This window comes from Streptomyces sp. NPDC046465 (genome assembly GCF_040646035.1).
Taxonomy (GTDB): Bacteria; Actinomycetota; Actinomycetes; order Streptomycetales; family Streptomycetaceae; genus Streptomyces.
The window spans coordinates 1-115343 of record NZ_JBEYZK010000009.1 but is presented as its reverse complement, the minus strand read 5'-3'; the positions used below and the strand labels follow the sequence as shown (position 1 = coordinate 115343).

The window sequence follows — 115343 nt, the reverse complement described above, 5'->3', positions numbered from 1 at the left end:
GGCCGGTGAGGTGGCGCCCGGGGCCGGAGCCGAAGAGGAAGTCGGTGGCGTCGGCCGCGTCCCTGCCCCACGTACCGGTCGTCTCCACGCGCACCGCCTCGACCTTCTCGAACCCGGCGGAAGACAGCAGGGCGCAGGTCTTGTCGGCCTCCGCGAGGGAGAACATGCCGGGCCCGCCCGGGGTGCCGAACTTGCCTATCGGAAGGAGGTCGCGCAGGGAGCCGAAGGCCCGGAGCCACTCGTTGTCCTGCGGGAAGGCGCCACAGATGAACGCCGCCCGTCCGCCCGGTCGCAGCGCCCGTGCGATGTTGCCGAACCCGGCCACCGGGTCCGCGAAGAACATCACGCCGAAACGGCTGACCGCGAGGTCGAACGCGGCCTCCTCCAGCGGGTGGACCTGGGCGTCACCCTGCTCGAAGGAGACGTTGCCGAGGTTCTCCTCCTGTGCGGTGCGGCGGGCCTGCGCCAGCATCGGCGCCGACAGGTCGAGGCCGAGGACCCGCCCGCCGGTCGCCCGATGGGCGGCCTGCCTGGTCAGCTGCCCGGTGCCGCAGCCGATGTCCAGGACGCGATCGTCCTCCTGGACCGAAGCGGCGGTCAGGAGCGGCGAGTTGAAGCCGCCGTTGACCGCGTCCCAGCGGGACTGATGGCCGGCCCAGTGCTCCCCCTCGTAACCGTTCCATGCCTGCGCCTGCTCGGTGTTGGCGATTTCCTGCACTCGGTGCCCCCTGATGCGTCGTGGACGGCGCGCCCGGCACGGTTAGTATGGGCGCTCGCCCAAACAGTATGGGCGAGCGCCCCTTCTGGCAATGGCCTTGCCGGGGCGTCCCGTTGCGTACGAGGAGCAGCCATGTCACCGCGCGGAGTCGCGATCCCCGACCTTCGCGACCGGCTTTTCGATGCCGCCGAACGGGTGGTCGCCCGCGCGGGTGCGGCGGCCCTGACGAGCCGGGCGATCACCGGCGAGGCGGGCTGCGCCAAGGGGGTGCTGCACACGCACTTCGGCGGCGTGGACGCGTTCGTCGCCGAGCTCGTGCTCGACCGGTACGCGCGCGCCGCGGCGGCGGCCCGCGCTCTGCCCGGGCGGGCGGGCGAGGACAGTGTGGCGGCGAACCTGGCGGGGGTCGCGCTCGGGCTCCTCGACTCGCTGGACCCCGGGGTCGTGGGCCTGGCCATGTCCAGCCACGCGACCTCCTGCCGGATCCGCGAGGCGCTCGCCGAAGGCGCCCCCGGCTTCGACGCGATCCAGGACGCGCTCACCGCGTATCTGGACGCCGAACAGCGGCTCGGCCGCCTGCCGGACGACACCGACACGGCCACGACCGCACTCGCCGTGGTCGCGACCGTCCACCACCTCCTGATGACCGGGTGGGCGGGCGCGCCCGACCCCCGCGAGCAGACCGAACGGCTGGTCGCCCTGCTCGTATGACAGGAAGAAAGCACGCAAGGAGCTTCCTCCCCTGGTGACGGAGTTACCGGCTCTCAGGTGCCCGGGGCCAGGTTCGGGACGTGGTCCCGGTGGGGCCCGTGCCGTAGCCCTGTCCGAGGATGCGGTGGGCCGCCGCGTCGTAGTAGCCCTCCTCGGCCGGGACATCGGTGTCCAGACAGCTGACGTAGCGATTGTACATGCAGAAGGCCGCGGCGATCAGCACGGTGTCGTGGATGTCGCTGTCCTGGGCACCTTCGGCGCGGGCCGCGGCGAGCGCGTCGTCGGAGAGTGGACGGGCGTCGTGGTGCACCTCGGCCGCGATCCGCAGCAGGGCGCGCAGCCGAGGAGTGATGGGTGCGCTGGCCGGGTCGAGGCATACGGCCTTGACCGTGTCCCGGCCGCCGTCGAGCTGGGCGGCGGCCGCCGCGCCGTGCGTTCCGGCGCAGAACGGGGTGCTGTTCAGATGGGAGACATACGCGGCGATCAGCTCGCGCTCCCCGCGGCTGAGGGAGGCCGGTCCCCGCAGCAGCACGTTGGCGAGGTGGTTGAGCGGCGCGGCGGTGTCCGGGCGGTGGGCCATCAGACCGCGGATGCCGGGCTCGTCGTTGCCGATGGTGATATGCGGCATGGCACGTCCTTGTCTGTCGTCCGGGCGGTAGACCCATCCATGTTCCTGAGGACGTCGTCGGGGGCCAACTCCTGTCTTGCTCACTTCGGTTCGGCCGCCGCGCCCCGATCGCACCCCCGCCTGAAATGCAGCAACCTGGAACAAGAAAACGCGGTCCGCCGCCCTTACGCTGTCGCCGGACCCGACGGCCGACGAGGGAGCTCTGTCGTGGCGGACACCGATCGTTTACCGGTTCGTGACAGCGGCGTCGGCAGCGGAGGGGAGACGGTGCGGCGGCGCGGGCTCCTGCTGCTCCTCGGTGCGGTCGCCGGTTTCCTCCTGACCGTGATCTGGTCGGCGGAGTTCGTCGACCAGACGGTCGGCGGCAATACGGCGAGGTCGATTCTCGGTCGTGATCCGGAGACGGCCCCGCTCGCCTCGGTGGCGGCCGGGACGGCCTTCGCCTTCGCTTCGGGTCTCGCCGGCACCCTCACCGCGTGCAACATCGCGGTGTTCGGCACGGTCGCTCCGATGCTGGGGACCGTGAACAGCCGTGCGGGCCGGGCCGTCCAGGCGCTCAGGCCGCTGGGCTGGCTGCTCCTGGGCATGGTCGTGGTCTCGGCGGTGTACGGGGCGGTGGTCGCTCTGGTGGGGACGTCGATGCCGCAGTTCTCCGAGGCGCCGCCCGTTCCGGGGGAGTTGTCGGGGCGGTCGGTGCAGTCGATGGTCACGTTCGGGGTGATCGGTCTTTCGATGTTCTGGCTGGGGCTCAGCGCGCTGGGGTACACCCGTGATCCGTTCGCGGGGGCGGCCCGCCGTTTCCCGCACGCCCAGACGGTGTTCATGGGTGTCCTGGTCGGCGGCTTCCTCATCGGGCGGCCGTACCCGCTCTTCCGCCGGCTCTTCCGTGACGCGGCCGAGAGCGGCAACCCCCTGTACGGGGCGGCGGTGTTCGTGCTGCAGTCGGTCGGCAACGTGGTGGTCATCGCGGTGCTCTTCTTCCTGCTGGCCTACTTCGCCGGTGGCCGGCTGTCCGTCTGGATGACGGCCAGTCCGGGCCGGATGGCCGCCGTGACCGCGGTGACCCTGATCGTCGCGGGCGTCTTCACCGTCCTGTACTGGGACGTCAGGCTGCTCGCGCGCCGCGAGATCATCCCCTGGTACCCGATCGCGCCCTGGGCGGCCTAGAAGTCGTCGCAGTACGCCGCCACGGACTTCGTCAGACGGGGGCCCGCGAACCGCGTACCGCTGACGTGGCGCAGCGCGGGACCGAACGTCGCGACGGCCGCGGGACCGGTGAAGTACAGCCCCGGCACGCTGGACGAGAACCCCTTGTCCAGGGCGGGGAATCCACCGGTCCGCACCACGTCCGCGCGCAGCTCGGGGGAGAGGAAGTCCAGCGCCTCGACGTGCACGCGGTAGCCCGTGGCGGCGAGGACGTGGTCGGACTCGACGGTGTGGGTCCGTCCGTCCGGTGTCGTGGTCTGCAGGGCAACGCTGTTTCCGCGGACCTCCGCCGCCGTGATGTGCCGCTCCGCGAGAAGAGGCACCTGGCCCTCGAACCGGTCCCTGAGCCACCACGCCCCGCGCGGTCTCGACGGCCGCTCGGCGAGCCGGAGCCGGGCCGCCGCGGGCAGCCGCCGGAAGGCGGCGGGGTGGCGGGTGAGGCCGTACAGGGGCCACGACCGGCCCCCCGGGGTGTCGGGCTGCCAGTGCGGGTGTGACGACGGCGGCGTGTCGAACCGGACCCCCGCCCCGCGTGCGAGCACCTGCACGTCGGCGCCCGCCTCGTGCAACAGGGCGGCGCTCTCCAGGGCGGACTGCCCGGCTCCGACGACGGTGACGCTGCGTCCGGCGAAGCTGCCGGGATCGGTCTGCTGCGAGCTGTGCGAGATCAGGCCGAGGGCAGACAGGCCACTGGACGCCGCTGCCGCGAGGGGCGTCGGCAGGTGAGCGAAACCGGAGAGGCCGGTGGCCACCACCACGGCACCGGCCCTGAGCACCTCGCCCGACGACAACTTGACGCGGAAGCCGTCCTCGCGCCGGTCGACCGAGGCCACCCGCTCGTCCTCTACGCGGGGCACGAGGCGCTCCCTGAACCACCCGCCGTACCGCATGAACAGGCCCACGGGCACCTGGTCGTGGGCTGCCACCCTGCGCTCCCCGGCGTCGCGGCAGTAGTCGCGGAGAGTGAAGCCCTCGCGCGGGGTCGCCAGCTCGCAGGCGGCGGGTGACGTCTTCAGGAGCATGCCGGCGGGCATGCGCCGTGACCAGTTGGCGACGGGGGCGCCGAAGACCCGTACGGACAGGCCGCGTGCTCGCAGGTGCGCGGCGGCCGACAGACCGTAGGGGCCCGCGCCGATGATGACGACGGTCTTGGACATGGGAGTCCCTCCTGGCGCGGTCACGTCCGGCCGTGCGGAGACGGCTCGGGGCGCGCCGGAATCAGCTGTGGAGTGTGCGGAATCGGGCTTGCCGGAACCGCTCCCGTCCGTGTGGTCAGACGGCGAGCGGCGGGCGGGCCGGCGGACCGCGCCGTACGACCGCGTTCGCGAGGAGGAGGGGGAGGGACGTCGGACGGGCTGGTCGGGCGGCGCGCGGCTGCTCGACCGGCCGGGGCGGCGTGGCCGCGCGCGGTGTGCGGCCCGGGTGCAGTACACGGACCAGTAAGGCGCACAGCAGACGCAGCATCCGCAGCAAGGAGCCGCACAGCAGACGAAGTTCGCGGCGGTCTTGGTGCAGCCTGCGGTCGGCGAGGAGGCGGAGCGCGAGCCGCGCGACGACCGGTGAGCGGGAGACGACCGGTGAGCGGGAGGGGCGGGCCGCGGGGAACGGCCGCCGACCGCCACGTACCGCGTAGGCCTCAGCTACGCAGGCCCCCTTCACGCTGCCACCACCCGCGCGGACCCGTTGCGTCCGCCACCGCAGGGCGGCGGCCTGCCCGGCACGGGCCAGGGCGGACCGCGGAGCGGAGTGCGGGGGCCGTGGGGCCCGGCCCCGCGAGGCGGCACCGAGCGGGAGTGCCGCGCAGAACAGGACCGCGGCGACGGCCATCCGGACATCCCAGGACGGCGTCGAACCGAGGACGAAGTGGTACGAGGCGACCGCGAGGAGGGCACTCACCAGGGAGAAGTGAGCCCCGGTCACCGGCCGTGCCCCGGCCACCGACCGTACCCCGGTCACCGACCGCGCGGCCGGTGCCCGGCTGTCGCGCGGTCGAGAGCGAGGTATCACCGGTCCCGAAGTCTTCATGACGCATCCATCATGGGCCGTCACCTCGTGGCTGTCACCCCACTGCGGACCGATGCGGACCGATGCGGACCGATGCGGGCCGGACTTGCGCGGGGCCGGGCCCCGCGGGACCCGTACGGGTCACCAGAACGCGCCGTCCCTCACCACCCCGGCCTTGAATGGACAGGTGACCGCGCCCCCCGACGACTGCCTCGCGCGCAACGAGTGGATCTGCGGCGAGTACCTGAGCACCCGCCGCCAGATCCTGCTCGACGCGGTCGTCCAGCACTTGGAGCTGACCGCCGTCTCCATCCTGATCGCGCTGGTCGTCGCGGTGCCGTTGGCCGTCCTCGCCCGCCGCTGGGGCTGGGCGGCAGGACCCGTCCTCGCGCTCACCACCGTCCTGTACACCATCCCCTCGCTCGCGATGTTCTCGCTGCTGCTCCCGGTGTACGGGCTCTCCGCCTCGCTGGTCGTCGCGGGCCTCGTCCTCTACTCCCTCACCCTGCTCGTGCGGAACATCCTCGCCGGGCTGCGCGCCGTCCCCGAAGACACCCGGCGGGCCGCCCGCGGCATGGGATACGGCCCGATCCGCCTCCTGCTCACCGTCGAGCTGCCGCTCGCGCTGCCCGCGGCCATGGCGGGCCTGCGCATCGCCACGGTCTCCGCGGTCTCCCTCGTCACCATCGGCGCGATCGTCGGCTTCGGCGGGCTCGGCAACCTCATCTACACGGGCATGAACACCTACTTCAAGGCACAGGTGCTCACCGCGTCCGTGCTCTGCGTCGTCATCGCCGTGGCCGCCGATCTCCTGCTGCTCGGCGTGCAGCGCCTCCTCACCCCCTGGGAAAGAGCGACGAGGGCGGCCCGCTCATGAAGACACTCGGCGACGCCTGGACCTGGCTCACGGACTCCGCACACTGGGCGGGCGACGACGGCATCTGGCACCGGCTCACCCAGCACCTCGTCCTCACCGTCGTCTGTCTGCTGCTCAGCTGCCTCGTCGCGCTGCCGGTCGCCCTCGTCCTCGGCCACCTCGGCAAGGGCGGCGCGCTCGCCGTGAACATCTCCAACGTCGGCCGCGCGGTCCCGACGTTCGCGGTCCTCGTCCTGCTGCTCCTCACCCCCCTCGGCAACTGGGGCGAGGGGCCGACCGTCGTCGCGCTCGTACTGTTCGCCGTGCCGCCGCTGCTCACCAACGCGTACGTGGGCATGCGCGGCGTCGACCCCAGCGTCGTCCAGGCGGCCCGCGGCATGGGGATGACCGGGCGGCAGATGCTGTGGCGGGTCGAACTGCCGCTCGCGCTGCCGCTGGTGCTCAGCGGGATCCGGCTCGCCGCCGTGCAGCTCGTCGCCACGGCCACGATCGCCGCGCTGGCGGGCGGCGGCGGCCTCGGCCGGATCATCACGGCGGGCTTCAACCTGGCGAGCACCCCGCAGGTCGTGGCGGGCGCCGTCCTCGTGGCCGCGTTCGCGCTGCTCGTGGAGGGCGCCTTCGAGGTGGCCGAACGGTTCGGGCCGGGGTGGGCGCGAGGACAGGGGAGGGCCGGATGAGGCGGACCCGGACGGGACGGGACCGGACGGGACGGGACCGCACGGTGCGGCGCGCCGCGCCGTCCGCGGCCTTCCTCCTCGCGCTTGTCACCGGCTGCGCGACAGGCCCCTCACTGGAGAACCAGGGCGAGGTCACGGCGCCGCCGGGCGACAGCAAGCACCTCGTCGTCGGCTCGGCCGGGTTCACCGAGTCCGACCTGCTCGCCCAGATGTACGCCCTGCTCCTGAACAAGGCGGGATACCACACGAAGATCCTCTCCGTCGCCAACCGCGAGCTCTACGAACCCGCCCTGGAGTCCGGCCAGATCGACGTCGTCCCGGAGTACGCGGCGACCTTCGCGGACTGGCTCAACGCCAAGAAGAACGGCGCCGACGCGCCGCCCGTGGGCTCGCCCGACCTCGACGCCACCATGAAGGCGTTGCGCCGTCTCGCGGCCCCGCGCGGCCTCACCGTCCTCGACCCCGGCAAGGCCGTCGACCAGAACGCCTTCGCCGTCACCGCCGCCTACGCCCGGCAGCACCGCCTGGGGACGCTCAGCGACCTCGGCAGGTCGGGCCTCAAGGTGCGCCTCGCCGCGGGCGACGAATGCGTGCAGCGCCCCTACTGCGCCCCGGGGCTGAAGAAGGTGTACGGCATCGACGTCACCGGAGTCGACCCCAAGGGCGTCGGCACGACGCAGGCCAAGAAGGCCGTACAGGGCGGCCAGGACCAGATGGTGCTCACCACGTCGACGGACGCGACCCTCGACGACTTCGGCCTGGTGCTCCTCAAGGACGACAAGCACCTGCAGAACGCCGACTACCTCGTGCCCGTGGTCAACCGCTCCCGAGCGGGCAGCGAGGGCGTGGCCGCCGCACTGGGCCACCTCGGCCCCGTCCTGACGACCAAGGACCTGGCCTCCTTGAACGAGCAGGTGGACAGCTGGCGCCGCCTCCCCGAAGACGTGGCACGCACCTACCTGCGGACAAAGAAGCTTCTCTAGCTCCGAACCCGTACCCCGTACCCCGTACTCCGCCGCCCGCGCGGGAGCGCCTACGCGTCGGCCACCGAGTCGAACTCCACCTCCCCCCTCTCCACCCCCTGCGCATCCGCGTCCACCGAGCGCCGCAGCGCCTCGTGCAGCTTGGCCGGGGTGAGGACGCCGAGGAAGCGGGCGCCGTCCAGGACCGCGACCCAGCCCGCGTCGTGCTGCAGCATCACACCGAAGGCCTGCTTGAGCGGGGCGCCGACCGGCACCCAGGATTTCATGCGGTGCGCCAGGTCACCGACCGTGCCGCCGGTGCCCGCGAGCGCGACCTCGTCGAGGCCGACCCAGCCGTGCAGATCGCCGCCCTCGTCCAGGACGACGGCCCAGCGCGCCTCCTCGGCGCGCAGCCGGGCCGCGGCCTGCGCGGCGGGCTCGTCGAGGCGGGCGATCGGCGGCGCCTCCAGGTCGTCGCGTCGGATCTCGGTGACGGAGAGCCGCTTCAGGCCGCGGTCGGCGCCCACGAACTCGGCGACGTACGGCGTCCGGGGCGCCCCGAGCACCGCGCCGGGCGTGTCGAACTGCTCGATGCGCCCCTGCCCGTACACGGCGATGCGGTCGCCGAGCCGGACGGCCTCCTCGATGTCGTGGGTCACCAGGAGCACCGTCTTGCGGACGGTCGCCTGCATCCGCAGGAACTCGTCCTGCAACTGCTCGCGCACCACCGGGTCGACGGCGCCGAACGGCTCGTCCATCAGGAGCACCGGCGGGTCCGCGGCCAGCGCACGGGCCACCCCGACGCGTTGGCGCTGGCCGCCGGAGAGCTGTTCGGGGTAGCGGGAGCCGAACGTCTTCGGGTCCAGGCCCACCAGGTCGAGCAGCTCCGCCGCGCGCGCCCTGGCCTTGGCCTTCTTCCAGCCGATGAGGGCGGGCACCGTCGCCGTGTTGTCGAGGACCGTCCGGTGCGGGAAGAGGCCGACCTGCTGGATGACATAGCCGATGCGGCGGCGCAGCCGGACCGGGTCGACGTCGGCGATGTTCTCGCCGTTCACGAAGATGCGGCCCGACGTCGGCTCGATGAGGCGGTTCACCATCATCATCGTCGTGGTCTTGCCGCAGCCGGAGGGGCCGACGAGCGTGACCAGTTCGCCCTCGTCGACCTCCAGGGAGAGGTCGTCCACGGCCGTCGTGCCGTCCGGGTAGCGCTTGGTCACCTGCTCGAACCGGATCATGCCCTCACGCTAGCCGCGCCCGTCACTCACCGCTCATCAGCACCACCTCAAGGGTGCGGGGGCCGTGCACGCCCTCGACCCGGTCCAGCTCGATGTCGCTGGTCGCGGACGGCCCCGAGATCCAGGTCAGCGGACGCCCCGGATCGAGCCGTTCGAGCGCCGCCGGTACGGAAGCGACGACCTGGTCGGGTACCCGTACGACACAGACGTGGTGGTCAGGCACCAGGGTGATGCGGCGGCGGCCCTGGTCCGGGGAGCCGTCGAGCACGATCGTGCCGGTCTCGGCGATGGCGACGGCGCAGCCCGTGATGACGCTGTCGACCCGGTCGAGCTCGTGCGGCGTGCTCGCCGCCCGGTCGGGGATCCGCACCGGACCGGCCGCCGCCAGCCAGTGCGGCGGCAGCCCCGGCGGCACGAGGACGGTCTCGGCACCGCGCTCCGCGTACAGGAACCTCAGCAGATCCGGCACCTCTGCCTCCGTGCACCGGTGCACGATCGCGCGGTAGTCCGCGAGGTTCTCCGCGAGCAGGCCGACGGTTTCGTCGATGCTGCGCGTGCCGTGCTCGCGTGCGTAGTCACGGTCCACCGCCGCCTCGTACGCGAGGTCGTCGGCCGGTACGTCGGCGAGCGCCCGCCGCACCCGGCCCAGGACACGGTCCCTGCTGTTCACTGGTCGTTCCCCTCGGTCGAGCCGTCGTTTCCGCCGTCGCTCCCGCCGCCCCGCGTGCGCTGCCACCAGTCGCGGAACGGCTCGGTGGGCACCGGCGGCAGCTCCCGCGTCGCGCTCCAGGCCCGTCCGGGCCCCGGCAGAGTGCGCGGATGGAACCGCCGGGTGCGCGACGCCAGGCGCTGGCCCGCGCGCAGTGCGCCGGGGCGGGCGAACGCCAGGCCCGCCGCCCGCATCGCGGCCCGTTCCGCCGCGTGCCCCTTCGCGGGCTTCAGCGTCACCCTGTTGCCCTGCCGCGTGGCCTCGCCGCCCTGCACGACGCGCTCCCGCAGATGGACGAGCACCTCCGGGATGTCGATGGCGACCGGACACACGTCGTAGCAGGCCCCGCAGAGCGAGGACGCGTACGGCAGCGAGGCGTCGATCTCGCTCTGGGTGCCCCGCAGCTGAGGGCTGAGGATCGCGCCGATGGGCCCCGGATACACCGAGCCGTACGCGTGTCCGCCGGCCCGCTCGTACACCGGGCACACGTTGAGACACGCCGAGCAGCGGATGCAGCGCAGGGCCTGGCGGCCGACCTCGTCGGCGAGGGTGTCGGTGCGGCCGTTGTCGAGCAGGACGAGGTGGAAGACGCTCGGGCCGTCCGCCGCCTCGGAGTCCGTCGTGCCGGTCCACATCGATGTGTACGGGTTCATGCGCTCGGCCGTCGAGGAGCGGGGGAGGGTCTGCAGGAAGACCTCGAGGTCGCGCCAGGCCGGAACGGTCTTCTCGATGCCGACGACGGAGATCAGCGTCTCGGGCAGAGTGAGGCACATCCGTCCGTTGCCCTCCGACTCCACGACGACGAGTGTGCCGGTCTCGGCGACCATGAAGTTCGCCCCGGAGATGCCGACCTTGGCGCGCAGGAACTTCTCCCGCAGATGCAGTCGCGCCGCCTCGGCGAGGTCGGCCGGTGTGTCGGAGAGCCCTTCCGGTGCCGGGCGGCCCCAACTGCCCATCTCCTTCTCGAAGATGTCGCGGATCTCGCTGCGGTTGCGGTGGATGGCGGGCACGAGGATGTGCGAGGGGCGGTCCTTGCCGAGCTGCACGATGAGCTCGGCGAGGTCGGTCTCGTAGGCGTGGATGCCCTCGGCCTCCAGGGCTTCGTTGAGGCCGATCTCCTGGGTGGCCATCGACTTGACCTTGACGACCTCGCTCTCGCCCGTGGCCTTGACCAGCTCCGTGACGATGCGGTTCGCCTCGTCGGCGTCGGCCGCCCAGTGCACGGTGCCGCCGGCCCGTACGACGGACTCCTCCAACTGCACGAGGTAGCGGTCCAGATGGCGCAGCGTGTGATCCTTGATGCGCTTGCCCGCCTCGCGCAGCCGGTCCCAGTCGTCGAGCTCGGTGACGGCGCGGGCCCGCTTGTCGCGGATGGTGTGGGTCGCGTGCCGGAGGTTGGCCCGCAGGGTGGTGTCGCCGACCGCCTCGCGCGCGGCCCGCGGGAACGCGGGCATGCCGACGAACGTGCCGCCGCTGCGGTCAGGGGCGCTCATGACAGTGGCTCCTCTTCCGTGCTCGCCAGGATCTCGGCGATGTGGACGGGGCGCACGGCGGCGTGCAGCCGGGCCATCGTGCCGCCGATGTGCATCAGGCAGGAGTTGTCCGCCGCGCAGAGGACCTCGGCCCCGGTCGACTCGGCGTTGCGCACCTTGTCGGCGCCCATCGCCGCCGAGACATCGGAGTTCTTCACGGCGAACGTACCGCCGAACCCGCAGCACTCCTCGGCGCCGGGCAGTTCGAGCAGTTCGAGCCCCTCGACCGCACGCAGGAGCCGCGTGGGCCGCTCCCCGAGGCCGAGGGCGCGCAGACCGTGGCAGGTCGGGTGGTAGGTGACGGTGTGCGGGTAGTACGCGCCGACGTCGGTGACACCGAGGACGTCCACCAGGAACTCGGTGAGCTCGTACGTCTTGGGCACCACCGGCGCGAGCGTCCGCGCCAGCCCGTCGCCGCGGCCCTCGGCGCGCGCCCGCTCGCCCATGCGCGGGTACAGCTCACGCACCATGGCCCCGCACGAGCCGGACGGCGTCACGATCGCGTCGTACGCGTCCGAACCGAATACATCGGAGAAATGCCGGGCCAGCGGCTCCGCCTGATGGCGATAGCCGGTGTTGTAGTGCGCCTGCCCGCAGCAGGTCTGAGCCATCGGGAAGTCGACGTCAACTCCCAGCCTGGTCAGCAGTTTCACCACTGCACGGCCCGTGTCCGGATAGAGCGTGTCATTGACACAGGTCAGGAACAGGGCGACGCGCATCGCGGGTTCCTCCTTGTCGATCATCGGATGGGTGCAGCGTACGCGCGCGTGGAGCGTAGCGGGAGGCGTCGGCGTCGCCCGGGGGACGGCGGCCTTGTGCGGTGTGCTGGACTGGGGGCAGCCGTACCGACCCTTGCCCAGGAGCCAGCCTTGACCGTCACGTACCGCCAGCCGGGAGTCGTCCTCACCGACCGCCGCTTCAGCGTGCCGCTCGACCACGACGATCCGGCGGGGGAGCGCATCGAGCTCTTCGCCCGCGAGGCGGTCGCGGCGTCCCGCGGCGGCGCCGACCGGCCCTGGCTGGTCTACCTCCAGGGCGGCCCCGGCTGCGGAGCCACCCGCTTCCACGGTGCGGAGTCCTGGCTGGGCCGCGCCCTGCGGGACTTCCGCGTCCTCCTCCTCGACCAGCGCGGCACCGGCAACTCCACGCCCGCCAACCGCCAGACGCTCCCGCTGCGCGGCGGCCCCCGGGAACAGGCCGACTACCTGGCCCGCTTCCGCGCCGACTCGATCGTCCGCGACTGCGAGGCGATCCGCCCCGAGGTGACCGGCGGCGCCCCCTGGACCGTCCTCGGGCAGAGCTTCGGCGGCTTCTGCGCCACGCACTACCTGTCGGCGGCGCCCGAGGGCCTCTCCGCCGCGCTCATCACCGGCGGCCTGCCCACGCTCGACGGGCACGCCGACGACGTCTACCGCGCGGCCTACCCGCGCATGGCACGCAAGAGCGCGGCGCACTACGCCCGTCACCCGCAGGACGTCGAGCGGGCCCGCCGCATCGCCGCATACCTCGCCGAGCACGAGCCGGTCCTCGACAACGGCTACCGGCTGACCGTCCCGGCCTTCCAGTCCCTCGGCATGCTGCTCGGCTCGGGCGACGGGAGCCACCGCCTGCACTACCTCCTTGAGGACGCCTTCGTGCCCACCCCCGCGGGGCCGGTGCTGTCCGACGCCTTCCAGGAGGAGATGCAGAGCGCCCTCTCGTACGCGAGCAGGCCGCTCTTCGCCGTCCTGCACGAGGCGACCTACGGGCAGGGCGAGCGGGCCACCGCCTGGGCGGCCGAGCGGGTGCGCGCGGAGTTCCCCGGGTTCGACCCGGAGAAGACCCTGGAGGGCGAGGCGCCGCTGCTGTTCACCGGTGAGGCCGTGCAGCGCTGGATGTTCGACTGCGACCCGGCGCTGCGGCCCCTGCGCGAGACCGCGGACCTGCTCGCCGCGCGCACCGGCTGGCCGCGCCTGTACGACACGGAACGCCTCGCCGCGAACGAGGTGCCGGTGGCCGCGGCGATCTACCACGACGATCTCTATGTCGACACGGAGCACTCCCTGCGCACCGCCCGCGCCATCCGGGGGCTGCGGACCTGGGTCACCGACGAGTTCGAGCACGACGGGGTCCGCGCGAGCGGTCCGCGCGTCCTCGACCGGCTGCTCGCCCTGGCGCGTGACGAGGCATGACCCCCCTGGACCCCGGCCAGGGGCCCCAACTCGTCGCCGCGTCAAGGGAACAGGCCGGGCCCCGGGGATAAGCTGACCGGCATGACGGAGCAGACCTCAGCCACACCCGCCGACCAGCTCACTCCCATGCCCGAGGACTGGCAGCGCGCGCTCGCCGTCGTCGCCCACCCGGACGACCTGGAGTACGGGTGCGCGGCGGCGGTCGCCGGCTGGACGGACGGCGGCCGGGAGGTCACGTACCTCCTCGCGACCCGCGGCGAGGCGGGCATCGACACGCTCGACCCCGCCACCTGCGGGCCGCTGCGCGAGCGGGAGCAGCGGGCGAGCGCGGCCGTCGTCGGTGTGGAGGCCGTGGAGTTCCTCGACCACAAGGACGGCGTCGTCGAGTACGGCACGGCGCTGCGCCGCGACATCGCCGCCGCGATCCGCAGGCACCGCCCCGAGCTGCTCATCACGCTCAACCACCGCGACACGTGGCGCGGCATCGCCTGGAACACCCCCGACCACGTGGCGGTCGGCCGCGCCACGCTGGATGCCGCGGCGGACGCGGGCAACCGCTGGATCTTCCCGGAGCTGATCGAGGAGCAGGGCCTGGAGCCGTGGGACGGTGTGCGGTGGGTCGCCGTCGCCGGTTCGTCGACGCCCACGCACGCCGTGGACGCCTCGGCCGGTCTTGAGCGTTCCGTCTCCTCCCTCCTCGAACACCGCACCTACATCGAGGTGTTGACCGACGAGGACCCCGAGAAGTACTGCCGTACGTTCCTCACGAGGAACGCGCAGTCGCTCGCGCCGCGCTTCGGCGGAAAGCCCGCGGTGGGGTTCGAGGTCTTCAGTCGGTGAGCCCGCGCCCTTAACCTGACGACCCATCAGGAGGGAACTCCGGAGCGTCGGGTCCAGGGGAGCGCGGATGATCGACACCATCGGCACGGACATCCCGAGGGGCGAGGAGCGGCTGCGCCTCGACGTCGAGGACGGGCTCGGCATCCTCACCCTCTGCCGGCCGCGCAAGCTCAACGCGTGGAGCTGGGAGTCCACCCGGCAACTCGGCCTGTTCGCCGACCGGATCCGCTTCGACGACTCCATCAGGGCGGTGCTGCTGCGCGCCGAGGGCCGGGCGTTCTGCGCGGGCATCGACATCACGGCGCCCGGCGGCGCGATCACGGGCCGCTCCGGTGCGGAGCGCGCCCGCAACTACTACGAGGGCATGCGCTGGGTCCACGAGCGGTTCCGTGTCTTCGCGGAGCTCCCGCAGCCGGTTGTCGCGGCCGTGCAGGGGTACTGCCTGGGCTTCGGCTTCGAGCTCGCGCTCATGGCGGACGTGCGGATCGCGGCGGACGACGCGGTCTTCGCGCTTCCCGAGGCGCGGCTCGGCGTCGCGGTGGACGCGGGCGGCGACCTGCGCATCGCCCGAGAGGCCGGTGCGGGCTGGGCCAAGCTGCTCGCGTTCACAGGCCGCCGCATCGACGCCGCCACGGCCGAGCGCCTCCGCCTCCTCCAGCAGGTCGTCCCGGCCGACGGACTCGCGGCGACCTCCCGCGCCCTGGCGGCCGAGATCGCGGCGAACGGGCCGCTCGCGGTGCAGGGCGTCAAGCGCGGCATCGACGCGTTCGCCGACACGGGGATGGCGGGGGCGCTCGACCGCGTCGCGGTGAACGCGGCGATCACACTCACCTCCGAGGACTCCCGGGAAGGGTACGGGGCGAAGGGGGCGGGGCGGGCGGCGTCGTTCGAGGGGAAGTAGTCGGGGCACTCGATCGCCCCCGCCCCCTCCCGAGCCCCCAAGCCACCTCGGATCACTTTCCGAACGCGTCCCGGCCCAGCTGTTCGCGCACCGTCACCACCGGCGGACTCACCAACGTCCTGCGCTGCCAGTTCGCGCCGTCGACCACCAGGGTGTGGCCCGTGATGAAGCGGGCGTACGGCGAGGCCAGGAAGGTGGCGGCCCAGCCCAGTTCGCGGGGCAGCCCGACGCGCAGGGCGGGCTGGCGGACCGCCTTGTCCCTGGCCAGGTCGAGGGTGCCGCGGATGTCCGCGGTCATGTCGTCGTGCGGCATCAGACCCGGCACAAGGCCGTTGACCTGGATGCCGTACGGCCCCCACTCCACGGCGAGGGTCTCCACCAGGCTCTTCACACCGGCCTTGGCCGCCGCGCTGTGCGCGAACCCGGGACCGCCCGTCCAGGCGTACGACGCCCCGACGTCGATGACCGAGCCCGGGGTGCCGGCCGACAGATGGCGGCGGCCGAACTCGCGTGTCATCAGGAACGTGCCGGTGAGCGTGGCGTCGACGACGGAGCGCCAGGCGTTGGGGGACATGTCCTCGGCGGGTACGGGGAAGTTGGCGGCCGCGTTGTTCACCAGGACCCCCGGCAGGCCGTACGCCTCCCGCGCCACGTCGAAGACCTCACCGACGCGCTCGGCGTCCCGGATGTCGCAGACCGCGGCGGTCACGCGCCCGCCCAGTGCGGCCAGTTCGTCGCGCGCCGCCCGGAGCCTGTCCTCCTTGCGGCTCGCGATCACCAGGTCGGCGCCGAGCCGCGCGAACTCCGCCGCGATGGCCTTGCCGAGCCCCGTTCCGCCGCCCGTGACCAGGACGACCGTGCCGTCGTACGTGCCCGGGGGCAGCGCGGAGGCCCCCCACGGGGGAGGGGGCGGCAGTCCGGGCAGCAGTGCGCCGTCCTGCCTCGCGTCGTCCGCCTCGTCGTCGGTCATGCGCGTATCGATACCTCGTACGCGATGAAACCTCCATGCCCGCGGCGCAGGCGCGCGAACGTGGAGAGGGTCGGCACCCGGCACATTCCCCGACACCGTCCGGAGCGGTGCCGGGGCCCGGCCGGGTTGCCGCCCCTGGGCCCGGACTGATCGTCCCGCCGAGCCGACACTCAAGTCAATCCTCGGGTTTTCTTGCCCACCCCCAAGCTGTAGCTTCACGCTCATGACCCTCGACGACCTCCGAGTCTTCGTCGCAGTCTGCCGTTCCGGCAGTCTGAGCGCCGTCGCACGCGAACTCACCTGCACCCAGTCCGCGGTGAGTCAGCACATCAAGCGCCTGGAGCGGGAGACGGGCATCGCCCTGCTCGAGCGGCACCCGCGCGGGGTCGTGCCCACCCCCGCGGGGCGGCTTCTGCACACCGCGGCCGCCGGGGGCCTCGGCGACATCGACCATGCCCTGCGCAGGCTGCGCGATCTGGTGCACGGCGAGACGGGTTCGGTGCGCATCACCACGGGCTCCACCACCGTGCGCCACTTCATGTCCGGCGCCGTGGTGGACTTCCGGCGCCACCACCCCAATGTCAGCCTGGAGTTTGAGACGACCCACTCCAGCCGCAGCTGCTTCGACGCCCTCCTCGCGGGCGGCCTCGACCTCGCCTGGATCACGCTGGGCGAGCCGGTGCGCGGCATCGAGCAGCGGCCCGTCGTCGAGCTCCCCTGGGTCCTCGCCCTCGCCGCCGCCGACCCCCTGGCCGCCAAGTCCCGCATCGACACCGCCGACCTGGCGGACATCAGCCTCATCGGCCTGCCCGAGAACGCCACGTCCCGCTCCCGCCTGGACGCCTGGCTCGCCGCGTCCGGCACCGCGCCCACCTCGGACACCAGCGTCGCCGACTGGGACACCGCGATCCTCCTCGCGGAACTCGGCCTGGGCCACGCCATCGTCCCCGACCTGCCCGCCTGGCACGGCCCCGCCCACCCCGGCCTGCGGCTCATCCCGATCCCGGACCTGCCGACGCTGTGGACCGGCTGGGCGGTGCGCCGCTGGGACGCCCTCTCGCCACTCGCCCGGGCCTTCGCGGACACGGTGGAGGAGCACTGCGCCGTCACGTTCGCCGACGGGACTTCCGGCACAGGCCCTAGACCTTGACCCCGTGCGCGTGCTCGCCCGCCACCGCACGTGCCACCGCCGCCTCGGCCGAGGGCGTGAAGACCCCGGCCCGGCGCCGGGCCGCCGACGCCTCGATGTCGGTCATGACGAGCTCGGCGTTGACCGTCGCACCGGCCCGGTAGCCGGCGCTCGCCGCGTTGATCACCTGTTCCGCGGGGCCCGCGGCGTTGCCGACCGCCCAGACGCCCGGGACGCTGGTGCGGCCGGTCTCGTCCACCGCCGGGTAGGGGCCGAACGGCGTGTCTCTGAGCTCGGCGCCGAGTGCGCCGAGGAGTTCGTCGCGGGCCACCGGCTTCGCGGGCACGAACAGCACCGAGCGGGGGAAGACCCGGCCGTCGGCGAGCCGTACGCCCGTCAGCCTGTCGTCCTCGACCGCGAGGCCCGCGACCTCGCCCTCCACGACCTGCACTCCGGCGGCCGTCAGGCGTTCCCACTCCGCGTCGGGCAGGTCCCGCACGGTGTGCAGGAACAGCGTCACGTCCTTGGACCACTGCGTGACGAGCAGTGTCTGGTGGCTGACGAAGGGATCGGGGGCGAGCACGGCGAAGGCCTGGTCCCGCACTTCCCAGCCGTGGCAGTACGGGCAGTGCAGCACGTCGCGCCCCCAGCGCTCGGGAAGGCCCGGCAGGGCGGGCAGTTCGTCCACGAGGCCCGTCGCCACGACGACCCGGCGCGCGTGCACGGCGCCGCCGCCCGCGAGCGCGACGTCGAACTCGCCCGCGCCGTCCGGCGTCACCGCACCGACGCGGTCGCTCACCATGCCCACCCCGTACCGCTCCAGCTCCCGTCGGCCCTCGGCGAGGAACTCGGCGGGCGGCATGCCGTCCCGCGACAGGTAGCCCTGCATGTGGGCGGCGGGGGCGTTGCGCGGCTCGCCCGCGTCGACCACGAGGACGCTCCGGCGGGACCTGCCGAGCACGAGCGCCGCGCTCAGGCCCGCCGTGCCACCGCCGACGACCACCACGTCGTACGCCCGGTCCTGCCGGGTGCCGTGGTTCTGGGGCATGTCGTGGCGGTCGGGGGTGTCGTGCTGGCTCTCCATCGTGCTCCGCCTCTCGTTCGTGTTCCGGTCCACGGGGACCACCTCCTTGTCTCAGGACCATGGCCCGAGTCGTGCGGTATCGACAAGTGTCTTTGCCGTTCCGGCAAGAAGCGGCATGATGGAGGGCATGAAAGAAGAAGACGAGACGGCAGGGTCGGAGTCGATGGATGAGGTCCTCACCGAGGTGGGGCCCCGGCTGCGCCGCATCCGCAAGGAGCGCGGCGCCACGCTCGCGGGCCTCTCCGCCGCCACCGGTATCTCGATCAGCACCCTGTCCCGCCTGGAGTCCGGCCACCGCAGGCCCAGCCTCGAACTCCTGCTTCCCATCGCCCGCGCCCACCAGGTCCCCCTGGACGAGCTGGTCGGCGCCCCGCCGGTGGGCGACCCGCGCGTGCGGGCCAAGCCGATCGTCCGGCACGGCCGCACCATGCTGCCCCTGACCCGGCAGCCCGGCGGGCTCCAGGCGTACAAGGTGGTCGAGCCCGCACGCGCGAAGGCGGCGCCGGATCCGCAGACCCATGAGGGGTACGAGTGGCTGTACGTGCTCTCCGGGAAGCTGCGCCTGATCCTCGGTGACCACGACGTGCTGCTCGGACCGGGAGAGGCGGCGGAGTTCGACACCCGGGTCCCGCACTGGTTCGGGGCGACGAGCGAGGCGGGCGCGGAGTTCATCAGCCTCTTCGGGCCGCAGGGGGAGCGCATGCACGTACGGGCGCGGCCCACCCGTAAGGGGCACACGGGCTGACGGTCGGCCCGAACTGTTCCCTTGGGGGCAAGCGACCGCTTAGTATGCGGTGGAGCCCGGTCTACGACAGCCCCCGTGGAGGCCCCGCATGCAGGCATGGCAAGTGCACGAGAACGGCGAGCCGGGCGAGGTGATGCGCCTCGCCGAGGTGGACCGCCCCGCGCTCGGCGAGGGGCAGGTGCTCCTGAAGGTGCGCGCCGCGAACATCAACTTCCCGGACGCGCTGCTCTGCCGGGGGCAGTACCAGGTCAGGCCCCCGCTACCGTTCACACCAGGCATGGAGATCTGCGGCGAGACCGAGGACGGTCGGCGCGTGATCGCCAACCCCGTGCTGCCGTACGGCGGTCTCGCCGAGTACGCGGTCGCGGAGAGCGCGGCGCTGCTGCCCGCCCCCGACGGCCTCGACGACGCGGAGACCTCCGCGCTCCACATCGGCTACCAGACCGGCTGGTTCGCCCTGCACCGCCGCGCGCACCTCCAGGCGGGCGAGACGCTCCTGGTACACGCGGCCGCGGGTGGCGTCGGCAGCGCGGCCGTGCAGCTCGGCAAGGCGGCGGGCGCCAAGGTCATCGGCGTCGTCGGCGGCGAGGACAAGGCCGGGGTCGCGCGCGAGCTCGGCTGCGACCTCGTCCTGGACCGGCGCACGGATGACGTGATCGGCGCCGTCAAGGAGGCGACCGAAGGCCGCGGCGCCGACGTGATCTACGACCCCGTGGGCGGCGACGCGTACGCCAAGTCCGCCAAGTGCGTGGCCTTCGAGGGGCGCATCGTCGTCATCGGCTTCGCCAGCGGCTCCATCCCCGCGCCCGCGCTGAACCACGCCCTCGTGAAGAACTACTCGATCGTGGGGCTGCACTGGGGCCTGTACAAGACCAAGGACCCGAGCCTGATCCTGCGCTGCCACGAGGAGCTCTCCGAGCTCGCCGCCAAGGGCGCCATCAAGCCGCTGGTGAGCGAGCGGGTGCCGATGGCCGACGCCGCTTCCGCCGTGCAGCGCGTCGCGGACGGCACCACCACGGGGCGGGTCGTCGTCCTCCCGCACGGAGGTGCCGCATGACCGACGCAGCCGAACTGCGCAGCCGCACCCAGGAGTTGCTCGCCGCCCACCCGCCCGCCACGGTGGACCGCGCCGACTTCCTGGGGGCCCGCTTCGATGCCGGGCTCGCCTGGGTGCACTACCCCGAGGGCCTCGGCGGACTCGGCGCGCCGCGCTCGCTGCAGGCCGTCGTGGACGCCGAACTGGAGGCCGCGGGCGCGCCCGACAATGACCCGCGCCGCATCGGGATCGGCCTCGGCATGGCCGCGCCGACCGTGCTCGGCTTCGGCACCGACGAGCAGAAGGGCCGCTTCCTGCGCCCGCTGTGGACCGGCGAGGAGGTGTGGTGCCAGCTCTTCAGCGAGCCTGGTGCGGGCTCCGACCTCGCGGCGCTCGGCACGCGCGCCGTCCGTGACGAGGCGACCGGCGACTGGGTGGTCAACGGCCAGAAGGTGTGGACCTCCAGCGCCCACAGCGCCCGCTGGGCCATCCTCATCGCCCGCACCGACCCGGACCTGCCCAAGCACCGCGGCATCACGTACTTCGTGTGCGACATGACCGACCCGGGCGTCGAGGTGCGGCCGCTGCGCCAGATCACCGGCGAGGCGGAGTTCAACGAGGTGTTCCTCACCGACGTGCGCATCCCCGACGCGCACCGGCTCGGTGCGGTCGGCGACGGCTGGAAGGTCGCCCAGACCACGCTCATGAACGAGCGCGTCTCCATCGGCGGCATGCGCATCCCGCGCGAGGGCGGCATGATCGGCACGGTCACCAAGACCTGGCGCGACCGCCCGGACCTGCGCACCCACGACCTCCATCAGCGGCTCCTCAAGCTCTGGGTGGAGGCGGAGGTGGCCAGGCTCGCCGGGGAGCGGCTGCGCCAGCAGCTCGTCGCGGGACAGCCGGGCCCCGAGGGCTCCGGCATGAAGCTCGGCTTCGCCCGCCTCAACCAGGAGATCAGCGGCCTGGAGGTGGAACTCCTCGGCGCCGATGGGCTGCTGTACGACGACTGGACGATGCGCAGGCCCGAGCTCGTCGACTTCACGGGCCGCGAGGCGGGCTACCGCTATCTGCGCTCCAAGGGCAACAGCATCGAGGGCGGGACCAGCGAGGTCCTGCTGAACATCGTCGCCGAGCGCGTCCTCGGGCTGCCCGCCGAGCCGCGCACCGACAAGGACGTCGCGTGGAAGGACCTGGCCCGATGAGTACGCAGACCACGCAGAGCGCTCAGCCCGACCTGCTCTACTCCGAGGAGGAAGAGGCGCTGCGCTCGGCCGTGCGGGGCCTGCTCGCCGACCGGTGCGACGCCGCCACGGTCCTCGCCCGCATCGAATCCCCGGCGGACGGCTCCCCGCACGACCGTGAACTGTGGAAGGCGCTCACCGACGGCATGGGCCTGGCCGGGCTCCTCGTCCCGGAGGAGCTGGGCGGCCAGGGCGCCACGCACCGCGAAGCGGCCGTCGTCCTGGAGGAGTTGGGCCGCGCGACAGCGCCCGTGCCCTACCTCACCAGCGCCGTCGTCGCCACGGAGACGCTGCTCGCCTGTGGCGGCGACGCGGCCACCGAGCTGCTCCGCGAGCTCGCCGCCGGTCGCACGGTGGGCGCGCTCGCGGTCGGGCTCGCCGTCGCGCCGGGTGACGCGGTCGAGGGCGTACGGGAGGAAGGCGGCGCCCTGCGCGGGGAGTTGACCGCGGTCGCGGACGCGGCGGGCGCCGATGTGCTGCTCGTCCCGGCCGGTGGCGCGCTCTTCGCCGTCGACACGGCGCAGGACGGCGTCACCGTCACCCCGCAGACCTCCCTCGACCTCACCCGGCCGCTCGCCACGGTCACTTTCCAGGCGCCGCGCGCGCGGCGCCTCGCGGGGGACGCGGACGCGGCCGTACGCCGGGGTCTGCGGGCCGGCGCCGCGCTGCTCGCCTCGGAGCAGCTCGGCATCGCCGAGTGGTGCCTGACGGAGACCGTCCGCTATACGAAGGAGCGGCACCAGTTCAACCGGCCCGTCGGCTCCTTCCAGGCGCTCAAGCACCGGCTCGCCCAGCTGTGGCTGGAGATCGTCAACCTCCGTGCCGCCGCCCGCAACGCCGCCGACGCCCTCGCCACGGACAGTGCGGAGGCGGATCTGGCGACCGCCCTCGCGCAGGCCTGCGCGGGCGCCGTGGCGGTGCACGCGGCGGAGGAGGCGCTCCAGCTGCACGGCGGTATCGGCATGACCTGGGAGCACCCGGTCCACCTCTGCCTGAAGCGCGCCAAGGCGGACTCGATCGCCTACGGCACGGCAGGACGCCACCGCGAGTCGCTGGCCGCCCTGGTGGGCCTGCAGGCTCCCTGACCCTGGACCTGCAGGCTCCCGGACCCCTCGTACGCCCCCGGCACACACCCCACCGGTGAATTTCATGTAGCCCGCACCTACCCGGTGCGGGCTGCGCGTTTTACGCCCCCATTACGTCGTGCATAATTGCGAACTGTTCGCAACAACGGTTGATCTTCAGTAGGGGTGTGGAGCATGAGGGCCCGATCGATACGGGGCGCAGGCGCGGTGGCGACGGCGGCCGCGATAGCGGTCGCCGCCTCCGCGTGCTCGGCGCCGGGCGACGGCGACAGCGGCGCGAAGGACTCCGCGGTCGTCGGCATCGCCTACGAGCCCGAGACCCTCAGCCCGCTCCTCGGCTACGGCAAGGACGGCAACTCCAAGATCTTCGACGGCCTGCTCACGCACGACGCCGACATGAAGCTCAAGCCCGCCCTCGCCGCCGAGCTGCCCAAGGTCGCCGACGACGGCAAGACCTACACGTACAAGCTCCGCGAGGGCGTCAAGTTCAGCGACGGCAAGCCGTTCTCCGCCAAGGACGTCGTCTTCACCTACGAGACGATCCTCGACAAGAAGACGAACAACGCGTCGAAGACCGAGCTGGACGCTGTCAAGAGCGTCGAGGCCAAGGGCGAGGACACCGTCGTCTTCCACCTCAAGTACCCCTACGCGCCGTTCGCCGAGCGCACCGTGCTGCCCATCGCCCCCGAGCACGTCGCGGGCAAGCAGGACGTGAACACCGGCGACTTCACCACCAAGCCGATCGGCACGGGACCGTACAAGCTGGTCAAGTGGTCCAAGGGCGAGAAGCTGGCCTTCAAGGCCAACCCCGGCTACTGGGGCGGCGCGCCGAAGGTCAAGAACTTCACCATGGCGATCATCAAGGACGACGACATCCGCGCCACCCGGCTCGACGCCGGTGAGCTCGACGGCGCGATCCTGCCGCCCAACCTCACCAAGAAGTACAAGAGCGACAGCGGCAAGAACACCTACGCCGCCAAGACCTTCGACTACCGCGTCGTGACCCTGCCCACCGGCAACAAGATCGCCGGTGACACCGACGTCCGCCGCGCCCTCGACGTCGGCGTGAACCGCAAGGCCATGGTCGACTCGATCCTGTACGGCGAGGGCAAGGAGGCCTACGGGCCCGTCCCGACCGACAGCCCCTGGTTCACCAAGGGCACCGAGCGGAAGTTCGACGCCGACCGGGCGAAGAAGATCCTCGACGACGCAGGATGGAAGCCCGGCAAGGACGGCATCCGCGAGAAGGACGGCGTCCCGGCGAAGTTCCCGCTCTGGTACCTCTCCGGCGACAAGCTCCGCCAGGACCACGCCCTCGCCTACGCCTCCGACGCCAAGAAGATCGGCATCAAGGTCGAGGTGCAGTCCGGCACGTGGGAGGTCATCCAGCCCCGCATGCCCAAGGACGCGGTCCTCGCCGGCGGCGGCTCCCCCGCCGACCCGGACTTCGACCAGTACACCCTCCTGAAGTCCTCCCTCGCCGGTGACGGCTTCAACAACATGGCGCACTACGACAACCCCAAGGTCGACAAGGCCCTGGAGGACGCCCGCAAGAGCGGCGACCACGCGAAGCGCCAGGCCGCCTACGACGCCGTCCAGCGCGAGCTCGTGAAGAACCCCGGCTACACCTTCCTCACGCACATCGACCACCTCTACGTCGTCGACAAGAAGTTCGGCGACCTGAGCACCCAGATCGAGCCGCACGACCACGGCCTGGCCTCCGGCCCCTGGTGGAACGTCGAGGACTGGCAGCCGAACAAGTGACATCAGCGATAACGGAGGCCCCCGGGGAGGCGACGCGCCGTCGCCTCCCCTGGGGGCCGATGGCGCGCCTCGCGGGCCGACGGCTGCTGTTCGCCGTCCCCGTGCTGCTCGTCGTCACCTTCGGCGTCTTCGCCGTCGCCGCCGCCTCGCCCTTCGACCCCGTCAAGGCGTACGCGGGCACCGCCGGGCTCACCGCGTCGCAGGAGAACCTCGACCAGCTGCGCGCCAACCTCGGCGTCGACAGGCCGCTGACCGCCCGCTGGTGGGACTGGCTGACCTCGGCGCTCTCCGGTGACTTCGGGGACTCGAGCACCCTGCGCCAGCCCGTCGCGGACGCCATCGGTGAACGCATCGGCTGGTCCGTGCTGCTCGCCGCGACCGCCTTCGTCGTCGCCATCCTGCTCGGCACCGCGCTCGGCGTACTCGCCGCCCGCAGGCCCGGCGGCTGGGTCGACCGCGCCGTGACCTCCCTCGCGTACACCCTCGAAGCCGCGCCGCCGTTCTGGCTCGGCCTCCTCGCCGTCTGGCTGTTCGCGCTGAAGCTCGGCGTGCTGCCCTCGGGCGGACTCACCGACACGGCCAGCTCGACCGTGACGGCCGGACAGGTCGCGAGCCACCTGGTGCTGCCCGCGGGCGTCCTCGCGGTCTCGCAGATCCCGTGGTTCGTCCTGTACGTGCGCCAGGGCGTCGGCGACGCCCTGGGCGACGACCCCGTGCGCGGGGCACGCGCGCGTGGCCTCGCCGAACGGACCGTGCTCCTCGGGCACGCGCTGCGCTCCGGCATGCTGCCCGTGCTCACGCTCATCGGCTCGCGCGTCCCCGAACTCATCACCGGGGCGCTCCTGGTGGAGACCGTCTTCAGCTGGCCCGGCATCGCCGCGGCCACCGTGCAGGCCGCGACCTCGGTGGACTTCCCGCTGCTCGCCGCGCTGACCGCGCTCGCCACGGCCGCGGTCCTGCTCGGCAACCTCGTGGCCGACCTCCTGTACGGCCTCGCCGACCCGAGGGTGGGATTCGATGGCTGACACCGTATGGCGCGCCCGTGGCGGCGTGCGCCGCTCCACGCGCGCGTGGCGGGTGCGTTCCTCCGCGGTCGTCGTCGCCGCGGTCGTCCTCGCCGTCCTCGTCGTGCCGCCGCTCGTCCACCTCGACGAGCAGGCCGTCGACCTCGCCTCGAAGCTTCGGCCGCCGTCCTGGCAGCACCCCTTCGGCACCGACGACGTCGGCCGCGACCTGCTCCTGCGCTGCGTGTACGGGCTGCGCGTCTCGCTGCTCGTGGGCGTCGTCGCGGCGGTCGTCGCCACCGTCATCGGCACGGCCGTGGGCGCCCTCGCGGCCGCCTCCGGAGGCTGGGTGGACCGGGTCGTGATGCGGCTCGTGGACGTCTTCTCGTCCGTGCCGCACCTGCTGCTCGGCATCTTCATCGTCGCGATGTTCCGGCCGGGCGTCTGGCCCGTCGTCGTCTCCGTGGCGCTCACGCACTGGCTGTCCACCGCCCGCATCGTGCGCGCCGAGGTCCTGTCGCTGCGCTCACGGCCCTACGTCGACGCGGCGATCTCCGGCGGCGCCTCCCGGCTGCGCGTCACGGTGCGCCATCTGCTGCCCGGCGTCCTCCCACAGGCCGGACTCGCCGCCGTCCTGATGGTGCCGCACGCCATCTGGCACGAGTCCGCGCTGTCCTTCCTCGGCCTCGGCCTCCCCAGCCACCAGGCGAGCCTCGGCAACCTCGTACAGAGCGCGCGCGGTTCGCTGCTCGCCGGTCAGTGGTGGCCGACGCTCTTCCCCGGCCTGTTCATCATCGTGCCCACCCTGGCGATCGCGGGCCTCGCGGGCGCCTGGCGGGAGCGGATCAACCCCCGGCGCCGATCGGAGCTCATGCTGTGACGGTCCCCGTCCTCTCCGTGAACGGTCTCTCCGTACGGTTCCGCATGCGCGGCGGCCGGCACGTCAGCGCCGTCACCGACGCCACCTTCGACCTCGCGGCGGGGGAGTGCCTCGCCCTGGTCGGCGAGAGCGGCTGCGGCAAGTCCGTGCTCGCCTCCGCACTCCTCGGCCTGCTCCCGGAGAACGCGGAGACCGCCGGGAGCGCACAGCTCGGCGACACCGATCTCCTCACCGCCGACGAGCGCACCCTGGCCCGCACCGTGCGGGGGCGGCGCGTCGGCCTCGTACCGCAGAGCCCGGCCGCCCATCTGACGCCGGTCCGTACCGTGCGCTCCCAGCTGGAGGAGACCCTGCGTGAACTCGCCGGGGTACGCAGGCCGCGGCTGCGGGCGGCGGCCGAAGCGGCCGCCGAGCGCGCCGCGTTCCCCGTGGGACACCTGGACCGCTACCCCCACGAACTCTCCGGCGGCCTCGCCCAGCGCGCCGCCACCGCGCTCGCCCTCATCGGCGACGCGCCGCTGCTGCTCGCCGACGAGCCCACGACCGGTCTCGACCGCGACCTCGTGGACCGCACCGTCGACGAGCTGCGCCGGCACGTCGGCGACGAGCGCGCGCTGCTCCTCATCACCCACGACCTGGCCGCCGCCGAACGGATCGCCGACCGGGTCGCCGTGATGTACGCGAGCCGCGTCGTCGAACTCGCCGACGCCACCGACTTCTTCGGCACGCCAGGGCCCCGGCACCCCTATGCCCGCGGCCTCCTGAACGCCCTGCCGGAGCGCGCCTTCACGGCCGTCCCCGGCATGCCGCCCGAGCTGTCCGAGCTCCCCGAGGGGTGCGCGTTCGCGGCCCGCTGCGACCGCGCCGACGAGGCGTGCCGCGCACTGCCCGCACTCACCGGCGGCACGGCCTGCCACCACCCCCACGCGGACGTGCTGGAGGCGCCCCGTGCTTGAACTGCGCGCTGTCACCGCCGGATACGACCGGCGCGCCCCCGTCGTCCGGGACGTGGACCTCACCATCGCCCCGGGCGAGTCCGTCGGACTCCTCGGGCCCAGCGGTTGCGGCAAGTCGACGCTCGCCCGGGTCGCCGCGCTGCTGCACCGCCCCGACGCCGGGCAGGTCGTCATCGACGGCGAACCGGCCAGGGGCTGGCGTCACCGTGCGCCGCGCGAGCAGCGGACGGCCTTCGGTGTCGTCTTCCAGCAGCCGCGGCTTTCGGCCGATCCACGGCTCTCCCTCACCGATCTGATCGCCGAGCCGCTGCGGGCGGTGGGGCGGGCCGGTGACGTCGCCGACCGCGTTCCGGGCCTTGCCGCCCGCGTCGGCCTCGGCACGGAGCTCCTCGGCCGCCGTCCGCACGAGGTCAGCGACGGCCAGTTGCAACGGGCGTGCCTGGCCCGCGCGTTGGTGCTGCGCCCGCGCTGGCTCATCTGTGACGAGATGACGGCGATGCTGGACGCCTCGACGACCGCGGCCCTGGTCCACGTGGTGGAGGAGTACCGGGCGGAGTCCGGGGCGGGGCTGCTGGCCGTGGGCCACGACCGGGTACTCCTGGAGCGGTGGTGCGACCGCACGGCGCACTGGGACGAGCTGACGGCTCGCTCCGGCTGACGGCTCGCTCCGGCTGACGGCTTGCTCCGGCTGACGGCTCGCCCCGGCCCGTAGGGGAAAAACCGGATACCGGCGTCGCCCCTGGTCACGTAGGGTTTCGAGACGTGATAGCCAACAGACAGTCAGGGCCCCCAAGTTCCGTCAAGGCGGCTCTGGCGGTGCTCCTCTCGCTGGCCGCGCTCGCTCTCGGCCTCGTCGCCGCGGGGCCTGCCGCGGCTCAGCCCAACACGATGGAGGGGCCGTTGACGCGGCTCTCCACCGAGCAGGCGAAGAAGTTCCACCTCAAGATCGACCGCAAGTCGATGTACGACAACAACGGCGCCGCGATCCGCGGCGTGGAGAAGACCGGCGCCGTCACCAAGGTCTCCCCGGTCGACGTGGCGACCTCGGGCCAGCACACCGGCCGCTCGCTGTGCCACACGACGGGCATCAACGGCACGTTCCAGTACAGCGGCTTCTGCTGGGACAAGGACGACGACCTCACCAGCTCCTACGACCCCAAGGGCGGCTGGCATCCGCAGGGCCTGACCGCCTCGCACGACGCGCAGCCCGGCGGCACCGTCGACGGCCACCACCTCTACGCCGCCTCGTGGTACTACGGCATGGGCGAGGGCAAGCGCAACCTGCTCGGCCGGGTCTCGATCGTCAACTCGACCGGTACGGCGTGGAGTTACGGGCACGTCATGCTGGTCATGCCGACGGGCGACGAGAACAGCGGCGACTTCTCGGCGGTGAACAACGTCCACGCCGACGGCATGGTCTGGTACGGCAACAAGCTGTTCGTGGCCAACGGCGGCGAGCTGCAGGTCTACGACTTCCAGCACCTGTGGAAGATGAAGAAGAGCGCCGAGCACACCGGCATCGAGAACGGTGCCTCCTCGGCCCGCTGGCACCAGTGGGCGCTGCCCATGGTGGGCCGCTACACCCTCAACGACCGGGCCGGGGAGAACGAGCGGTACTGCCCGTCCCCGCCGTCGCCTGACCGGACCTGCCTCAGCTCCCTGAGCCTGGACCGCAGCGGGCCCGTCGACCACCTGGTGTCGGGCGAGTACTACACGGACGCGGCCGGTCCGGTCTCCCGCGTCGCGCGCTGGCCCCTGAACCCGGACACCGCACTCCCGGTCGCGGACAACGGCGACACGGTCGGCACCGCCACGGCCGACGCCGCCTTCAAGGCGCCGGTCCGCCAACTGCAGGGCGTGGCCACCGACGGCACGTACTACTACCTGTCGGCCCAGTGCCCCAAGGGGTACATGGGCGATGCCGACCCGATCGACCAGGGCTCGTACTCCTGCATCTACCAGGCGCGGCCAGGTGAGACGGGAACCGTGCTGACCAGATCGCCGAGCCTGACGCAGAACCTGTCCTACTCGCCGTCCTCCGGACGACTGTGGGGCTCCAACGAACTCACCGGCAAACGGGTCGTGTTCTCCCTCAAGCCCAGGGCCGCCGACGGCAGCGTGTACCTGCGCAACTCCTACAGCGCCCTGTGCGCGGGCGGCGCCAGCAAGACCACGAACAGTGCGCCCGTCATCCAGTGGGGCTGCGACAAGTACCAGGACGAGCGGTGGGTCTTCGAGAAGACAGCCGACTCCAACGGCAAGACCGCGTACTTCGTGCGCAACGAATACTCGGGCAAATGCATGGGCGTCGGCTCCAAGCTCACCGACGGCGCGGGCGCGATCCAGTACACGTGCAACGGAGCCGTCGACGAGAAGTGGTGGTCCGACGGCACGACGCTGCGCAACGTCTACTCCGGCAAGTGCCTCGCCCTCGGCGCCAACGCCACCAAGGGATCCCAGTTGATCCAGTACACGTGCAACGGCAAGCAGGACCAGAACTGGGAGCAGATCGCCCGCTGAGGCGGACCTGGAAGCCGCGGAGTCAGCTCCGCGGCACGACCCGTACCTCCGTGCCGCCCCGACGGATCTCGCGCGCCTCGTCCCGCGCGAGCCCGTCGTCCACCACCAACAGGTCGAAGTCGGACAGCGGCGCCAGCGCGTACAGGCCGTCGCGGGTGAACTTGGTGTGGTCGGCGAGCAGCACCCGGCGCGTGGCCGCCGCCATCATGGCGCGCTTGACCTGCACCGTCTCCGGTGACGTGTGATAGCAGCGGCCACGCGTCACCGCCGTCGTCGACATGAAGAGCACATCCGCCCGGAACGCCTCCACGCTGTCCGCGGTGTGCAGGCCCATGAACGCGTCGTACGCCGGGAAGTAGCTGCCCCCGAGCGCGATCAGCGAGACGCCCGGCTCCTTGGCGAGGGCCGTGATGGCGGGCAGCGAGTTGGTGATGACCGTCAGCGGGGTGCGCTCGGTGAGCAGGCGCGTCAGATGCAGACAGGTCGTGCTGTCGTCGAGCAGTACCGTCTGGCCCGGCACCAGCTCGCGTGCGGCGGCGCGCGCCAGCTGCTGCTTCGTCTGCGCCATCGTCGACATGCGCTCCGCGACACTGCCGTGGAACTGCGCGGACGGCAGCCCCGTCGCCCCGCCGCGCACCTTGCGCAGCCAGCCCTGGGACTGCAGGAAGTCCAGGTCGCGGTGGATCGTCATCAGACTGACGCCGAACTCGGCGGCGAGGTCGGCGGCGCGCACGAAGCCGTTCGCGACCACTGATTCGCGGATGCGCCCGCGCCGGGCCTCCCGCACGTCCGTCCGGTCCGCCGTCGTCATACCGCTCTCCCGCTCGTACCGGCCTGTCGCCCCTCGTACCGGCCTGTCGCCCGTCGTACCGGCCTGCCGCCCGTGTGAAATCTCCGAGTGATGATCGCATGGATTTCACACGTCGTGCGGATGCCCGGCGAGCCGCCGCCCAGCTGGGAGCCGGGGGGCCCAAGTCCTCCTCACACGGCGAAAGACCCTTGTCACGGGAGATGCGGAGAGACGATTGACGGCGGATTTCGGCCAGCTGTTAGCTCGGACCTGCCCGCACTCGCCGCCGTCATCGCCGCCGTCATCGCCGCAGGGGAGCTTCAATGACGAACACCCCGAGTTCCGTCTTCACACGACTCGGCATACCGCCCGCCCTCTCCTGGGGGTACCTGGGGCTCCTTGTCTTCATGACCGGCGTCGGCATCGAGGCCGGCTACCTCTCGCCCTACCTGGAGAGCCTCGGCATCCCGGCGTCCGGCGTCGCGATGGTGTTCACCGTGTACGGCGTCACCGGCGCCGTCGCCGCCTGGTTCGCCGGGGCCCTCTCCGACCTGTGGGGCCCGCGCCGCGTCATGTGGCTCGGCCTCGCCGCCTTCGCCGTCACGCACGTCTTCTTCCTGACGGTGGCGATCCCCAGCAAGGCGTACCCGCTGCTCCTGCTCGGCTACGGACTGCGCGGGCTCGCCTTCCCGCTCTTCGCCTACGCCTTCCTCGTCTGGATCGCGGCCGTCGCCCCGCAGCGGCAGATGGGCAGCGCGATGGGCTGGTTCTGGTCCGCGTTCTCCGCGGGCCTGCCTACGCTCGGCTCGCTCACCGCCGGCCTGCTGATCCCGCACATCGGCGAGCTCGGCACCCTGTGGGCCGCCCTCGGCGTGGTCGTCGCCGGCGGACTGCTGCCCCTCCTGCTGATCCGCGAGCGCACCGGCTCCGCGCGCCTCGCCCCGGCGGGGGAGAGCCCGCTGGCCGGACTCGTCGGAAGCCTGACGATCCTCGGCCGCGACCGGCGGGTGGGCGCGGGCGCGGCGGTACGGATGCTCAACACCGCCTCGCAGTTCGGCTTCCTGGTGATGCTCCCCACCTGGTTCGTCAAGGAGATCGGGCTGAGCAACGGGCAGTGGCTGCAGCTCCTCGCCCTCATGTTCGCCACCAACATCGTCACGAACCTCCTCTTCGGGATGGTCGGCGACAAGGTCGGCTGGCGCACCACCGTCGCCTGGTTCGGCGGCGTGGGCTGCACCCTGTCCACGCTCGTCCTGTACTACGTCCCCTCCGCCGTCGGCCCGCAGTACGCCCTCTGCGTCCTGGTCGCCGTCCTGTACGGCGCCACGCTCTCGGGATACGTCCCGCTCTCCGCGCTGATGACCGCCATCGCGCCCACCCACAAGGGCCAGGCCATGGCCGCCCTGAACCTCGGCGCGGGCGCCTCCACCTTCGTGGGACCACTCGTCGTCAGCCTCTTCCGCGGGCCGCTCGGGGTGGGCGGCGTCGTGTGGATCTTCGCCGGGTTCCACGCGGTCAGCGCGCTGCTCACGCTCGCCCTGCGGACCACCGCCCCGGACGCGCCGGTTACCCCCGCGGCCGACTCCGCGGTACGCCTGCCACAGCCGCTTCCCACCGACGGCCGGGGACCCGTCGGCGCACCCGCCACGAAGGGACTGTGACCCATGTCCGTACTCGCCATCGACGTCGGCACCACGATGATCAAGTCGGTCGTCTTCGACGACCAGGGCAACGAACTCGCCGTCTCCCGGCTCGCCACCGAGGTGCGGCGCCGCCACCCCGGCTGGGCCGAGCAGGACATGGACACCGTGTGGAACGCCGTCGTCTACACCGTCCGCAACGCCCTGTCCGAGGTCACCGACCCCGTCTGGCTCGTCACCTTCACGGCGCAGGGCGACGGGGCCTGGCTCGTCGACGCCGCGGGCCGTCCCACCGGGCCCGCCATCCTCTGGTCCGACGGCCGCGCCGGGGACATCCTCACGCGCTGGGAACGTGAGGGCGTCCTCGCCGATGCCTTCCGCCGCAACGGCTCGCTCACCTGCAGCGGAATGCCCAACGCCCTCTTCAGCTGGCTGGGCTCCCACGACCCGCGGCGCCTCGCCCGCTCGGCCGCCTCGCTGACCGCCGCGGGATGGCTGTTCCTGCGCCTCACCGGCGTCACCGCCATGGACGAGTCCGACGCCTCCGCGCCCTTCCTCGACCACGCCACGGGCGACTACGACCCCGAGATCATCGCCCTGTTCGGCCTCACCGCCTACGCCCGGCTGCTGCCCACGGTCCTCGGCGAGCAGGAGCGGATCAGCGAGATCACCTCCGAGGCCGCGGCCCAGCTCGGCCTGCCCGCCGGGCTGCCCGTCGTCATGGCGCCGTACGACATCGCCTCCACCGCCCGCGGCGCGGGAGTCGTCAACCCGGGCCAGGCCTGCAGCATCCTCGGCACCACGCTCTGCACCGAGATCGTCCGCAAGGACGTCGACACGAGCGGCGAGCCGTCCGGCATCAACATCGCCTACCGCGGCCGCGAACGCGTCCTGCGCGCCTTCCCCACCCTCAACGGTGCCGAGGTCCTGAACTGGGCCGCCCGCACGCTCCACTTCGAAGGACCGCCGCAGCTGGCCGATTCGGCCTTCACCGACTCCGTACCCGGCGCCCGCGGGCTGATGTTCCTGCCCTACCTCTCCCCGGCGGGGGAGCGGGCCCCCTTCCTCGACCCGCGCGCCCGCGGCTCGTTCTGGGGGCTCTCCCTGGAGCACACCCGGGCCGACCTGGCCCGCGCGGTCTTCGACGGCCTCTCCCTCGTCCTGCGCGACTCGCTCGTCGCCTCGCGCACGGCGGTCACCGAACTCCGGCTGTGCGGCGGCGGCGCCAACAGCGCCGAGTGGTGCTCCCTCATCGCGGACGCGACCGGCGTCCCGACCGCCCGCTCCGGCGACACCGAACTCGGCGCCAAGGGCGCCTTCCTCACCGGCCTCGTACTCAGCGGCGCCGAGTCCAGCATGCACAGTGCCGCCGCCAAGTACGTACGAATGCGCACCAGTTGGGAGCCCGACCCGGAGCGCTCCGCGTACTACGCGGACCTCTACGAGCAGTTCCTGACCTGGCGCACCCTGGCCCGCGACGCGGGCTGGACCGCGGCCGCCACCCCGCTCCCCGCTTCCCTCCCCGCCCCTCTCCCCGCCCCCCGAACGGCACCCCAGCAAGGAGCACACCGTGCCTGACCAACCACCCCAGGGCGGCGCGCTGCCCCCGGACGCCGTCTGGCTCGGCCTCGACCTCGGCACCCAGAGCGCCCGCTGCGTCGCCGTCGACTCCACCGGCGAGGTGCTCGCCGCCGCGTCCCGGCCACTCACCGGCCGCCGCGAGGGCACCCGCCACGAACAGAACCCCGAGCAGTGGTGGAGCGCGCTCGCCGAAGCGTGCCGCGAGGCCCTGTCCGGCATCGACACCGGGCGGATCCGCGGCCTCGCGATCGACGCGACCTCCGGCACCGTCCTGCTCGCCGACGCCGCCGGATCGCCGCTCACACCGGGACTCATGTACGACGACGGGCGCGCCGCCGAACAGGCGGCCCGCGCCAACGAGGCGGGCGCCGCCGTCTGGCACGAGCTCGGCTACCGCTCCATGCAGCCGTCCTGGGCGCTGCCCAAGCTCCTCTGGCTCCTCGACCACGAACCCGCGGCGGCCGGTACGGGGGTCCGGCTGCTTCACCAGCCCGACCTGATCACCTGGCGGCTCGCGGGCCACCAGGTGGCGAGCGACGCCAGCCACGCCCTGAAGACCGGCTACCACCTCACCGAGGAGCGCTGGCCTGAGGACGAACTCGCCGAACTCGCCGTCCCCCAGGGCCTGTTGCCCGACGTCGTACGGCCCGGCAGTGTCCTCGGCGCCGTCTGTGAGGCGGCCGCCGCCGCGACCGGCATCCCCGTGGGCACCGCCATCGTCGCGGGCATGACCGACGGCTGCGCCGCGCAGATCGGCGCGGGCGCCCTCACCCCGGGCGCCTGGAACTCCGTACTCGGCACCACCCTCGTCTTCAAGGGCACCAGCCCCCACCTGGTGCGCGACCCGGGCGGCGTCGTCTACTGCCACCGCGGCCCCGGCGACACCTGGCTGCCTGGCGGCGCATCGAGCAGCGGCGCGGGCATCCTCACCAGCGCGTTCCCCGACGCCGACCTGGAGCGGCTCACCGCCCTCGCGAGCCGCTCCGCGACCGACGCGGTGGCCTACCCGCTGGTCTCCACCGGCGGCGAACGCTTCCCCTTCCGCGCCCCCGACGCCCGCCCCTTCGTCCTCGGCGCACCCGCCGACGACGCCGAGCTCTGCCACGCCCACCTCCTCGGCGTGGCCTGCGTCGAACGGCTCTGCTTCGACTACCTCGACCTGATCGGCGCGCCCGTCGACGGCCCCCTCACCCTCACCGGCGGCGGCGCCCGCAACCCCTACTGGAACCGGCTGCGCGCCGACGTCCTCGGCCGCCCCGTGTGGGTCCCCGAACAGGCGGAGGGCGCCATCGGCATGGCGGTGCTCGCCGCGACCTCCGGCGGCGTCGAGGTGCGGGACGCCGCGGCCGCCATGGTCCGCACCGGCCAGGAGATCCTCCCCGACCCGGTACGCACCGCCCGCTGGCTGCCCGTCTACCTCGCCCTCGTCGACGAGCTCGCCGCCCGGGGCTGGCTGGAGCACGCCGTCGCCGCCCACGCGCGCGAGCGCGCCCGCCCGCTGCCCGGCACCCCCGGAAGGACAGACCAGTGACCGACTTCGTCCTCGTACGCCACGGGGAGACCGTCTGGCACGACGGCAACCGCTACGCGGGCCGCACCGACGTGGCACTCACCCCGCACGGGCTCCGCCAGGCCGACGCGCTCGGAGCCTGGGCCGCCGGAGAGCGGATCGACGCCGTGGTCAGCTCCCCGCTGAGCCGCGCCCGGCTCACCGCGCGGCCCGCCGCCGAGGCGCTCGGCCTGGTGCCGCGCGTCGAGCAACGGCTCGTCGAGCTCGACTTCGGGCGCGGCGACGGGCTGACCCGCGACGAGATGCGCGAGCGGTTCCCCGCGGAGCTCGCCGCCTTCCTCCGCGACCCGGTAGCCCACCACCTGCCCGGCGGCGAGGACCCGCGCGCCGCGGCCGAGCGGGCGAGCGCGGCCCTGGCCGACCTCGCCGCCGACTTCCCCGAAGGGCGCGTCCTCGTGGTCGCCCACTCCACCCTCGTACGCCTCGTCCTCTGCCGTCAGCTGGGCATCCCGCTCGCCGACTACCGGCAGGTGTTCCCCGCACTCCACAACGGCGCCCTCACCGAACTGCGGCTGCGCGAAGGCCGGATGTCGCTCCTTCGCCTGAACGCGCCGGCCGTCGTCGCCCCCGTGCCCGCCGTGTGACCCCCACTCAGGAAAGAAGCCCGTCATGAGCACCACCGTCCTCGCCGCAGGCGATCACTTCGTCCTCCCGCGCCTGCTCACCGAAGAGGTCCGCACGGCCACCGCGGGCGCCGACGTCGGCGCTGTCGACGTGCGGGAGATCACGCTGCCCTGGCCGCACACCCCCTTCGGACCCGTCGCGGAGGTCATCGAGGCCTCCGGGACCGAGGACGAACTCATCGAGGCGCTCCAGGGAGTGCAGGTCTGCGTCACCCAGATGGCACCCCTCACGGAGCACGTCCTCGCCCACTGCCCCGACCTGAAGCTGATGTGCGTCAGCAGGGGCGGGCCGGTCAACGCCAACCTGGCGGCGGCCACGCGCCACGGCGTCGCGGTCTGCTACGCCCCCGGACGCAACGCCGTGGCCACCGCCGAACACACCCTCACCCTGCTCCTCGCCGCCGCCCGCGGCGTCGGCGACACCCACACCGACCTGCGCGCGGGCGTCTGGCGCGGCGACTACTACGACTACGACAACTGCGGCATCGAGATCGACGGCGCCACCGTCGGCCTGATCGGCTACGGCGCGATCGGCAGCCGCGTCGCCAAGGTGCTGGCGGCCATGGGCGCCCACGTCCTGGTCCACGACCCGTACGTGCGGCCGGAACTCCTCGCGGGCGTCGCCGAGCAGGTCTCCCTCGACGAGCTGCTCACCCGCGCCCGCATCGTCTCCCTGCACGCGCGCGTGACCGACGAGACCACCGGCATGATCGGCGCCGAACAGATCGCACGGATGCCCCGCGGCTCCGTCCTCGTCAACTGTGCCCGCGGCGCCCTCCTCGACTACGACGCGGTCTGCGACGCCCTGGACGCCGGACAACTGTCGGGCGCCGCCTTCGACGTCTACCCGCAGGAACCCGTACCGGCCGGTTCACGCCTCCTGAAGACCCCCGGCATCGTCATGACCCCGCACATCGCGGGCGCCAGCCAGGAGGTCGCGCACAAGGCGGCCAGGATCGTCGCGGGCGAGGTCGGCCGCTTCCTGCGCGGCGAGCCGCTCGCGCACTGCGCCAACCCGGAGGTCTTCGCGGAGCGGGCGTGAACGGCCGACGTCGATAGCGCCAACTCCCGTACGGGAAGGGTTTCCTGAGCCGGGCGGAGCCGCATACTCACTTGGGTTCCGCCCGTCGGCGTACCCGAGCGTCGGACCCCGACGCCGCCCCGACCCGCCCTTCCGGGAGGCAGACATGGCCCTCACCACCCGTCGCAGAGCCCTCACCACCCTCGGCGCCACCATCGTCGGCGGCATCGCGATGCCCGCCTACGCGCAGGCCACCGGCCGCGGCCACCGCCCCAGGCCGCTGCTGCGCGCCCACGCCCACAACGACTACGAGCACCCCCGGCCCCTCCTCGACGCGCTCGACCACCGCTTCAACAGCGTCGAGGCCGACATCTACCTCGTCGACGGGCAACTCCTCGTCGCCCACGACCCGGTGGACCTCGACCCCACCCGCACCCTCGAATCCCTCTACCTGGAACCCCTGGCCGCCCGCGTGCGCGCCCAGCACGGCTCCGTGTACCGGGGCGACCACCGCGTCCCCTTCCAGCTGCTCATCGACATCAAGACCGAGGGTGCGGCCACGTACACCGCGCTCCACCGTCATCTGCGGCCCTACCGGCGGCTGTTCACGACCTACGCCCACGGGAAGGTCCGCCGCGGCGCGATCACCGCCGTCGTCTCCGGTGACCGCGCCGCGCGCGTCCCGATGGAGGCCCAGCGGATCAGGCACGCCTTCTACGACGGCCGCCTCCTCGACCTCGGCACCGCGGCACCCGCCTCGCTGGTCCCGCTGATCAGCGACAACTGGGCCCTGAACTTCGGCTGGCAGGGCACCGGCCCCATACCCGCCGCCGAGCGCGACAAGCTGCGCGGCATCGTCGCCCGGGCCCACGCCCGCGGACAGCGCGTCCGCTTCTGGGCGACACCCGACCTGCCGGGCCCGCAGCGCGACGCGGTCTGGGGCGAGCTGCTCGCCGCGGGCGTGGACCACCTCAACACCGACGACCTCGCAGGCCTCGAGACGTTCCTCGACGCGCACGGCGGCTGATTGGCGCCGGACAGCACCCGCACAAGAAGCACCCGTTCGGAGCACAGGTCAGACGCCCGGACGCACCCTCCGCTACGCCAAACTGACGGCCGTGAGCCGCGGTGTCACGTGGCGGAGGAGGTACTCCCATGGCCATTTCCATCTCTGTCGTCATGCTGCTCCTGATCCTTGCGGTGGTCTTCCTGCGCAACGGAGCGCTGAAGGTCTCGCACGCGATCGTCTGCGGCCTGCTGGGTTTCTACCTGGCGAGCTCGAGCATGGCGCCGACCATCCGCGACGGCCTGACGGCCACCGCCGACATCGTCAGCGGCATCCAGCCATGACCGATCTTTGCGGCTTCATGAACAACTGACGCTGTTTCATGGACACTTCGAGGGGCCCGCTCTAGCTTCGGCGCATGTCCAGCAGACTGCGCCGCCTCGCTCCCTTCAGTGCCGTGGCCCTGACCGTCTCCCTCGCGGTCCCCGCGTACGCCGACGAGATCCCCAGGGCCCCGGGCCACCGGCTCGTCGAGAGTTACGGGGGCGCGCCCGCGGAGGCCCGCCCGCTGCCCGGCACCCCGCCGCCCCAGCACCCGTACCTCGCCGCCAACGGGCGCAGCGGGATGCACGCCGACGCGGCGGGCAGCGGCACGTACCCCTGGAGCGGGCCGCTCGGCAAGCGGCCCGCGGTCGACAGTGAGAAGATGGCGGCGCTCGGCGGCGAGTGCGCCACCGTCACCTTCGACCGCGACGGGCGCATCGTCACCGTCTGCGGCACGTTCACCGGCTTCCTGGTCAAGCTGCTCGACCCGAAGACACTGGACACGCTCGCCGAGTACAAACTGCCGCAACGGCCCTCCACCATCGAGGCCATCACCCGGCTCGACTTCTCCAGGATCTTCAAGGACACGTCCGGCGGCGCCTACTCCTACCTCGACGACCAGGACCGGCTCGTCCTCGCCGACTCCCGCCAGCACATCGTGCGGCTCGCGCACCAGCGGGCGGCGGACGGGAGCTGGCGCTTCGTCGTCGACAAGGAGTGGGACCTCACGGCGCACGTCCCGCACGACTGCGTCAGCTGGACCAACCTGTACCCGAGCGGGAGTTGCGACCCGGTCACCGCGGTCATGCCGGACTGGGAGGGCCGCATCTGGTGGGTGACCCGGCAGGGCCGCATCGGCACCGTCGACCCGAAGTCCGGCGACATCCGCTCCGTCCGGCTCGACGGCGAGGAGATCCAGAACTCGTTCTCCGTCGCGGAGGACGGCGTATCGATCGTCTCCGACCATGCCCTCTACAGCTTCGAGGCCACCGCCGACGGCACCCCGAAGGCCGTCTGGCGTCAGACGTACGACCGTGGCACCGGCACCAAGCCCGGCTCGGTGAACCAGGGTTCCGGCACCACGCCCGACCTCTTCGGCGCGCACGACGACTACGTGGCGATCACCGACAACGCCGACGACCGCATGAACGTCCTCGTCTACCGGCGCGGCGCCCGCGTACCGGACGACGAGCGGCTCGTCTGCAAGGTCCCCGTCTTCGGCTCCGGCGCCTCCACCACCGACAACTCGCTCATCACCTGGGGCGACAGCCTCGTCGTCGAGAACAACTACGGCTACGAGAACATCACGTCGCTCACCTTCGGGCGCAGCGTCGTCGGCGGCGTCAGCCGCATCGACGTGCGCGAGGACGGCAGCGGCTGCGACACGGCCTGGGAGAGCGGTGTCCGCTCCCCGTCGACCGTGCCCAAACTCTCCACCGCCAGCGGCCTGTTGTACTTCTACACGAAGGAGCCCAACAGCCTCGGCATCGACGCCTGGTACCTCACCGCCGTCGACTTCCGCACCGGCGACACCCGGTGGAAGCAGCTCGCCGGTACGGGCATCGCGTACGACAACAACTGGGCCCCGGTGACACTGGGGCCCGACGGCACGGCCTACGTGGGCGCCTTCAACGGACTCGTCGCGGTGCGCGACACGAAGTGACGGGGAAGTGGAGTACGGACCGGACGTCAGTCCCGGGAGAACACGCCGATGCCGTTCGGCACCGGGCGCTCCGCCCCGCCGCTGGGGTTGTTGCGCACGGTCACGGCATCGGCGCCCGGAGCCCGCGCGACCAGCGTGGAGGTGGCGGACACCAGCGTGGAGGAACCGCCGCCGTCCAGACTGAAGCCGTCCCGCGCACCCAACTCCCGTAGCGTGTCGGCCACTTCGACCACCGTGAGACCCGTGCGGAACTGCGGGGAGCCGTCGAGTGAGAGCAGCAACAGACGGCGGCCGTCGTCGGAGATGCCCGCCGCGGTCCGCACCGCCGCCGTGGTCGGGTCGAGGCCGGGCAGCGGTTCGCCGTCCCGCAGGACGGGATAGCCGCCGAGGGCGAAGCGGAACGGGATGTGCGATTCCGACGCCACCAGGCGGTGGCTGACCCGTACCCGGTCGCCCGTCGACAGCTTCCGCAGTTCCTGCGCGCCCGCCTCACGGCCGACAAGGACCGTGCTGCCCCGCGCGATGGGGCCGCTGCCCGGCGTGTCGGCCGACGCCACGATCCGCCCGTCGCGGACCGTCACCTCGTGGGTGTCCGCGCTGCAGGGCGCGCCGCGGTTCGTATCGGTTCCGCACGTCGCGCGCGCCCGCGACACGTCGCCCCAGTCGCTGGTGAAGGCGCCGACGGAGCCCACCGGCAGCGCGTACTGGTTGAGGCCGCCCAGCGGCAGGCGGGTGTCGCGGGTGCGGATCCGGCCGTCGAGGGTGAGGTTGTCGAGGCGGGCCCTGCGGTCGTACCCCACGCCGAGGACGGCCTCGGTGGTCACGCCCGGCGGCATCGCGGGGCCGAAGCGCTGACCGTTCGGCACGGCGCCCTTCAGCGCGTGGCCGCCTGTGACGGACGGGCCGACGGGCGCGCCGGTTGCCGGCACGCCGGGGTGCTGGGTCTCGGTGATGTTGAAGAAGTCGCCGTTGATGCCGCCGACGGCGCCGACCCCGTCGGCAAGCGCCGAGACGGGCGCCCGCGCGGCGACCTTGCCCGGATAGAGCAGGCCGACGCTCGCGCGCGGGTCGCGCAGATCCACGTCGAGGACATGGGCGCGGGCCGTGCCGTGCGAGGCGGGAATGTCGAAGTACCGGTACTCCACACCCGGCGCGATCCTGCTGCCCGCCTGCTCCGCACCCCCGACGGCACCTCCGGCCGGTGCCGCTCCCAGCAGAGCGGCACCGGCCAGCGTGCCGAGCGTCGTGATGAGGGCGCAGGTCGTTCTGAACCGTCCACCGCGTTGCTTCTGGCGTGTCACAGAACCCCCTGATGTCGTCCGATCGGCTGACCAACTCTCCCAGCAGTCACCGGAGTTCACCAGATCGTGGTGACTCCGTACCGACCAGCCGGGAACGGATGAGGAAACGCACCCCTTCCGGTGCCTCCAGCGAGAAGCCGCTGCCGCGGCCCGGCACGACGTCCACTATCAGCCGGGTGTGGCTCCACACCGCGAACTGACTCCTCGACATCCAGAAGGCCACGGGTTCGGCCACGCCCTCGACCGTCAGCGACGCGAGGCGCACGTCGGAGTCGCCGGTGCGGAACTCGCCGTCCGGGTAGCACATGGGGGCGCTGCCGTCGCAGCAGCCGCCGGACTGATGGAACATCAGCGGCCCGTGCATCTCCCGCAGGCGCCGTACGAGCAGGGCGGCGGCGGAGGTGAGCTCCACGCGGGGGGCATCTCCCGCGGTGTCCTTCGTCTCATGACGGTCCATGGGACCACTCTTTTCCTCGGCACGTTGCAACAGCGTTGCGGGTGAGGGGACAGCGCCCCTGATGGACCAATCGTGGGATTGTCGGGTCGTGTCGCCCGGGGAGCGGCCGCGCACGGGTGAAGCTGGTGCGATGCGCTGGCTTCTCTCCTCGATCGCCGCCCTGTCCCTGGCCGTTCCCGTGGCCCAGGCCCCGGGCGCCGCCGTCGCCACCGGTCCGGTGTGCCGCTCGGGCACCGCCCCCTACCAGCGGGAGCTGGAGCGCGAGCTCCGGCTGCCCGTCGACGGACGCCAGTCCACCGCCGACTGCGTGGCCATCCGAAGGCTCCAGCAGCGGCTCGGCATCCGCCCGGCGGACGGCAGGGCGACCCTGCGGACGTACCGCCTGGTCGTCGCCGACCGCATCCGGCGGAACCCCGCGGCCCGGCGGGCCTGCCCCGTCAGGCCCTACCGGGTCACCTGCGTGGACCTGAACCGGCAGATCCTGTGGGCGCAGAGCGGCAAGAGGCTGGTCTTCGACCCGGTGCCGATCCGCAGCGGCCGGGACGGTCTGGAGACCCGTCTCGGCTGGCAGCGGATCTACTGGAAGAGCCGCGACCACTACTCGACGATCTATCACGTCGCGATGCCCTACGCGCAGTTCTTCAACGGCGGGCAGGCCCTGCACGGCACCCGCTCGGACCTGTTCTCGTCCGGCTCGGCCGGCTGCGTCAACATGGCCATGAGCGACGCCGCGCGCCTCTACGACCTGCTGATGAAGGGCGACCGGCTCTACCTCTGGGGGACGAAGCCGGGTACGGACGGCTGACGCCACCCGTACCCGGCCCCGGGGAGTCACTTCCCCTTCTTGCCTCCGCCGCGCTGGTTGTGCAGCGTCACCGTCACGCCGTCGTCGGCGTTGCCCGCGGTGACCCGGTACGGGCCGTTGACCGTCTTCCTCGGCAGGACGTAGCCGTCGGGAACGGCGGTCTCCTTGAGGTAGTACGAGCCGAGCTCCAGGCCCTGGAAGTCGCACCGCCCCCTGCCGTCCGTCGCACAGCCCCGGTCGACGAGCGTGTCCCTGCGGGTGCCGGACGTCTGCAGGCCCGGCCGGTCGTTGGTCTCCTGCCACAGCTGGAAGACGGCACCGCTCAGCGGCTTGCCCGTCTTCCTGTCCTTCTTGACGACCTTGATCGCGCCGAGCTCACCGGGTTCGTCGCGCTTGCCGTTCAGCGCCTCGACGGAGACTCCGCGCCCGACGGCTGCGTCGTCGTCGAGCTCGAGGGGCCCGAAGACCGCCGGGTCCGGCAGCTCGTAGCCGTCCGGAGCCTTCGTCTCCACCCAGTAGTACGTGCCGGTGGCGACGGTCCTGCGGCACGTGCCGCGGGCGCTCGTCGTGCAGGGACCGCCCGTCGAGGTGTCCGGGTCCGCGCCGCCCTGCTGCAGACCGTCCCTGCCGTTGCTCTCGCGCCACAGCTGGAAGACGGCGCCCGCGAGCGCGGCTCCGCTGTCCCGGTCCTTCTTGACGACGGTGACGTCGCCCTTGACGACGTTCGGCTCCTTCTTGGTGTTGGTGGCGGTGACCGTCACACCGTCATCGGCGTTCGCCTCGGTCAGCTCAAGGGGCCCGAAGACGTTCGGCGAAGGCAGCTCGTAGCCGCTCGGGGCCTTCGTCTCGCGCCAGTAGTACGTGCCGGTCGGCACGGTCTGCGCACACTCGCCCTGCGCCTCGGTGGTGCAGGGGCTGCCGATCCTCGTGTCAGGGGCGGCGCCGCGGGTCTGCAGGCCGTCGTCGCCGTTGGTCTCCTCCCACAGCTCGAACTCGGCGCCCGCGAGCGGCTTGTCGCTGTCCTCGTCGGTCTTGACGATCCTGACCTGGCCGGAGGCCGGCTCGGTGTCGTCGCAGTCGGGCAGGTCGCCGAGGAAGGGATAGTTGTGGATCTCCTGGCCGCCGCCGCCCGACGCCGCGCTGGTGTGGGTGAGCGAGCCGGTCGTGAAGAAGCGGCCGTTCATGCCCGGCACGCTGATCGTGGTCTTCGACCGCTGGTTGCCCACCAGAACGCTGCCCTGGAACTGGCCCGTGCCCTTGAACTCCACCGACGTGGCGTCGGGGAAGTTCCACAGCAGGTGGCTGCGCAGCTTGTTGAACTGACTGCTGTCGTCGAGGGTGCCGCTGTACGTGTTGATGGTGCGCGGCGAGCCGAGGACGTTGACCAGGATCGTGGCGCCGTCCGGAATGCCCTCGAAGCGGATGCCCTCCTGGCCGCCGCTGCCGCTCATCATGTCGAAGTCCACGTTGAAGACCTGCAACATGGAGCTGTTGTCACCCCGGAACAGGGTCTCGCCCCCCGCGTGCGTGGCCGTTCCGGTGGGCGTGCGGGTGCCGCCGTCGGGGTGCCCGTAGCACTGGCTGGCGGCCGTCAGCTCGTCCCGCAGCGGGATGTACGGCTTTGCGGCGTCGGGATCCTTGCGCAAGGTGCCGACGATCCTGCCGGTGGCGTCACCGGCATGGCGCACCACACCGCCCTCGGCGAGCAGCCGCTCGCCGTCGGCGACCGAGACGCCGCCGCCCGTGGTGAGCCAGTCCGCGCCCACGGGCGGCGCCACCCGGGAGCCGACACCGGCCTCGCCGACGTTGTAGATGCTGCTGGCGCCCGCTTCCTTGTCCTGGTCGAATTCGCCGAGGACCACGACACGGCCCTCGGCCTCCGCGGCCCGCCGGCGGACGAGGAAGTCGCCGCCCACGTAGACGTTGATGCCGTTGTCGCGGTATTTGATCGCGCCGTTGTGGATGGGCGGGTAGTCGCCGTCCGGGCAGTTGCCCGGCACGCACGGGCCGAGCCCGCCGGGCAGGGGCTTCGCGGCGGCCGCGGCGGCCGCCGCGGGTCTCGCCGGGGCGGACCCCGGCCCTGGGGAGGAATGTGCCACGGCGGGCACGGCCGTGAGACCGCTGCCCGCCACGACGCCGACGACACAGAGATACCTCATTCCGGACTGGATGAGGGAGGGAAAGGTGACGCGCACATCAGCTCCTCGCTAGGTCAAAGAGACGTGAAGGAGGCTCGCACGATCGGCGGCCGGGGCCATTCAACCGATCCGTGCTTTCCACGAAGAGCACTGCAAAGGACGAGTGCGCAATTCCCGGATCCGGGAATGGCTCGGCGATTGCGCGATTCCGCGAGTCTCCGCTTCTCGGCGCGCGTCCCTTGTCGAAGAGGGGACCCGGCCCTGGCGGTGCGGTGCGGGCTGCACGAGGATGGCCCCCTTCTGTGGGGCGTCCGTGGGGCGGAGGCGGCGCGATGGGTGCACACGCGGCGGCGGGACGGCGGCGCGGGCGACCGGTCGCGCTCGGTGCGCTCGGCGCGGCGCTCTGCGCCGCCCTGCTGTGCATACCGGGCGCCGGGGGAGCGCCGGTGACGGCGGACGCCTGCCGCACCACGGGCAGCGCGCTGCCGCGCGGTGACTGCGGCCCGTTCTGGCAGGTCGTCGCCGAGGACTTCAACGGCGACCGGGTCCCCCTCGGCGCGTTCAGCGACTGCGATCACCACGCCGACACCTCCGCCGCGTACTGCGCGGGGCTCGACCGCGCCTATCGCGACAACTGGTGGGCCTACCCCACGGGCTGGCCCGACACGGCGAACGACAGACGCCGCGACGTCGTCGGCGTCTACCACCCGGAGGACACCGTGAGCGTGGGCCCTGCGGCCGACGGCGACGGCCGCATGCGCATCCGCATGTGGCGGCCCGCCGAGGGCGGTCCCGTCCACGCCGCCGCGGTGGTACCACGCGCCGTCATGCAGATGAAGTACGGCAAGTACAGCGCCCGCATCAAGGTCACCGAGCAGGCCCCCGGCTACAAGTCGGCCTGGCTGCACCACGGCGGCGGCTGCGAGATGGACCACCCCGAGGGCGAGTGGACCGGCTCGCTGAGCGCCTTCCACCACCCGTGCGGCGGAGGCGAACAGGGCTCGTACCCCGGCGCCGACGACTGGAGCGAGTGGCACACGGTCTCCACCGAGTGGACCCCCGGCCATGTGCGGTTCTTCGTCGACGGACGGGAGACGGGACGCGACACGAGGGGCGTCCCGGACCGCCCGCTGTCCTGGGTCCTGCAGAACGAGAGCGCCCTGGAGGGCCCGGGGGCCGCGCCCGGCAGCAGTGCGCGCCTTGAGATCACCTGGGTGGCGGCGTACGCGTACGGCTGGAAATGACGCACAGGGACGGCGAGTTCGGCTTCCGGCAACGGTTTGTTAACCCGTACAACCCTTGGACCCCATCCCGTGTCGAACAGGGCGCCGGACAAGGAACGGGCCCTTTCCGGACACCCCCCGCGCCTGCCCGGCCACCTTCTTTCACAGGAGCCGCTCGTGCGCAAGAACCGTTCGGCCGCCCTCGCCGCGGCCTCGTTCCTTCTGCTGACCGGGGCGGGCATCGCCGCCGCCCCCTCCGCCTTCGCCGGTACTCCTGGGGGCACCCGCGCCGACGACCGCAACAGTGACTTCAACGGCGACGGATACGAGGACGTGCTGGTCGGCGCCCCGGGCGCCACGGTGAGCGGCGCCAAGGGCGCGGGACTCGTCACCGTCCAGTACGGCTCCACCAGAGGCATCGGCACGACCGACGTCGCCCGGTTCAGCCAGTCGACGGGCGGCGTCTCCGGCGCCGCGGAGGCGGGCGACGCCTTCGGCAAGGCCGTCGCCACCGGCGACCTGGACGGCGACGGCTACGACGACGCGGTCATCGGCATCCCCGGTGAGGACCTCGATGACCGGGCGGACGCCGGCGGGGTCGCGGTCCTCTGGGGGTCGAAGACCGGCCTCACCGGAGCCGCCAGCAGTTGGCTGCAGAGCCAGCAGGCAGCCGCGGGCCAGCAGTTCGGCCTCAGTCTCGCCGCGGCGCACTTCACCGCGGCCACCCCCGGCGACCTCCTCGCCGTCCTCGACCGGGACAACGTGGAGCTCTTCGTGTACGACCCCGCGCCGCAGGCCCGCGGCGAGGCGCCGCTGCGCCGCCAGGCCACCGAACGGCTCGGCAAGGCGGCCGCCGAAAGCACGATCGTGTCCAAGTCGCTGACCACCGGTGACTACGACAACAACGGATACGCCGACCTCGTCGCCTCCGGCATCACCGAGGGCGACGAACCCGGTCACGGCTGGTCCGTGCAGTTCGCGGGCGGCGCCGACGGCCTCACGTACAAGAACGACCTGCGCGGCGGCCCCGCCGCGGCCTCCGGCGACATCAACAACGACGGCTACGACGACCTGGTGACCGGTGAGCCCGCTTCCCCGGACGACGGCGGCGAGACGATGACCGGGGGGCTGGTCGGCGTGCGCTACGGCACCCCGGACGGCCTCGTGGACGAGGCCAAGTGGTGGACCCAGGACTCCGCGGGCGTGCCCGGCACCGCCGAGCGCGGTGACGGCTGGGGCGCCGACCTGTCCGTCGCGGACACGAACGGCGACGGCTTCGCGGACGTCGCGATCGGCGCTCCCGGCGAGGACATCGGGACGATCGCCGACGCGGGCGCCGTATGGGTCCTGAACGGTTCGGAGAACGGGATGACGGCCACCGGTGCCAAGTCCTGGGACCAGGACGACGCGGACATCCCGGGAGCACCCGAGAAGGGGGACAAGTGGGGCGCGCAGGTGCGGCTCACCGACCCGAACGGGGACGGCCGCTTCGGCCTCCTCGCGGCCGCGCCCGGCGAGAACACCGGGGACGGAGTGGTGTGGGTCCTGTCCGCGGGGCCGGGCGGCGTGACCGGCGCCGGGTCCTGGACGTACGGGGCGGGGTCGCTCGGGGCGCCCGCCGCGGACTCGGCGTTCGGCGCGGCGATCGACGAGTGACGACCGCAGGGTCCTGACCGGCTCCGGGCTCTGTGCTCTGTGCTCTGGGTTCTGGACTCTGTGCTCTGGGCTCTGTGCTCTGGGAGGAACGCCACCGGGCGCGGCCGTGAGCGGGCGGCTCCGTATGATCGCCGCAGGTGCTTACGACTGCGTTCGGAGGCTGAACAGGCATGACAGAGACCCGAGTCGTCATCGTCACGGGCGGCGGTACCGGTATCGGAGCCGCCACCGCACGACAACTGCGTGCCGACGGGCACCACGTGGTGATCTCGGGGCGCCGCCCCGAACCGCTGCGGCAACTCGCCGCGGAGACCGGAGCGCTGGCCCACCCCGCCGACGCGGGCGACTCCGAGGCGGTCGCGGGGCTTGTCGACGCGGCCGTCGAGGCGTACGGCCGCGTCGACGGGCTCGTCCTCAACGCCGCTACCGGGCGCGGCGGGGCGGTCGGCGACCTCTCCGACGAGGACTGGGAGACGGTGCTGCGCACCAACCTCACCGGCCCCTTCCTGCTGCTGCGCGCCGCGCTGCCGCACCTGCTGAAATCGCGCGGCTCGGTCGTCGCGGTGGCCTCTGTCTCCGCGCTGCGCAACGGCGTGGCCAATGCCGCGTACGCGACGTCGAAGGCGGCATTGCTCCAGCTGTGCAGGTCCGTCGCCGTCGACTACGGAAAGGCCGGTGTGCGCGCCAATACCGTCTGTCCCAGCTGGGTGCGGACCGAGATGGCGGACCGGCGCATGACCCGGTTCGCGGAGGAGGCCTCCCTCGGTGACAGCGGCGACGGCGGCGCCGACGCGGCGTACGAGGAGGCGACCCGGCTGATCCCGACCGGCAGGCCGGGACAGCCCGAGGAGGTCGCGGAGGCGATCACCTGGCTCCTGTCGCCCGCCGCGTCGTTCGTGAACGGCGCGACATTGACCGTCGACGGCGGCGTGACGGCGATCGACCCGGGCACGGTGGCGTTCGACTACGGCATCACGGCACGCGACAGGACCTAGTACCCGTACCCGTACCTGTATACCCGTACCCGTACCGGGCGCGGGACCCTCAGGGCTGCTGCGTGCCCCCACCGCCCGCTCCTCCCGCACGGTGGCCGCGTCGAGCGCCGCCGTGGCCGTGCGCCCGCCGTGAGTTTCCGGCGGGCGCACGGCCGGCACCTGCTGCCGACGGATCGACCTCGGCGCTCCGCCTGACGGCGCACGGCCCGCTGCGCACCCCTCACCCCCTTGGTTCGGACCAACTACCGGTCAGTAGGCCGGAGTTGAACCGTGAGGTCTTTGCCAAATCCTCATATGGCGGGCGTGTGAACTGGGGGTAAATGTCGCTCTTTCACCCGCCAAGGCGCCCAATTCAATTGTTGACACGGGTAGTTGGTCTAGTCCATTTTGGTGGGACGCAAGTTCGACAGGGGGCGGGTGTGAACGCGCTGCCCCGGCGCGCCCGAAGGGGCCCGCCGCCCCGGCGTGGAGTCCTGCCGCCGGACGACAGAACCGAACCTTGGAGCACCACATGCCAGCGAGCGACGCCTACCTCCATCGCGCCCCCTCCGACGTCCCGTACTTCAGCGCGGACGGCGACACGTACCTGGCGCAGACCCAGCTGCGCGACCTCGAAAAGACCCGCCCCCTGCGCGTTCTCTCCGAGGAGGACTTCGCCTTCTGGCAGACGTACGGCTATGTAGTCGTGAAGCAGGCGATACCCGCCGACGCGGCGAAGGACCTGCTCGACTTCGCCTGGGAGTTCCAGGGCCTGGACCGCGGCCGCCCGGAGACCTGGTACGAGGAGCGCGAGTTCCGCTCGGACCTCGACCGCGAGCTGCACGTCTACGGCTTCGTCGAGGCCTACCACCACCAGCTGATCTGGGACAGCCGCCAGGCGCAGCGGGTCTACGACGCGTTCGTCGACGTGTGGGACTGCGAAGAGCTCTGGGTGACCCTCGACCGGCTCAACCTCAACCCGCCCAACGTCAAGAACCGCTCCCGCTCCCTGATCGCGCCCACAGAGCGCGGGTTCGACATCAACCTGCACTGGGACGTCGACACCACGCTCGGCGTGCTGCCCCAGCGCGTGCAGGGGATCATCGCCCTCGACGACACCCGGCAGGACCACGGCGGCTTCCAGTGCTGCCCCGAGCTGTTCCGCCGTTTCGACCGGTGGAAGGCCCTGCAGCCGGACGGCCGCGACCCCATCCGCCCGGCGATCGACCAGGACGACATGCCCGTGGTCCGGCCGGAGCTGGAAGCCGGTGACCTGCTCATATGGAACGGCCTTCTGGCGCACGGCGTGGCCCCCAACACGTCGGAGAACGGCGTCAGGGCGGTCCAGTACCTCTCGATGATGCCCGCCCTGGAGAGCCACGAGGAGCTGCGCCGCTCGCGCGTCGACTCCTGGGAGAACCTGAGCACGCCGGATTGGAACGCCACTCTCCTGGGCGACGCCCACAAGCCCGAGGCGCTCCGGTACGGCACTGCCGCGCTGAATGACCTGGGCGCCAAGCTGCTCGGCCTCAAGTCCTGGAATGGCCGGCCCTTCGACGAGTCGAACGGGGACGCCGCATGCGCCGAATCTGCCTGACGCTCCCCACCAACCGGGCCTGCCCGCAGACCATCACGGCGATCGGCGAGGAAGCGGCCTACGCGGCCGCCCACTTCGGCGTCGAGGCGCACCTGCTGATCCTGGACTCCTCCGACACCGCCACGTTCACCGGACACGCCGGGACCGTGGCGGCCCTGCCGCAACTGCCGGGCGTCGTCGTGCACCACCTGGACGAGGCGGCCCAGCGCGCCTTCCTGCGCCGGGTGATCGGCGGCGCCGGAGTCGCCAAGCCCGAGCTGATGCTCGACCTGATGCTCCCCGACGGCGTCTCGTACGGCGCCTGCACCAACCGCGCCTTCCTCATCGGCGCCGCCCTCGGCTGCGAGTCCGTCCACCGCAGGGACTCCGACAGCCACTACCAGACCGTCGACGGCGAGCCCGTCTTCCCCGTCCACCACGAGCTCATGTCGCTCGGCAGGCCCGCCGCCGAGGCCGCGCCCGGCGTCACCGAGAACACCCTCGACCCGCGGCACGCGAACAAGCGCGTGGCGATGGTCGGCAGCTCCTTCGTGGGTGAACTCTCCGTGGACATCGGCGAGATCCGCCGCCTCGACCCGGACGTGTACTACGACGTGGTCAGCCTCTGGGCGCCCGGCGACTGGTCCGACAGCGAGAAGCGGGCGCTCGTCGACGACTCCTTCAGGGGAGCCGGTTCCGACACCTTCGTACGCGACCACGCGACGCTGACGCTGGTCGACCCGATGCGCGTCGACATGTGCAACATCAGCTTCCACGGTGTGCACGAGAGCGTGCCGCTGCCGCCCGCGACCGACACCATCGGCAGCGACTACTTCCTCATCCACCTGGTCCACGACGCCGCACTGCCCGGCGTCCTGCACAACCGCAACATCGTCAACTTCTACACCGCGGAACGCAGGACCGACGCAGGCTTCATCGCCTACCAGACACGCTTCGTGAAGTTCTTCCTGTCGATGCTCTACTTCAACCACATCTACGACCGGATGACCGCGTCCGGCGAGGCCCTTGTGGACGAGCAGGGGCACGTCCGCGCCGGTGTCATCGCCGAGTTCGCCCGCGAGAGCACCCGGCTCGGCCAGGCCGAGAACCTTCAGCGCCTCGACCGCGTCGACACCGCCTACCGCACGCTCGGCGGCCGCTACGCCGACTTCGCCGACCACCTTGCCACGCGCCGCGAACGGCTCCTCGACGAGGCGCGGAGCGACATCGAGGACTTCGCGCTGCTGACCGAGGCGTGGGAACCCCTGATCCGTGCGAGCAAGGACGCCGGTCCGCTCCTGACGGCAGGAAACCCCGCGTGAGCGCGACGACGCCGTACACGACGCGAAGGGGCCACGGCACGGAGCCCGGGCTCGACAGCCCCCTGCTCCTCGACGCCCTGGCGGCCGCCGCCGACGACCGCATCGTCTTCGACCTCTCCGGCATCGAGGAACGCTACGACACCCTGCGCCGCGAACTCCCCGGCGTCGCCGTCCGCTTCGCCATGAAGGCCTGCCCGGTCGACGAGGTCCTCGATCACCTGGCGCGGCTCGGCTCCGGAGTCGACGCGGCAGGCCCGGCAGAGGTAGAGCAGGCGCTGCGGTCGGGCGTGCCCATCGCCCGGATGCACTACGGCAACACCGTCAAGTCCGACCGCAACATCGCCGACGCGTTCCGGCTCGGCATCCGGGACTTCGCGACCGACAGCCTGGAGGACGTGCGGGCGATCGCCGTGCATGCCCCGGGCAGCCGGGTGTTCTGCAGGCTCGCCACGACCGGCGAGGGGGCGCTCTGGGGGCTCAGCAACAAGTACGGCTGCTCGCCCGAGGACGCCGTGACGGTGCTGGAGACGGCACGGGACCTGGGCCTCACGCCCGCCGGTCTCTCCGTGCACGTCGGCTCCCAGCAGATGACGGCCGACGCCTGGCAGGGCGCCTTCGACCGCATCGCCGACGTCCTCGCCGCCCTCGCCGGGCGCAGCATCTCCCTGGACCACGTCAACCTCGGCGGCGGACTGCCCGCCCTCGGCTACCACGACAAGTACGGCAGGCGGCTCGACCCGCCGCTGGACAAGATCTTCACCGTCATCCGCGAGGGCATGGCACGCCTCGGCGGGATACCCGGCCACCGGCTCGACTTCGTCGTGGAGCCCGGCCGCTACCTCGTCGCCGACCAGGGGGCCATCCGCGCGCACGTCTCCCGGCTCGCGGCGCGCCGTCGGCCGGACGGCGAGCGCCAGTACTGGCTCTACCTCAGCTGCGGCAAGTTCAACGGCCTCTACGAGATGGACCAGTTGCAGTACCGGCTGGTCTTCCCCACGCACCCGGGCACACCGACGGTCTCCGCCGTGATCGCGGGCCCCACCTGCGACAGTGACGACGCCTACTCCCACGAGGGCGGCCTGGTCCAGGTGCCCGAGACGCTGGCCTCCGGCGACCCGGTCTGGGTGCTCTCCTGCGGCGCGTACGCGACCAGCTACATGACACAGGGCTTCAACGGCTTCAGCCCCCTGCCCTACACCTGGATCGACGGCGGGGGCGGGGACGCATGACCGAGGAGATACGCGTACGCCCTATCGCCGACGGGGACTGGGCGGGCATCGAGGCGCTGGAGTACCGCGCCTACGAGCCGCTCGGCCTGTCGGAGGGGCGGCCCGCGCTTGAGTCCCGGATGCGGGCGTCGCCGGGCACGTGCTTCGCCCTTGACCTGGGACGGCAGTTGGCGGGCTACCTGCTCGCCCTGCCGTACCCGGAGTCCGCGTACCCGGAGCTGCGCGGTACCGAGGAGGCCGCGCAGCTCCCCTCGCGCAATATGCACCTGCACGACATCGTCGTCGCGGAACACCTGCGCCACCGCGGCCTCGCCCGGCACCTCCTGCGGCGCCTCACGGAGACGGCCCGCGCGCACGGGTACGAGCAGATCTCCCTGATCGCGGTCGGGGGCAGCGAGACGTTCTGGTCGGGCCGCGGCTTCACCGCGCGCCGTGGGGGGCCGCCACCTGCCGGATACGGCCCGACGGCCGTGTACATGTCGCGGCCGGTCCACAGAGAAACAGAGTCGGCACCACATGCAGAACCAGCACGAGAACCAGCACGAGAACCAGCACGAGAACCAGCGCGGGAACCAGCGCGAGGAACAGAGAAGTGGGCTGATGCGGGTGCTCCGCGTGCGTGATCCTTTCCACCGCGGCCAGTTGGCGATCGCAGCGCTGTTCTGCTCCCTGGGCTTCCAGTACGCCACCTGGGCGGCGCGGATCCCCGCCATCAAGACGGACCTCGGCCTGTCCGCGGCGGAGGTCGGCGTCCTCCTGATGGCCGCCGGAATCGGCGCCGCCGTGTCGTTCCCCGTGGTGGCGGTCCTGATGCGGCGCCTCGGCTCGCAGCGCCTCGCGCTCCTTTCGGCGCTCTGCCTCGCCCTGCTCCTCCCGGCCCTTGCCGCGGCGCCCAACTACCCGGTCGCCCTCCTCGTCATGTGCGTCGACGGCGTCCTCGTCGGCTGCCTGAACGTCGCCATGAACGCCCAGGGAGCCGAGCTCGAGAGCCGGTACGAGCGCAACGCCATGGCGCGCCTGCACGCGACGTTCAGCGGCGGTTCGCTGCTCGCCGCGCTGCTCGCCTCCGGCATGAACGCGGTGACCTCGGCGGTCGCCGCGCATTTCGTGGTGGCCGCGCTGCTGCTGCTCCTGCTGGTCGCGTACGCCAGGACGGGCCTCCTGCCGGAGGCGGCCGACGAGAAGACTGAGGAGAAGACCGAGGAGAGGGAGAAGACTGCGGAGGCGGGGCAGGCGGCGAAGAAGAAGAGCTGGACCGTGCCGTCCCGTGTGACGCTGTGGATGTGCGTCGCCATGGCGTTCGGCACCGTGACCGAGGGCGCCATGAACGACTGGTCGGCCCTCTACCTCAAGGACGTGGCCGACGCCTCCGCCGAACTGGCCCCGCTGGGCATCGCCGTCGTCTCGGGAATGATGGTCGTCGCCCGCCTCTTCGCCGACGGTTGGCGCAGCCGCTGGGGCGACGGCCGGATCGTCCTTTCCGGCAGCGTGCTTGCCGGGGCCGGTCTGGCTCTCGCCCTGCTCAGCGGCGGTCTGGTGCCCGCCCTGCTCGGCTTCGCCTGTGTCGGCCTCGGCATCGCGGCCGTCACCCCGTGCGTCTATGTGGCCGCGGCGGGCCAGGGTTCGGACTCGCTGACCCTGGTCGCCGCCATGGGCACCACGGGTCTGCTGGCCGGGCCGCCGCTCATCGGCTTCATCGCGCACGCGAGCAGCCTCGTGTGGGGCCTGGCCGCCGTCGCGGCGTCGGCCCTGGTCGTGTCGGCGTGCAGTACGCGCATCCGGTGGCCCGCGACGAGCGGCTGACGGCCCCGGAGACGACCGGACCTGCCCCGTTCGATCTCGTACTTACTCGAGGGTAGGCGGGCCCGACCCCCTTGTTATACATTCCGTCTAACAACGGGGTCGCCGCCTGCCGTGCCACGAGGCGCCGTGCCCGCTGCCTGGACGTCTGAAGCCAAGGAGTCGCAGCATGGCAAGCAGCACTGTTCGCCCGAGCACTCAGGGCAGTTCCCCGGAGGGCGATGTCGCCCGGCGGCTGCTGGACTCGGCCGCCGTGCTGGCGTACGACCCGGCGACCGAGGTCGACTGGGAGACGCCGCTGGACCGCGAGTACCACGGCGCGAGCCCGGAGTGGAGCACGCTCTACGGCACCGCCTACTGGCAGGAGCTGACCGAGGAACAGCGCAAGGAACTGACCCGTCAGGAAGCCGCCTCGGTGGCCAGCACCGGCATCTGGTTCGAGATGATCCTGCAGCAGATGGTGCTGCGCGACGTCTACGCCAAGGACCCGACGAGCACCGAGGTCCAGTGGGCGCTCACCGAGATCGCCGAGGAGTGCCGCCACTCCATCATGTTCGCCCGCGGCGCCGAGAAGCTGGGCGCGCCCGCCTACCGGCCGCGCCGGTGGGCCACCGAACTCGGCAGGGTCTTCAAGGCCGTCGCCTTCGGCGAGGCCGCGTACGCCGCGATCCTCGTGGCCGAAGAGGTCCTCGACGTCATGCAGCGCGACTGGATGCGCGACGAGCGCGTCGTGCCCTTCGTCCGCACCATCAACAACATTCATGTCGTCGAGGAGTCGCGGCACATGAAGTTCGCCCGCGACCAGACGCGCAAGCAGCTCGCGGGCGCGGGCCGGGCGCGCCGCGAGATCAACGCCCTCGTGATCGCCATCGCGTCGTACGTCATCGTCACCAGCATGGTGAACCGCAAGGTGTACGCGAACGCGGGGCTCGACGAGGAGCGCGCGCTCGCCGAGGCGAAGGTCAACGAGCACCACAAGTCCATGATGCGGTCGAGCTGTTCGGGGCTGATGGAGTTCCTCGCCTCGTGCGGACTGCTCACCAAGCCGGCCCTGGTGTTCTACAAGCGCGCCAACCTCATCTGAGCCGACGGAACCGAGCGAGCTGAGCCGACGAACATGACCTACGCCATCACGCAGACCTGTTGCAACGACGCCACGTGCGTCGCCGTGTGCCCGGTCAACTGCATCCACCCCACACCGCAGGAGCGGGCGTTCGGCAGCACGGAGATGCTGCACATCGACCCCAGGACGTGCATCAGCTGCGGCGCCTGCGCCGACGCCTGCCCCGTCGACGCGATCTTCCCGGCGGACAGCCTGCCCGCCGCGCAGCAGCAGTACGTCGAGATCAACGCGGCGTACTACGACCGCGAGGCGGCGCCGGAGACGCCCGGATCCGCGCCAGGCACGCCCGAACCCGCGCCGCGGGGGCCGAACTTCCACACCTGGGGCGAGCCGTCCTTCCCGCGCGTGCTGCCCGCGGACTTCGCACCGCTGAAGGTCGCCGTCGTCGGGACCGGACCCGCCGGCATGTACGCCGTGCAGGACCTGCTGCTGCACACCAGCGCCGAGGTGACGCTGATCGACCGGCTGCCGGTGGCCGGTGGCCTGGTGCGCTACGGCGTGGCGCCGGACCACCCCGCGACCAAGAAGGTCGGCGACACCTTCGCCCGCTTCCACACGCACCCGAGGGTGCGGATGCACCTGGGCCTGGAGGTGGGCACCGACGTCACCCCGGCGGAGATCGCGGCCCACCACGACGCGGTGATCTACGCCGTGGGCGCCTCGGCGGACCGCCGTCTGTCGATCCCGGGGGAGGAGCTGCCCGGCAGCATCTCCGCGACCGCGTTCGTCGCCTGGTACAACGCCCACCCTGACGCGGCACCGGACGGCATCGACCTGTCGGCCGAGCGCGTGACCGTCATCGGCAACGGCAACGTCGCCCTTGACGTGGCCCGGATCCTGCTCGCCGACCCCGGCACGCTCGCCCGCACCGACATAGCCGACCACGCGCTGCGGGCCCTGCGCGGGAGCAAGGTGCGCGAAGTGGTCCTGCTCGCGCGCCGCGGCCCCGAGGACGCCGCGTACACCAGGTCCGAGCTCCTTGCCCTCAAGCACCTGCCGGACGTGGAGCTGGCCGTCGACGACCACGACCCGCGCATCGCCGCCGCCGTCGACACCGCGGGCGCGGCGGACAAGGCGGCGGCCCTGCGGGGCGTCACGCGCACCCGGCCCGACTGGGAGCGGGAGCCCGCGCCCGGCCGCAGGATCGTGCTGCGCTTCTACTGCGAACCCCGCGAAGTCCTCGGCGCCGAACGGGCCGAGGCCGTGCGGGTGTCGGCGGACACGGGGGAGCGGACGATACCGACGGGCCTCGTGCTGCGCGCCATCGGCTACCGCGGCGTGCCCGTCGCCGGACTGCCCTTCGACGAGTCCGACGGCACCGTGCCCCACGAGGGCGGCCGGGTCGAAGGACAGCCGGGCACGTATGTCGTGGGCTGGATCAAGCGCGGCCCCTCCGGCGGCATCGGCGCCAACCGCACCTGTGCCGCGGAGACGGTCTCCACCCTCCTCGCCGACGCGGTCGCGGGCACGCTCCCCGCCCCGCGGCACGGACCGAAGGCCTTCCACCGGCTGGCCCGGCGCCGCAACCGGCACGTGGTCGACGCGCGCGGCCTCGCCGCCATCGAACGGGCCGAGGTCACGCGCGGGCTGAGCGCGGGACGCCCGCGGGTCAAGCTGGCCACCGTGGCCGAACTCGTCTCCACGGCACGGGCGGGTCGCGGCGGCCTGTCACGCTGACGGAAACCCCGTCGGCCCACCGGGAGTTCGCGCCGCACGCCGTCACGCACACGGGCGAGGCACAGCAGAAGGCCCGGCCTCCGTGACGGAGACCGGGCCTTCCTTCGCGAGCGCTGGGCAGGCCTTGCACCTGCATCCCCCCACAGGAAGTGGGGTGCCTTTCCTTGGACCACCAACGCCGGGCCCGGCACCGTCAGTTCGGCGGCGAGCACATGATCGACTGTACCCCACGGGGTGGGCGGGAGCGAAATCCCGGCGCCCGGTCGATGGAGTACCGGCCGGAGCGCAGGGCCAGTTGACCGGACGCGACCACTCGGCCACCACGGCGCGACGAACCGGGGTGCGGCGGTGAACCCCTGGTGAACAACCGACGCACGAGTGCAACGACCGCCCGCGCGGACCGTCTGACCTGGGTGAGGAGGCACCGCCTCCGACGGCACCGGGGGTGCCGTCCGCACCATCGGAATCCCAGGAGACACACGCATGTTCGCTCGACCCTTACAGAACCGTCGGCTCCGCACGGTCGGCGTCGTCGCCGCACTGACCTGCTCCGCCGCGGTCGCCGGACTCACCGGCACGCCCGCCCTGGCAGCGGACGACGCCGCCGCGACCGCGACCGTGGAGGCCGTCTCCGGCTCGCGCCTCGAGTACAAGGCCGCCGCCGGGCAGGTCAATACGCTGGCCGTCTCGGTCCGTTACCGTCCGGACGGCGAGAACGACGGGTACTTCGACGTCACCCTCGACGACCGGGTCGCCATCACCACCGCCGCGGACTCCGGCTGCGGCCACCCGGACGCGGCCGACCGCACGCGCGTCATCTGCACGATCTCCCAGCCCGGTGACCGGGCCTCCGACCTGTTCACGCTCGGCGGGTACCTCGGTGACAAGGACGACACCGTCACCGTCGCCCCCGGCAACCGCGCCTACCTCCAGTTCCACGGGCAGGCGGGCAACGACACCCTCAAGGGCGACGCCCGCGTCGCGCAGTACGGCGAGGACGGCGACGACCACCTCGAAGGGGGCGGCGGCGTCTACGGCGAGGGCTCCTTCGGCGGCCCCGGCAAGGACACGCTGACCCGCTGCGCGTCCGACTGCGACGGCGGTACCGGCAACGACACCCTGCGCTCGGTCCCCGGCGGCGAGGCGCGCACCCTGACCGGCGGCGACGGCAACGACAGCGTCCACGGCAGCTCGGACGCGGAGAAGATCCTTGGCGGCCGCGGCAACGACAAGCTGTACGGCGGCGCGGGCGACGACTCCCTCTACGGCAACAGCGGCGACGACCTGCTGCACGGCGGCGCGGGCAACGACACGCTGTCCGGCGGACCCGGCACGGACAAGGTCTACCAGGACTAGGACCCCCTAACCCACCGGCCTCAGGCGGAGCCGTCGAGGAGGCCGCCCATCCACTCCTCGACGCCCGCGACGGTCCGCGGCAGCGCACCCGAAAGGAGCCGGGCGCCCTCGGAGGTGACGACGAGGTCGTCCTCGATCCGGACGCCGATGCCGCGCAGCTCGGCGGGGAGCGTCTCGTCGTCCGGCTGGAGGTAGAGGCCGGGCTCCACGGTGAGCACTTGCCCCTCCGCGAGGACACCGTCCAGATAGGTGTCGGCCCGCGCCTTCGCGCAGTCGTGCACGTCGAGCCCGAGCATGTGGCCGCTGCCGCACAGCGTGTAACGGCGGTGGAGGTCGCCGGTCGCGTCCTTGAGCACGCCCCACTCGGCGAGCCCCTCCGCCACGACCCGCATGGCGGCCCGGTGGAAGTCCCGGAAGCGTGCCCCGGGGCGCAGCGCCGCGATGCCCGCCTCCTGGGCGGCGAGCACCAGCTCGTACACCTGGCGCTGGACGGGGGTGAAGCGGCCGGAGAGCGGCAGGGTGCGGGTGATGTCGGCGGTGTAGAGGCTGTCCGTCTCCACGCCCGCGTCGAGGAGGAGGAGCTCGTCCCGGTCGAGCCGTCCGTCGTTGCGGATCCAGTGGAGTACGCATGCGTGGGCACCGGAGGCCGCGATGGTCTCGTAACCGGTGCCGTTGCCCTCGGCGCGGGCGCGCAGGCCGAAGGTCCCCTCAAGGACGCGCTCGCCGCGCGGGTGCGTGAGAGCGCCCGGCACCGCGCGCACCACGTCCTCGAACCCGGCGACGGTGTGATCGACGGCGAGCTGCAGCTGCGCGACCTCCCAGGCGTCCTTGACCAGGCGCAGCTCGGAGAGGGCGGCGGCCAGTTCGGGGTCGGTCGCGGCGTCGCGCCCGGTCGGTGAGCCGAGGCTCTCCAGGTGGGCGCAGCGGATGCCGGTGAGCCGTTCCGCCTCGGCGAGGTCGGGGCGGCGCCCGACCCAGAACTCGCCGTAGCGCCGGTCCCGGTAGAACTCCTCGTCGCCTGCGGTGCGCGGGGAGCGCGGCCGTATGTGGAGCACCGCCTCGTGGCCGTGGGGTCCCGAGGGTTCGAGGACCAGTACGGCGCCCGCCTGGTCCTCGCCGGTAAGGCCGGTCAGCCAGGCGTACGCGCTGTGGGGGCGGAAGCGGTGGTCGCAGTCGTTGGAGCGGACCGTGAGCCCGCCCGCCGGGATGATCAGCCGCTCGCCGGGGAAGCGGGCGGAGAGCCGGGCCCGGCGTGCCGGGGTGACGGCGTGCGCGCTGACCCGTGCCGAGTCCGGGAGGGCGGTCGGGGCCCAGGAGGCCGCCATGAAACGGGACAGCTCCGCCGAGGCGGCCAGGTCGTGGCTGCCGGTGTGGAGCGTCGGAGCGGGGCGGGTGCCGGATGCGGTCACGAGGACTCCCTGGAGACAACGCGAACGGAGGCCCGGAGGCCGGTCAGTAAAATGTCACATTACTATGGCGCGGCTCTTCCGTGACCTGCCGGGCGGGAACAAATCCGGCTGGGAGAGGGGGAGTTGGGGTTCGCGGTGGGCCGCCTCCGGTCGCATCCAACCGCTCGGAAGGGCGGTGACCGGGCCTGCGGCCGGTGCCCGTATGGAGTGCTCTCCGTACCGCCCGTGACCAGCGGAACCCGGTCCGCGCAGCTCCGATAGCATGCTCAAACTTGCGGCCGATCGTCCTCATCGACCGGAAGCATGCCATCCGGCACGAAGAGCGACGTTTTTAGTAGACATCTAACAAATGCGGCCAAAAAATTGAAACCCATAGCATCGCGGGTCTTTCCGCGAATAGACGGCAGAAAGATGTTGACCGCGTGGCGTTCGCCCCGGGCGATTCTGTGGACCGTGGCGGTCGTGGTGGCCCTCGGATTCCTGATCGCACTGGAGGTCGCCGCGCGGCACTACGGCGTGGCGGGACCGATCACCAACCAGGGGCGCGAGGTGATCTTCGCCCCGAAGTCGGGTCCGCTGCTCTACGCCAGCATGGCGTTGATGATGGTGGTGCTCACCTGGCGCGAACGGTTCATCGCGCTCGGTGTCGCGGTGGGCATCGACGTCGTCTTCTTCCTGGTGCGATGGATCGTCGGCGCCGACATGATGTTCGGCAACGGCGCGTTGTGGGTGCTCCTCGGCTATGGGGTCATCGCCCTCACGCGCCGCAGCGGCCAGGAACGCGTCCTGCTCCTGAAGGGCGTCGGTCTCGGCCTGCTCCTGGTGGCCGGCCGCAAGACCGGTGACTCCTGGCTGCTCATCACGTGGAAGACCCGTCCGACGGTGCTCGACCAGTACGTGGCGACCGCCGACCACGCGCTCGGCAATCCGTCGTGGGTGGTGGGCCGCATGGTCGAGGCCACCGGCTCCGCGGGCACGCACGTCCTGGAATGGGTCTACATCCAGCTCGCGGTCGCCGCGGTCGCCGTGGCGCTCTACCAGCTACGGCACGTCGCGACCGAGCGCCGGTTCCCGGGGCACCACCTGGTCCGCACCTTCCTGGTCATCGGTCTGCTCGGTCCCGGCATCTACATGCTCTTCCCGGTGGTCGGTCCGGTCTTCGCCTACGGTCCTGGCGCCTCGGGGACCGGCGGCGTGCAGTGGGCGGTGGCCGACCTGTGGCCGCACACGGCACCGTCGATCGCCGTGCCGCACCAGATGACGTACGACGACCTCACCCCGCGCAACTGCATGCCCAGTCTGCACACGGCATGGGCCACCACGATCTTCATCCACTCCCGCAGAGGTCCGCGGTTCCTGCGCTACGCGGGGGCCTTCTGGCTGCTCGCCACGCTCGGCGCCACGCTGGGATTCGGCTACCACTACGGCGCGGACATCATCGCGGGCGTGGTGTTCGCGGTCACGATCGACGCGGCGCTGCGCGCGCACGACCGCGGCTGGGACCGGGCGGGGATCCAGTTGGTCACCTATGGCGCGACGGTCTTCGTCGCGCTCCTGGTGTCGTACCGCTTCATCCCGCTGGAAATGGCCAGGCACCCGTGGGTGTTCGGACCCCTCCTCGTCCTGGCGACGGCGTCCGTGGTCCACACCTATACGCGGACCACGAAACTGTGGGATCCGAAGGCCGTACCGGCGGCCAAGCCACTGGAAGCGCAGCCCGAACTGGTGTGAGCGGTTCCGGGTTACTTCTTTGAGGTCCGCTCACCCGGCCGAGCCGTCGGCCAGAGACGCGATCTCCGGGAGCGACAACTGCAACTCGTCGTGGAGGAAGCGCACGACCGTCCAGTGCGGGAGCGCCTCCTCGTCGTACGGCCCGAAGGCGGCGGTGTAGAGAGGGAGCCAGCGCAGCGCCTCCTCGGCGGCCGTCTCGCGCCCCGGCGCCTGCTGGTAGGCGTCGTAGGACACGCTTCGGTGGTGGATGAAGCGACCGCCCGGCAGCCGCTGTTCGCACAGCTCGCGGTACTCGCGGGTCTGGAGGATGAGGTAGTGCCAGATCTCGTCGATGTCCTGCTCGACGGGGAGGAAGAGGCCGCCGAGCCGGTCGGGGTGGCGGGAGACCAGGTAGAGGTAGCGCAGACACTCGCGGACCTGGTGCGTGATGTACGAGGCGTCGGGGGCGCCGGGCTTCGCCGCGAAGTGCCGGACGACCTCCTCGTGCAGATCTGCGCCGAGCAGCTCCTCGGCGGTGGGGGTCGGGGCGGTGGCCGTTTCGGGGGTGGCGGGCGCGGACGGTGCGGGCATGTCTGTTCCTCGTGGGTTGTGGCCGGGGTCCTCGGGAGTCGTGGTCAGGGCCTGGCCAGCCAGGCGTACTTGCCGGAGCGGCCGATCGGCACGTGCGCGCGGTGCTCCACGCGGCAGGACCGGCCGGTCAGCGCGCCCACCGAGGTGGCCAGAGCGCTCTCCTCGGCAGGTGCGAGCGGCTTGCCGTCGAAGGTCGTGCACCACAGCACGCACCGCCCCTCGCCGGTCAGCCGCAGCTGGTGCAGGAAGACGCGCGGCGATGCGGCGGTGACCCGCGCGTCGAGATCGGCCTGGGCGGCCGGTCCGTCGGGCGTCGGGAGGAGTTCCTTCTCGCGGCCGCAGAAGGACACGATCCGCTCGGGGTCCGTGCCGCCGTCGCTGGTGCGGACGCAGTCGCCGGACCGGTAGCGGACGAGCGGCATGTACGGGTTGCGGACGCTGGTGACGATGAGGCTGTGGATGCCGCTGCCCGGCTCCACCGGGATCAGCTCCACGCTCATGTCGTGCAGATAGGGGCGGTAGCGGCCGTCCTCGTCGCTGTAGAAGAGGTAGCCGAGCTCCGTGCTGCCGAAGAGGTCGACGACCGGGCAGTCGAAGTGGGACCGCAGATACGCGCGGACGTTCAGCGGCGTGTACTCGTAGGCGTGGACGATGCCCGCCGGTCGCGGGAAGCGGTCCCACAGGTCCCACTCGTCGACCCTGCGCACCAGGTGCGCCAGGTGGTACCCGGAGCAGTCCAGGAGATACGCGCCGCGGGGGTGCGCGGCGCTCACCTCCCGGATCTCGGCGAGCATCCGCTCGACCTCGGCACGGTCCCAGTCTGCCGGGTCCAGGCCGCGGTTGAGGTAGAGGGTCCGGTCGTCGAGCCAGCGTTCGCCCGGGGTCGCGCCCGGCTTGCGGGCGTTGACGCGGGCGACGTGCTCGGTGGCGAGGACGGTGGTCAGCGAGATCCGCCGGGCGCCCTCGTGCCAGAGCGCGCCGAGATCGGGGTGCTCGCTCCACAGGCGGTAGTAGGAGCGGAGCAGGAAGTACGGCGGCCGGATGAGTTGCATGCGGGCGTGGTTGGTCCCGGTGGACAGGACGAACTCGGCCTCGCCCGTCTCCAGGGCGCGGGTCAGCTCGGGCGTCATCCAGTTGTCGGGGAAGTCCTTGGCGATCTCCGGCTTCTCGAGGATCGGGAAGTCGCCGCGTTCGACGGAAGCGCGGTAGACGGGGATGTCCCGGATCCGGTCCAGGACGTCGGCGCTCGGCAGGCGGTTCATGAGGGCTCCGGTGCGGGGCAGGGGGCGGGGGAGCGAGGGGGCGGGGGCGGTGGCCGCGGCTGATGACGCCGTGGCCACCGCCCCCTGCCGGGTCAGCGGGTCAGGAGATGCAGCCGGTCTTCCCGGTGGCGCTGATGCAGCCGCTCTTCGGCGTCGCGCTGATGCAGCCGTCCTTCGAGCCCGCGCCCTGGGCCGAGTTGACCGCGACCCACTTCTGCCAGACGGACTCCTGCGTCATGCGCTTGATGAGCTGTTCCACGGTAAACCTCCATGGTTGACCGGCACTCTGTGCCGAGGGGGATGGGACACCGGGGGCCGGGCGTTCGGTGCCGGGCCCCCGGAGCAGGGGGAAACGGTGAGCGGTGGGGGCGTGCGGGGCCGTCAGGCCTTGGCCGCCGGAAGCGTCTTCATGCGGACGGCTTCCGTACCGCTGTCGTTGTGCCGCAGCGCCCAGTTCTCCAGCGTCGTGCGGCAGGCGTGGTCGAGGTGGCGGGCCTCGGTCAGATCCAGCTCGATGGGCCGGTCCTGGGGCATGGCCTCGAGCGTCTCCAGAATGCGCGGGAGCCGCAGGAACGTGGCGTTGCCGGTGAGGGTCACGACCAGCCGTCCGTCGGTCAACTCCCTTACGTCCACCTGGACATGGGAGGTGTCCCAGGCGGACTTGACCACGGCGAGCACCAGGCCGAGCACCACGCCCTCGAACATGTTGGTCACCACGATGGCGATCGCCGTGACGCTGAGGACGACCGCCTCGCCGCGGTGGGCGCGGGCGAGCGGGACGATCTCCTTGACCGGGATCAGCTTGCAGCCCGCGTGCACCAGGACACCGGCGAGCGCCGCCAGCGGAATGATGCCGAGGGCGGACGGCAGGAGCACCGCGAAGAGCAGCAGCCACACGCCGTGCAGGATCCGGGAGAGCGGGGTGCGGGCGCCTGCCTGGACGTTGGCGGAGCTGCGGACGATGACCGCGGTCATCGGCAGGGCACCGAGCACACCGCACACCGTGTTGCCGACGCCCTGGGCGACGAGCTCCTTGTCGTAGTGCGTACGGGGACCGTCGTGCATGCGGTCCACGGCGGCCGCGCTGAACAGCGACTCGGCGGACGCGATCAGCGTGAACGCCAGGACGGTGCCGAGGACGGCCACGCTGCCCAGCTCCGCCAGGTCGCCGAGGCCCGGCGGCTGGACGGCGTCGACCATGCCGCGCACCGACACGTTCGCCACGTCGAGGCGGAATCCGGCGGCCAGGGCGGTGGCGAGCGCGACGGCGGCCAGCGGGGCGGGCACCACGCGCGCCGCCGCAGGCAGCTTCGGCCACACCACGAGGACGGCGATCGTGCCGAGGCCGATGGCCGCGGCGGTCAGCGACGTGGTGTCCTGGACGGTGTCGGCGAGCAGCCCGGGCAGCCCGGTGATCTTGTCGACGCCGGAGAGCGGCTGCTTCGCCCCGGCCATGGTGTAGAGCTGGCCGAAGATCAGTACGAGACCGATGCCCGCCAGCATGCCCTGGACGACGGACACCGATATCGCGCGGAACCACCGGCCGCAGCGCAGCAGGCCGAGGGCGATCTGGAGCGCGCCGGTGAGCAGCACGATCGCGCCGAGCATGCTGAGCCCGAATTCGCGTACCGCTTCGAAGACGAGCACGGTCAGTCCGGCGGCGGGGCCGCTCACCTGCAGGGCGCTGCCCGGCAGGAAGCCGACGACCAGACCGCCGACGATGCCGGTGACCAGGCCCAGCTCGGCGGGGACTCCGGAGGCGACCGCCACGCCGACGCACAGCGGCAGGGCGACCAGGAAGACGACGAGCGAGGCCAGGATGTCCCTGCGTGGCACGCCCGGTTCGCGCAGGGCGCTGAAGGGCGTGGGGCGGGGGGACGGGGGTGAGGGAAGGGAGGACATGAGGGAGTGGGGGTCCTGTCGTGGGAGCGGGCCGGTCAGGGGGGCGCGGCGGCTCTCACAGCGGACCGAACGCCGCCAGGCCGCCGTCCGACGGCCGGTGGGCGGTGACGGTGCCGGTGTGGACCTCGTAGTACCAGGCGTGCAGCGTCAGTGAGCCGTCGGCGGTCCGCTCCCGCACACAGGGGTAGGCCCGCAACCGTGCCACCTGCGCGAGTACGTGCGTCTGCACGGCTTCCGCCACGTCCGGCGAGGTCGGGGTGAGAGAGCGCAGGGCGTCGTCGGGGGCGACGGAGTGCTCCAGCCAGTCCCGCACGGCCGGTACGGCCGACAGGTCCTCGCCGCGCACGAGCGCGCCCACCGCGCCGCAGTGGGAGTGTCCGCAGACGACGATGTCGCGGATGCCGAGCACGCACACCGCGTACTCGATGGTGGCCGCCTCGCTCATGGGGCGGCCGGCGCGGTCGGTGGTTCCCTCCGCCGGGTAGGGCGGGACGACATTGCCCGCGGTACGGAGTTCGAAGAGCTCGCCGGGGCGGGCTCCGGTGATCAGGGCCGGTACGACACGCGAGTCGGAGCACGTGACGAACAGGGCTTCGGGTGACTGCCCGGCGCCGAGGGCTTCGAAGGCCGCGGCGTTCCGGGGGTCCGCCACATGTGTCGTGGCGAACGAACGGGCGTTGTCGATCAGTGTCTTCAAGGTGGCCTGCCTCCTGCGTCGTTTCGGCGGGGCCGTGACGCGGTGTGGTCGGGTCGATGGTGATTGACAGCCTGGGCGGCTGCCGTGTCCATCACTTTGCCATCGCATTACGGTTGGGTGACAGGGCAAAAATCTGCCAAAGGTTGAGTAATAAGCGCCCCTCGACTGGGAATTGATTTGGCAATCAACTAGCAAGTGAAGATTGCGGCTCACAATGTGTGGGCTACGTGAAGCAATTCCCGTTCGGTCAGGTACACAGGCCGGACCAGGCACGCAAGGAGCAGCGAAAACATGCCGGACACGTCGTTCCAGGGTCAGACCGTCGACACCGGACCGGCCCCGTATGTATTCCTCGTCGTCGGCATCCCGGGATCCGGGAAAAGCTCCGTATCGGCGGCACTGGCCCGCCGGTTCCCGCTCGGCGCGCACATCGAGGGCGACCATCTGCAGGACCTGATCGTGTCCGGCAACCGGCTGCCCAAGCCGACGGAGGACCTGGAGGCGGACCGCCAACTGCTGCTCCGCGCGCGCAACGGCGCCGTCCTGGCCCGCAGCTTCCACGCCGCGGGCGTCGTCGCGGTCATCGACGACGTGGTCGTCCGCCGCGCCCACCTGGAGTTCTACCGGGAGCAGCTCAAGGGCCTGCCGCTTCGGCTCATCGTGCTCGCGCCCTCGATGGACGTCGTCTCCGGGCGGCTCACCGCACGTGACAAGGTCCTCGCGGACGACTGGTCCTTCCTGGACGAGGCGATGCGCGCCGAACTCGCGGGCGAGGGCGAGTGGTTCGACAGCTCCGCACTGTCTCTCGACGAGACGGTCGACGCGGTCCTGGCGAACGGCTGAGGGCGGCCCCGCGCACGCGGGGCCGCCCTCAGGTGGACGGTTCGGTCACGGATAGGAGACCACCGTCGACGGCACGGTCGACGTGCCCGAGGTGGCGGCGCCGATGTCATTGATGACGTGCTCGTACTGGCCCTTGCCGCCGAGGGAGATGACCAGGAGGCCGTGGAACTTGACACCCGGGTTCCGCGGCGCGGCGAAGCCGTGGTCCTGCCGGATCGACGGGTCGGACGTGTAGTTGCAGTAGCTGCCGAGCCCCCAGCCCTCGTGGGACGTCACGGAGTTCTCGACCTTGTACGCGGCGAAGCCCTTGACGTTGCCGTCCTGGACGGCGGCCTGGTTGGGGGCGTCGTAGGCCTTCTCGTTCTGGAAGAAGACCGTGCGCCCGCGCTGCCCGAACCACTGCACGTCGTACTTGTTGAAGTGCTCGACGAACAGGCCGGTCGCCAGGACGTCGTCACCGTAGACGCGTACTCCGTAGTCGGCGCGGTTGGTCTCCCAGCCCACCCCGGCACCGTGGTCCGCGCGCCACACCCAGGTGTGGTCGATGATCGTGTGACGGCTGTTGACCTCCATGCTGGTCGTGGCCTTGCCGGGGCCCGCGCCGCCGATCCTGATGAAGACGTCCTGGACGGTGATCGGGTTGGCGGAGTGGTCCCTGGCGGAACCCCGGGGCCCGACCTGCAGCAGAACGGGGGAGTTGACCGGCCCCGCGTCGATGAGGAACCCGGCGAGCCGCACCCCGTCCACGTCGGCGACCTTCATCGCGGACACGCCGCCGTCCGGGATGAGCGTGGCGTAACCGAGGCCGAGGACGACGGTGTTGGCGCGGTTCACCTCGATGGCCCGGTCGAGGTGGTAGATGCCCGGCGTCAACAGCAGGTGGAGACCCTGGGCCAGGGCCGCGTTGATGGTGGCGGCGCTGGTGCCGGGCTTGGCGACGTAGAACTGGGTCAGCGGCAGGGAGGTGCCGCGCGGGGTGCCGTTGCCCCAGGTCGTGCCGCGCGCACCGGTCCGCTTCTCCGGCAGGAACACCCGGTGGTTCGCGCCGTCGAGATACAGGAACGGCTTCTCGCGTGAGATCGGCGTGGTCTCAAGGGTGGTGTACGGCGGGTTCGGGAAGCTCTGGCCCGGCGCGCCCTGGACCCCCGAGAACACCATGTTCCATACGGCGTTGACCCAGCCGCCCACGGAGCTGTCCCGGGTGTACCACTGCTGCTGGGAGTAGGGGCCCACGCTGCCGTCGATCCGGCTGTCGGCGATGTAGCCGCCGCTGGCCCAGCCGTAGCCGTTGGGGGCGAGATTGAGGCCGCCCCTGATGTGCATCCGGCGGAACGGGGCCGCCTGCGCCACGGCCCAGCGGTTGGTGCCGTTGACCGGGGTGAGCGCGAGGTTCTCCGCCGAGCGCCAGAAGTTCTGCGTCGCGTTGCCGTTGAACCAGCCGGCGTCGACCGTCACGTCGCCGTTGATCGCCGTGTCGTCGGGGGAGAGGCCGAGGCCCGCGATCGAGGTGTAGAAGCCGAGTTGGGCGTTGAGCCCGTTGTAGGTGCCCGGCTTGAACAGCAGCGCGTAGCGCCCGGTGCCGAACTGGGCGCTCTCCTGCTGCTTGAAGATCTCGTCGAGTCTCGCCTGGATGCCGGGCGTGGACGGCGAGAAGACGATCACGTTGGGGCCGAGGTCGCCGCCGCCGGGCAGTCGCACGGCCGAGTCCGGGGCCGTCGCGGAGTCCGGGGTGCGGGCCGAGGCCGGTGCGGCCGTGGGGGCGAGGCTCGCGGTGGCGGCCGACGCGGCGATCGCGCCCAGCACGGTGCGGCGTGTGGGGGAGGTTGGCATGGGGGCTCTCCTGTTTCAGGAAGTGAACGATCAGGGGCCTTGGGAGCGCTCTCTTGACCGGGAATAGTTCATCCGAGTGAAGGGCGAGTCAAGAGGTAGCTCAGCAGTTGCGTGCGTTCTCGCTGCTGGGGCCTCAAAAAACGTGCGGCGGCGGCCTGTTGTCGAGCGGACAGCGGGCGGCGGAGTTCCCGAACGGGAGTCGCGCGTGGCGGATTGCAGACCCGTCGACGCGTTCACTTTCTATTGACACGCTCACGCTGGGGCCGCAACACTCCGGAAGCGGGAGAGCGCTCTCCCGGAGCTCTCCCGGAGCGTTTCCGGAGCTCTCCCGGCACTCTCTCAGGGCTCTCTCGGCGCTCTTTCAAGGGCTTCGTAGAAGGAGCCCCCTCTCGCGGACGGTGTCGGACGGTGCGTCCCGCCCTCCCTGCGCCGCCCGCCCCCACCGCAGTCCCCACCCACGTGGCAGGAGGTCTCCATGGCACGGAGATCGAAGATCATCTCAGGGTTACTGGTATCCGGCGCGCTCCTGGTGACTTCGCTGGGGGTGGGCGGCATGGCGCAGGGCGCCGACACCGCTCCCGCACCGGCGAGCGCCTCCGCCGAAGGACCGGCGCGGACCGCGCACCGGGGCCACATCATGGCGGCGTCCACCGTCGCCGCGGCGGAGGACCGTGACGGCGACGGCTTCATCCCGGCGGCCTCGCGGCTCACCGGCGTCACGCCTTCCGTGAAAGCGCCGCCCCACCGCTACTTCCACGAGTTCCAGGCCAACTGCTCGGTGACGCACACCAGACCGGACGACCCGATCGTCTACCCGGGTCAGCCGGGCAAGTCCCACGACCACACCTTCATGGGCAATACGACGACGGACGCCCGCAGCACCACGGACTCCCTGAAGCAGGGGAACACCGTCTGCAAGGCCCCCGGCGACAAGTCGGGCTACTGGATGCCCACCCTCCTCAAGGGCGGCCAGCCGGTACTGCCGACCGGCCCGCAGGTCATCTACTACAAGGCGGGCGTCACCGACTACACCAGCGTGCGGCCGTTCCCGGAAGGGCTGCGGTACGTCGTCGGCAGCCCGACGCAGAGCGCGGACGAGTTCCGCCACCACCCCGGTTTCGTGGAGGGCTGGGAGTGCGGCGAGAGCTTCTTCAACGTCGACATCCCCAAGAACTGCCCCACCTCCGCGTCGACCCAGCTCAACATCCGCTTCCAGGCGCCGAGTTGCTGGGACGGCGTGCACCTGGACGCGCCGGACCACAAGAGCCACATGTCCTACCCCACGGTGAAGGCGGGCACGAACGACAACATCTGCCCGGCGTCCCACCCGGTGGCGCTGCCGATGATCGAGTTCAAGATGGCGTTCCCCGTCAACGGTGACCTCTCGCAGGTGAGACTGGCGAGCGGCGCGGGCCACTCGTTCCACTACGACTTCTTCAACGCGTGGGACCCGGCGACGCTCAAGGCGCTGGTCGACCACTGTGTCGTCGGCGGGCTGCAGTGCGACGCCCGCGGGTACGACGAGACGCACCCGGAGGCCGGTGCGGCGCTCGACGAGAACTACGAACTGCCGTGACGGCCCTCGCCTGACTCCTCCGCACCACGCTCCTGCCGCACCACCCCCCTCCGGGGGCGGCAAGGCTCCCTACCGCCGCCCCCGGCCCCCACTCCGCACTCCGCACCCCGCACCCCGCACCCCGCACCCCGCACCCCGCACCCCGCACCCCGTACCCGCGCCCTCACCCCCTCAGGAGGCCCCCGCATGCCCACAGCCCGCGCCCCCCGACCATCGGGCCGACGCCTGGCCGTACCGCTCACCGCCGCCCTGATCGCCACCGCCTGCCTCGCCCTGCCCGCGCGGCAGGCCGAAGCCGCCGGGAACGTGGTCAAGGTGACCGGGTCCCAGGGCAACTGGCAGTTGTCGGTGAACGGTTCCCCCTACACGGTCAAGGGCTTGACCTGGGGCCCGAGCGTCGCCGACGCCGACAAGTACATGCCCGACCTCAAGTCCATGGGCGTCAACACCATCCGCACCTGGGGCACCGACGCGTCCAGCAAGCCGCTGTTCGACTCGGCCGCGGCCAACGGCGTCAAAGTGATCGCGGGCTTCTGGCTGCAGCCGGGCGGCGGCCCGGGAAGCGGCGGCTGCGTCAATTACCTGACCGACACCACGTACAAGAACCAGATGCTCGAAGAGTTTCCGAAGTGGGTGCGGACCTACAAGGACCACGCGGGCGTCCTGATGTGGAACGTCGGCAACGAGTCGGTGCTCGGGCTGCAGAACTGCTACACCGGCGACGAGCTGGAGCGGCAGCGCAACGCCTACACCACCTTCGTCAACGACATCGCCAAGAAGATCCACTCCGTCGACCCGAACCACCCCGTCACCTCGACCGACGCGTGGACCGGCGCCTGGCCCTACTACAAGAGGAACGCCCCCGACCTCGACCTGTACGCAGTCAACTCCTACAACGCGGTGTGCGACATCAAGTCGGCCTGGGAGCAGGGCGGTTACACCAAGCCGTACATCGTCACCGAGACCGGACCCGCGGGCGAGTGGGAGGTCCCCGACGACGCCAACGGAGTCCCCGCGGAGCCCACCGACCGGGCCAAGGCCGAGGGCTACACCAAGGCCTGGAACTGCGTCACCGGCCACAAGGGCGTCGCGCTCGGCGCCACGATGTTCCACTACGGCACGGAGTACGACTTCGGCGGCATCTGGTTCAACCTGCTCCCCGCCGGGCAGAGGCGCCTCGCGTACTACGCCGTGAAGAAGGCGTACGGCGCCGACGCCTCGCGCGACAACACCCCGCCCGTCATCTCCGGTATGACCGTCGAAGGCGACGCCTCCAGGGTTCCCGCGGGCGGCACCCTCACCCTCGCCACGACGGCCACCGACCCCGACGGGGACGCCCTCACCTACGAAGTGCTGGGCGGCAGCATGTACATCGACAAGGACAAGAACCTGCGGCCGCTGCGCTTCACCGACGGGGGCTCCGGCCGCCTGAAGGTCACGGCCCCCGACCGCACCGGCGTCTGGAAGATCTACGTCAAGGTCACCGACGGCAAGGGCAATGTCGGCGTCGAGACGCGCTCCGTACGGGTGGTGGCGCCGCCCGTCAACGGCACGAACATCGCCCTCGGCAAGGCCGCCACCGCCTCCTCCCACCAGACCGGCGGCGGCGACTGCCCCTGCACCCCCGCGGGCGCCGTCGACGGCAGGGCGACGACTCGCTGGGCCAGCGACTGGAGCGACCCCCAGTGGCTCCAGGTCGACCTCGGCTCCAGCCAGACGTTCAGGCACGTCCAGCTCAACTGGGAGACGTCGTACGCGAAGGCATACACGATCCAGACCTCCGACGACGGGCGGAACTGGCGGGCCGTCCACGAGGTGCGTGACGGCGACGGCGGCATCGACGACTTCGACGTCAGCGGCACCGGCCGCTACGTACGCGTCCACGGCACCGCCCGAGGCACCGGATACGGCTACTCGCTCTACGAGTTCGGCGTCTACCGCTGAACGTCCGTCCCCGACCGGAGCCGCCCTGGTCCGGGCGTGCGGGCTCACGGAGACGGGGCCCGGCGTGACCAGGTCCTTCACATCGGGAGAGCGCTCTATCTCCTTGCTGGGAAGGGAAGTTAGAGTGCACGCATGGAGAGACGTCCGCTGACGCTCGAGGACGTGGCACGGGAGGCGGGGGTCTCCCGTGCGACGGTGTCCCGGGTGATCAACGGTGTGCGCAACGTCGACCCGGCCATCCGGGACGTGGTGCGCGAGGCGATCGAGCGCACCGGCTACGCGCCCAACCGTGCGGCACGCTCCCTGGTCACCCGGCGCACGGAGACCATCGCCCTGGTCATCTCGGGCGCGGGCGAGGAGGGCGCGGGCGAGGAGGGTGCGGGAGAGGAGGGTGCGGGCGAGGAGTGCGGGAGTCCGCAGGACGGCGACGCACCCGACGACGGGTATGGCGGCGGATCCGGCGGCGGCCCGCAGAACGCGTTCGCGGCCCGGGTCTTCGCCGACCCCTTCTTCGGGCGTGTGGTGAGCGGCGTGGTCGGCTATCTGCGGCCGCGCTCGATGCACCCGGTCCTCATGGTCGCCGAGAGCGAGTCGGCCAGGAAGCAGGTGACCGGCTTCCTGCGGCAGGGCAGCGCCGACGGCGCCCTCGTCGTCTCCACGCACGCGGAGGACCCGCTGCCCGCGATGCTCGTCGCCGAAGGGCTGCCCGCCGTGTGCTTCGCCCGGCCCGCTCTGCCCGTACCAGTCAGCTATGTGGACCTCGCGCACCGCGCGGGCGGGCGCCTTGCCGCGGAGCATCTCCTGGCGGGCGGCCGGCGCAGACTGGCGACCGTCACCGGGCCCCTTGACCTGGCGGCGGGACAGGAGCGGCTCGCCGGGTTCCGGGAGACCCTTGAGCGCTCGGGGACGCCGTACGTGCCGATCGCGGAGGGTGGCTTCACCCGGGGGAGCGGGGCCGGAGCGATGGCCCGCCTGCTGGCCGAACACCCTGACCTGGACGGCGTGTTCGTGGCCAACGACCTCATGGCGCAGGGCGTGTGCGAGCTCCTGCGCGAGCATGGCAGGAGCGTGCCGGGGGACGTCGCGGTGGTCGGCTTCGACGACTCCAGCGTGGCCCTCACCTGCCGGCCGCCGCTGACCACCGTCCGGCAGCCGGTGGAGCGGATGACGGCGGCCATGGCCGGGCTGCTCCTGGAACATGTGCAGGGCACTCGCACCGAGCCGACCTCGTTGATCTTCGAGCCGGATCTTGTGGTGCGGGACTCGGCCTGACGGGCTCCGCGGTCGGGCCCCCGGTCGGGCCCCGAAGATCCGTGGAAATGAATCCGTGTAAGCACATCACGGGTGGGCAGGCGACTCGATGCAGGGGTGACATCCTGCTGGGGCCGCTGAGAATGGTCAGTGGGCGGCCCCTCCTCCGAGCTGAGCGGCCGCGCCTTCGTGGGACAGGGACGCGGCCGCTCACGTTCTTTCCGTGCGCGGTGCTTCTGCGTGCGTTCTCTCTGTGCGCGGTCCGGGGCGGTCGCCGCTCAGCGCGCGGCCCAGGCCAGGATGCCGCAGAGGACGAAGAACAGGCACATGGCGACGTTGGTCCGCTTGTAGGCGACGAGAACCGCCACGAACTCGCGGATCGTCGCGTTGGGCCAGAAGTACGCGGCCGTGGTCGAGCCGACGACCTGGCCCCTGACGCCGACCCGCCGGGCGGTGAGTGCGGCACGGAAGGCGTGGTAGTTGTTCGTGACGATGACGCACCGGTAGCCGGGATCGGCCTTCTCCATGATCGCCTTGCTGAACCGCAGGTTCTCCTCCGTCGTCGTCGACCGGTCCTCCCGCTCGATCAGGCCGGCGGGAAAACCGCGCTCCGTGAGGTAGTCCGCCATCGCGTGGGATTCCGGAAGCTCCTCGTCCGGCCCCTGCCCTCCGGAAGCGATGAGCACCGGCGGATCACCGCGCCCGCTGAGTTGCGCGTGCACCTCCCGCGCCCGCAGGAGACGGCTGGCAAGCAGCGGCGGCACCGTGGACCCGCCGACGAGCCCTGAGCCCAGGACGACCACGTAGTTCGCCTTGCGGCGGATGCGCAGGCGGCCGTAGAGAAACGCGTACACGACGAAGCTCAGGAACAAGAACGAGAGGTAACAGGCGAGCCCGAGGGCCGCCACCCCCACGCCGACCAGCACGGGCGTCCGCAGGACGGCTGCCGTGATCACCAGGGCCACGACGCCGACGACGCACAGCGCGCCCATCAGGGAGAGCAGGTTGGAGGGGCTCCTGCCCTCCTTGCGGACCATGTGCAGGCCGTTGATGAAGAGCAGGCAGACGAGCACGAGGATGCCGAGGGCGCCGAGGCCGAGCAGCGCGGCGGCCACGACCCTCCCCGTCGTGGAGCCGGCCGTGACCAGTCCGTACATCCAGGCGGCGAGCCCGCAGAGGGCGGCGAGGCCCAGGAACACCGCGTTGCCGAACCGGCGGCTCTCGCGCGCCATGCGCCAGCAGAAGACGAGGAGGATCAGGGCTGCGGGGGCGTAGAGCAACATGCGCACGGGACTGAGGACTCCTGGATGTCTGAGGACGTCTCGCGGCACGGCCCGTACGGCGCGCGGGAGGCCGACCGTCCGGCCGCGGCGCACCAACTATCCATGAAGACCGGGGCCGCGGCGACACGCGCCGATCTCCGCCAGCTCTTGCTGAGCTCCTTGCCCTGCTCTCCGCTCAGCTCTTCGAAAGACTTGTCCGGCGCGTGTGGGCACCGGATCGGAACGCGGCGGTGCGGCTCAGCGTCGGCCGCGCAGCCGGGCCAGGAGCGAGCGGGCCTGGGCGCGCTTGCGCGGGTCGGCGGCGGCGCGGCGCACCGTATTGACGGTCTGTCGGCCCTGCGGGGTGCGGCTGTACGCCTTGAGCCGTGCGAGCAGTCCGGCCATGAGGTCCTCCCAGGCTCTCACCGCCATGGCGGCGGGGTGTTGTCCAGTTGCTGCTCCCGTACCCCGAGCCGCTCCGGTGATGCGGCCCGGCGACCGCGGATCCGCGACCGGCCTGGCGCGAAAATGTGTCTGAGCGCGGCTTTTGCGGGCAGCCGGAAGGCATGGCTGTTCTCAGGAAATGCGCACGCCCGATGCTCGCCTCCGTCTTCGTCACCGGCGGGCTGCAGACCGTTCGCGACCCGCAGCGCGCGGCACCCGCCGCCGAGCCCGTCGCGGCTTCCGTGAGCTCCCGGATTCCCTGGCTCACCGAGGACCCCGAAAAGCTGGTCCGCATCAACGGCGCGGTACAGCTGGGTGCCGGCCTCATGCTGGCGACCGGGCGCCTGCCGCGCTTCGCCGCCCTCGCGCTCGCGGGCACGCTGGTGCCGACGACCCTGGCCGGGCACGCCTGGTGGAAGGAGAAGGACCCCGAGGAACGGGCCGCTCAGCGCACCCAGTTCATCAAGAACGTCTCGCTGTTCGGCGGCCTCCTGATAGCGGCGGCCGACACGCACGGCAAGCCGTCCGTCGCCTACCGCACCCGCGCCGCGGCCACGACCGGCCGACGGGCGGCCCGGCGCACCCGGCGCGATGCCGTCGACGCGCTGAGCGGGGCGGCGGACGGCGCGGCGGGGTCGGTCCGCTCGCTGTCCGAGAGCACCGCGGGATCGGTCCGTGCGCTGTCGGAGAACGCCGCCGACACGGTCCGCTCACTCTCCGAAAGCGCGCAGCACGCCGTCGCGCGGCATCGGTGAACGGGCGGTAGCGGGCGGCCGGTACGCGGCGGGCGCCTCGGTGGCACGCCGCCCCGGCTGCCCGGCTGCCCGGCTGCCCGGCTGCCCGGCTGCCCGGCTGCCCGGCGGCGCAGCGGAGCTGTGGAGTTGGAGGTTGAGGGGCCGGGGAGTCGGGGAGTTGTGAAAGGTTGAGACCAGTGTTGTGCAAGCGCTTGCTGGTGCTGCGAGCTGGTGACACTCTCGGCCGGAGTCCGATTCCGCCACCCCCACACCTCGCAGGAGCACGCCGTGAACAGGACCGGGAAGACGCTGACCTCGGCAGGCGGCATCGCCGTCACCGTCCTCGCGGCCTGGGCCTTCACCGCCCCTGAATCCTTCGGCATCTCGGCCGCTCCCGCCCCGCACGCGCGTACGGGAAAGTCACCGGACGCCGAACCGGAGGCCAGAAGTGTGCTGTGGGACGGGGACGCGTCGAACGGTCTCGGTGTCTTCGGGACCACCCTGTGTGACTCCCCGGGAAGCGTCACCGTCGACAACTGGGGCGGCTCGCGCGGCGACATCTTCAAGTTCAACAAGCCCATCGGGGTCCCTCGGTGCGAGGCGCACAACGTACGGACCGCGAGCGGCGAGTACGCCTGGCGCGACGGGCGCACCTACTGGTTCGGCTGGGACTCGATGACCAAGACGGGCGACGCCCAGACGGTCTTTCAGTGGAAGTCGAACGGCACGAACGACCAGCACAGCCAGAACTATCCCGTGATCATGAAGGTGGAGGGCGGGAAGCTGAAGGTCTGGTACGTCGCCCCCGGCGAGGAGTGGACGTCCATCGGCTCCGCCGCCTGGTCCGCCGGGGCCTGGCACGCGATCCAGCTCGGCGTCACCACCAGTTCGGGCAGCTCCGGGAAGCTCTCCGTCTATCTGGACGGCCACGAGATCGCCTCCCGCACCGGCGCCCGCACCTGGGACGACCTGGGCAACAAGCCGCGCTGGGGCACCTATTGGGGCACCGACACGAGCACGGCGTCCATCAACTGGATCGACGGACTCGCCCTGGGGGAGTCCCGGGCGGACGTGGACTGACGGCGCGGCGCGGCCGCTGTCCATATGAGGTGTGTCGAGGGCATATCTGGATACGCTCCGCATATGCCACACCATGATCTTGTCATCCTCGGCGCGGGCACCGGCAACGCACTGATCGACGACCGCTTCTCGCATCTGGACGTCGCCTTCGTGGCGGAGGGCCCCTTCGGCGGCACCTGCCTCAACGCGGGCTGTATTCCCAGCAAGATGCTCGCCGTGACGGCCGAGGTGGCGGACGGCGTCCGGGAGTCGGGTCGGCACAACGTACGGGCGACGCTGGACGGAGTCTCCTGGCCGGCCGTGCGGGAGCGGGTCTTCGGAAGGCTCGACGCCGTCGCGCGGGACGGCGAGAAGAGCCGCCGGGCGTCGGACCGCACGACCGTGTACCGCGGGCGCGCCCGCTTCACCGGCGAGCGCGAGCTCCTGGTGGAGACCGCGGAGGGAACGTCGTCGGTCACCGCGGACCGGTTCGTCGTCGCCGCGGGAGGCCGCCCCGCGGTCCCGCCCGTGGTCACCGACTCCGGGCTGCCCTACGAGACGTCCGACACCGTGATGCGCCTCGACGAGGTGCCCGGACGTCTGGTGGTGCTCGGCGGCGGCTACATCGCCGCCGAACTGGCCCACGTCTTCCACTCGGCGGGCGCCTCCGTCACCGTCGTCGAGAAGCAGGACGGGCTCCTCGCCGAGCAGGACGAGTCGATCGCCTCCGCCTTCACCGACATCGTGCGCCCCACGTACGACTTGCGGCTCGGCCGTGAACTGGTGCGCATGGAGGGGCGGCCCGGGGAGCTGCGGCTGACCCTCGACGACGGTTCGGTGATCGAGGCGGACACCTTGCTCGTAGCCGTGGGCCGCGAGCCCAACAGTGACCGGCTCGACCTGGACCGGGCGGGCATCACCTGTGACGACGACGGCCTGATCGAGGTCGACGCGCAGCTGCGCACCAGTGCCGACGGGGTCTGGGCGCTGGGTGACATCATCCCCGGGCCGCCCTTGAAGCACGTGGCGAACCGCGAGGGCGAGGTGGTGGCCCACAACCTCCTGCACCCCGACGAGCCGCGCTCGATGTCCTATGACGTGGTGCCCGCGGCCGTGTTCGCCCGCCCGCAGATCGCCCAGGTGGGGCTCACCGAGCAGGAGGCCCGCGAGCAGGGCCGGGAGTACGTGGTCGGTTCGCGCCGGTACGAGGACGTGGCGTACGGCTGGGCGCTGGAGGACACCCAGGGATTCTGCAAGGTGCTCGCGGACCGCGCCTCGGGGCGGCTGTTGGGCGCGCACGTGCTCGGGCCGCAGGCCGCCACTCTCATCCAGCCGCTCGTCCTCGCCATGACCTTCGGTCTGACGGCACGGGAGGTCGCCGAGCGCCCGCTGTGGATCCACCCGGCGCTGACCGAGGTCGTCGAGAACGCGCTGCGCGAGCTGGATGTGTCGGAGGGCGCGTGACGGTGCGGCGCACGGCTGCCGCGGTCAACGGGCGGGTCGAGGGAGGTCCCTTGACCCGCCTCCCCTTTTCACGCCACCTTCATGGTTAGGTTAGGTTAGCCTTCCCTGAGTAGTGGCGGGGGTGGAGTCGGCGCTGCCGTGCGGCGTGGGCTTCATCCCCTCTCCCTCCAGGGCGAACGCCTCACCGGGCTGCGCGCATGCGCCGCCGATCACTGGCGTCGGCATCACCACCGTCCCCGCCGACGCGTCGATCGCGCCGTCGGCGCCCGTCTCGAAGGAGAGCCATCGATGAGCCAGACCCTGACGCCCGAGCGCGTCCGCGCCGACATCGCGGAGCTGCTCGACTGCGATCCCGCCGAGATCGTGCCGGGGGAGGACCTCTTCGACCTCGGCCTGGACTCGGTGCGGATCATGAGCCTGGTGCAGCGGTGGCGCACCGCGGGAGCGACCGCGCTGGAATTCCCCGACCTGGCCGAGCAGCCCGAACTGGGCCACTGGACGGAGCTCCTGACGGGTCGTGCCGCATGACCAGGGTCGACCACCGGCACCGTCACCTGGACCGGATCGCGGAGGTCCGGGCGGGCCTGCACGCCGAGAAGGTGGGCTATCCCATCGGCATCCGGGAGGCCGAGGTCGTGCGCACGGCGATGGTCGGCGCGGGGCTGCTGCGGCTGACCCTGGGCGGTGCGGGCACCGAGGGATTCGAGGCCCACGCGCCGGACGAGCACGTGAAGCTCATCTTCCCCGAGGCGGACGGTGAACTGCGGCTGCCCGAGCGGAACGGGGCGATGCTGCGCTGGCCGCGGCCCGCTCCCACCTCCCGCGAGTACACCGTGCGCCGCTACGACCCGGCGACCGGCGAGATCGACATCGACATCGTCCCGCACGACGGCGGACTCGCGTCGGACTGGGCGCACGAGGTCGAGCCGGGCGCCGTCGTGCACCTGGCGGGGCCGCCCGGTGGCCTGATCGTCCCGCACACGTACGACCGTTACCTCCTCGCGGGCGACATCACGGCACTGCCCGCGATCGCCCGCTGGCTCGAGGAGCTGCCGCGGACCGCGCGGGGCTGGGCCTTCATCGAGGTCGCCGACGCCGCCGAGGAGATCGAGCTGTCCGCGCCCGAGGGCTTCGAGGTGCACTGGCTGCACCGGGACGGCCTCCCGGCGGGCACCGGCGGCGCGTTGGAGCGGGCCGTGACCGCGGTGACGGTGCCGACGGGCGAGCGGGCGTACGTGTGGGTCGCCGGTGAGGCGGGGCAGATCAAGCCCCTGCGCCGGTGGGTCCGCGACGTCCTGGGGCTCGGCAAGGCCGACCACGACATCACCGGCTACTGGAAACGCGGCATCGCCGACTTCGACGAAGACGACCACTGACCGACCCGGGTGGCCGGAGCGAGAAGGATCATCAACTAAGGTGAGCCTTACCTAAGTAGCAGGGAGCGAAAGAATGTCCATACGCAGATCGTCGGGTCTGATAGGAGCCGTGGCGCTGGCCCTGGCCCTCACCGGTTGCGGTTCGTCGGACGGCGGGTCGGACGACTCCGGGAAGGGCGGGACCCGGGAGTTCGCCGCCGACAACGGCAAGATCAAGATCCCGTCGGACCCGAAGCGTGTGGTCGCCACCGGCTATGCCGTGCCCGTCATGATCGAGGCACACGCGCCGCTGGTCGGCGTCTCGTCGTGGAAGCGCGGCGAGCCCATGATGAGCAAGCAGGACCTCGCCACGTACGAGAAGCTCCCCAAGGTGGCGGGCGAGCAGGCGGCCGAGACCAACTACGAGGCCGTGGCGGAGGCCAAGCCCGACCTGATCGTCATCGGCGTCCCCGCCCCGGTCCTCGGCGACATCGACGTCAAGCGCCTGGAGTCCATCGCCCCGGTGGTGGCGATCGGCCCGACCGTGCCGTCCATGTGGCGCGAGCAGTCCCGTCAGCAGGCCGACGCCGCGGGCGCGCTCAAGAAGTTCGACGCGATACAGGACACGTACGAGGCCAAGGCCGCGAAGCTCGCCGAGAAGTACAAGAACGTGCTCCCGAAGCTGAAGCTGGGCCACGTCGGCGCGTACGGCGAGAGCGCGAAGGGCACCTGGCAGCGCGAGTTCGGCCGTTCCTGGGGCACCAACATCGCCGAGGACGTCGGCGCCAAGTACTACGGCAAGGTCAAGAAGAAGGGCCCCGGCTCGCGCGCGGTCAGCGAGTACCCCTCCCTCGAAGAGCTGCCCGACGCGCTCGGCACCGCCGACGCCATCACGTACTCCGTCAACGCCGACGGCAGCGTCCCGCAGCCGGTGAAGTACGTCATGGAATCCAAGCTCTGGAAGAACCTGCCCGCCGTCAAGGCGGGCAAGACCTACCCGATCCGCTACACCGAGGCCGCCACCTACGGGCAGGCCATGCAGACGCTGGACGCGATCGACACGTCGCTCGCTCCTCTCCTGAAGCGGTGACCGTCGCGGGCCGCGCCCCCGATGCGGTCGGAACCAGGCGGCCCGGCCCGCGGATCGGCCTGCTCATAGGGGGAGTCGCACTCCTCGCGGTGATCGCCGTGCTGAGCATCGGCGTGGGCGCCCGGCACATCTCGCCCGCCGAGGTCGTCCGTGCGCTCCTCGACTACCGGGGCACCGACGACCACGTCATCGTGCGAGACGTCCGGGCGCCCCGCGCGCTGCTCGCCGTCGCGGTGGGCGCCGCCCTCGCGGTGGCGGGCGCGCTGATCCAGACGCTGGCCCGCAACCCGCTGGCCGAGCCCGGCATCCTCGGTGTCACCGCGGGCGCCGGGTTCGCCATCACCGTCGGATCGGGCCTCGGCCTGGCCGCGGGACAGTCCGGCCAACTCGCCTTGGCGATCAGTGGATCGGTGCTCGCCGCGCTGCTCGTCGCCGCGGTCGGGCGCCGCTCGCCGCTGCGCCTCGTGCTCACCGGAGTGGCCCTGACCGCGGTGCTCGGCGGCGTCTCGCTCGGCCTGCGCCTGATGCTCCCCGACACCTTCGACGTCTACCGGTTCTGGTCGGTCGGATCGCTCGCGTCCCGCGAACAGGCGCCGCTGGCCCTGCCGTTGACCGCCATCGGGGTCTCCCTGCTCGGCGCGCTGCTGCTGAGCAGGGCGCTCAACGCCCTCGCCCTCGGCGAGAACGTGGCGCGGACCCTCGGCGCGGGCGTGGTCCGCGTACGGACCGCCGCACTGGTCCTGATCACCGTGCTGAGCGGGGCGGCGACGGCGGTGGCAGGACCGATCCTGTTCGTCGGACTGATCGTGCCGCACCTGGTCCGCAAGCCCGCCGGAGGCTCGGTCCCGTGGCTGATCCTCTACTCGATGGTCCTCGGCCCGATCCTGCTCCTGATCGCCGACATCGGCTCGCGGGTGCTGCTGACCACCGGCGAGGTGCCGGTGGCCGTCGTCACCGCGTTCCTCGGCGGCCCGATGCTCATCTGGGCCGTCCGCCGCTACGGAGCGGGGTCGCTGTGAACGTACTCGGACTGCGGGCCGAACGTCGCACGGTGGTACTCGTCGCCGTGCTGGCCGCCCTGATGCTCGCCCTGGGTTTCACCGGACTGTGCTACGGCGCGTCCTGGTCCACCCCCGATGAGGTGCTCGCCGCGCTCACCGGCAGCGAACCCTCCGTCGTCATCTCGGACTGGCGGCTGCCCCGCGTGCTCGCCGCACTGGTCTTCGGCGCCGCGCTCGGCGTGGCCGGGGCCATCTTCCAGAACCTCACCCGCAACCCGATGGGCAGTCCGGACGTGATCGGCCTCGACGCGGGCGCCTACACCGGCGCCCTCGTCGCCATCACCGTCCTGTCGGGCACCTCCGCCCAACTGGCCGTCGGCTCGGCGCTCGGCGGCCTCGTCGTCGCGGCCGCCATCTACCTGCTCTCGTTCGACCGGGGCTTCTCCGGGCTGCGCCTCGTCGTCATCGGCATCGCGGTCAACGCGATGGTGACCGCCGTCAACTCGTGGATCGTGCTGCGCGCCGACCTGGAGGTGGCGATCGCCGCGGTCGGCTGGAGCGCGGGTTCGCTCAACGGCGTGGGCTGGGAGGACCTGACGATCCCGTTCACGGTGATCGCCGTGCTGCTCGTCCTGATGGCCACCCGGGCGCACGCCATGCACCAGGCCTCGCTCGGCGACGCCGTCGCGGTGACCACCGGGGTCGGCCTCGACCGGCTGCGGCTCGTCATGGTCCTGGTCGGCGTCGGCTGCACGGCCACGGTGACCGCGGTGGCCGGACCGATCGCGTTCATCGCGCTCGCCGCCCCGCAGATCGGCCGCAGGCTCGCCGGCGCCGCCGGAGTCCCCCTGCTCCCCGCCGCACTGACCGGCGCGGTGCTGCTCCTGGGCGCCGACCTGATCGCCCAGATGCTCCTCGCCCCCGTCGCGCTGCCCGTGGGCGTGGTGAGCACCGCGATCGGCGGCTGCTACTTGATCTGGCTGCTGACCAAGGAGGTGAGGCGCGCATGACCGCACGCCTGACCGCGCGGGACATCACCCTGCGCTACGGAGACCGGGTGGTCTCCACCCGGCTGAGCCTCGACGTCCCCGACGGCGCGTTCACCGCCATCGTGGGCCCCAACGGCTGTGGGAAGTCGACCCTGTTGCGGGCGTTCGTACGCCTGCTGCGCCCCGACAGCGGACACGTGGAGCTCGACGGCCGCCAGGTCAGCGCCTACCCGGCCAAGGCCCTGGCCAAGCAGCTCGGCTTCCTGCCGCAGGACCCACAGGCCCCCGACGACATCAAGGTCCGCCAACTGGTGGGCCGCGGACGGTTCCCCTACCAGTCGCTCCTCGCGCTCTGGTCGGCGGACGACGAGAAGGCCGTCACCGAGGCGATGGCCGCCGCGGGCGTCACCGACCTGGCCGACCGGCCGGTGCAGGAGCTCTCCGGCGGACAGCGGCAGCGGGTCTGGATGGCCATGGTGCTCGCCCAGCAGACGCCCTACCTGCTGCTCGACGAACCCACATCCTTCCTGGACATCACCCACCAGTACCAACTGCTCGGCCTGCTGGCCCGGTTGCGCGACCAGGGCCGCACGGTCATCGCCGTCCTGCACGACATCAACCAGGCGTGCCGCTTCGCCGACCACCTCGTCGCCATGAAGGACGGCCGGGTGGCCGCCGAGGGCGACCCCACGGACATCGTGGACGCCGCGCTGATCAAGGACGTCTTCGATCTGCCGAGCGTCATCGTCCCCGACCCGGTGACCGATACGCCGATGGTCGTCCCCACACTGCAAGGAGAATGAGTTGAGCACCGCAAGCGTCTCCTCGGACGGCCCGCTCCCCCTGACCGGCGCCCAGGTGGGCATCTGGAACGCGCAGCGCTTGGAGCCGGACTCGCCGTACTACGTCGTCGGCGACGTGGTGGAGATATCCGGCGACACACCGGTCGACGTCGACGCGCTGGCCGAGGCGGTCCGGGCGACCACCGAGGAAGCCGAGACCCTGCGCTTGCGCGTGCACGACACCCCCGACGGGCCGCGCCAGACGGTGAGTCAGGACCCGGTCGCACCGCCCGAGGTGGTCGACGTCAGCGGCGCGCCCGACCCCGTCGCCGCCGCCCACGCGCTCGTCGACGCCGAGCGGGCGCGGGCCGGTGAGGCCTGCAAGGGGATGGTGGACCGCCCGCTGTACGCGCGGACCGTCATCCGGCTCTCCGACCGCGAGGTCTGGTACACCCAACTCGGCCACCACCTCGTCTTCGACGGCTACACGGCCGCGATGCTCGCCCGCCGCACCGCCGCCCGCTACACCGCCCTGGTACAGGGGACCGCACCGCGGAAGTCGACCTTCGGCGGCTTCGCCGACTTCGTCGCCGCCGACCGCGCCTACCGGGAGAGCGACCGGGCCGCCGAGGACCGCGCGTACTGGGTCGAACGGTTCACCCCGCTGCCCGACCTCGGCGAGAGCGACGCCGCCGCCGGCGCTCCCGACGCGACCCTGACCGCCCGCGCCGCCCTCTCTGCCGAGGAGACGGACCGGCTGCGCGCCTTCGCCGACGAGCAGGGCGTCACCTGGGGCGAGGCACTCATCGCCGGCTACGCCGCGTTCCTGCACCGCATGCTGGGCCGCACCGACGTCGTGTTCGCGCTGCCGCTGATGTGCCGCGCGGGATCGGTCGAACTGCGCACCCCCGCCATGGCGGTCAACGTCCTCCCGATGCGTGTGAGCGTCGAACCCGGCGACGGGCTGGGCGTGTTGAGCCGCCGCGTCGCCACCGCGATGAAGGAGATGCGCGACCACCAGCACTACCGGGGCGAGGACCTGCCCCGCGACCTCGGCGTGCCCGGCGCGGGCGCGCTGCTGCACGGCCGCGGGATCAACCTCAAGGCCTTCGACCTGGCCCTCGACTTCGCCGGAGCGAGCGGCGTGATGCGCAACGTCGCGGGCGGCCCGCCGGAGGACATGGGCCTCAGCGTCCTGCCCGCCCGGGACGGCGGACTGCTGCTCGGCTTCGAGGTCGACGCGCGGACCAACGACCAGGCCTCCGTGGACGCCCTGCTGACCGGGGTGCGGGCCCTCCTTTCGGGCCTGATCGCGGGGGAGCCCGTCGGGCGGATCGCCCTCACCGACGACGTGGACAGCCTCCTCGCGGACTGGTGCCCGCCCGCCCTGCCCGGCACCCCGGTCGACGTACCGGCCGCGTTCGACGCGATGGTCGCCGACGGCCCCGATCACCCGGCCCTGATCTGCGGCGACGACCGGCTGACCGCCGCCGAACTGGCCGACCGGGTGCACCGGATCGCCCGCGCGCTGCGGGCCCGGGGGCTCGGCCCCGACGACGTCGTGGCGCTGGCCCTGCCGCGCTCCGCCGACTCCGTCGTCGCCCTGCTCGCCGTCCTCGACGCGGGCGCCGCGTTCCTGCCCCTGGACACCGCGTACCCGCCCGAGCGGCTGCGCGACCTGCTCGACGACACCCGCCCCGCCCTCGTTCTGAGCGCCACCGACGCGGTCGAAGGACTGCCGTGGAACACCCTGCTCGACGAGGCCGCCGCACTCTCCGCAGCGCCGCTCACAGCCGGTGAACTGGCCGCGCCCCGCCACCCCGAGCACCTCGCCTACGTGATCCACACCTCCGGCTCGACCGGTCGCCCCAAGGGCGTCCTCGGCCGGGTCGGTGGCCTGGCATCGCTCCTGCACCACCAGCGGTCCACCGTCGTCGCCGAGGCCGAGCGCGCCGCGGGCAGACGGCTGCGCGCCTCCCACACCTACTCGTTCGCCTTCGACTCCGCCTTCGACCACCTGGTGTGGCTGCTGTGCGGCCACGAACTGCACGTCTACGACGCCGAGACCATCCGCGACGCCGACGCCCTGCTCGCCGCGTACGCCCGCGACGGCATCGACATCGTGGACACCACGCCGTCGATGGCCACGCCGCTGATCGACGGCGGCCTCCTCGACCGCGGGCCGACGCTGCTCGTCCTCGGCGGCGAGGCCACCCCGCCCGCCCTGTGGCGGCGCGTGCGCGACTCCGGCATCGCCGCGCGCAACATCTACGGGCCCACCGAAGCGACCGTGGACGCGGCCACCGCACGCATCGAAGGCGACGAGCCGACGATCGGCCACCCCCTCGCGGGCACCCGCGGCTACCTCCTCGACAGCGCGCTGCAGCCGGTGCCGCACGGCCGGACGGGCGAGCTGTACCTGGCGGGACCGCACCTGGCGCGCGGCTACCTCGGCCGCCCCGGTGCCAGCGCCGAACGGTTCGTCGCCGACCCCTTCGGCGCGCCGGGCCGGCGCATGTACCGCACCGGAGACCTGGCCCGCTGGGTGCCCGGCCGGGGCCTCGCATACCTGGGCCGGGGCGACGGCCAGGTCAAGATCCGCGGCCACCGCGTGGAGACAGGCGAGGTCGAGGCCGCACTCGGCGCGGTCCCCGGAGTCACCGCGGCGGCCGCCACCGTGCGCTCCTCCCGCCTGGTCGGCTACGTCGTCGCCACCTCCGCCACCTCCGCCACCTCCGCCACCGGAGACGTCACCGGTGACGCGGTCCGCGCCCGCCTCGCCACGCACCTGCCCGACCACCTGGTGCCCGCGGCCGTTGTGGTCCTCGACGCCCTCCCCCTCACCCTCAACGGCAAGCTCGACCGCGCCGCCCTGCCCGCCCCCGCCTCCGCGGGCGGCGGCCGGGAGCCGCGCACCGAGCGGGAGCGGCTGCTTTGCGCCGTGCTCGCCGAGGTGTTCGACGTCGAACGGGTCGGCGTCGACGACGACTTCTACGCACTCGGCGGCGACAGCATCACCGCCATCACCCTCAGCAGCAGGCTGCGGGCCAAGGGCCTCGCGCTGCGGCCCCGCGACCTCCTCGCCCGCCGCAGCTTCGCCGCGCTCGCCGCCTCCGCGGGCCTGGTCGAGGACGCCGCCGAGCCGGTCGACGAGCCGATGGGACCCGTACCCGCGCCGCCCATCGTGCGCGGCCTGCTCGACCCCCACCCGGACGTGGACGTCGTCGCCGGGTACGCGCAGTGGACCGCCCTGCGCGTCGACGAACTCGCCCACGCCGAGCTGGTCGTGGGCGTACAGACCCTGCTCGACCACCACGACGCGCTGCGGCTGCGCGCGGACGACGGCCTTGAGGTCCTGCCCCGCGGCGCCGTACGCGCCGTCGTCGACGAGGTCCACGGCGACGACGCGACCGCCCTGGCCAGGCGCCTCGCCGGGCAACTCGACCCGCGCTCCGGCGACCTCCTGCGCGCCGCCCTGCTCCGCACCGGCGACGGCACCCCCGACCGCCTGGTCGTCGTCGTGCACCACCTCGCCATGGACGGCGTGTCCTGGCGCATCCTGCTCCCCGACCTGTACGCCGCCTGCACGGGCGGCACGCCGGAGCCGGCCGGATCGTCCTGGCGGCGCCACGCCCTGCACCTCGCCGAACAGGGCGAGTCCGGCGCACGCCGCGGTGAACTCGACCACTGGCGTACCGCGTTGGGCTCCGCCACCCGCCTCGGCGCTCGCCCCCTCGACCCGGCGAAGGACACGGTGGCGACCGCCCGCCGGTCCCTCACGGTGGCCTCGCCCGAGGCGACCGAGGCGCTGCTGACCACCCTGCCCGCCGCCTACCGTGCCGGTGTCGACGAGGTGCTCCTCGCCGCACTCGTGCTCGCCCTGCGCGCCTGGCGCCCGGCGGACGACGCGGTGACGGTGTCGATGGAGGGCCACGGCCGCGAACACCTCGACCTGTCCCGCACGGTCGGCTGGTTCACCAGCGAGTACCCGGTCCGCGTGCCCGCCGCCGACGGCGTCGGACAGGTGCTGCGCGCGGCCAAGGAGGCCCGGCGCGCCGTCCCCGGCAACGGCATCGGCTACGGGGTCCTGCGCCACCTCGACCCGCAGACCAGCGCCGAGTTCACGGCCGTCCCGCCGCCGGACGTCCTGCTGAACTACCTCGGCCGGTTCACCTCGCTGCCCGGCACCGGATGGCGACTGCCGGAGCACGACGCCTTCTCGGTGGTCGAGCCCGACGCCAAGGCACTCGAACAAATCCTCGCCCTCAACTGCTTCGTCCACGAGGGCGAAACACCCCGGCTCGCCGTCGAATGGACGGCAGCCACCGAGGTGCTCGGCGCCGACGCCGTGACGGCCCTGCAGGACGCCTGGGCCACGGTGCTGGACATGCTGGCCGAGCACGCGCGCCACACCTGTGGCGGGCTGACCCCGTCGGACCTGCCCCTTGTCGGCCTCGACCAGCCCGCCATCGACGCCCTCGAACGCGCCGGCCGCGTCATCGACGTCCTGCCCGCCACGCCCCTGCAGGTCGGGCTCTCCTTCCACACCCTGATCCGCGACGACCAGGACGCCGACGTCTACGTCGTACAGGCCGTGACCACCCTCGTCGGCGAGCTCGTACCGGACCGCATGGCCGAAGCCGCCCGCGAACTCCTGCGCCGCCACCCCGCCCTGCGCGTGTACCTGGCCACGGCCGGGGACGACGTCGTGCAGGTGATCCCCGCCGACGTGGCCCTGGACTGGCGGCAGGACGACCGCTTCCCCGAGGCCGCCCGCGCCGAGTTGGAACGCCCCTTCGACCCGGCACGCCCGCCGCTGATCCGCTTCCTGCTCTCCCGGGTCGGACCCGCCGAGCACAAACTGGTGATCACCAACCACCACGCGCTGCTCGACGGCTGGTCCATGCCGCTGGTCGGCCGCACCCTGCTCGCCCTCTACGCCGAGCTCAGCGGCGGACCCGCAGCACCCGTGGCGCCGCCGCTTCCGGAGTACTTCAGGTGGCTTGCGGACCGGGACCACGACGTGGCGCTCGCCGCCTGGCGGGACGCGCTCGCCGGTGTCGACGACGCGACGCGCCTGGCCCCCGCGAGCGCCGGGACCGGCGTCGAGCGGCCCGGCCGTGAAACCGTCGCCCTCGGCCGCGAGTTCAGCGACCGCCTTCGCACCTTCGCCCGCGAACAGGGCGTCACCCTGACCACCGTCCTGCAGACCGCGTGGGGCCTCCTCCTCGGCAAGCTCACCGGACGCCGCGACGTCGTGTTCGGCTGCCCGGTCTCCGGACGGCCCGCCGAGGTCGACGGCGTCGAGTCGATGATCGGCCAGCTCGGCACCACCATCCCGGTCCGCGTCCGGCACACCCAGGACCAGAACGCGACCGACCTCATGGCACAGGTGCACGCCGAGAGCGTCGCGCTGGCCGAGCACCACCACGTGGGCCTGCCCGAGATCCAGCGGGCGGTGGGCGTCGGCGAACTCTTCGACACGATGCTGGTGATGGAGAACTTCCCGCTGTCCAGCAGGAAGCGCACCCCGCTCGCCCCCGGCCTCGACCTGGCGGGCGTGGACATCACCGACGCCACGCACTACCCGCTGACCGTCATCGTGATCCCCGACGACGAGATCACCATCGGCCTCGGCTACCAGCCGCGCGCCTTCGACGGGAGCGCCGTGCGCGACTACGGCCGCTGGCTGCACAACCTCCTCAAGGAGATCGTCGACGACCCGGCACGCCCCGCCCTCGGGCTGCCCGCGCTCGACCCCGAGGAGCGGGCGCGCATTCTGCGCACCGGCACCGAGATCGTGCCCGCCACATCGCGCGGCCACTGGCTGACGGAGTTCGCCGCCTGGGTGGACCGCAAGCCCGGCGCCGAGGCCCTCGTCTGCCGCGACCGCAGCCTCACGTACACCGACCTCGACCGGGCGGCCAACCGCCTCGCGCAGGCGCTCATCGCGCGTGGAGTGCGGCCCCAGGACCCGGTCGCGGTCCTGCTGGGCCGCGACATCGAGATGACCGTCGCGCTGTTCGGCGTGGCCAAGGCGGGCGCGGTGTACGTGCCGATGGACGCGAGCTACCCGCAGGAGCGCCTCGCGTACATGTTCGACGACATCGCACCGGCCGCCGTCGTGACGACCGGCGCCGAACTGCCCGTCGCACGCGAGATCCCCGTCCTGCGCCTCGACGACCCGGCCACGCTCGCCACCGCCCCGGACACCGACCCCGCCGAGGCCCGCGCCAGGCTCACCGACGACGCGCTCGCCTACGTCATCTACACCTCGGGCACCACCGGCAGGCCCAAGGGCGTCGGGGTGACCCACCGGGGCGTGCCCGACCTGATCGCCCTGCAGGAAGAGGTCATCGGCGTCACCGAGCACGACCGGTACCTGCACTTCGCCTCGACCAGCTTCGACGTCGCCTTCTGGCAGACCATGGTGCCGCTCCTTTCCGGCGGCACCTCCGTCATCGCCCCCGAGGAGGTGCGCGTCCCCGGCGACGAACTCCTCGACTACATCGTCGAGCACCGGGTGACCGGAGTGAACCTGCTGCCGTCGTTCCTGGCCGCCATGCCCGACGACCGCACCGTCGACCCCGACGTGTTCTTCGTCGTCGGCGCCGAGCGCCTCGACCCCGAACTGGCCCGGCGCTGGGGCAGCGGACGCCGGGCGCTCTTCAACGCGTACGGGCCGACCGAGGTCACCATCAACTCCGTGACCTGGCACTACGACCCGGACGACGCAGGACCGCTGCCGATCGGCCGCCCCGACCCCAACGTCCGCGCCTACGTCCTCGACGGCGGGCTCCAGCCGGCCGGCGACGGCGTCACGGGAGAGCTCTACCTCGGCGGGCCCAGCGTCGCCCGCGGCTACCTCGGCCGCCCCGGCCTGACGTCCGAACGGTTCGTCGCCGACCCGTACGGCCCGCCCGGCGAGCGGATGTACCGCACCGGCGACCTCGTGCGCCGGCGGCCCGACGGGCAACTGGTCTTCCTCGGCCGCGTCGACCACCAGGTCAAGGTCCGCGGCTTCCGGGTCGAGCTGGGCGAGATCGAGTCCACGCTGACCGGCCACCCCGACGTACGGGCCTGTGCCGTGATCGTGCGCGAGGGCCGGCTCGTCGGCTACGTCATCCCGACCGACGACGCCGACCTGGACACCACACAGCTACGCGCCTTCCTCGCCGACGAACTCCCCGACCACATGGTCCCCACGGTCCTCGTACCCATCGACCGGCTGCCACTGAGCCCCAGCGGCAAGCTCGACCCCACCGCGCTGCCCGACCCGGAGACGGTGACCACGGCGCGCCGCGAACCCGCCACCGAAGCCGAGACGGTGCTGCTCGGCGTCTTCCGGGACGTCCTCGGCACCGACGCCATCGGCCCCGACGACGACTTCTTCGCCATCGGCGGCGACAGCATCGTGTCGCTGCAGGTCGTCTCGCGGGCCCGGCGCCAAGGGCTCGGCCTGACCGCACGCGACGTGTTCGAGGGCGCCACGGTCGCCGGGATAGCGGCGCGCGCCCGCACCCTCGACGCCGGTGAGGCGCCCGCCATCGGCGACGCCCCGCTGACCCCGATCATGCGGGACCTGCTGCGCCGCGCGGGAACCGCCGCCGCCGGGTTCTGCCAGTGGACGGAGATCTGCGTCCCGCCGGGCGGCGACGAGGAGACCTGGCACACCGTGCTCGACGCGGTCCTGGCCCGGCACGACGTCCTGCGGGCCCGCCTCACCGACGACGCGCTGCACATCCCGCCGGCCGGGGCGGTGACCGGCGCCGACATCCTGACCCGCATACCGGCGACGGACGACCCGCGCGCCCAGCTCGACTCCCACACCGCCGCGGCCTGCGCGTCGATGGACCCGCGCACCGGCCCGCTGCTGCGCGCGCTCTGGCTCGACGCCGGACCCGACCGGCCCGGCAGGCTCGTCCTGATCGCCCACCACCTGGTCGTCGACGGCGTGTCCTGGCGCATCCTCCTCGACGACCTGGAGCACGCCCACGCAGGCGGCACACTGGCCCGGCACGGCCAGTCGTTCCTCGGCTGGGCGCGCTCGCTGCGCGAGGCCGACCGGCGGGCCGAACTGCCGCACTGGCAGCGGATGACCGCCACCCCGGCCCTCGCCGGGCGCCCGCTCGACCCCGCAAGGGACACCGTGGCGACGGCACGCCACCACGAGATCCGGCTCGACGCGGGCACGACCCGCGCCCTGATCACCACCCTGCCCGCCGCCTACCGCAGCACGCCGGACGCGGTGCTGCTCACCGCACTCGCCCGCGCGGTACGGGCCTGGCGCGGCGTGCCCGAGGTGCTCGTCGCGCTGGAGAGCCACGGCCGGCCGCGGCACGTCGACCTGTCCCAGACCGTCGGCTGGTTCACCGCCGTCCACCCCGTACGGCTGCACGCCGACGACGACGTCAAGGAGGTCAGGGAGCGGCTGCGCGCCCAGGGCGACGCTCTCGGGCACGGCATCCTCACCTCCGCGGGCCTCCTCGACCACGTGGCTCCGGACATCGCCTGGAACTACCTCGGTCAGTTCCCCGGCGCCCCGTCCCGCGAGACACCGTGGCAGCCGGCCCCGGACGCAGGCCCGCTCGGCTCCGGCGGCACCGACGCGCTGCCCCTGCCGCACAGCCTGATGGTCAACGCCCTGGTGCGCGACGAGGCGCTCGGGGTCCGTATCACCTGGCCGTCCGCACTGTTCACCGCGGCGGAGGCCGAGGACCTCGCCGAGTGCCTGCGGGCCGCGCTCCTGCACCTCGCCGCCGCACCGGAGATCAGCGCGCTCGACCGCGATCAGCCGATCGCCGGGGTACAGCCGCTCACCCCGCTGCAGGAGGTGATGCTGCGGCACTCGCGCACCGAGCGCCCCGACCCGTACACCGTGCAGTCGGCGTTCACCCTCGCGGGACGGCTCGACACCGACGCCCTGAACGCCGCGGGCGCCGACCTCGTCGCCCGCCACCCGAACCTCGGCGCCGTCTTCCCCGCCGACCTGGCGGTGATCCCCAAGTCGCCGAGGCCGGACTTCCGCGTGGTCGACGGGGACGCCGAGGAGGTCCTCGCGGCCGACCTGGCCGAGCAGTTCGACCTCGCCAGGGGACCGCTCCTGCGCCTGACCGTGATCCGGGACGGAGCCGAGCGCGCCGACCTCGTCATGACCAGCCATCACGTACTCTCCGACGGCTGGTCGGCCCCGCGCATGCTCACCGAGCTGTTCGACCTCTACACGGCGCGGCTGCGCGGTACGGCGCCGGAACTGCCCGCCCCCGTACCGTTCGGCGACTACCTGCGCTGGCGCGCCGACCACGAGCCCGACCTCGACACCTGGGCCGCCGAGCTGGCCGGGCTGCCCGAGGGCGACTACCTGAGCGACGGCGAACCCGGCCCGGCCTGGCAGGAACCCACGCTCCTCACATTCGACGCGGAACTGGTCGCCGACCTCACCCACCTCGCCGCGCGGCGCGGCCTGACCCGCAACACGCTGGTCCAGGGCGCGTGGTCCGTCCTGCTCGCCCGGCGCTCCGGGCGCACCGACGTGTGCTTCGGCGCCATGGTCGCCTGCAGGCCGCCCGAGCTGGAGGGCGTCGAGGAGATCGTCGGGCTGCTCGCCAACACCGTGCCGGTACGGGCCCGGCTCGACGGCACGCTCGCCGATACGCTCGCCGATCTCCAGTCCCGGCAGCGGGCGTTGGTGGAACACCACCACGTCGCCCTCTCCGACCTGGAGCGCCGGACCGGGCGGAGCAGGCTCTTCGACAGCCTGGTGGTCTTCGAGAACTACCCGGTCGACCCGGACCGCCTCCGCGAACCCGCCCCCGGCCTCACCGTCGTCGGCACTCGTTTCCGCGAGTCCACCCACCACCCGGTGACCCTCACGGTCATGCCGGAAGGCGACGGCTGGACCGGCGTGCTCGCGCACCGGGCCGGGGTGGACGTCGACGGGCTCGTCGGCGAACTGCTCGACGTCATGCGCACGTTGGACAAGCACCTGGACACCGACGTCCGCGACCTCCTGGAGGGCCGATGACCGGGGACGCCGCGCCACCGGCCGAGCGGGTGGACGGACAGCTGCTGCGGATCGCGTTCATCCTGGTGCTCGGCACCTTCATGGCCACGCTTGACGCCACGATCGTCAGTGTCGGGATCGACCGCCTCACCGAGGAGTTCGACGCCTCCGTCGCCGACATCCAGTGGGTCAGCACCGCCTACCTGCTCGCCGTCGTCGCCGCCGTGCCCGCCTCCGGCTGGCTGGCCGACCGGTTCGGCGGCCGCCGGACCTGGCTCGCCGCCGTGGCAGTGTTCCTGCTCGGCTCGGTCCTCTGCGCCCTTGCCTGGTCGGCGCCGAGCCTGATCGTGTTCCGGGTGATCCAGGGGCTCGGCGGCGGACTGCTTCCCGCGACCGGGCAGGCACTCCTCGCCCGCATCGCGGGACGCCACCGCACCGGCCGGGTGATCAGCGTCGTCGCCGTCGTCCCGCTGCTCTCACCGGTGTTCGGGCCGCTGGTCGGCGGAGCCATCCTCGGCATGGCGTCCTGGCCGTGGCTGTTCCTGGTCAACCTGCCGATCGGCGCGATCGCGGTGCTGCTCGCCCGCCGCCACGTACCCGACGTACCGCCGTCGACGCGGCGGACGGCATTCGATCTGCGGGGAGCCGCGCTGCTCTCGCCCGGTCTCGCCGTGCTGGTGTACGGGCTGACCGAGGTCGCCCACGGCCGTACCGTCCCCGCCACGATCGGTGTGACGGCGGGGATCGCGATGCTGGCCGGGTTCACGGTGCACGGGCTGCGCACCCGCGCCACCCCGCTGGTCGACCCCCGGCTGTTCACCCGGCCGCCGTTCGGCGCCGCGGCGCTCGCGCTGCTCGTCCTCGGCGCGTCGGTGTTCGGTACGACGTTCCTGCTGCCGCTGTACTTCCAGACGGGGCGCGGCCTCACGGCGTGGGAGGCGGGCCTGCTGCTCGCGCCCCAGGGCCTTGGTGCCGCCGCGGGATCGGTCCTGGTCAACCGCACCATCGACAGGGTGGCCCCGCGCACCCTGGTGGTCATCGGCATCGTGCTGATCCTCGCCGGTACGGTCCCGTTCACCCAGCTCGGCCACGAGCCCCCGGACGCCGTGACCATCGCGGCGCTCGCGGTCCGCGGCGTCGGCATGGCCATGATCGGCGCACCCGTGATGAACATCGTCTACAGCCGCATCGAGCCCGAGCACCTCCCGCGCGCGTCGGGAGCGCTCAACCTGCTGAACACAGTGGGCGGTTCGGTGGGTACCGCCGCCCTCGCGGTGGTCCTGCAGAACCGCCTCTCCGAGCGGGGCACGGACATCCCGTCGGCGTTCGGCGACACCTTCTGGTGGGTGCTCGGCTTCTGCCTTCTCGCGGCGGCGGGGGCGACGCGGCTGCCCCGTGGTCCGGCGGACGCGAACCCGCCGGACCCCTCTCCCGCCGGCGTCAGACGCGGTCCGCCGCGATGAGGAGGTACTGGAAGGACCCGTCCCGATAGGAGTTGATGAACGCGTCCTCGATCCCCGTCACCAGCGACGACGTCGCGCGCAGCTCCCAGTAGGGCAGCGTGTCGGGGGTGAGGTCGATGACGGCCTGCGGCACGAGGCGGTTGTCGGCCATGGCGCGCAGGTACTCACGGCGCGAGTGGATGTTGCACTCGAAGTGCGCGTTGATCTGGGAGACCCACTTCGAGGGCTGGCCGTACCGCGGGTTCCAGCAGCCGGTGATGGTCGCGTAGCGCCCGCCGACCTTGAGGACGCGGGAGTGCTCGGCGAAGAGGTCCTGCAGGTCGACGTACATGCTCGACTCGTTGTTCCACGAGGCCGCGGCCTGCCCGGTGTCGAAGGGCGTGGCGAGCATGTTGCAGACGCGGGCGCGGACGTGGTCCTGGATGCGGAGTTCGTGGGCGCGCCCGTTGGCGAAGTCGGCCTGCTTCGCCGAGAGCGTGACACCTTCGACCTTGCATCCGAAGCGCTGGTGCGCCATCACCATCGAGCCGCCGCGGCCGCAGCCGGCGTCCACCACAGTGTCGTCACGGCCGATGTCGCCGAGCTGGCCCAGGAGGAACTCGGCCTGCGCCGACTCCAGCCGGTGGAGCTCGGCGATCAGCTTCTTCTCGCTCTCACTGTCCCCGGCGTCGCCGAGCGCGGTCCGGTCGACCTCACCGATCCCGTAGTGGTGGTGGTAGAGGCCGTCGACATCGCCGAGACGCAGGTTCACGGGCCTGGCCTCGCCGTCCCAGTAGCGCGCGATGTCCCCCTGGTAGGGCGTCGCCGGGCCGGGGATGCGCAGCGGGGTCGCGGCGGCGGGGGCGGTGAGTTCGGTGCTGGTCACAGATGAATCCATTCTCTTACCAGAAGTCGGGCAGGCTGTAGCGATAGGTGTTGGTCTGATGCCAGTGGTGGTTGCCGTCGACCCACGTGGCCACGCCCCGCAGGAAGCGCCGCACGTTCGGTACGGGGCAGGCGGCGGCCAGGGCCGCGGCTTCGGTCTCGAAGTCGTGCATGAGGTCGTTGTGGACCTCGACCGACTTCAGATAGGCGTCCCGGTCGGAGAGGCCCTCGCGTTCGGCGATCACGACGGGCAGGTTCAGGTGCCGGCCGGGTGCGTCGAGCTCCTTGGTGTAGGAGTAGAGGTCGTTCACGATGGTCGTCGCGTTGCCCGCGAGCGCGATGACCTTCTGCATGGCGGGCTGTGCGTGCAGGTCCGCCGGCAGTTCGTAGCCGCCGACGGTGTCGGTGATGGTGGGGCAGGGGCGGAAGTTGTTGAACTGGCGCATCGCCAGGTACTCCCACACCTCGGGGACGCGGTCCTCCTTGGCCCAGGCGGCCTCGGCGAGATACCCCATGTGCAGCCGGGCCATGTCGTGCCGGAACCGGTCGGCCTGGGAGGCGCTGGCCATCTCGCCGAAGTACTCCATGGCGGAGCGGTAGGCGCGCCGGGGTGCGTCCGAGTGGAGCGACTTCTCCCACTCGGGCTTGTACTCCCGCGTCGTGTGCAGGGGGTCGAGTGCGGTGTGTGCGAGGAGCAGGCGTTCGCCGAGCCCGTCGGGGGAGCCGCCGTGGTCCTCGCAGTAGCAGTCGTCCACCGCGTTCTCGGCGACCATCAGACGGGTGGCGAGCATCAGATGCTCGATGGTGGGGGCGTCCGGATGGCAGCCGACCATGTAGCGCCCCACGGAGAAGCCGTCGAACTCCTCCTCCCAGTCGTCCGGGTACAGGCTGACCTCGTCAAGCGCCCAGGCCTTGATCCGGCGGCTGACCTCCTCGACCCGCACCGGGTCGGGTTCCGGCACCGGGTGGTGGTAGAGGCCGGGGATCGGCGTCCCCTCGACAGCAGCGATGGCCGGGGCGGGCTCCGGCTCAGGAAGCGCCGGTGTCTCCTGCCGGGGGAACAGCCGCAGGCCCGCCGTGCCGAGACCCGTGGGGCCCCGAAGGACCTGTTCCAGATCGGCTTCCAGGACGGCGTCCGGTGACGGCGGTTCGGGCAACGAGAGCGAGGGAGGGCCGGGCAAGGAGGGTGGGGGAGGGTCGGGCGCGGCGGTCGTGCAGGGCGGGCCGCCGGTCGCGGCCGTGATGTCGCAGGCGCGGGCTGCGGCGTCCGCGAGGACGTGCGCCGCGAGGTCGGCGACAGCCTCCTCCAGGCCCGACTGCGGCGATGTCGGCTCAGGCGCGGGCATCGATGACTCCTTGATATCGATGGCTCCTTGATGGGGTGGGCGACTGGTCCCGGGGCCTGCCGGGCGGACGCGAGGGCCCCGCGGGACCGGGACGCCGTCGCGACCTGCCGCGCAGGCCCGGCCGTCAGCTGGGCCAGCGGGCGATCTGCACGTTCTCCAGGACGCCGACCGCGTCCGGCACGAGGATGGCGGCGGAGTAGTAGGTGCTGACGAGGTAGGAGGTGATCGCCTGCTCGTTGAGGCCCATGAAGCGGACCGACAGGCCGGGCTCGTACTCCTCCGGCAGACCCGTCTGGTGCAGACCGATGACGCCCTGGTTCTCCTCGCCCGTACGCATGCAGAGGATCGAGCTGGTCTTCTCCTCGGTGATGGGGATCTTGTTGCAGGGCAGAATCGGTACGCCCCGCCAGGCCGGGACCTGCTGGCCGCCGAGGTCGACGTGGTCGGGATAGAGCCCGCGCGCGTTGAACTCGCGCCCGATGGCCGCGATCGTCTTGGGGTGCGCCAGGAAGAACTTGGATCCGCGGCGGCGGCAGAGCAGTTCGTCCAGGTCGTCCGGGGTCGGCGGTCCCGCGTGCGTCTGGAAGCGCTGCTTGAAGTCGGCGTTGTGCAGCAGGCCGAACTCGCGGTTGTTGACCAGCTCGTGCTCCTGGCGCTCGCGCAATGCCTCGATGGTGAGCCGGAGCTGCTCCTTGGTCTGGTTCATCGGCCCGTTGTAGAGGTCGGCGACCCTCGTGTGGATGCGCAGGATGGTCTGCGCGACCGAGAGTTCGTACTCGCGCGGCTTCTCCTCGTAGTCGACGAAGGCGCCGGGCAGCTCCTGCTCGCCGGTGTGACCGGCCGACATCGCGATCTCCGCCTCGCCCCGGTGGTTCTGCCGGCGGTCGGCGCGCGACTTGAACTCCTCGACGTGCTCACGCAGGTTCGGCGCCGAGGACAGCACCGACTCGAAGTCGGCGCGGGACAGGGTGAGGAGGGTGCCCGATGTCTCGGCGGTCGCCGTCTGCTCCCACCGGGCGTCCTCGTCAAGGAGGGCGTCGTCCCCGAAGCGGTCACCGTCGGCGAGTACGTCCAGGGCGACCTCGTCGCCGTACCTGCCGACGGAGCGCTGACTGACGCGTCCGTGGGCGATCAGGTGCAGCCGGTCCGCGGGCGCGCCGCGCTCGACCAGCGTCTCACCGGCCCGGAACTCGCGCTGGACGCACCGGTCGGCGAGGGCGGTGAGCACGTCCACGTCGTCGAAGCCGTTCAGCGGGGCCAGTTCACCGAGTTCGCGCGGGATCACCCGGACGTCGGCGCCGTCCTGGATGAACTCCACGCGCCCGTCGCCGACGGTGAAGGTCAGCCGGCGGTTCACCCGGTAGACCCCACCCTTGGTCTCCACCCAGGGGAGCATCCGCAGCAGCCAGCGGGAGGTGATCTCCTGCATCTGCGGGGCGGACTTGGTCGTGGAGGCGAGGTTGCGGGCAGCCCTCGTGCCCAGGCTGGTCTGCTGGGGCGGTACCGACGGAGCTTCCTGTGTCGAGTCAACGGTCATGTGGCGAGCTCTCCTTGGGCAGGGCAGGGGCGCGCCGACAAGGGCGCCCTCGGGCGATGAGGAGGAAAGGGGCAGAGGAACGGGAATCCGTCCAGATCCAGAGGAACACTAAGGGCCGCTCCACCCCTCGAACCAAGGAAAGAGGGGGACATTAACTCGATACGTTGATCGAGCCCGCACGATGTTTGCCCGGGTACCGGCGGGATTCAGCCCCGATTTCCGGGGTGCCGACGCAGGCCTCGAACCGGCCCGTGCCGCCGCACCCAGCCAATGCCCGGCGCATGTGCCGCTGCCGGTCTCGCCGCCCGCCGTCCGAATCCCGACAGTGGGCGGTCCGGCGGGGCATGGCTGCGGTCACACTGCGCTCAGCCGCTGTCCCGGGGTGCAGAAGCGACACGGCGTGCCCAGCTGAGAGGAACGGACCGGTCATGGCCGACACCCAGCACGACCCGTCGCCCGGTACCCGCTGGCGGCGGGCTGTCGTCGTAGGCGGCGGATACGCGGGCCTCGTGACCGCACGGGCCCTGGCCGAGCACTTCGCCGAGGTCCTCGTCCTCGAACACGACCCGGTGGGGCCGGACACCGGGGTGCATCCCCATGCCCCGCAGGGCTACCACGCGCACGCACTCCTCGCCCGGGGTGGCGAGGCGCTCGAGGGCCTCTTTCCGGGGCTGCGGGCCGAACTCGCCGAACTGGGCGCGCCCGTCTTCGACTACGGAGAGCGCATCAGCTTCCTCCTGCCGACCGGATACGCCCCGCCCGACCGGGTCGGCGTGCCCGTCCAGACCTTCACCCGCGACGAACTCGAACGTCGCCTGCGGCAAAGGGTGTTGGCGCTCCCCGCGGTCCGGCTGCTCGCGGCGACCCGCTGCGAGACGGTGACGGCGAGCGCCCCCGGCCGCCTCGACCGGGTCCGTTACCGCGCCCACGAAGCCGACGTACCCGCCGAGGTCACTGAGGTCACCGAGGTCACCGCCGACCTGGTCGTCGACGCCTCGGGCCGCTCCACATCCGTCGACCGGTGGCTCACCGACGCGCGCCTTCCGGTGTCCGCCAAGACCGTCGTCAAGGCGAAGATCACCTACACCTCCGCCTGCTACGAACGTCCGGCCGGTGACGAGCAGGAGTTCGACATCGCGTACCAGATGGCCTTCGCGCCCGATGTGCCGCGCGGCGGGGTGGTGCTCGCCGTGGAGCACCACCGCTGGATGTGCTCACTGCTCGGCGTCGACCAGCACGTGCCGCCCACCGACGACGAGGGCTACCTGGACTTCGCCCACACGCTCGGCAACCCCCGCCTCGCCGAACAGATCAAGCGCGGCATCCGGCAGGGGGAGATCCGCCGCTACACCAACCCCGGCAACGAGTGGCGGCTGCACCACAAGAACGCCCGCTGGCCGGAGCGCCTCGTCGCGGTCGGCGACTCGCTCTGCGTGTTCAACCCCGTGTACGGGCAAGGGCTCACGGTCGCCGCCCTCGAGGCGGAGCTGCTCGGCCGCCTGCTGCGCCGCCGCCGGGCCGACGCGGCCGGGCTCGATGGTCTCAGCCGCGTCTACCAGCGCGCCGCGGCCCGTGTCATCCAGGTCCCGTGGACCCTGGCGACCAGCTCGGACCTCATGTGGACGCCCACCGGCCAACCGCTGCCCGCCCGCTTCGCCCACTGGTACAACCAGCACGTCTTCGCGCTCGCCGTGCACGACCCGGACATCTGGGCGCGGTTCGTGCGCGTGCTGAACATGACGGCTCCGCCTTCGCTGCTGTTCCGGCCCGCGGTCCTCGGCAAGGTGCTGCGGCGCGCGCTCACCCGCCGGTCCGGCTGAGCCGCCGGACCCGCCCCAGCCCCGTCATCGCACCCCGTGCGGCCGGAACTGGATGCTGACGCGACCGCCGCCGGTCCGGGCCGACTTGGGGATCGCGTGCTCCCAGGTGCGCTGGCAGGAGCCGCCCATCACGATCAGATCGCCGTGTCCGAGCGGGCGCCGGACGGTCCCGCCGCCACCGCGCGGCCTGAGCAGCAGATCGCGGGGTGCTCCCACGGAGAGGATGGCGACCATCGTGTTCTCGCGGGCGCCCCTGCCGATGCGGTCGCCGTGCCAGGCGACACTGTCGCGCCCGTCGCGGTAGTGGCACAGACCCGCCGTCGTGAAGGGTTCGCCGAGCTCGTCGGCGTAGTGCGCGGAGAGCGTGCGGCGCGCCTCGTCGAGAACGGCGTGGGGGAGTGGTTCCCCGGCTCCGTAGAAGGCGAGCAGGCGCGGCACGTCCACGACCCTCTCGTACATCTGCCGTCGTTCGGCCTTCCAGGGGACCTCCGTGGCCAGCTGTTCGAACAGCAGGTCGGCGCCCTTGAGCCAGCCCGGCAGGAGGTCGATCCATGCCCCGTCCCCGAGCACCGTCCTGCGGATCGCGGTGAGCGGGCCGAGGCGTACGTCGTCGGTCTGGTCGAAGAGCGAGCCCTGGAGCTGGTGCGTGGACATGCGGCCAAGTGTACGCCTGAATCGAACACGTGCGCTAATTCGATACGGGTTCCCGGCCCGCACACGAAAGCGCCCGCCCGGAGGCGACGGCGGAGAGGAGTCTCCGGGCCGTCGGCACCGGGCGGGCGCCGTTCGGTACGACCGATCGGGTCAGTGGGCCCGCTTCCCCGTGAACAGGCGGTAGAGGAACAGGACGATCACGGAACCAATGATGGCGGCGATCCAGGTCGACAGGTGGAAGAAGCCGTTGATCGAGTGAACCCCGAAGATCACCTTGCCGAGCCAACCGCCGAGCAGCCCGCCCACGATGCCGATGAGCATCGTCACCAGGCAGCCGCCCGGGTCCTTGCCCGGGGTGAGGGCCTTGGCGATGGCGCCCGCGATGAGGCCGATCAGGATCCAGGCGATGATGCCCACGAGAACGTTCCTTTCCCTTGTGTGCACGACGGCATGTGAGCTGCCGTCCGACTCAATGACGGATGTCCCGGCCCGGGCGTCTCACACAGGACCAAGGTCACGGGACGAGGGACGAAAGTCGGTTTTACGGCGGAGCCACCGGTGGAGCGGTCCCCGTAGTCACATGGTCACCCGAACCGTCCGGCCGCGCGCGTCGGGCAGCGGGCGCTTATGGTGGCCGAGCGGCATACCGGAGACCTCCATGACGTCAGCCAAGAAGCCACCCCTCGATCTGGAACAGTGCCTGCTCCTGACCGGCGTGGGCTGCTTCGACTGGGACCTGCGGAGCGGGGACCTCGCTCTCGGACCGGGCGCGCTCGCCCTGCTCGATCTGCGCCCCGAGGAATTCGACGGCACGGTCGGCTCGCTGCAGGGACGGCTGCCCCCCGAGGAGGCCGTCCGCATCAACTACGCGGTCACCGAAGCCATCACCACGGGCGCCGACTCCTACGGCGTGTACTTCCGGGTCCGCCGGCGCGACGGTTCCCTGCGCCTCGGCCACGCCCGCGGACGCGTCCTGCGCGGCGACGAGGGAGGGGCTGTCCGCGTCCTCGGCATCCTGCGGTCGGCCACGAACGACGGGACGCAACTCGCGGCCACCGACCCCAAGGAGGAGCGCCGCCAGGGCATCGCCCTGATGGTGCAGGGCACCACGCAGGCCCTCTCGCGGGCCGTCACGGTCGACGACGTCGTGGCGGTACTGTCCGGCGCGAGCGGCCTCGACCGGTTCGCCGCCGACGGTCTTGTCCTCGGCCTCGTCGAGGGGGACAGCCTGAAACTGATCGCCCTCGTGGGCCAGTCGATGCAGGCTCTCGACGAACTCAAGCTGTACAAGGTCGACGAATCGCTGCCGCTCGCCGAGGCCGTCATGACCCGCCAGCCCCGCTTCGTGGGCTCGCTGCCGGGTCTCGCACGGCGCTTCACCCGCCTGCGGCCCTACATCGAGAGCATGAAGCTGGACTCGGCGGCGTTCCTGCCGCTGGTCGCGCAGGACCGCGCCATCGGCGGGCTCGCCCTCTTCTACCGCGGCCGCAGGGAGTTCAGCGACGCGGACCGCAATCTGTGCATCGGGCTCTCCGGGATCGTCGCGCAGTCGCTGCAACGCGCCATGCTGTTCGACGAGGAACGCGACCTCGCCAAGAGCCTGCAGGCCACGATGTTGCCGCGCGGAATCCCCCACGTCGCGGACACCGAGCTCGCCGTGCGCTATCACGCGGCCTGGGGCGGCCGGGAGGTCGGAGGCGACTTCTACGACGTCGTCTCCCTGCCCCGCGGACGCATCGGCGTGGTCGTCGGGGACGTACAGGGACACGACACCCACGCGGCGGCCATCATGGGGCAGCTGCGCATCGCCCTGCGGGCCTTCGCCGGTGAGGGGCACCCGCCCGCGACGGTGCTCTCCCGCGCCTCCCGCTTCCTGGCCGAGCTCGACACCGAGCGCTTCGCCACCTGCACCTACGCCCAGTTCGACCCCGCCACGGGCGTCGTACGCGCGGTGCGGGCCGGTCATCTGCCGCCCCTCGTGCGCCATGTGGACGGCAGAGTGGGCGTGCCACGGGTGCCCGGCGGGCTGCCGCTGGGTCTCGCCACGGAGTTCGGCATGGAGGACTACCCCGAGGTGCGGCTCGACCTCGTGCCGGGCGAGACCATGGTGCTGTGCACGGACGGGCTCGTGGAGGACTCCGGGCTCGACCTCGACACCGGGATGCGGAACCTCGCCGCGGTGCTGAGCGAAGGACCCGAGGCGGCCGAAGACCTGGCGGACCACCTCTCGCGCGCGCTCTGGGAGAGGTGGGGCACCGGTGACGACGTGGCACTCCTGGTGCTGCGCCGCCGCCCCGACCCCGGAACACTCCAGGAACCGCGCATCCACCGCTACGTCCACCAGGCCGACCCCGAAGGGCTCGCCGACGCACGCGCGGCGCTGCGGGAACACCTCGCGTCCTGGGGCATGGGCGAGGTCGCCGACGATGTCGAGGTGGCGGCGGGCGAACTCCTCGTCAACGCCCTGGTCCACACCGAGGGCGGCGCGATCCTCACGCTCGAGGTGCTCAGCGGCCCGCCGCGCCGGGTCCGGCTCTGGGTCAAGGACCGCTCCAGCGACCGCCCCCGCAAGCGGACACCGGGGGAGACCGCCACATCGGGCCGCGGGATGCTCCTGGTGGAGGCGGTCGCCACCGGCTGGGGCGTCGAACCCCGGGGCGAGGGCAAGGCGGTCTGGTGCGACTTCGACGTTCCGGAGAGCGGGCCGGAGAGCTGAGAACGCGTGGGGCCGCCGCCCCGAAGGGCAGCGGCCCCACGCGGGAACCGGAAGCGGTGTCAGGCCTTGTCCTGCATGCTGCTTCGCGCGGGATTGGCCTGCTCGGCGGCCTTCGGGTCCTTCTCGTCCGCCTTGGCGCGCACGCCCTGCTCGATGCGCTCACCGATGGACTTGTCGATGTTCGACCAGTACTCGAAGGCGCGGACGAGTACGGGCTCGGTCACGCCGTTGAGCAGGTGTCCGACCACGTTGTCCACGAGGCGGTCCCGCTCGGCGGCGCCCAGGACCTCGCGGACCATGGTGCCCGGCTGGCCCCAGTCGTCGTCCTCGGCGTGGTCGACGTAGGCGGCGCGGGTGATGTCACCGTCCGCGTACCAGCTGGGCGGGTTGCCGAAGCGTGCCGTGTCGGCCGCGGGGCCGCCCTTGGAGTTCGGCGCGTAGACCGGGTCCGTGGTCTTGTTGTACGCCATGGCCCCGTCCTTGGAGTACGTGTTCACCGGCACGACGGGGGCGTTGACCGGCAGCTGCTGGTAGTTGCCGCCGATCCGGTGACGGTGCGCGTCGGCGTAGGAGAACAGCCGCGCGAGGAGCATGCGGTCGGGGCTGGGACCGATGCCGGGGACCAGGTTGTTCGGCTGGAACGCCGCCTGCTCGATCTCGGCGTGGTTGTCCGTGGGGTTGCGGTCCAGGGTCATCCGGCCGACCTCGATCAGCGGGTAGTCGCCGTGCGGCCACACCTTGGTCAGGTCGAACGGGTTGAACCGGTACGTCGCCGCGTCCTCGTACGGCATGATCTGCACGTGCAGCGTCCAGCTGGGGTACTCCCCGTCCCGGATGTGCTCGAAGAGATCACGGGTGTGGTAATCCGTGTCGGCCGCGGCCATCTGGTCGGCCTCGTGCTGCGTGAAGTGCTCGACGCCCTGGTCGGTCTTGAAGTGGTACTTCACCCAGAACCGCTCGCCCTGCGCGTTGATCCACATGTACGTGTGCGAGGTGTAGCCGTTCATGTGGCGCCAGGTGCGCGGAATGCCGCGGTCACCCATCAGCCAGGTGACCTGGTGGGCCGACTCGGGCGAGAGGGTCCAGAAGTCCCACTGCATGTCGTGGTCGCGGAGGTTGTTGTCCGCACGGCGTTTCTGGGACCGGATGAAGTGCTGGAACTTCATCGGGTCCTTCACGAAGAAGACCGGGGTGTTGTTCCCGACCATGTCGTAGTTGCCTTCGCTGGTGTAGAACTTCACCGCGAATCCGCGCGGGTCGCGCCAGGTGTCCGGGCTGCCGCGCTCGCCCGCGACGGTGGAGAAGCGGGCCACGAGGTCGGTCCGGGTGCCCGGCTGGAAGACCGCGGCCTTCGTATAGGCGCTGACGTCCGCGGTGACCTCGAAGTGACCGAAGGCGCCGCTGCCCTTGGCGTGCGGCTGCCGTTCGGGGATCCGCTCCCGGTTGAACTGCGCCATCTGTTCGATCAGATAGGAGTCCTGGAGGAGGATCGGGCCACCGGCGCCAACGGTGAGCGAGTGTTCGTCGCTCTCGACCGGAACGCCGGCATCGGTGGTGGTGGCCTTACCTGTGGCGTCGTTCATGGGCTACGTGTGCCTTTCCTGCGGCGGTGTCTGGCGCTGGCGATAAGTCCATATTGCGGCTTTTTTGATAGTGCGGCGATTCGCCGAAGCGGGCGGATCCCGTCGGACAGCCCTCGGGTGCCCGACTTGGCGCCGGCAATACCTGGTGCGCACATCTGTTTCCGGCCGGTCAGTGGCCGCCGGGGCTGGTGAGGTTCTCGCGGATCTTGGCGATGGCGAAGCCCCAGCCCTGCTGCACGGTCGGCTTGGCCGGTACGGCGATCTCCTCGGGGTTGGTGAGGACGTCCAGGAGCACGGGGCCCGGCGTGGCGAAGGCCCGCGCGACCGCCTCCGCGAGATCCTCGGCCCGGCTCACCCGGATGCCCGTGATGCCAAGGGCCCCCGCGACGGCGGCGAAGTCCGGGTTGTCCAGCTCGGTGCCGAACTCCGGCAGGCCCGCCTCCTCCTGCTCCAGCTTCACCATCCCGAGCCGCTGGTTGTCGAAGACGACGAGCTTGACCGGCAACTGGCGGCTGCGGATCGTCATGAGGTCACCGAGGAGCATGCCGAGACCGCCGTCGCCGCAGAAGGCGACGACCTGCCGGTCGGGGTCGAGGAGCTGGGCGCCGATCGCCTGCGGCATCGCGTTGGCCATGGAGCCGAGGTTGTACGAACCGAGCAGGCGCCGGGAGCCGCGCATCTCGACGAAGCGCGACAGCCACACGGTGGCCATGCCGGTGTCCGAGGTGAAGACGGCGTCGTCCGCCGCCGCGGCGTCCACTGCGGCGGCAAGGGCCTCCGGGCGGACCAGGTGGTCCCGGTTGTCGAACGCGGACCGCACCTTGCCGATCAGGCCGCGGTCGTGCCCAGGGGCGGCAAGGCGCTGCTGCCCCTCCTGCCACTTGGTGAACTTCTCGCGCGCCCCGTCCAGATGCCCGCGGTCCGAGCGCTGCTCAAGGCGCTCCAGAAGGCCCCGCACGGTGGGGCCGACATCGGCGGCGAGGGCCACGTCCACCGGCACGCGCCGGCCGATGTGCTCGGCGACCCGGTCGACCTGGACGACCTTCTTGCCCTCCGGATACCACTCCCGGTACGGGAAGTCGGTGCCGAGCAGCAGCAGCGTGTCGGCGTGGTCCATCGCGTGGGCGGCGGCCGGATTGCCGATGAGGCCCGTCTGGCCGACCTGGTAGGGGTTGTCGCCCTCGAAGCCTTCCTTCGCCTTCAGGGTGAGCACCATGGGCGCGGCAAGGCGTTCCGCGAGGGCGAGCACGTCCTCGCGGGCGCCGCGCGCGCCCCGGCCGACCAGCATGGTGACCTTGCCGCCGTCGGCCAGGGCGGCGGCCGCGCCGTCGAGCACCGGGTCGTCGGGCCGGTTGGCGGACTCCGCCACGGAGAGCCGGGCCGGCCGGTCGTTCGGCAGCTCCTTGCCGCCGACGTCGCCGGGGACCGTGAGGACGGCCACGCCGCGGCGCCCGATCGCGCTGCGCACGGCGATCTCCAGGAGGCCGGGCAGCTGCTCCGGGGAGGTGACGGTGGCGCGGAAGACGGCGACGTCCCGGAAGAGAAGGTCGTTGTCGACCTCCTGGAAGTAGTCGGTGCCCACCTCGGCGAGGGGCACCTGACCGGCGATGGCGAGCACCGGAGTGCCGCTCTTGGCCGCGTCGTACAGGCCGTTGAGCAGGTGCACGGAGCCGGGCCCCACGGTGCCCATGCAGACCCCGAGGGTGTCGGTGAGCTGCGACTGGGCACCGGCGGCGAAGGCCGCGGCCTCCTCGTGCCGGCAGCCCACCCACTCGACGGAATCGCTCTCACGGATGGCGTCGGTGAAAGGATTCAGAGCGTCTCCCACCACGCCGAAGACGTGGCGCACTCCGAGTTCTTCCAGGGCGTCGGTGACGACGCGGGCAACAGTGCGTGACATGGGGTGTTCCTCTCACGATTCACGGAGAACAGGCTTGAACAGGTGACGGCCGGACGGGGGAGAGGGCCGTCAGGAAGCGAAGGAATCGGGGTCGGCGGCGCGCCAGTCGGCGGCCCAGCCTTCGGGCCCCCCGGCGAGCAGTTCCCCGGGGGAGAGCCACTCGTACAGCTCGGCATAGGAGCGGAAGCGGCCGTGGTCCTCGCGGCGCCGCAGCAGATGAGGGCCGAGCTGCGAGGGGTCGCGCACGCCCATCGCGGCCATGATCCGCAGCGCGCTCTTGACGGTGGCCTGCTGGTAGCGCGTGACGCGGGCGGACTTGTCCACCACGTCGAGGGCGCGGGCGCGGCGCGGGTCCTGGGTGGTGACGCCGGTCGGACAGCGGTTGGTGTGGCAGCGCTGGGCCTGGATACAGCCGACGGCGAACATCATGGCGCGGGCGGCATTGGTGTAGTCGGCGCCCATGGCGAGCCGCTTGACGATGTCGGAGCCCGTCGCCACCTTGCCGCTGGCGCCGATGCGGATACGTTCCCGCAGCCCCGCCCCCGTCAGCGCGCTGTGCACGGCGATCAGGCCCTCGGTCAGCGGCATGCCGAGGTGGTCGGCGAACTCGAGAGGGGCCGCGCCCGTGCCGCCCTCCGCACCGTCCACGACGATGAAGTCGGGCGTGATCCCCTCCGCCACCATGGCCTTGCACACGGCGAGGAACTGCGTCCGGGACCCCGGGCAGAGCTTGAAGCCCACCGGTTTGCCGCCGGTCAGCTCCCGCAGCCGCGCGAGGAAAAGGACCAGTTCGCGCGGGGTGGAGAAGACACGGTGGTACGGGGGCGACACGACGGTCTCGCCCTCGGGCACACCGCGTACGGAGGCGATCTCGGCGTTGACCTTGCTGCCGGGCAGGACGCCGCCGATCCCCGGCTTCGCACCCTGCGACAGCTTGAGCGATACGCAGCGGACGGCGGGGTGGGCGGCCTTCTCGGCGAACTTCTTCTCGTCGAAGTCCCCGTCGCGGGTGCGGCACCCGAAGTAGCCGGTGCCGATCTCCCAGACGAGGTCGCCGCCGGGGCGCAGGTGGTACTCCGACAGGCCGCCCTCACCGGTGTCGTGGGCGAAGCCGCCGCGTGCCGCCCCCGTGTTCAGGGCCAGGACGGCGTTGGCGGAGAGCGAGCCGAAACTCATCGCCGACACGTTGAGGAGAGCCATGTCGTACGGCTCGCCGCAGTCGGGCCCGCCGATCCGGACGCGGGGCGGCTCCTCGGGCACCTCCAGCGGTGCCATGGACGGCACGAGGAGCTCGTAGCCGCGCTGGTCCATGTCGCGCTCGCTGCCGAACGGCTCCTCGGCGGAGACGCCCTTGGCCCGCTCGTACACGATGCTGCGGGTGTCGCGGTCGAACGGCCTGCCGTCGTAGTTGCGCTCCACGAAGTACTGCTGCAGCTCCGGGCGCAGTGCCTCCATGAGGAAGCGCAGATGGCCGAGGACGGGGTAGTTGCGCAGCACCGAGTGCCGTCGCTGGACGAGGTCGTACACCCCGGTCAGTGCCACGGCCACGAAGGGGGCGGCGGCGAACCACCACCACGGGGAGGCGAGCAGCGCCAGGAGCACACCCCCTGCCGCACAGGCCGTCAGCAGGGCCACCATTGCGAAACGCGTCATGATCCTCATTTGACCTGAATTCGGCATGTCACACGTGTCCCGGCCGACCTGTCGTTACGCCGTCCGGTGCGGTGGCGCGGTCCCGCCGGGCGTCACGGACGGTCGCCGGCCCGCTCCAGACACGCGGCCACGATCTTCTTGTCCAGCGCGGCCCGTACGAGCGCGGCGGCCAGCACGCCGGTCCGTTCGCCGTCGGCGAGGCGCAGCAGCCCGGCCGCGGTCCGCGGCAGCCCGAGGCGCTCCGCACCCTGCAGCACCTTGGCGTCGAGGCGCGGCCGGTACTCGGTCCACACGTCCTGCACCTCGCGCAGAAAGATGTCCACGCCGGTGGGGCCGAGCCCCGGCACCCGCCGCAGCATCCGCTGCAGGGCGGCCTCGTCACCGTCGGCCTCATCCCGGACCCGGCGCAGGTCGCCGTGCCACTCCTCGGTGACCAGGCGGGCGCCGTCGCCGAGCTGGGTCGCGGTCCGTTCGTCGTAGCGCCGGTAGCCGCCGCGTCCCAGGGCGTCGACGCGCTGCTGCCAGGTGGCGTCGGCCATCTGCCGCGGCCCGCGCATCCCGGCGTCGTACAGGGCGCGGGCACTCGCCACCGCGACGGAGGCCCGGATGCGGGCGCTGAGCAAGGAGGACAGGACGAGGGTGCGGTAGAGCGCCTTGGGGGTGTCGGACAGCCGGATGCCCGCCTCCGCGGCATACGTCTGTCCCGAGGTCCTGAGCAGTTCGCGCAGCACAGCCTGCTGGCCGGCCATGGCGCCACCTCCTGGGCGTCGTCGCGGTGGTATCTGGTCCTGCTACCCGCCGACGGCCACTCGACTACGACGGGGCGCGCACCGGGGGCCGCGACAGCACGAGCAGGCTGTGCGGCGCCAGGGTGACCTCGCTGTCGGCCTTGTGCTCCGTCTCGTCCGAGAGGCCCTGCGGGTCCGTCGTGTCGAGCCGGGTCTCCCAGCGCTCGCCGAACACGGCGTCCGGCAGCCGGAAGAGGACCGGGGCACCGCAGCTGTTCAGCAGGAGCAGGAAGGAGTCGTCCACCACGGGCCTGCCGTGCGAGTCGGGCTCCGCGATGGCGTCGCCGTTGAGGAAGACGCCGACGGCGTGGGCGTCGGGGCGCTGCCAGTCCTCGTCCGTCATCTCGTGGGCGTCGGGGCGCAGCCACACCAGGTCGGGCAGCGGCGGGCTCTCCTGGGCCGGGGCCTCGCCGCGGAAGAAGCGGCGCCTGCGCAGCACCGGGTGCGCGGCGCGCAGTGCGATGGCGCGCCGGGTGAAGCCGATCAGTGCGCGCTGGTCCGCGTCGAGGTCCCAGTCGATCCAGGAGATCTCGTTGTCCTGGCAGTAGGCGTTGTTGTTGCCCCGCTGTGTGCGGCCCAGTTCATCGCCGTGCGCGAGCATCGGGATGCCCTGCGAGACCATGAGGGTGGCGAGGAAGTTGCGCTGCTGGCGCGCCCGCAGCTCCAGGATCCGCCCGTCCGTGGTGGGGCCCTCCGCCCCGCAGTTCCACGAGCGGTTGGCGTTGTCGCCGTCCCGGTTCCCCTCCGCGTTGGCCTCGTTGTGCTTGTCGTTGTACGAGACCAGGTCGCGCAGGGTGAAGCCGTCGTGGGCGGTGACGAAGTTGACGCTGGCCCGCGGGCGGCGGCGGTCGCGCTGATAGAGGTCGGAGGAGCCGGTCAGGCGGGAGGCGAACTCGGCGAGCGTGTGGTCCCCGCTGCGCCAGAAGTCCCGTACCGCGTCCCGGTACTTGCCGTTCCACTCCGACCACAGGGGCGGGAAGTTGCCGACCTGGTAGCCCCCGTCGCCGACGTCCCACGGCTCGGCGATGAGCTTGACGCGGCCGACCACAGGGTCCTGCTGGACCAGATCGAAGAAGGCCGAAAGGCGGTCCACGTCGTGGAACTGGCGCGCGAGCGTGGCCGCCAGGTCGAAACGGAACCCGTCGACGTGCATCTCGGTCACCCAGTACCGCAGCGAGTCCATCACCAGCTGCAGGACGTTGGGATGCCGCATCAGCAGGCTGTTTCCCGTGCCGGTGGTGTCGAAGTAGTGAGCCGGATCGCCTTCCGGGAGCCGGTAGTACGAGGCGTTGTCGATGCCGCGGAAGGCGAGCGTGGGGCCGTTCTCGTTGCCCTCGGCCGTGTGGTTGTAGACCACGTCGAGGATCACTTCGAGGCCGGCCGCGTGCAGCGCCTTGACCATCGACTTGAACTCCGTGACCTGCTCGCCCCGGGTGCCGTGCGCCGCGTAGCCGTTGTGCGGGGCGAAGAAGCCGATGGAGGCGTACCCCCAGTAGTTGGACAGGCCGCGGTCGCGCAGGAAGCCGTCCTGCACGTACTGGTGCACGGGCATCAGCTCGACGGCGGTCACCCCCAGGGACGTCAGGTGCTCGATGACCGCGTCGCTCGCGAGGCCCGCGTACGTGCCGCGCAGCTCCGGGGGCACCCCCGGGTGCCGGTGCGTCAGGCCGCGTACGTGCGTCTCGTAGACGACCGTCTCGGCGTAGGGCCTGCGGGGCGGCCGGTCGTCGCCCCAGGTGAAGGACGGGTCGACGACCACCGAGAGAGGGGTGTGCCCGGCGCTGTCGGCCGGTTCGGGCCCGTGCGGGGCGTGTTCGTACAGCGCGGCGTCGTTGTCGATCTGTCCCTCGACGGCTCTGGCGTACGGGTCGAGGAGCAGTTTGGCGGGGTTGCAGCGGTGGCCCGCGGCGGGGTCCCAGGGGCCGTGCACGCGATAGCCGTACCGCTGCCCCGGGCCGACTCCGGGCAGGTAGCAGTGCCAGACGAAGCCGTCGACCTCAAAGAGGGTGACGTCGTCGCGTGTGCCGTCGTCGTGCAGGAGGACGAGGACGACGCGCTCGGCCACCTCGCTGAACAGGGCGAAGTTCGTGCCTTCGCCGTCGTACGTGGCGCCCAGGGGGAAAGGGGATCCGGTCCAGGTGCGCACACGACTGCCTTCCTCAACGGGTGGGCCTGGCAGGCTCTATGTGTCCGGTGAACCCGCCAGGACTGCCATGCTCTCCTCCCGCGGCACCTCCAGCGACTCGGGGACGCAGGGCACGGGCGTGACGGGGGTCAGCGGGACGTGGTCGGGCGTCCGGTCGCGGCACGCGAACCAGATGATCTTTCCGACGGCCGCCGGGCAGCTGCCCCAGCCGTCGCTCAGCGCGGCGATCTGGGTGAGGGGGCCTTGCGGCGCGTAGTGCAGGCCGGGCAGGTCACGGTCCTTGTCCGAGACGGCGGTGATGAGATGGTGGCCCGTCCACCACATCTCGATGGCCGTCTCCTTGTCCGTCCCGTGCTCCTCGACTGCCCGGAGCAGCACCTGGGTGCAGTGGCAGACGGGTTCGACGAGGAAGTGCAGACCCCAGTGCCGTAGATGCGCGGCCAGGATGCGACCGACCTGATCGACCTTCTCCGGGCCGATCTCCACGTCGAGGTGGTAATAGCGGGGTGTCGCCGACTTCATGGTGCGTGGCTCCTCTCGGCAGAGCTCCCGCTCCTCCTCGGCCCCGCGGGCCGGGCCCCGAACACGAAACGTGAGCACTCATCGCTCCTGAGTCATTTTCAGAGTGGGATCACTACTCCATTCGCGCAACACGAGCGAGCAGGCCGATTGTTCAAAACCCAACAAGACGCTGCGTGGTCGAGCGTGCACCATGAGTGGAAACCCGGTCGGCGCGAGCCGCCCGGTTCTCTCTGCGCAGAACGAGAAGGTGAGCAGCGTGGTGCTGTTGCCTGCCAAAGATGTCGTCGCGCGGCATCTGAGTCAGTACCGGTCGTGGGAACGGCAGTTGTTCATCCGTCCCGCCGACCCCGCCGTGCGCACACAGTTCGAGGACAGCGCGTACACGCTGTGCGTCCTGATGGGCGAGTGCACGGCGCGGGTGGCTGCCGAGGCGGCCGAGGAGTACCTGCGTCCGCGCGCCGCAGGCCGGCCGCGGCCGGCGCCCGAGCCCCTGGGGCAGTAGTCACACGCGGCTCCCGCCGGGACCGTGCCCGCCACGAGCCGGTGGAGGAGAGACCGATGACCGCAGTTCCGGGGACGAGCTTCGCCCCCGTCCCCGTCCGGGACGTCGGGCCGGTCGTCGACGGCGGCCGCCGCCCGGCCAAGGCGGTGCCCGGTGAGACCTTCCTGGTCACGGCAACGGTCTTCGGCGAGGGGCACGGCGCGGTCGGCGCCAACGTCGTGCTGCTGGGCCCCGACGGGCGGTGCGGCCCCTGGGCACCCATGCGCGAACTGTCCCCGGGCACCGACCGCTGGGGCGCCGCGATCACACCGGACGCGGAGGGGCACTGGACGTACGCCGTGGAGTCCTGGACGGATCCCGTGACGGCGTGGCGCCGCGCGGCGGAGGTCAAGGTCCCCGCGGGCATCGACGTCGGACTGGTCCTCGAAGAGGGGGCGTTGCTGCACGAGCGGGCCGCGGCCGCGGTGCCGGAAGGGGCTGACCGGCAGACCCTGCTGACCGCCGCGGACGCGCTCCAGGACGACCTGCGGCCCCCGCCCGCGCGCCTCGACGCCGCGCTGGCCTCCCGGGTGACGGCGGTCCTCGCCCGCTTCCCGCTGCGCGAGCGCGTCACCCGCTCGGACGCTTTCCCCCTCCTGGTCGAGCCGCGCAGGGCGCTGTTCGGTTCCTGGTACGAGTTCTTTCCGCGCTCGGAGGGTGCGCTGGTCCGGCCGGGCGCGCCGCCGGTCTCCGGTACGTTCCGTACCGCGTCGGCGCGGCTGCCCGCCATCGCCGAGATGGGCTTCGACGTCGTCTATCTGCCGCCGATCCATCCCATCGGCACCACCTACCGCAAGGGCCCCGACAACGCCCTGTCGGCAGGCCCGCACGACGTGGGTGTGCCGTGGGCGATCGGTTCGCCGGAGGGGGGTCACGACGCCGTCCATCCGGACCTGGGCACCCTGGAGGACTTCGACGCCTTCGTGGGCGAGGCCGGGCGGCTCGGTCTCGAAGTGGCCCTGGACTTCGCGCTGCAGTGCTCACCGGACCACCCGTGGGTGGAGAAACACCCCGAGTGGTTCCATCACCGCGCGGACGGCTCCATCGCGTACGCGGAGAACCCGCCGAAGAAGTACCAGGACATCTACCCCATCGACTTCGACCAGGACCTGCCGGGGCTGGTCGCGGAGACGGTGCGGCTGCTGCGGTTCTGGATGGGCCACGGGGTCCGCGTGTTCCGCGTCGACAACCCGCACACCAAGCCCGTCGCGTTCTGGGAACTGGTGCTCGCCGACATCCACCGCACCGACCCCGACGTGCTGTTCCTGGCCGAGGCCTTCACTCGGCCGCCGCTTGTGCAGGCGCTGGCCCAGGCCGGATTCCAGCAGTCGTACACGTACTTCACCTGGAAGAACACCAAGCAGGAACTCACCGACTACCTGACGGAGCTCTCCGTCGGGACCGCCCACTTCCTGCGCCCGAACTTCTTCGTGAACACCCCCGACATCCTGTCCGAGTTCCTCCGGACGGGTGGCCGCCCGGCCTTCGAGATCCGGGCGGTCCTGGCCGCCACGCTCGCACCGAGCTGGGGCGTGTACGCCGGGTTCGAGCTGTGCGAGAACAGCGCCGTGCGACCGGGGAGCGAGGAGTACCTGCGGTCGGAGAAGTACCAGCTGCGACCACGCGACTGGGCGGCGGCCGAGCGCGAAGGGCGCACCATCACGCCCCTGATCACCGCGCTGAACCGGATCCGACGGCGGCACCCCGCCCTGCAGCAGCTCCGGAACCTCTACTTCCACCAGGCCGACAGCGACGCGGTCATCGTCTACAGCAAGTCCGACGGTGACGACACGGTCCTGGTGGTCGTCAATCTGGACCCGCGTCAGGCAAGCGAAGCCACGGTGTCCCTGGACATGCCGCAACTGGGCCTCGACTGGGACGAGACCGTGCCGGTGCGCGACGAGCTCACCGGCGACACCTACCACTGGGGCAGGACCAACTATGTGCGCCTCGAACCGGGCCGCGCGCCCGCGCACGTACTCGTCCTGCGACCGTCCTCACCACTGAGAGGGTCACCCACACCATGACCGTCAACGAGCCCGTCCAGGACACCTTCGAGGACACACCGGCGAAAGACCGGGATCCCGACTGGTTCAAGCGTGCCGTCTTCTACGAGGTCCTTGTCCGCTCCTTCCAGGACAGCAACGGCGACGGCATCGGCGACCTCAA

At 72.0% G+C, this 115343-nt stretch carries 92 protein-coding genes and 1 pseudogene (1 of these 93 running past the window's edge); 59 read left to right on the top strand and 34 right to left on the bottom strand.

The genetic code is table 11. From position 1 onward, the window contains the following. A protein-coding gene (locus ABZ953_RS15910; protein WP_361723027.1) for a class I SAM-dependent methyltransferase crosses the window boundary here: on the bottom strand, positions 1-718 show its 5' portion. 125 nt of this gene lie to the left of the window's left edge; only the first 718 of its 843 coding nucleotides appear in the window; it begins with the start codon at positions 716-718; the stop codon falls past the left edge of the window. Between the two features lie 132 nt (positions 719-850). Between ABZ953_RS15910 and ABZ953_RS15905 the strand changes: the two genes are divergently transcribed. After that, positions 851-1429, top strand: coding sequence for a TetR/AcrR family transcriptional regulator (locus tag ABZ953_RS15905; RefSeq protein WP_361723024.1), 579 nt, complete (start codon positions 851-853; stop codon positions 1427-1429). 43 nt (positions 1430-1472) lie between these two features. Here ABZ953_RS15905 and ABZ953_RS15900 read toward each other — a convergent pair whose 3' ends face one another. Continuing rightward, positions 1473-2057 carry a peroxidase-related enzyme gene (locus tag ABZ953_RS15900; protein ID WP_361723021.1) on the bottom strand — a complete coding sequence of 195 codons (585 nt, stop codon included), beginning with the start codon at positions 2055-2057 and terminating at the stop codon, positions 1473-1475. Positions 2058-2264: 207 nt separating this feature from the next. Here ABZ953_RS15900 and ABZ953_RS15895 point away from each other — a divergent pair, with 207 nt between their 5' ends. Beyond that, positions 2265-3224: a hypothetical protein gene (locus tag ABZ953_RS15895; RefSeq protein ID WP_361723018.1), complete on the top strand. Its 960-nt coding sequence runs from the start codon at positions 2265-2267 to the stop codon at positions 3222-3224. Here the strand turns inward: ABZ953_RS15895 and ABZ953_RS15890 are convergent. After that, the gene (locus ABZ953_RS15890; protein WP_361723015.1) at positions 3221-4420 is read right to left on the bottom strand and encodes an NAD(P)-binding domain-containing protein; all 1200 of its coding nucleotides are present in this window, start codon (positions 4418-4420) and stop codon (positions 3221-3223) included. The genes ABZ953_RS15895 and ABZ953_RS15890 overlap by 4 nt on opposite strands. 115 nt (positions 4421-4535) lie before the next feature. Next, positions 4536-5183 (bottom strand): hypothetical protein, encoded by a 648-nt coding sequence (locus ABZ953_RS15885; RefSeq protein ID WP_361723012.1) that lies wholly within the window; start codon positions 5181-5183, stop codon positions 4536-4538. A 271-nt stretch (positions 5184-5454) separates the two neighbouring features. Here ABZ953_RS15885 and ABZ953_RS15880 point away from each other — a divergent pair, with 271 nt between their 5' ends. From ABZ953_RS15880 to ABZ953_RS15870, 3 genes are read left to right on the top strand one after another with little or no spacing between them, the layout of a single operon-like run. Next, on the top strand, positions 5455-6144 hold the full coding sequence (locus ABZ953_RS15880) for an ABC transporter permease (RefSeq protein WP_361723009.1): 690 nt from the start codon (positions 5455-5457) through the stop codon (positions 6142-6144). Further along, positions 6141-6821, top strand: coding sequence for an ABC transporter permease subunit (locus ABZ953_RS15875; protein ID WP_361723006.1), 681 nt, complete (start codon positions 6141-6143; stop codon positions 6819-6821). The genes ABZ953_RS15880 and ABZ953_RS15875 overlap by 4 nt, the downstream gene beginning before the upstream one ends. Further along, positions 6818-7804, top strand: a complete 987-nt coding sequence (locus tag ABZ953_RS15870; protein WP_361723003.1) for an ABC transporter substrate-binding protein — start codon at positions 6818-6820, stop codon at positions 7802-7804. Before ABZ953_RS15875 ends, ABZ953_RS15870 begins: the two co-directional genes overlap by 4 nt. A gap of 50 nt (positions 7805-7854) precedes the next feature. Here the strand turns inward: ABZ953_RS15870 and ABZ953_RS15865 are convergent, their stop codons facing one another. From ABZ953_RS15865 to ABZ953_RS15850, 4 genes are read right to left on the bottom strand one after another with little or no spacing between them, the layout of a single operon-like run. Continuing rightward, entirely contained in the window at positions 7855-9018 is a 1164-nt protein-coding gene (locus ABZ953_RS15865) for a betaine/proline/choline family ABC transporter ATP-binding protein (protein ID WP_361723000.1), read from the bottom strand. Positions 9019-9040: 22 nt separating this feature from the next. Further along, complete coding sequence (locus tag ABZ953_RS15860) at positions 9041-9688, bottom strand: LUD domain-containing protein (RefSeq protein ID WP_361722997.1); 648 nt, start codon at positions 9686-9688, stop codon at positions 9041-9043. Continuing rightward, positions 9685-11220, bottom strand: coding sequence for a LutB/LldF family L-lactate oxidation iron-sulfur protein (locus ABZ953_RS15855; RefSeq protein WP_361722994.1), 1536 nt, complete (start codon positions 11218-11220; stop codon positions 9685-9687). Before ABZ953_RS15855 ends, ABZ953_RS15860 begins: the two co-directional genes overlap by 4 nt. After that, entirely contained in the window at positions 11217-11978 is a 762-nt protein-coding gene (locus ABZ953_RS15850) for a (Fe-S)-binding protein (RefSeq protein WP_361723539.1), read from the bottom strand. The genes ABZ953_RS15855 and ABZ953_RS15850 overlap by 4 nt, the downstream gene beginning before the upstream one ends. 150 nt (positions 11979-12128) lie before the next feature. On the opposite strand from ABZ953_RS15850, the gene ABZ953_RS15845 reads away from it, so the two are divergent. The 3 genes from ABZ953_RS15845 (at position 12129) to ABZ953_RS15835 (ending at position 15171) form a co-directional block, all read left to right on the top strand. Then, positions 12129-13430: an alpha/beta fold hydrolase gene (locus ABZ953_RS15845; RefSeq protein WP_361722991.1), complete on the top strand. Its 1302-nt coding sequence runs from the start codon at positions 12129-12131 to the stop codon at positions 13428-13430. An 81-nt stretch (positions 13431-13511) separates the two neighbouring features. Next, entirely contained in the window at positions 13512-14270 is a 759-nt protein-coding gene (locus ABZ953_RS15840) for a PIG-L deacetylase family protein (RefSeq protein WP_361722988.1), read from the top strand. A gap of 67 nt (positions 14271-14337) precedes the next feature. After that, entirely contained in the window at positions 14338-15171 is an 834-nt protein-coding gene (locus ABZ953_RS15835) for an enoyl-CoA hydratase/isomerase family protein (protein ID WP_361722985.1), read from the top strand. Between the two features lie 52 nt (positions 15172-15223). On the opposite strand, the gene ABZ953_RS15830 is transcribed toward ABZ953_RS15835, so the two are convergent. After that, positions 15224-16141, bottom strand: a complete 918-nt coding sequence (locus tag ABZ953_RS15830) for an SDR family oxidoreductase (protein WP_361722982.1) — start codon at positions 16139-16141, stop codon at positions 15224-15226. A 223-nt stretch (positions 16142-16364) separates the two neighbouring features. Here ABZ953_RS15830 and ABZ953_RS15825 point away from each other — a divergent pair, with 223 nt between their 5' ends. Then, on the top strand, positions 16365-17291 hold the full coding sequence (locus ABZ953_RS15825) for a LysR family transcriptional regulator (protein WP_361722979.1): 927 nt from the start codon (positions 16365-16367) through the stop codon (positions 17289-17291). Here the strand turns inward: ABZ953_RS15825 and ABZ953_RS15820 are convergent. Beyond that, the gene (locus ABZ953_RS15820) at positions 17281-18318 is read right to left on the bottom strand and encodes an NAD(P)/FAD-dependent oxidoreductase (RefSeq protein ID WP_361723536.1); all 1038 of its coding nucleotides are present in this window, start codon (positions 18316-18318) and stop codon (positions 17281-17283) included. The genes ABZ953_RS15825 and ABZ953_RS15820 overlap by 11 nt on opposite strands. Positions 18319-18481: 163 nt before the next feature. On the opposite strand from ABZ953_RS15820, the gene ABZ953_RS15815 reads away from it, so the two are divergent. From ABZ953_RS15815 to ABZ953_RS15770, 10 genes are all read left to right on the top strand, one after another. Then, positions 18482-19099 (top strand): XRE family transcriptional regulator, encoded by a 618-nt coding sequence (locus tag ABZ953_RS15815; protein ID WP_361722976.1) that lies wholly within the window; start codon positions 18482-18484, stop codon positions 19097-19099. An 88-nt stretch (positions 19100-19187) separates the two neighbouring features. Then, entirely contained in the window at positions 19188-20156 is a 969-nt protein-coding gene (locus ABZ953_RS15810; RefSeq protein WP_361722973.1) for an NADPH:quinone oxidoreductase family protein, read from the top strand. Then, entirely contained in the window at positions 20153-21340 is a 1188-nt protein-coding gene (locus ABZ953_RS15805; protein WP_361722970.1) for an acyl-CoA dehydrogenase family protein, read from the top strand. Before ABZ953_RS15810 ends, ABZ953_RS15805 begins: the two co-directional genes overlap by 4 nt. Continuing rightward, positions 21337-22464: an acyl-CoA dehydrogenase family protein gene (locus ABZ953_RS15800; RefSeq protein ID WP_361722967.1), complete on the top strand. Its 1128-nt coding sequence runs from the start codon at positions 21337-21339 to the stop codon at positions 22462-22464. The genes ABZ953_RS15805 and ABZ953_RS15800 overlap by 4 nt, the downstream gene beginning before the upstream one ends. Positions 22465-22638: 174 nt before the next feature. Beyond that, the gene (locus ABZ953_RS15795; RefSeq protein WP_361722964.1) at positions 22639-24228 is read left to right on the top strand and encodes an ABC transporter substrate-binding protein; all 1590 of its coding nucleotides are present in this window, start codon (positions 22639-22641) and stop codon (positions 24226-24228) included. A gap of 59 nt (positions 24229-24287) precedes the next feature. After that, positions 24288-25253: an ABC transporter permease gene (locus tag ABZ953_RS15790; RefSeq protein WP_361723533.1), complete on the top strand. Its 966-nt coding sequence runs from the start codon at positions 24288-24290 to the stop codon at positions 25251-25253. After that, a complete protein-coding gene (locus tag ABZ953_RS15785) occupies positions 25246-26112 on the top strand; it encodes an ABC transporter permease (RefSeq protein WP_361722961.1) in 867 nt (288 codons plus the stop codon). Before ABZ953_RS15790 ends, ABZ953_RS15785 begins: the two co-directional genes overlap by 8 nt. Positions 26113-26156: 44 nt before the next feature. Continuing rightward, the gene (locus ABZ953_RS15780) at positions 26157-27068 is read left to right on the top strand and encodes an ABC transporter ATP-binding protein (protein WP_361723530.1); all 912 of its coding nucleotides are present in this window, start codon (positions 26157-26159) and stop codon (positions 27066-27068) included. Further along, the gene (locus tag ABZ953_RS15775; RefSeq protein ID WP_361722958.1) at positions 27061-27726 is read left to right on the top strand and encodes an ATP-binding cassette domain-containing protein; all 666 of its coding nucleotides are present in this window, start codon (positions 27061-27063) and stop codon (positions 27724-27726) included. The genes ABZ953_RS15780 and ABZ953_RS15775 overlap by 8 nt, the downstream gene beginning before the upstream one ends. A gap of 104 nt (positions 27727-27830) precedes the next feature. Further along, positions 27831-29588 (top strand): RICIN domain-containing protein, encoded by a 1758-nt coding sequence (locus ABZ953_RS15770; protein ID WP_361722955.1) that lies wholly within the window; start codon positions 27831-27833, stop codon positions 29586-29588. A 22-nt stretch (positions 29589-29610) separates the two neighbouring features. Here the strand turns inward: ABZ953_RS15770 and ABZ953_RS15765 are convergent, their stop codons facing one another. Continuing rightward, entirely contained in the window at positions 29611-30399 is a 789-nt protein-coding gene (locus ABZ953_RS15765) for a DeoR/GlpR family DNA-binding transcription regulator (protein WP_361722952.1), read from the bottom strand. A gap of 302 nt (positions 30400-30701) precedes the next feature. On the opposite strand from ABZ953_RS15765, the gene ABZ953_RS15760 reads away from it, so the two are divergent. The 8 genes from ABZ953_RS15760 (at position 30702) to ABZ953_RS15725 (ending at position 39806) form a co-directional block, all read left to right on the top strand. Then, complete coding sequence (locus ABZ953_RS15760; RefSeq protein WP_361722950.1) at positions 30702-32039, top strand: MFS transporter; 1338 nt, start codon at positions 30702-30704, stop codon at positions 32037-32039. 3 nt (positions 32040-32042) lie between these two features. After that, on the top strand, positions 32043-33596 hold the full coding sequence (locus tag ABZ953_RS15755) for an FGGY-family carbohydrate kinase (protein WP_361722947.1): 1554 nt from the start codon (positions 32043-32045) through the stop codon (positions 33594-33596). Further along, complete coding sequence (locus tag ABZ953_RS15750) at positions 33589-35130, top strand: FGGY family carbohydrate kinase (protein ID WP_361722944.1); 1542 nt, start codon at positions 33589-33591, stop codon at positions 35128-35130. The genes ABZ953_RS15755 and ABZ953_RS15750 overlap by 8 nt, the downstream gene beginning before the upstream one ends. Next, positions 35127-35753 carry a histidine phosphatase family protein gene (locus ABZ953_RS15745; RefSeq protein WP_361722941.1) on the top strand — a complete coding sequence of 209 codons (627 nt, stop codon included), beginning with the start codon at positions 35127-35129 and terminating at the stop codon, positions 35751-35753. The genes ABZ953_RS15750 and ABZ953_RS15745 overlap by 4 nt, the downstream gene beginning before the upstream one ends. 25 nt (positions 35754-35778) lie before the next feature. Beyond that, complete coding sequence (locus tag ABZ953_RS15740) at positions 35779-36834, top strand: 2-hydroxyacid dehydrogenase (RefSeq protein WP_361722938.1); 1056 nt, start codon at positions 35779-35781, stop codon at positions 36832-36834. A 145-nt stretch (positions 36835-36979) separates the two neighbouring features. Further along, complete coding sequence (locus ABZ953_RS15735; protein WP_361722935.1) at positions 36980-37840, top strand: phosphatidylinositol-specific phospholipase C/glycerophosphodiester phosphodiesterase family protein; 861 nt, start codon at positions 36980-36982, stop codon at positions 37838-37840. A 128-nt stretch (positions 37841-37968) separates the two neighbouring features. Beyond that, positions 37969-38163, top strand: coding sequence for a hypothetical protein (locus ABZ953_RS15730; protein WP_361722932.1), 195 nt, complete (start codon positions 37969-37971; stop codon positions 38161-38163). A 74-nt stretch (positions 38164-38237) separates the two neighbouring features. Continuing rightward, the gene (locus ABZ953_RS15725) at positions 38238-39806 is read left to right on the top strand and encodes a hypothetical protein (protein WP_361722930.1); all 1569 of its coding nucleotides are present in this window, start codon (positions 38238-38240) and stop codon (positions 39804-39806) included. 26 nt (positions 39807-39832) lie between these two features. Here the strand turns inward: ABZ953_RS15725 and ABZ953_RS15720 are convergent, their stop codons facing one another. Both ABZ953_RS15720 and ABZ953_RS15715 read right to left on the bottom strand, forming a co-directional pair. Next, the gene (locus ABZ953_RS15720; RefSeq protein WP_361722927.1) at positions 39833-41107 is read right to left on the bottom strand and encodes a phosphodiester glycosidase family protein; all 1275 of its coding nucleotides are present in this window, start codon (positions 41105-41107) and stop codon (positions 39833-39835) included. Between the two features lie 46 nt (positions 41108-41153). Further along, positions 41154-41564: a DUF779 domain-containing protein gene (locus ABZ953_RS15715; RefSeq protein ID WP_361722924.1), complete on the bottom strand. Its 411-nt coding sequence runs from the start codon at positions 41562-41564 to the stop codon at positions 41154-41156. A gap of 130 nt (positions 41565-41694) precedes the next feature. Between ABZ953_RS15715 and ABZ953_RS15710 the strand changes: the two genes are divergently transcribed. After that, the gene (locus tag ABZ953_RS15710) at positions 41695-42369 is read left to right on the top strand and encodes a L,D-transpeptidase (protein WP_361722921.1); all 675 of its coding nucleotides are present in this window, start codon (positions 41695-41697) and stop codon (positions 42367-42369) included. Positions 42370-42395: 26 nt separating this feature from the next. On the opposite strand, the gene ABZ953_RS15705 is transcribed toward ABZ953_RS15710, so the two are convergent. Next, complete coding sequence (locus ABZ953_RS15705; RefSeq protein WP_361722918.1) at positions 42396-44564, bottom strand: choice-of-anchor A family protein; 2169 nt, start codon at positions 44562-44564, stop codon at positions 42396-42398. A 275-nt stretch (positions 44565-44839) separates the two neighbouring features. On the opposite strand from ABZ953_RS15705, the gene ABZ953_RS15700 reads away from it, so the two are divergent. From ABZ953_RS15700 to ABZ953_RS15650, 11 genes are all read left to right on the top strand, one after another. After that, positions 44840-45751, top strand: a complete 912-nt coding sequence (locus ABZ953_RS15700) for a glycoside hydrolase family 16 protein (RefSeq protein WP_361722915.1) — start codon at positions 44840-44842, stop codon at positions 45749-45751. 156 nt (positions 45752-45907) lie between these two features. Then, positions 45908-47386, top strand: coding sequence for an esterase (locus tag ABZ953_RS15695; RefSeq protein ID WP_361722912.1), 1479 nt, complete (start codon positions 45908-45910; stop codon positions 47384-47386). Positions 47387-47556: 170 nt separating this feature from the next. Further along, complete coding sequence (locus tag ABZ953_RS15690; protein ID WP_361722909.1) at positions 47557-48381, top strand: SDR family oxidoreductase; 825 nt, start codon at positions 47557-47559, stop codon at positions 48379-48381. Between the two features lie 511 nt (positions 48382-48892). After that, complete coding sequence (locus tag ABZ953_RS15685) at positions 48893-49957, top strand: phytanoyl-CoA dioxygenase family protein (protein ID WP_361722906.1); 1065 nt, start codon at positions 48893-48895, stop codon at positions 49955-49957. Next, entirely contained in the window at positions 49939-51258 is a 1320-nt protein-coding gene (locus ABZ953_RS15680; RefSeq protein WP_361722903.1) for a DUF6271 family protein, read from the top strand. Before ABZ953_RS15685 ends, ABZ953_RS15680 begins: the two co-directional genes overlap by 19 nt. Positions 51259-51320: 62 nt before the next feature. Further along, on the top strand, positions 51321-52487 hold the full coding sequence (locus ABZ953_RS15675; RefSeq protein ID WP_361723527.1) for a type III PLP-dependent enzyme: 1167 nt from the start codon (positions 51321-51323) through the stop codon (positions 52485-52487). Beyond that, positions 52484-53110: a GNAT family N-acetyltransferase gene (locus ABZ953_RS15670; RefSeq protein WP_361722900.1), complete on the top strand. Its 627-nt coding sequence runs from the start codon at positions 52484-52486 to the stop codon at positions 53108-53110. Before ABZ953_RS15675 ends, ABZ953_RS15670 begins: the two co-directional genes overlap by 4 nt. Beyond that, entirely contained in the window at positions 53088-54290 is a 1203-nt protein-coding gene (locus tag ABZ953_RS15665) for an MFS transporter (RefSeq protein ID WP_361723524.1), read from the top strand. The genes ABZ953_RS15670 and ABZ953_RS15665 overlap by 23 nt, the downstream gene beginning before the upstream one ends. A gap of 166 nt (positions 54291-54456) precedes the next feature. Continuing rightward, entirely contained in the window at positions 54457-55371 is a 915-nt protein-coding gene (locus ABZ953_RS15660) for a diiron oxygenase (RefSeq protein ID WP_361722897.1), read from the top strand. Positions 55372-55404: 33 nt separating this feature from the next. Next, the gene (locus ABZ953_RS15655) at positions 55405-57087 is read left to right on the top strand and encodes an FAD-dependent oxidoreductase (protein ID WP_361722894.1); all 1683 of its coding nucleotides are present in this window, start codon (positions 55405-55407) and stop codon (positions 57085-57087) included. A 483-nt stretch (positions 57088-57570) separates the two neighbouring features. Next, complete coding sequence (locus ABZ953_RS15650; RefSeq protein ID WP_361722891.1) at positions 57571-58443, top strand: calcium-binding protein; 873 nt, start codon at positions 57571-57573, stop codon at positions 58441-58443. 20 nt (positions 58444-58463) lie between these two features. Here the strand turns inward: ABZ953_RS15650 and ABZ953_RS15645 are convergent, their stop codons facing one another. Then, positions 58464-59852, bottom strand: a complete 1389-nt coding sequence (locus ABZ953_RS15645) for an aminopeptidase P family protein (RefSeq protein WP_361722888.1) — start codon at positions 59850-59852, stop codon at positions 58464-58466. 411 nt (positions 59853-60263) lie between these two features. On the opposite strand from ABZ953_RS15645, the gene ABZ953_RS15640 reads away from it, so the two are divergent. Beyond that, entirely contained in the window at positions 60264-61583 is a 1320-nt protein-coding gene (locus ABZ953_RS15640) for a phosphatase PAP2 family protein (protein ID WP_361722885.1), read from the top strand. A gap of 30 nt (positions 61584-61613) precedes the next feature. Here the strand turns inward: ABZ953_RS15640 and ABZ953_RS15635 are convergent, their stop codons facing one another. From ABZ953_RS15635 to ABZ953_RS15615, 5 genes are all read right to left on the bottom strand, one after another. Then, complete coding sequence (locus ABZ953_RS15635) at positions 61614-62153, bottom strand: hypothetical protein (protein ID WP_361722882.1); 540 nt, start codon at positions 62151-62153, stop codon at positions 61614-61616. 44 nt (positions 62154-62197) lie between these two features. Beyond that, positions 62198-63415: a hypothetical protein gene (locus tag ABZ953_RS15630; protein WP_361722879.1), complete on the bottom strand. Its 1218-nt coding sequence runs from the start codon at positions 63413-63415 to the stop codon at positions 62198-62200. A gap of 100 nt (positions 63416-63515) precedes the next feature. Beyond that, positions 63516-63674 (bottom strand): hypothetical protein, encoded by a 159-nt coding sequence (locus ABZ953_RS15625; protein WP_361722876.1) that lies wholly within the window; start codon positions 63672-63674, stop codon positions 63516-63518. Positions 63675-63796: 122 nt separating this feature from the next. Next, positions 63797-65317, bottom strand: coding sequence for a SulP family inorganic anion transporter (locus ABZ953_RS15620; RefSeq protein WP_361722874.1), 1521 nt, complete (start codon positions 65315-65317; stop codon positions 63797-63799). A gap of 55 nt (positions 65318-65372) precedes the next feature. Next, positions 65373-65969 carry a carbonic anhydrase gene (locus ABZ953_RS15615; RefSeq protein ID WP_361723521.1) on the bottom strand — a complete coding sequence of 199 codons (597 nt, stop codon included), beginning with the start codon at positions 65967-65969 and terminating at the stop codon, positions 65373-65375. Between the two features lie 336 nt (positions 65970-66305). Here ABZ953_RS15615 and ABZ953_RS15610 point away from each other — a divergent pair, with 336 nt between their 5' ends. Beyond that, positions 66306-66857, top strand: a complete 552-nt coding sequence (locus ABZ953_RS15610) for an AAA family ATPase (protein WP_361722872.1) — start codon at positions 66306-66308, stop codon at positions 66855-66857. Positions 66858-66902: 45 nt separating this feature from the next. On the opposite strand, the gene ABZ953_RS15605 is transcribed toward ABZ953_RS15610, so the two are convergent. Continuing rightward, the gene (locus ABZ953_RS15605) at positions 66903-68687 is read right to left on the bottom strand and encodes a coagulation factor 5/8 type domain-containing protein (RefSeq protein ID WP_361722869.1); all 1785 of its coding nucleotides are present in this window, start codon (positions 68685-68687) and stop codon (positions 66903-66905) included. A 475-nt stretch (positions 68688-69162) separates the two neighbouring features. Between ABZ953_RS15605 and ABZ953_RS15600 the strand changes: the two genes are divergently transcribed. The 3 genes from ABZ953_RS15600 to ABZ953_RS15590 all read left to right on the top strand — a co-directional run bounded on the left by ABZ953_RS15600 (position 69163) and on the right by ABZ953_RS15590 (position 73479). Next, positions 69163-70263 carry a DUF1996 domain-containing protein gene (locus ABZ953_RS15600; protein ID WP_361722866.1) on the top strand — a complete coding sequence of 367 codons (1101 nt, stop codon included), beginning with the start codon at positions 69163-69165 and terminating at the stop codon, positions 70261-70263. A 186-nt stretch (positions 70264-70449) separates the two neighbouring features. After that, positions 70450-72207, top strand: a complete 1758-nt coding sequence (locus ABZ953_RS15595; protein WP_361722863.1) for a discoidin domain-containing protein — start codon at positions 70450-70452, stop codon at positions 72205-72207. Between the two features lie 132 nt (positions 72208-72339). Further along, on the top strand, positions 72340-73479 hold the full coding sequence (locus ABZ953_RS15590) for a LacI family DNA-binding transcriptional regulator (protein WP_361722860.1): 1140 nt from the start codon (positions 72340-72342) through the stop codon (positions 73477-73479). 257 nt (positions 73480-73736) lie between these two features. Here ABZ953_RS15590 and ABZ953_RS15585 read toward each other — a convergent pair whose 3' ends face one another. Then, on the bottom strand, positions 73737-74741 hold the full coding sequence (locus tag ABZ953_RS15585) for a YdcF family protein (protein WP_361723518.1): 1005 nt from the start codon (positions 74739-74741) through the stop codon (positions 73737-73739). Between the two features lie 237 nt (positions 74742-74978). Further along, complete coding sequence (locus ABZ953_RS15580) at positions 74979-75152, bottom strand: hypothetical protein (RefSeq protein ID WP_361723583.1); 174 nt, start codon at positions 75150-75152, stop codon at positions 74979-74981. A gap of 134 nt (positions 75153-75286) precedes the next feature. On the opposite strand from ABZ953_RS15580, the gene ABZ953_RS15575 reads away from it, so the two are divergent. The 11 genes from ABZ953_RS15575 (at position 75287) to ABZ953_RS15525 (ending at position 95104) form a co-directional block, all read left to right on the top strand. Continuing rightward, positions 75287-75919, top strand: a complete 633-nt coding sequence (locus tag ABZ953_RS15575; protein WP_361722857.1) for a DoxX family protein — start codon at positions 75287-75289, stop codon at positions 75917-75919. A gap of 267 nt (positions 75920-76186) precedes the next feature. Then, positions 76187-76978, top strand: a complete 792-nt coding sequence (locus ABZ953_RS15570) for a heparin lyase I family protein (RefSeq protein ID WP_361722854.1) — start codon at positions 76187-76189, stop codon at positions 76976-76978. Between the two features lie 63 nt (positions 76979-77041). Next, positions 77042-78421, top strand: coding sequence for a mycothione reductase (locus ABZ953_RS15565; protein ID WP_361722851.1), 1380 nt, complete (start codon positions 77042-77044; stop codon positions 78419-78421). 288 nt (positions 78422-78709) lie between these two features. Then, positions 78710-78949, top strand: coding sequence for a phosphopantetheine-binding protein (locus tag ABZ953_RS15560; RefSeq protein ID WP_361722848.1), 240 nt, complete (start codon positions 78710-78712; stop codon positions 78947-78949). Further along, positions 78946-79797 carry a siderophore-interacting protein gene (locus ABZ953_RS15555; RefSeq protein WP_361722845.1) on the top strand — a complete coding sequence of 284 codons (852 nt, stop codon included), beginning with the start codon at positions 78946-78948 and terminating at the stop codon, positions 79795-79797. Before ABZ953_RS15560 ends, ABZ953_RS15555 begins: the two co-directional genes overlap by 4 nt. Positions 79798-79870: 73 nt before the next feature. Then, positions 79871-80866, top strand: a complete 996-nt coding sequence (locus ABZ953_RS15550; protein ID WP_361722842.1) for an ABC transporter substrate-binding protein — start codon at positions 79871-79873, stop codon at positions 80864-80866. Next, complete coding sequence (locus ABZ953_RS15545; protein WP_361722839.1) at positions 80863-81885, top strand: iron chelate uptake ABC transporter family permease subunit; 1023 nt, start codon at positions 80863-80865, stop codon at positions 81883-81885. The genes ABZ953_RS15550 and ABZ953_RS15545 overlap by 4 nt, the downstream gene beginning before the upstream one ends. Next, positions 81882-82877, top strand: a complete 996-nt coding sequence (locus ABZ953_RS15540) for an iron chelate uptake ABC transporter family permease subunit (RefSeq protein WP_361722836.1) — start codon at positions 81882-81884, stop codon at positions 82875-82877. The genes ABZ953_RS15545 and ABZ953_RS15540 overlap by 4 nt, the downstream gene beginning before the upstream one ends. Then, positions 82874-83659 carry an ABC transporter ATP-binding protein gene (locus ABZ953_RS15535; protein WP_361722833.1) on the top strand — a complete coding sequence of 262 codons (786 nt, stop codon included), beginning with the start codon at positions 82874-82876 and terminating at the stop codon, positions 83657-83659. Before ABZ953_RS15540 ends, ABZ953_RS15535 begins: the two co-directional genes overlap by 4 nt. Before the next feature lies 1 nt (position 83660). Then, a complete protein-coding gene (locus ABZ953_RS15530) occupies positions 83661-93662 on the top strand; it encodes an amino acid adenylation domain-containing protein (RefSeq protein WP_361722830.1) in 10002 nt (3333 codons plus the stop codon). Further along, positions 93659-95104, top strand: coding sequence for an MDR family MFS transporter (locus ABZ953_RS15525; RefSeq protein ID WP_361722827.1), 1446 nt, complete (start codon positions 93659-93661; stop codon positions 95102-95104). The genes ABZ953_RS15530 and ABZ953_RS15525 overlap by 4 nt, the downstream gene beginning before the upstream one ends. Here the strand turns inward: ABZ953_RS15525 and ABZ953_RS15520 are convergent. From ABZ953_RS15520 to ABZ953_RS15510, 3 genes are all read right to left on the bottom strand, one after another. After that, on the bottom strand, positions 95082-95969 hold the full coding sequence (locus tag ABZ953_RS15520) for a geranyl diphosphate 2-C-methyltransferase (protein ID WP_361722824.1): 888 nt from the start codon (positions 95967-95969) through the stop codon (positions 95082-95084). The two genes, ABZ953_RS15525 and ABZ953_RS15520, sit on opposite strands and share 23 nt — an antisense overlap. A 16-nt stretch (positions 95970-95985) precedes the next feature. Beyond that, on the bottom strand, positions 95986-97314 hold the full coding sequence (locus ABZ953_RS15515; protein ID WP_361722821.1) for a family 2 encapsulin nanocompartment cargo protein terpene cyclase: 1329 nt from the start codon (positions 97312-97314) through the stop codon (positions 95986-95988). A gap of 124 nt (positions 97315-97438) precedes the next feature. Then, positions 97439-98851 (bottom strand): family 2B encapsulin nanocompartment shell protein, encoded by a 1413-nt coding sequence (locus ABZ953_RS15510; RefSeq protein ID WP_361722818.1) that lies wholly within the window; start codon positions 98849-98851, stop codon positions 97439-97441. Positions 98852-99279: 428 nt separating this feature from the next. On the opposite strand from ABZ953_RS15510, the gene ABZ953_RS15505 reads away from it, so the two are divergent. After that, entirely contained in the window at positions 99280-100671 is a 1392-nt protein-coding gene (locus tag ABZ953_RS15505) for an NAD(P)-binding protein (RefSeq protein ID WP_361722815.1), read from the top strand. A gap of 24 nt (positions 100672-100695) precedes the next feature. Here the strand turns inward: ABZ953_RS15505 and ABZ953_RS15500 are convergent, their stop codons facing one another. Together ABZ953_RS15500 and ABZ953_RS15495 are read right to left on the bottom strand one after the other, a co-directional pair. Next, positions 100696-101325 carry an alpha-ketoglutarate-dependent dioxygenase AlkB gene (locus ABZ953_RS15500; protein WP_361722812.1) on the bottom strand — a complete coding sequence of 210 codons (630 nt, stop codon included), beginning with the start codon at positions 101323-101325 and terminating at the stop codon, positions 100696-100698. Positions 101326-101475: 150 nt separating this feature from the next. Next, complete coding sequence (locus tag ABZ953_RS15495) at positions 101476-101742, bottom strand: GlsB/YeaQ/YmgE family stress response membrane protein (protein ID WP_361722809.1); 267 nt, start codon at positions 101740-101742, stop codon at positions 101476-101478. A 241-nt stretch (positions 101743-101983) separates the two neighbouring features. Between ABZ953_RS15495 and ABZ953_RS15490 the strand changes: the two genes are divergently transcribed. Further along, positions 101984-104041, top strand: a complete 2058-nt coding sequence (locus ABZ953_RS15490) for a SpoIIE family protein phosphatase (RefSeq protein ID WP_361722806.1) — start codon at positions 101984-101986, stop codon at positions 104039-104041. 59 nt (positions 104042-104100) lie between these two features. Here ABZ953_RS15490 and ABZ953_RS15485 read toward each other — a convergent pair whose 3' ends face one another. From ABZ953_RS15485 to ABZ953_RS15460, 6 genes are all read right to left on the bottom strand, one after another. After that, entirely contained in the window at positions 104101-105624 is a 1524-nt protein-coding gene (locus tag ABZ953_RS15485; protein ID WP_361722803.1) for a catalase, read from the bottom strand. Positions 105625-105793: 169 nt separating this feature from the next. Next, positions 105794-107524 (bottom strand): thiamine pyrophosphate-dependent enzyme, encoded by a 1731-nt coding sequence (locus ABZ953_RS15480; RefSeq protein WP_361722800.1) that lies wholly within the window; start codon positions 107522-107524, stop codon positions 105794-105796. 69 nt (positions 107525-107593) lie between these two features. Next, positions 107594-109177 (bottom strand): FMN-binding glutamate synthase family protein, encoded by a 1584-nt coding sequence (locus ABZ953_RS15475; RefSeq protein ID WP_361722797.1) that lies wholly within the window; start codon positions 109175-109177, stop codon positions 107594-107596. A gap of 92 nt (positions 109178-109269) precedes the next feature. Beyond that, positions 109270-109926, bottom strand: a complete 657-nt coding sequence (locus tag ABZ953_RS15470) for an endonuclease (protein WP_361722794.1) — start codon at positions 109924-109926, stop codon at positions 109270-109272. 64 nt (positions 109927-109990) lie between these two features. Then, positions 109991-112111: a glycogen debranching protein GlgX gene (glgX, locus tag ABZ953_RS15465; RefSeq protein WP_361722791.1), complete on the bottom strand. Its 2121-nt coding sequence runs from the start codon at positions 112109-112111 to the stop codon at positions 109991-109993. A gap of 36 nt (positions 112112-112147) precedes the next feature. Continuing rightward, positions 112148-112633, bottom strand: coding sequence for a pep a2 (locus tag ABZ953_RS15460; protein WP_361722788.1), 486 nt, complete (start codon positions 112631-112633; stop codon positions 112148-112150). Between the two features lie 259 nt (positions 112634-112892). On the opposite strand from ABZ953_RS15460, the pseudogene ABZ953_RS15455 reads away from it, so the two are divergent. Further along, positions 112893-113084 (top strand): annotated as a pseudogene (locus ABZ953_RS15455) (DUF5133 domain-containing protein); the annotation flags it as partial. A 107-nt stretch (positions 113085-113191) separates the two neighbouring features. After that, positions 113192-115201 carry an alpha-1,4-glucan--maltose-1-phosphate maltosyltransferase gene (locus ABZ953_RS15450; protein WP_361722785.1) on the top strand — a complete coding sequence of 670 codons (2010 nt, stop codon included), beginning with the start codon at positions 113192-113194 and terminating at the stop codon, positions 115199-115201. The last annotated feature ends 142 nt before the right edge of the window (positions 115202-115343 follow it).

Coding starts and splice junctions, on each gene's coding strand:
- ABZ953_RS15865 (WP_361723000.1), bottom strand. CDS start 9,018: ATGATCCGGTTCGAGCAGGTGACCAAGCGCTACCCGGACGGCACGACG.
- ABZ953_RS15580 (WP_361723583.1), bottom strand. CDS start 75,152: ATGGCGGTGAGAGCCTGGGAGGACCTCATGGCCGGACTGCTCGCACGG.
- ABZ953_RS15490 (WP_361722806.1), top strand. CDS start 101,984: ATGACGTCAGCCAAGAAGCCACCCCTCGATCTGGAACAGTGCCTGCTC.
- ABZ953_RS15595 (WP_361722863.1), top strand. CDS start 70,450: ATGCCCACAGCCCGCGCCCCCCGACCATCGGGCCGACGCCTGGCCGTA.
- ABZ953_RS15725 (WP_361722930.1), top strand. CDS start 38,238: ATGTCCAGCAGACTGCGCCGCCTCGCTCCCTTCAGTGCCGTGGCCCTG.
- ABZ953_RS15460 (WP_361722788.1), bottom strand. CDS start 112,633: ATGAAGTCGGCGACACCCCGCTATTACCACCTCGACGTGGAGATCGGC.
- ABZ953_RS15505 (WP_361722815.1), top strand. CDS start 99,280: ATGGCCGACACCCAGCACGACCCGTCGCCCGGTACCCGCTGGCGGCGG.
- ABZ953_RS15765 (WP_361722952.1), bottom strand. CDS start 30,399: ATGACGACGGCGGACCGGACGGACGTGCGGGAGGCCCGGCGCGGGCGC.
- ABZ953_RS15640 (WP_361722885.1), top strand. CDS start 60,264: ATGTTGACCGCGTGGCGTTCGCCCCGGGCGATTCTGTGGACCGTGGCG.
- ABZ953_RS15480 (WP_361722800.1), bottom strand. CDS start 107,524: ATGTCACGCACTGTTGCCCGCGTCGTCACCGACGCCCTGGAAGAACTC.
- ABZ953_RS15780 (WP_361723530.1), top strand. CDS start 26,157: ATGCGCGGCGGCCGGCACGTCAGCGCCGTCACCGACGCCACCTTCGAC.
- ABZ953_RS15470 (WP_361722794.1), bottom strand. CDS start 109,926: ATGGCCGGCCAGCAGGCTGTGCTGCGCGAACTGCTCAGGACCTCGGGA.
- ABZ953_RS15870 (WP_361723003.1), top strand. CDS start 6,818: ATGAGGCGGACCCGGACGGGACGGGACCGGACGGGACGGGACCGCACG.
- ABZ953_RS15585 (WP_361723518.1), bottom strand. CDS start 74,741: ATGTTGCTCTACGCCCCCGCAGCCCTGATCCTCCTCGTCTTCTGCTGG.
- ABZ953_RS15825 (WP_361722979.1), top strand. CDS start 16,365: ATGACCCTCGACGACCTCCGAGTCTTCGTCGCAGTCTGCCGTTCCGGC.
- ABZ953_RS15555 (WP_361722845.1), top strand. CDS start 78,946: ATGACCAGGGTCGACCACCGGCACCGTCACCTGGACCGGATCGCGGAG.
- ABZ953_RS15690 (WP_361722909.1), top strand. CDS start 47,557: ATGACAGAGACCCGAGTCGTCATCGTCACGGGCGGCGGTACCGGTATC.
- ABZ953_RS15525 (WP_361722827.1), top strand. CDS start 93,659: ATGACCGGGGACGCCGCGCCACCGGCCGAGCGGGTGGACGGACAGCTG.
- ABZ953_RS15650 (WP_361722891.1), top strand. CDS start 57,571: ATGTTCGCTCGACCCTTACAGAACCGTCGGCTCCGCACGGTCGGCGTC.
- ABZ953_RS15510 (WP_361722818.1), bottom strand. CDS start 98,851: ATGACCGTTGACTCGACACAGGAAGCTCCGTCGGTACCGCCCCAGCAG.
- ABZ953_RS15485 (WP_361722803.1), bottom strand. CDS start 105,624: ATGAACGACGCCACAGGTAAGGCCACCACCACCGATGCCGGCGTTCCG.
- ABZ953_RS15590 (WP_361722860.1), top strand. CDS start 72,340: ATGGAGAGACGTCCGCTGACGCTCGAGGACGTGGCACGGGAGGCGGGG.
- ABZ953_RS15875 (WP_361723006.1), top strand. CDS start 6,141: ATGAAGACACTCGGCGACGCCTGGACCTGGCTCACGGACTCCGCACAC.
- ABZ953_RS15655 (WP_361722894.1), top strand. CDS start 55,405: ATGACCTACGCCATCACGCAGACCTGTTGCAACGACGCCACGTGCGTC.
- ABZ953_RS15830 (WP_361722982.1), bottom strand. CDS start 16,141: ATGACCGACGACGAGGCGGACGACGCGAGGCAGGACGGCGCACTGCTG.
- ABZ953_RS15905 (WP_361723024.1), top strand. CDS start 851: ATGTCACCGCGCGGAGTCGCGATCCCCGACCTTCGCGACCGGCTTTTC.
- ABZ953_RS15900 (WP_361723021.1), bottom strand. CDS start 2,057: ATGCCGCATATCACCATCGGCAACGACGAGCCCGGCATCCGCGGTCTG.
- ABZ953_RS15715 (WP_361722924.1), bottom strand. CDS start 41,564: ATGGACCGTCATGAGACGAAGGACACCGCGGGAGATGCCCCCCGCGTG.
- ABZ953_RS15475 (WP_361722797.1), bottom strand. CDS start 109,177: ATGACGCGTTTCGCAATGGTGGCCCTGCTGACGGCCTGTGCGGCAGGG.
- ABZ953_RS15835 (WP_361722985.1), top strand. CDS start 14,338: ATGATCGACACCATCGGCACGGACATCCCGAGGGGCGAGGAGCGGCTG.
- ABZ953_RS15660 (WP_361722897.1), top strand. CDS start 54,457: ATGGCAAGCAGCACTGTTCGCCCGAGCACTCAGGGCAGTTCCCCGGAG.
- ABZ953_RS15635 (WP_361722882.1), bottom strand. CDS start 62,153: ATGCCCGCACCGTCCGCGCCCGCCACCCCCGAAACGGCCACCGCCCCG.
- ABZ953_RS15735 (WP_361722935.1), top strand. CDS start 36,980: ATGGCCCTCACCACCCGTCGCAGAGCCCTCACCACCCTCGGCGCCACC.
- ABZ953_RS15820 (WP_361723536.1), bottom strand. CDS start 18,318: ATGCCCCAGAACCACGGCACCCGGCAGGACCGGGCGTACGACGTGGTG.
- ABZ953_RS15795 (WP_361722964.1), top strand. CDS start 22,639: ATGAGGGCCCGATCGATACGGGGCGCAGGCGCGGTGGCGACGGCGGCC.
- ABZ953_RS15500 (WP_361722812.1), bottom strand. CDS start 101,325: ATGTCCACGCACCAGCTCCAGGGCTCGCTCTTCGACCAGACCGACGAC.
- ABZ953_RS15565 (WP_361722851.1), top strand. CDS start 77,042: ATGCCACACCATGATCTTGTCATCCTCGGCGCGGGCACCGGCAACGCA.
- ABZ953_RS15755 (WP_361722947.1), top strand. CDS start 32,043: ATGTCCGTACTCGCCATCGACGTCGGCACCACGATGATCAAGTCGGTC.
- ABZ953_RS15855 (WP_361722994.1), bottom strand. CDS start 11,220: ATGAGCGCCCCTGACCGCAGCGGCGGCACGTTCGTCGGCATGCCCGCG.
- ABZ953_RS15665 (WP_361723524.1), top strand. CDS start 53,088: ATGCGGGTGCTCCGCGTGCGTGATCCTTTCCACCGCGGCCAGTTGGCG.
- ABZ953_RS15680 (WP_361722903.1), top strand. CDS start 49,939: ATGCGCCGAATCTGCCTGACGCTCCCCACCAACCGGGCCTGCCCGCAG.
- ABZ953_RS15800 (WP_361722967.1), top strand. CDS start 21,337: ATGAGTACGCAGACCACGCAGAGCGCTCAGCCCGACCTGCTCTACTCC.
- ABZ953_RS15610 (WP_361722872.1), top strand. CDS start 66,306: ATGCCGGACACGTCGTTCCAGGGTCAGACCGTCGACACCGGACCGGCC.
- ABZ953_RS15785 (WP_361722961.1), top strand. CDS start 25,246: ATGGCTGACACCGTATGGCGCGCCCGTGGCGGCGTGCGCCGCTCCACG.
- ABZ953_RS15450 (WP_361722785.1), top strand. CDS start 113,192: ATGACCGCAGTTCCGGGGACGAGCTTCGCCCCCGTCCCCGTCCGGGAC.
- ABZ953_RS15730 (WP_361722932.1), top strand. CDS start 37,969: ATGGCCATTTCCATCTCTGTCGTCATGCTGCTCCTGATCCTTGCGGTG.
- ABZ953_RS15630 (WP_361722879.1), bottom strand. CDS start 63,415: ATGAACCGCCTGCCGAGCGCCGACGTCCTGGACCGGATCCGGGACATC.
- ABZ953_RS15710 (WP_361722921.1), top strand. CDS start 41,695: ATGCGCTGGCTTCTCTCCTCGATCGCCGCCCTGTCCCTGGCCGTTCCC.
- ABZ953_RS15685 (WP_361722906.1), top strand. CDS start 48,893: ATGCCAGCGAGCGACGCCTACCTCCATCGCGCCCCCTCCGACGTCCCG.
- ABZ953_RS15515 (WP_361722821.1), bottom strand. CDS start 97,314: ATGCCCGCGCCTGAGCCGACATCGCCGCAGTCGGGCCTGGAGGAGGCT.
- ABZ953_RS15810 (WP_361722973.1), top strand. CDS start 19,188: ATGCAGGCATGGCAAGTGCACGAGAACGGCGAGCCGGGCGAGGTGATG.
- ABZ953_RS15760 (WP_361722950.1), top strand. CDS start 30,702: ATGACGAACACCCCGAGTTCCGTCTTCACACGACTCGGCATACCGCCC.
- ABZ953_RS15535 (WP_361722833.1), top strand. CDS start 82,874: ATGACCGCACGCCTGACCGCGCGGGACATCACCCTGCGCTACGGAGAC.
- ABZ953_RS15740 (WP_361722938.1), top strand. CDS start 35,779: ATGAGCACCACCGTCCTCGCCGCAGGCGATCACTTCGTCCTCCCGCGC.
- ABZ953_RS15850 (WP_361723539.1), bottom strand. CDS start 11,978: ATGCGCGTCGCCCTGTTCCTGACCTGTGTCAATGACACGCTCTATCCG.
- ABZ953_RS15560 (WP_361722848.1), top strand. CDS start 78,710: ATGAGCCAGACCCTGACGCCCGAGCGCGTCCGCGCCGACATCGCGGAG.
- ABZ953_RS15550 (WP_361722842.1), top strand. CDS start 79,871: ATGTCCATACGCAGATCGTCGGGTCTGATAGGAGCCGTGGCGCTGGCC.
- ABZ953_RS15575 (WP_361722857.1), top strand. CDS start 75,287: ATGGCTGTTCTCAGGAAATGCGCACGCCCGATGCTCGCCTCCGTCTTC.
- ABZ953_RS15790 (WP_361723533.1), top strand. CDS start 24,288: ATGGCGCGCCTCGCGGGCCGACGGCTGCTGTTCGCCGTCCCCGTGCTG.
- ABZ953_RS15670 (WP_361722900.1), top strand. CDS start 52,484: ATGACCGAGGAGATACGCGTACGCCCTATCGCCGACGGGGACTGGGCG.
- ABZ953_RS15815 (WP_361722976.1), top strand. CDS start 18,482: ATGAAAGAAGAAGACGAGACGGCAGGGTCGGAGTCGATGGATGAGGTC.
- ABZ953_RS15620 (WP_361722874.1), bottom strand. CDS start 65,317: ATGTCCTCCCTTCCCTCACCCCCGTCCCCCCGCCCCACGCCCTTCAGC.
- ABZ953_RS15805 (WP_361722970.1), top strand. CDS start 20,153: ATGACCGACGCAGCCGAACTGCGCAGCCGCACCCAGGAGTTGCTCGCC.
- ABZ953_RS15700 (WP_361722915.1), top strand. CDS start 44,840: ATGGGTGCACACGCGGCGGCGGGACGGCGGCGCGGGCGACCGGTCGCG.
- ABZ953_RS15840 (WP_361722988.1), top strand. CDS start 13,512: ATGACGGAGCAGACCTCAGCCACACCCGCCGACCAGCTCACTCCCATG.
- ABZ953_RS15605 (WP_361722869.1), bottom strand. CDS start 68,687: ATGCCAACCTCCCCCACACGCCGCACCGTGCTGGGCGCGATCGCCGCG.
- ABZ953_RS15600 (WP_361722866.1), top strand. CDS start 69,163: ATGGCACGGAGATCGAAGATCATCTCAGGGTTACTGGTATCCGGCGCG.
- ABZ953_RS15890 (WP_361723015.1), bottom strand. CDS start 4,420: ATGTCCAAGACCGTCGTCATCATCGGCGCGGGCCCCTACGGTCTGTCG.